The sequence below is a fragment of the Flagellimonas pelagia genome (assembly GCF_003584135.1).
Lineage (GTDB): Bacteria > Bacteroidota > Bacteroidia > Flavobacteriales > Flavobacteriaceae > Flagellimonas > Flagellimonas pelagia.
This window is the reverse complement of the sequence record NZ_QXFI01000011.1, coordinates 1-115,343: the sequence shown is the minus strand read 5'-3', so window position 1 is coordinate 115,343 and position 115,343 is coordinate 1. Positions and strand designations below refer to the sequence as shown.

Here is a 115,343-nt window from a genome sequence, read left to right as displayed (position 1 = left end):
TCCGGGACATGACCGTGTCAAAAGCTATATCATTGCTGAATTGAAAAAAATGGGGTTGGAGACCACCACCCAGGAAGGTTACACTGCCGGGGATTGGGCCAATCTAAGCAAGGCTACCAACATTTTGGCCCGCATTAAAGGTTCCGGTCAGGGCAAGGCACTTCTTTTATTGTCCCATTACGACAGTGGTCCCCATTCATCCTACGGCGCGAGTGATGCAGGAAGTGGGGTGGCTACTATCTTGGAAGGGGTACGGGCCTTATTGGCGAGTAACGAAACCCCGAAGAACGACATCATCATCCTCATTTCGGATGCGGAGGAATTGGGCCTGAACGGGGCCGACCTTTTTGTGAACCACCATCCTTGGGCCAAAGATGTAGGTCTTGCGCTCAATTTTGAGGCACGGGGCAGCGGCGGCCCAAGTTACATGCTCATTGAAACGAACAGAGGCAATGGCACCCTGATCAAGGAGTTCACCAAGGCAAATCCCAAATATCCTGTGGCCAATTCACTGGCCTATAGTATTTATAAGATGTTGCCCAACGATACGGACCTGACTGTTTTTCGCGAAGATGGTGACATTGATGGCTTTAATTTTGCCTTTATCGATGACCATTTTGATTACCATACGGCTTTGGATACTTATGATCGGTTGGACAAAAAAACGCTGGCCCATCAAGGTAGCTACCTGATGCCCTTGTTGCATTATTTCGGCAATGCCGACCTCAACAACCTGAAAAGCCTTAATGATGATATCTACTTCAACCTTCCCCTCTTTAGGTTGGTTTCCTATCCTTTTGAGTGGATTTGGCCTATGTTCGGTATGGCCTTGGTGGCTTTTGTAATCCTATTGGTGATTGGGTTTAAAAAACAGAGACTGAACACAAAAGAAATCCTGAAGGGATTTTTACCACTTTTGATCACTTTGTTGGTCAATGGAGTGGTGGGTTATTTCTGTTGGACTATCATTACGTGGTGGTACCCTGGTTTTAAGGACATGCTGCACGGCTTCACCTACAACGGCTATACCTATATTGCCGTTTTTGTGACCTTTTCCCTGTTCATCTGTTTTTATACCTATCACAAGTTCAAAAAAATATGCACCCCCAATCTTTTGGTGGCCCCCATTATTATTTGGCTTATCCTCTGTGGATTGGTTGCCGCGTATTTAAAAGGGGCCAGCTTTTTCATCATTCCTTTGTTTGGATTATTGGCTGCTTTTATGGTGACCATCAACCAAGAGGAACCGAGTCCATACCTTTTGGTGTTTTTGGCCTTGCCAGCCGTGTTGATATATTCCCCTTTCATCAAAATGTTTCCCGTAGGGTTGGGCCTAAAAATGATGGTGGCCGCTACCCTCTTTACCACCTTGCTGTTCGTTCTGGTCCTTCCCTTTTTTAGTCAATTGAAAAGTAAAGGTCGATTGGCCTATCTGTTCCTGTTCCTCTTTTTTGTTTTTGGCATTTCGAGCCATCTCCAATCGAATTTCAACGAAAAAAGGCCAAAACCCAGCAGTTTGGTATACATCTACAATGCAGATAACGACTCCTCGGTCTGGGGCACCTATGACCAAAAACTGATTTCCTGGAACGCCCAGTTTTTAGGGGATAACAAAAGAAAACCAGAAGCGGAGACCCTTTTTAGCAAGTACCGGACCAAGTTGAGCTACATTGCGGATGCCCCTAAAAAGGATCTTGCCCTCCCACTAATCGATAAGGTTAAGGACACCATCATTGGCGAGAATCGCATCATTGAGCTCTGTGTTACCCCAAAACGGAATGTAAACCGGTTGGATGTATATACCAATTCCGTGCCTATCCATGCCGCCACGGTGAACCGCATCCCCTTGTCCCCTTATTTTCTGGAAAACCGGAGCAGTAGGTTGATCACCCATTACATCACCAACAACGATTTTACGGAACTGGAGCTGAGCTTTCCGAAAGATTCGGTTCTGGAACTCAGTTTTTACGAAGCTTCCAACGACCTACTTACCAACAAGGAGTTCAGTGTTCCCAAAAGACCCGAAACCAGTATCCCCATGCCTTTTGTCCTGAACGATGCCATTTTGACGATAAAAACCTTAAAATTTGAGTAACAGGATAGGGGTTTTAGGCTGTGGTTGGCTTGGTCTGCCCTTGGCCCAAAGATTAGTTGAAAAGGGGTTGGAGGTGCACGGGACCACCACCTCTTCCGATAAATTGGAAGCGCTTCAAAATTTGGGCATTGTTCCCTATCATATTTCCTTATCGGAAAATGGCATTGACGGGGACATCGAAACCTTTTTGTCCCATATCGATATTTTGGTCATCAATGTACCGCCCAAACTTAGACAGGGCAATGCGGAAAGCTTTATAGAAAAAATGAAGCAGCTTCAAGCCCAAATAAAGAAAAGCCCAGTCTCCAAAATCCTTTTTGTAAGCAGTACGGCCGTTTATGGTGATGAAGATGGCGATGTTACGGAAGCCTCTCCTCCCAATCCTGTAACGGAATCGGGCAAACAACTTTTGGCCAGCGAACAACTTTTCCAGAACGATTCCAGCAGATTGACGACTATTTTAAGGTTCGGGGGGCTTATTGGTCCAAACCGTCATCCCATCAAGCAACTATCAGGGAAAAAAGATTTGAAGAACGGACATCATCCCATCAACCTGATCCATCTGGAAGATTGCATCCATATGATAAGCTCCATCATCAATGAAGGGTATTGGGGCGAAATCTTCAACGGGGTATATCCCCTTCATCCCAGCAAAAAAGACTATTATTCCGCCGAAGCAGTTAAGCGTGGTGTTGCACCCCCTGAATACCTAGACCTGCCCGTACATGACACGGGCAAACGCGTAAAAAGTGAAAACTTCCTACAAAAAGGCCATCAATTCACTACTTCAATCATTTCTTCATCCACATAACCTTTACTTATGTGATTCTTAACAGAGTGGTACCGATTATTTTTTTAGTTTTGGCGCACTAATTTGAAGTTCAATGAAAAAGATTGTTTTTGCGCTGTTGCTGTTCATGGGAATCAATGGGTTTTCTCAAACCAAGAGCGAACTATTGAAGCATTATGAAGCCTTTTACAACGAAATGCGCATGCAGGGCGATGTGAACGGGATCATTGGGGCCTTGACCCATTTGAATGTACTTTCCCCATCCAATGAAAGAAAGGATACCCTTGCATTTGTGTACATGAACAACGGACAGCACATTCAGGCCTTGAACACCATAGGAATCGAGAAAAACACTGACGATTCCGATTTGGCCGTACAGATCAAAGCGGTTTCATTGAAGGCCCTGAACCAACCCAAAAGGGCATTGGAACAATTTGAGGAACTCTTCAAAAGAGAACCTTCTCCTTACGTGGCCTACGAAATGGCCGACCTAAAAATACAGACGGGGGACGTTGCTGGGGCATCCACCAATATCGAATATGGCATTGCCAATGCAAAGGATGATATGCAATATGCCTTTTACGAAAGACAACAACCTTACGAAGTGCCTTTAAAGGCGGCTTTCTACCATCTTAAGGGCCTAGTGGACTTTAACCAGGACAAAGAAAACATTGATGCGGCCATTGCTTCCATTGATGAAGCCCTTAAAATTGCCCCGAATTTCAATTTGGCCAGTTTGAGCAAACAGGCTTTGGAAGCCAGAAAGAAAGAGGGCACTACCGAAGGAAACTAGTTTTGCTGCTTGCTCCTTAGTTCCAGAAGCAACTCGTCATCTTTTTTCTCCTTGATCTGGACCAATTCGTCCACATTTTCATTGGGAACGGCAATCGACAATACATAATGGGCAATCTTCCATTGCCCATTTATTTTTTTGAGTACTCCCGAACCTCTACAAATTTTCATTTGCGTGTCCAACAACTCATCGAACCAAGCAAAGGTTTTGGCTTCGTTTAGGTAGATATTGCGTTGTACGGAAGTGAAATTCCACGCCTTGCCCCTATCAAAATAAGGTTTTGAAAAGTTTTTGAATGCTTCGTTCTGCCAATTTTCCATGGCATCGGTGCCTATGAACACAGCGTCCTTGGTCATCAACCCGAAGTAGGCATCAAAATCGGCATTGGCTGCGGCCAGGTGCCAATGGTCCAATACTTCATTGATTTTCTGCTTCTCGGCCCCCTGTGCACTGACCAATAGGGTAGCCATCAAAGACCACAATAAAAAAACAGTTTTAGTTTTCATCCAAAATCAATTTTTTGTCCAACTGACTATTCACGATCACATTGAACTGTTTACGCATGGCATTGTAGGCCTGCAACATATCTATGGTGGGCTCTGTAGTGGGCTGGTTCTCCAGAATACTTGCCTTTACCTTGTACAGATAGGTTCGGACCACTTGTTGCCTGCTCTTGATCTGAAAGGTATCGAACAATTCAGGATAATGGCCCTTGTTCAGTTCCTTTTCCTTTTCGATGAGGTCGTCGATGGCCAAGGCCAAATCTTCATTATTGGTTGCCTTGTACAGCACATCGATACTGGCATTGAACGCCTTGAACTCTTCCCAACCTTCCACAATTTTAGTGGCTTCGGGATTGATGGTGGCCCGTTCGGGCATTTTTTGGTAGTCGAAAGCAAGTTCCTCCCCACCGGAGTTTTCCGTGGTACCTTCATCGGTTTTCCTACACCCGCCCAAAACCGAAAAAACAATCAGTACAGCTAACAATTTTCGCATAGGCGAATGTACAAATTTTAATAAAGGGTATCTTTGCCCCCAAACCGAATTAACTTCAATTTTAATGCACAAACCTATTCTCATTATTGGCGCTTGTGGCCAAATAGGAACTGAACTTACCATTGAACTCAGAAACAAATATGGTGCGGACAACGTAATTGCCAGTGATATCCGCGAAGGCAACGATTCCCTCATGCAATCGGGTCCCTTTGAGCTATTGGACGCCACTAATTACGCCGCCATTGAGGATGTGGTGATGCATTATGATATTGATGAAATCTATTTAATGGCCGCCATGCTCAGTGCCACGGCCGAAAAATTCCCGATGAGGGCCTGGAACCTGAACATGAACTCTCTGTTCAACGTACTTAATTTGGCCAAGGACAGTAAAATCAACAAGGTTTTTTGGCCATCGAGCATTGCTGTATTCGGCCCCAATACCCCAAAAGAGGGAACCCCCCAAAGCACCATCATGGAACCAAGTACGGTATATGGTATCAGCAAGCAATCGGGAGAACGTTGGTGCGAATATTATTTTAAAAAATATGGGGTGGATGTACGAAGCGTACGTTACCCTGGGCTTATCAGTTGGAAGACCATGCCCGGTGGGGGCACCACCGATTATGCTGTGGAGATTTACCATGAAGCACTTAAAAACGGACATTATGAGAGCTTTTTGAGCAAGGGCACCAAATTACCTATGATGTATATGGACGATGCCATCAGGGCCACCATCAATTTAATGGACAGTCCTGCAGAACAAATAAAGGTGAGGTCCTCCTACAACTTGGGAAGTATGAGTTTTGCGCCCGAAGATATGGCCGCCAGTATCCAAAAACACATCCCTGATTTTAAAATAAGCTATGCCCCCGATTTCAGACAACAGATCGCTGATTCCTGGCCAAGTAGTATCGATGACTCCCAGGCAAGGGAACAATGGGGTTGGGAGCCTAGGTTCGATTTGGACCAGACCACCGAGGAAATGCTAAAAAACTTAGGGAATTAGGGGCTGATCAATAGTCGTCTTCGTCGTCATCCTCATCGCTGTCGTCGGCGACATCATCAAGGTCATCATCGACATCATCACGATCGTCATCGTCGTTATCTTCATCATCCGCATCTGAATCGGAAAAATCGTCGTCGTTACCAGGGATTTTACCCAAATCCCCTGTGTCCAAATCGTCGTCTTCATCATCTTCGTCATAATTGGCCATACTATGTTCCAATTTCAAACTGATCTTTACCAAATATTTGGTGTCGTCCGTGGACACTTCAACGGCTTCTATCAATTCTCCCTTTAAATTTCTGAAAGTGATCACATCATTGTCCCCATAGCCATCGGGGTACTTTTCCACCAATAGTTTAAGTACCTCTGGGGTCAACTTCTTGTAATCCACTATCACACGTCTGAGGTTATTGTTCATGGTGCTTTTTTTATCTTAATGATCGAGCTAAAATTAGAATAAAACTGATTCCTTGGAAAAAAATTATGAAAAAAATCGTTCGATACCAATTTTTAGCAATTCTGCAATTCACAAACCAGCAGAAACAGAGGGCAATACCCTATTTACATCGGTAAGATTTTTTATCCATTTTCATGGTGGACAAACCTCCACAAAATTCAAAAACCTATCTCCTGTTGGTTTTACGTTTTGTAATTTCCCTGCTGAAACAAACCAACCTTCTAAATTCAACCTTATGACCAAATTTTTATCCGCCCTATTTTTCTTGGCCGCGTTGTTTACGATACAAGCCCAGACCACCATCAAGGGCACGGTCTCCAATAACGAAACCGACCAGCCTTTGGAAGGAGCCTCGGTATATGTGAGTGCCATAAATAAGGCGACCGCTACGGATGCTTCAGGAAATTTTCAACTATCCGGCTTCGGAAAAGGCGTTTACGCTATACAAGTGAGCTTTGTGGGATTTGAAACGGAAGTAGAAACCTTTGAAGTTGACGATGAAAAGGAATTGATCCTGAACATTGCCCTTGAACCACAGCCTTTTGCCATCAACGAAGTGGTGGTCGCGGCGGCATACGAAAAACCCCAACAGGAGGAAACCTTTAAAATTGACGTGATTCCCAAGCAACAAATGGCCAAAACGGGAGGCATGAGTGTTATGGACATCATCCCCAAAACACCTGGGGTAAGTGCCGTTTCCACAGGGCCATTGGTCAGCAGACCGGTAATCAGGGGACTTTCCAGCAACCGCGTGCTGACCGTGGTGGATGGTATCCGCTTCGAAACACAACAATGGGACGACGAACATGGTATCGGCATTAACGAATTGGGACTGGATCACATTGAAATCATCAAAGGTCCGTCCTCGTTGCTTTATGGTCCCGAAGCCATGGGAGGCATTGTCCGTTTTGTGGAGGAAAAACCGGCAGAAGTGGGCACAACACAGGCCGATATGGAAGCTATGGCTTACTCCAACAACCGCGGCGGAAGAGCCGAGGCCGGGGTGAAAAGTTCTTCGGAAAAATTCAATTGGGGTGTCAGCGCCCTGGGCAAACTGCTCTCAGACTACTTTTATGACGGATTCGATTTTAGGGTTCCCAATACCCGCCTGTTGGAGTACGGTGCCAAAGGCTTTGCCGGCATCAACAGGTCTTGGGGGAATTCCAAACTTTCCTACACCTTCAACCAGGCCTTTTACGGTATTTTGGATGGTAAGGATATTGTAAAGGACGAGGATGGCCGTATCATCAACATTGATAGTTTGGAAAAGGAAAAATTCCCTTTTGAGACGGAAGCGCCCTACCATGGGGTCATCGACCACAGGATCATATCCAAAACTACTATTTTGGCCGGGGCCTCCACCATAAAGGCCACTTTGGGCTACCAGAACAACCACCGCACCGAAAACGAGGAACTCGCAGGCAATAAAAAAGGATACACCTATCTGGACATGATTCTCAAATCTTACACCTATGATGTAAAATGGTTACTTCCGGAAATGGGTCATTTCCATACCATCGTGGGCTCACAGGGCATGCACAAGAACAACGCGAACGGCAATAAGGGCACTACGCAATTGATCCCTGATGCCGACATTAACGATATTGGCTTTTTTGGGGTGAGCCGATGGGAAGAGGATTATTTCAACTTAAGCATTGGAGCCCGTTATGATCACCGAAACCTAGATACGGAGGAAAGCACCAATACAACCGTGACCCAACCCGCTATTTCCAGAACCTATGACAACCTTAGTTATTCCTTGGGAGCGGCCTACGAACCCATGGAACATTTGGTATTCAGGACAAGCGTGGCCACCGGTTATCGGTCTCCCAACCTCAACGAACTGATGTCCAACGGCGTAAAACTGGAAAGCCAACGGTATGAAGTAGGAAATGTGGACTTCGTAAAGGAAACCAATACCGAATGGGATGGAAGCATTGCTTATGAAGGAAAACAAATATCCTTTGAGGGCAGTGCCTTTTATAATGCCATCAACGATTATATCTACATTACCCCAACAGGAGAGGAAACCAATAGCAATCTGGACCCGGAAGTATTGGTTCCCTTGTATGAATTTCAGCAACACGATGCGGCCATTTATGGGGGTGAAATTATGTTGAACCTTCACCCAAACATCATTTCTTGGGGACATTTGGAAACATCCCTTTCTACCCTAAAAGGCAAACTTGCCGATGAGGACGAGTACCTGTACCAAATGCCTCCCACCAAATGGAACAACGATCTCTTCATCACTTGGGACCATTGGGGCAAATTGACCGAATGGACATTCAATATTGGCACCAATACCAGTTTTGAGCAGCACCAAGTGGCATCCAATGAAATGGAAACCCCTGGCTATACCTTGGTTCACTTAGGACTGGATACCCACTACCGCAAAATGGAATTTTTCTTGAACGCCAACAACCTGTTAGACAACAAATATTTAGATCACATGAGCCGATTCCGGTCGTATGAGATCTACAGTCCAGGACGGAATATTTCCTTGGGAATAAAAATGCCCCTACTATAGCCTAATTGAAAAATAAAAGTATCAGGGACAGCGTTTTTCTAGAAGAACTTTGTGTTGGATACGTTTAGTTTTTTAACAAATGGCGCGATAATCTAGCAACAAAACCTGTATCATTGGCCGTGTTTACATTTTTTCTAAAAATGAATTTTTAACACATTGTGCATCTTAGGATTATATAATTTTGGTTAGTTTTTTATACCTTACTTATTGATGAGGACTTTTTTTGTTGTTTTATTTTTTTCCGCCCTAATCCCATCCGTTTCAGGACAGCAAGCGTTGCCCTTAAAAATGGGCAGCGAAAATATGAAGCCGCTTACCAACCTAGTGGACACTTCCCTTCAAAACAATTTGGAAGAGGAAATTATGAGCAATGAAACCTGGTCCCATTTGATCTCTCAAAAAAAGATGGCCGTTGGCATTGTGGATCTCAGTAATCCAGAAAAGGTTCGGTTTGCCAGGATCAATGGCAATTATATGATGTATGCCGCAAGCTTGCCCAAAATAGCCATTCTCCTTTCAGCCATGGATGCCATTGAAAAGGGAGAGCTGGTGGAGACTCAAGAAGTGAAAAAGGATATGAGGTTGATGATCAGCAAATCGGACAATGCAGCCTCCACCCGAATGATCGACCGTGTGGGGTATGCCAAAATAGAATCGGTGATGACAGACCCCAAGTATGCCTTTTATGATGAGGAAAATGGCGGTGGACTTTGGGTAGGAAAACGGTACGGTGGGGGCGGTGACACCAATAGGGAGCCCTTGAAACATTTAAGCCACGCAGCTTCGGTGACCCAGGTTTGCAGATTCTATTATCTCTTGGCCAATGGCCAGTTGGTGAACGAAAAAAGGTCCAAACAGATGTTGAACATCATGGAAAACCCAGAGTTGCATCATAAATTCGTGAACACCTTGGACATCATTGCCCCTACGGCGCGCTTGTTCCGTAAGTCTGGGTCTTGGAAAACATTCCACTCCGATTCCATCCTCGTATGGGGAAAAGAATCCAATCGCAGATACATATTGGTGGCCCTTGTTGATGATCCGGATGGCGAGCAAATCATCCGGAATTTGGTAAAACCAGTGGAAAAAGTATTGAAAAAACCCGAAATTTAGACATTGGATAGCACGTTGACCAATGATCTATAGACTGGCAAATCAATTTTTTGATATACGAAAGGGAGAATACAAAATCTCCCTTTTTATGTTCTGCTATATTTTTCTGATCATTTCGGTATTGTTGATCATTAAACCGACCATCAATGCCTTGTTTCTTTCCGAGCTTGGTGCCGAAAAATTGTCCTTGGCCTATATTTTAGTGGCCCTTACCGCGATGACAAGTTCTATGTTCTACACCAAGATACTAACCAAGTTTGAACTGAACCGCATCATAAAAACAACGCTTTCAACCTCGATCATCATTTTGATCGCCTTAGGCTTTCTGTTGATTTTTGGGTTGATGAACACCTACCTTTTGTTTTTCTTTTACATATGGGTATCGATCTATGCGGTATTGTCCGCTTCCCAGTTTTGGGTTTTGGCCAACTTAGTGTACAACGTTAGGGACGCCAAACGGCTATTCGGATTTATTGGTTCCGGAGCCATATTGGGAGGTATTTTCGGTGGATATTTAACTTCCATATTTGCCCCTGTGTTCGGTAACGATGCCATGATCTTTATTGCCGCTGTTTTGTTGATGGGATGTTTTCCCTTACTGCGATATATATGGAGATTGCGCGTGAACAAACTGGATGAGTTCAAGCAGAAAAAAAGAATCTCGCTCACCGATGGACACCCTTACAAACTCATCAAAAAGTCCAGACACCTGACTTATATGGCGTTAACGGTGGCCGTTGGGGTTTTGGTGGCCAAATTGGTAGATTACCTTTTTAGTGATTTTGCGGCCAAATCCATTGAAGACCCTGAGGAGCTCACTTCTTTTTTTGCATTTTGGTTCTCCACCTTCAACCTGCTTTCCTTAGCGGTGCAATTGTTTTTAACGCATCGGATCGTGGGCATTTGGGGTGTTGGGTTTTCACTATTGTTATTACCATTAGGCATTCTATTTGGAGCTGTTTTTTTCCTCTTTCTTCCCGAGCTTTCTGCCATTGTGGCCATAAAGGCCATGGATGGGATCATGAAGCAGTCCATCAACAAAAGTGCCTCCGAACTACTGGCCTTGCCGCTTCCGTTTGATCTGAAGAACCGGACCAAATCCTTCATCGATGTGGTGGTAGACAGTATTGCCACAGGATTTGCTGGGCTTTTGCTGGTTTTTTTCGTAAACGGACTGGAATTGGGAACCTTGAGCGTTACCCTCTTGATCATCGGTTTGGTGTTGGTATGGATTTTTTTCATCGGGGTACTGAGGAAGGAATATTACGCCACCTTCAAGAATAATTTAGAAACCTCCACTGCCAAGGAAAAGAACACCTTTGTTTCAAAAGCCAAAAAGGTGTCCGTGGTCGAGGGTATGAAAAATATCTTCTTATCCGGTAACGAAGAACAGGTTTTGTTTATGCTCAACAAGCTGATGGAAATCAACGACAGGCGGTTTACCAGCGATGTGTTGCGATTGTTGGACCATCCATCCCTAAAAGTGAAGGCGGCAGCCATGCGCAATCTGTATTTTTTGAATACCTCTTCCATGGTGGTACAGATCAACGAATTGCTTGGGTACGGGGATGAAGACCTTACTTTGGCCACTTTTGAATACCTCTTGTTGCATTCCGATCAGAAAGAAGAATATGTCTTTGATCAATTTCTGGATTCCGAAAATGCATTGGTCCGGGACACGGCCCTGTTCTGTTTGGCAAGGGAAAGTGCGGGCAATATGACCTTAAGGACGAACCATAACCTGGAAGGAAGGCTGGAAAAACGTTTGTCCGACAACAACAACCCGATCAATCCACTTGTTTTAAAAGCTGTTGGCGCCTCAGGCTACCCGCAGTTGTATCCCGTGATCCTGGATGGCTTGGACAACCAGGACGAAGTTTTGAAAAAAGCGGCCATCACTGCTGCAGGTATCAGCATGCACGCCATGTTCATCGACAAATTGCTGCATTTGTTGCCTAACAAGTCCTATCGTCCTACGGTAATAGAAGCAATGAACAATTATGGTCCTGGAATATTACCTGTTTTGGTTTCACAGGTAAGCAAAAGGACCATAGATCTGGAAACATGCCGCTTTGTGCCCTTGGTCATCAAATCCTTTAAATCGAAGGAAGCCGTGCACGGTCTGTTCCAGCTTTTTGATGATGTGGATCTCAGCATCCGGTTGGAAGTGGTCCGTGCCCTCAGCGATATCAGAAGGGAACGACCAACCCTACGTTTTAACAGATTCAAGGTGGCCTCCAAGATTTTTGAAGAATGTAGGTTATATCATCAGACCTTATCCGCCATGCATACGCAGATCATCATCTCGTACCGTAACAGGAAAAAGTCGGGGGCAAGCATTGATGTTGAGGAAAGGGATGCCAGGGCTTCGCTTTTGGAACTTTTGGAACGACGATTGGATGCAGGTCTTGAACGTATTTTTAAGCTTTTGGGGTTAAAGTATGTACAGGAGGATGTTCAGAATGCCTATTTGGGACTTTTGAGTCCCAAGCAAGAGGCTAGGAACAAATCCATCGAGTTTTTGGACAACTTGTTGACCGGAAACCTAAAGCAAAAATTACTGCCCATCATTGAGGAAGCTACCATGGATTTTTCATCGGAGGAAGCGATTCTGAAAATCAAACACAACATTCCATCCGAAATGGAATGCTTTGAGCAATTGCTCAAAGTGCCGGACGTGAACTTAAAACTGGCAGTGCTTTATCTCATCGGAAAACAAAAGGAAAGCAAATACGAACCTTTATTGAAAAGATTCACCTCGGACGAAAACCAGAAAATAAGGGATTTTGCCCAAAACGCCTTGACGGAAATCAACCCTTCCTAACAATCTTATCTATGGCCGAGGCCAAATACATGTGGTCCGAAGCAGAATTTTTTCGCAGTACGTTGGTCATCAACACCACCATATACCTACAATTGTCCGGATGCTCCACAATGATGACAGAGTTCATGAAATTTTGCACGTTGCCCATGTACTTTCCGCATTCCTCGCCTTTGGATCTATCGCATTTGTACAAACTTCCCGATTTAAAATAAACGGCTGCATCCTTTAATGCAGGGGATTGTGCATAACGGATTCTTCTATCCGTCATATACATCAACCGTTTCATTTCCAGACTACTGGCTTCATCAATGACGTTACCTTGTTCCAATTGGACCAAAAATTTCATCAATCCATAAGGCGTACCTATGCTTCCTCCCTTATCGCCCACATAGGTATTGGCCCCACCGGTAAAGAAACTACCCAACCGCCATTCATCCGAAGTAATGCCCAAACTGCGAAGCGGAAGATTGACCACATCATTGGCCAGATCGGTGAGATCCTTTTTCGGGGTTTGCTTAAAATAGGCCATGGCCTCTTCCTCGGTAAGATCAGGGTATTTTTCACCAAAAGCGGCCATTAAAAGGGCTTCGCGCCACACAATACTAGCTGCACCATTGTTGCTCACAGAAAGCATATGATCGGCCCACTCGTACAAACTGAACACATCACTGGCGATGACCTGGCGTTTTACCAAGGTGTTCTTCTCTACATTAAAAATGGGAATGGTATGCTCATCTGTTAGTCCCCATACCCCAGCTTTTACCACTTTATTTTTCAGCAATTGGGTTCGCAGCTCAAAGGAATCGGGGTAAATTTTGGCCAATTGTTCAAAAAGGGCTGTCAAAACCGCCAATTTGCCCACACTCCCAGGTTGATAGCCCAAGGTTTTATTGCGTTCCGCGTACCGAATGCTATCGGGCTCGGAAATATCAAGAATCGTCAGGGAATAACTTTTATCCAATCCTCGGAAAAGCCCATTGATTTCCTTTTGGAAGGTTTCATCCACCACAAAAAAACTACCTACACTGTCCATCTTTCTGGAAAGGAGGTTCAATTGAATATCTTCCCATGATTTTTTGGCACCTTCCGGCAAAGGTGAAGTATCTTTCAACTCCCCATTTTTGACCATTTCCAGCCTTTTGAGCCTTTTGATCCCCGTTCGCTCATAACCATCGATGGGATATTCCACAAACTCGGTGAAACTCAATCCTATGATCCCCAATATGCCGAGTGCAACAATCTTTTTCATCTAGATTTTTTTGGAAAGTGAAATTTGTTTGGTCAGGTCGATTTTTGGTGTGATGGATTCCAGATAAGTGGACCCCAACGCCTTCTTATTTTCTACAAAAGGCCTGATCTGGAACAGCCAAAGCTTGTTGTCCTTAAAGCCCAGTTCAACATCATAGGCCCCTTGATAGTCCGAATGCGTTTCTTTTGGAACACGCTCCCGAATCTGATGGGCCAATTCTCTTATCTCATCGATATTGCGTTCATTCAACACACGGTCTTGAAAAGTGGCCTTTTTCTTTTCGGTGCCCCCCGTTTTGGGCAACCCGTTATAAAAACGTTCCCGAGCCGGGGCCAATAAAACATAGCCGCCTTCATCTTTGATGAGATATTGTTCCGCTGCCTGTCCATCAACGGCTCCGCCAGCTCCTCTGCTAAAGGCAACGGTCAGGTCCTTATCGGTTCCCATGCTGATGCCCTTGGTGATCAATACGCCCGAATAATCGACATCCACACTAGGGATGACCAAAATGGATGGAAACACGTTTTCGGGGTTCAACAGATATTTTTGACGCCATTTGAAGCTCCGTTCGGTGTAAGGTGAAGCCCAAACATCTTTAATGCCCTCTAAAATCTTTTCCCTTTCCACCGAATTGAAAATGGTAAGGTTGAGTCCGGCTCCGGTAAAATCCTTTAAATCCTCCATGTTGGTATCGCTGCGTAGAAACACGGGAACGGAACCCAATTCGGAGCCCAAAACGTTTTTGAATCCAGTTTCCAATTGATCGATAAAGTCGTCCCGCAACGGCATTTTTTTAATGGCATCCCTTAAAATTTCCAATTGACGCAATTGGTAATTCTCAACCTCTTTTTCGGAAATACCGGATGCCAACATGCGATTGGCCTCTTCGAACATTTTGGTCAGGAAATTCCAATAGGATCCCTCTTGATCGGGCATTTTTTGGTCCATGTGTGTTCTGAAAATCCCGAAGGGGATCACCAAACCTTCCACTACTTTTTCGGGGAACATCTTTTTAAGCTGGCCTAAATTAGCAGCTTTGGGTCCGCACAATTTTCCGGAATCGTCGGCATCCACGTCTTGCATGTTTAGCACCTTGTTTTCATCCAACCGTATTTGTGCAATGGGGACTTCGATGCGCTCCTCTTTGCGTTCCTTTTTTTCGAAAAGAGCCAATTCCTCCTTGGACATTTGGTTTTCGGGTTTCAGGATAACGTTCCCTTTATTGGAAACCGCGTAAAACACTTTTGAACCATCATACTTTTTAAGATCTTGAAGGTTTTGGTCCGATAATGCCGCATTGGGAATTCCGAGGTTACGGGCCAACAATTGCACGTGGGAAACCATATTGCCTTCGGCTACCGTGGCAATTCCTGCAACAGGCTTTAAATCAGACGGGGGACGTTGGAAGACATAGATCTTGTCCGACGACACCTCAATATCATCCGAACTGCCTCCCACAACGACCAATTCCCCAAAAGCATACCCGGGATTCAGACCACGAATGGTACTCTGGTTCTGGATATCCATCACTTTATTGGCCAATTGGGATTCTGCTGAAATGAGGTTGCCCAATTCCCCAACACTTTGGCCTAAATGCAGGGCCACTGACCCTCGTATCTTATCATCAACAAAACCGGCGGTAAGGGGTTCAAAAGCAACATATTCCTTTACTATTGCATCATAATTGGCCTTTACCATGGCCGCACTCCATTCCACAGCGGAACGGGCCCGGTTCAATACTTCGGTCAATTCGCCTAAAGTACGTTCATCTGCTTCATAGTTGGTGAGGTTGCTTGCCAATTGCCCCCACTCCCATTGCTCCAAATAGCCAGAACCTGTAACGGCCATCCCCAAATAGCAGATTTTGTGCAGCAGTTCCTTTAAGTTTTCAGGTTGGTAATCGGGTGAACTTTTAAAAACGATTTCTTCCAATTTTAAGGATACATCCAGCAATTGCAGCCTGGCCATGGGTCTCTTTTCCTCTAATAATCCGTTTCGAATATCAAACAATAGCTGTGAAGCCTGTTCCATCAACTGTTTTGGATTTCCCTCCAATTCCTTGTCGGAAGCAAAGCTTTCGATAGCCTTTCCCAGAGGAGTGCCCTTTGTAAGGGAGGCTCTTTTGGGAAGTGCCGAGATATCTACAGGCTTATGGAATTCCCTCATGGTGACCACCAATTCGTTCAATTTATTGGACAGATCCGTTGTTAACTTGGCGCTATGCTTTTGCTTGAACTGCAGCACTTTTTGGATATCGTCATCTTCGGGTTGGCTGTGGATTTTCGTTCTAAGATCCATGAAGGGTTCATACAGGTCGGAAATGACCTTGGACTCACTCCTCATTTTCTGGGCCACGTTATCGTCCCCATTATGCGGGATATCCTTCAAAGACTGGCGCACCAGGAAAAATTCATTCTTTAAGACTTCATCATCTGACAAAAGCCATTTGTAGAATTCGATGCCCCATGCTTCCTCGTCTTCGGATTGGATGGCGCCACGATAAAACTGTCCCCTTTGGTTGATCCAACCATTGTCAACACTTCTTAAATACTTATCAAGTTGATATTGTTTCAACCGTGAATGGTCATTGGTCACATCCCAAAAAGGTTCTTGATCGGTATAGGCCAAAATCTGACCTAGATAAACATGGTTGGATTTGCCTAACGCCACCACTTCATCCTTGTACCGGGCGTGCTGCACCCCTGGCCCTATTTCATCTGGACAAGGATCTTTTGGAGCTCGGATACTTCCATCGGTACAGAACCAACGAATGTCCTTATACGGGCCACGAATGTCCTTTTTAAAATTTTGTATTAAAGATGATATCTGTGCTGATTCCTTTTTCTGTGCTGAGGCCTGAGACAGGAACAACAAAAAGAGAACAAGTGATATATGAAAAGTAAACTTCAATTTCATCTTAAAAGATTCTTTATACAATGGGATTGGATTTTTAACCTATATAAAGGTATTTATAAACCGACAATTTTGGTGATGTTGCGAAATATTTAAGATGAATTACCTTACATCTAATAGGATAGCCCATAACCATCCTTTGAATTAGCCCTTTATTCCTTAAAATGAATGGTGAAAGTAGTTCCCTCATTGACCTTGCTGTCCACTTCTATCGAACCGCCAAGACTAGTGATGTAATTATATATCAAATAAAGGCCAACTCCTTTGCTGTCCTCATTGTCATGGAATTTTTGGTTCAGGTTGAAAATGCGGTGCCCCACTTTTTCCAAGTCAAAGCCAAGGCCATTATCGGTATAGGCCAATGTCTTTACTCCATTCTTTTGGCTCGTAATGATTGAAATGATGGGGGCAATATTAGGTTGCCGATATTTGATGGAATTGGTAATGAAATTCAGAAAAATGCTTTCCAAATAGGCCGTGTTGAACCTAACGCTTTCGAGATCCGAAAAATCCAAATGAAATTCCACACTGGCATTTTGTACCAATGTGTTTATGGAATTCCTGACCTTATGGAACGATTCCAGAAAATTGACTTCCTCCAAGTTTTTATTTGAAATATCATTTTCCTTGAAGGTGTCCACCAACGAATTCAAGGATGTTTTTAACCCTTCCGCAGAAAGTCTTATATAACGTATTATTCCCAATGTTTCTTCATCATCAATTTTTGTCAAATTGATTAAATCGACAAGGGACAACAAATTATTCAAGGGTGACCTTAGATCATGTGAAGTGGTATAATTGAGTTGCTTAAGCTTGTCATTCGCCTCGGAAAGCTTTCCAAGATGGGATATGCGTTCGGCCTCAAGCTTTTTTTTATGGGTGATATCTTTAGCGATGGCATATATCAACCGTTCATTCTCCATTGGGGTAGATGTCCAATGCAACCAGACAAGATCTCCAGATTTGCATACATATCTGTTTTCAAAATTGACCAATGGGAAATTATCTTTGAGCCTTTTTCTATATGCTGCCGTAAGCTCCCTGTCTTCCGGATAAATAAATTCAGAAATTAATTTTGCTTTCAATTCCTCTTCTGAATATCCCAATAATGCCATGAAAGCTGGATTTATTTTCACAAAATAGCCTTCATAATTCGCTATACAAAGGCAATCTTTGGATAGTTCAAAAAATGGGTCCAATCGGTGGTTCATTGGGTCTGGCCGGTTCACTTCCATATAGTGGGTCAATGCTACTTTTTTGCATATACAACGAATCAAACATTTGTAATACAATGGAATTACATCCAATAAAAGTATGAAGTTCTTGTTTGGCCATCAACAAACTCCAAATAATTTAACAAGAGAATATATTATAGTTGAGAAAGCAGCATCGGGTTGATGCATATCGAAGGTAAAAGAAAAAAGTAGCCTCGGCAAGAATCGAACTTGCATCTAAAGTTTAGGAAACTTCTATTCTATCCATTGAACTACGAGGCCGTTCCAAAATTGGACTGCAAAAATATGCTTTTTTGAAAAACTTTACATAAACCTTGGATCCTAATTGATGATATTTTCCTTAAAGGCTTTCAAGTAACCTTTAACTCACCGTTCTCTTCTTCTCCTCTTCTTTGAGGATCTTCTGCAAGTAAGATCGGGATAGGGGCTTATCTACATAGCCAGCAATCAATTGATGGTCTTTAGCTATTGCACGGTCCCTGGAATTTGTAAAAGCCGAAAGTACATAAACACTGGGCAGGGAATGTTCCTTGAAGAGATTTTGCAAGTTTTCAAGAAAGTCCCATCCGTTCATACCATCCATGATCAGGTCCAAAAAGATAATATCAGGAAGCTTGTCTCGCTCATCCACAAAACTTAAACAGGTCTTTAACCCTTCTTCTCCACTGGAACAGGTTATGATCTCGAAATCTCCATGGGATTGTTGTATGCAATATCTGGTCGCAAACTGCGACACCATATCATCGTCAATAATGCATGTGGTAAGTTTCATTAATGGGACTTTTAAGTAAAATTGGGACCTACAAAGCTATACGCATGCCTCCAACGAACCATCCAAAATCGTTGTTCTGACCAAATATCCCGTTGAGAAAACCTTAATGGGGCAATTTATTCCTTAAAATTCCATAAATAAAGGCTCCTACTACCGCACCAAAAAGAACGATGAACATGGGCCAATACCCTGTTCCAGCCAAAATGTACATAGGTCCCGGGCAGGCCCCCGCCAATGCCCATCCCAATCCGAAAAGTGTTCCCCCTATAATGTATCGGGCAAAAGACCTTTCCTTGTCCTGAATATTGATCGGTTCCCCAAAAAAGGATTTTACCTTGGATCTTTTGATCCACTGGACCAAAACAATGCCAACCGCCAATGCGGAGCCAATAATACCATACATGTGGAACGAATCAAATTGGAACATTTCATAAATGCGGAACCAAGAAGCGGCTTCCGACTTGTATAGGATTACCCCTAAAAAGGTACCTACGATGATATACCATATACTTTTCATGATCCAAAAATTAAGGGAAACAATACATGGACCATGATCAGTCCACCGATAAAAAAGCCGATGACGGCAATCAAGGAAGGGCGCTGAAGGTTGCTCAACCCTGAAATGGCATGGCCCGAGGTACATCCGCCGGCATACCTGGTTCCGAAACCGACCAAAAACCCTGCCACCAAAAGAATGATCCATACCAAAGGTTTGGTCAACGCTTCCATGCTGAACAATTCCGTTGGCAAATAGGCAGTCCCGGCACTTTCAAAACCGAGCTCGTTTAACTTGGTTACGGTCTTCTCCGAAATTTGAACAGCAGGGTTTGGTGAAAGCAGATGGGCACCCAAAAATCCACCAATCACGGAGCCCAATACGACCAAAAGGTTCCATCTTCGGGATTTTAGGTCCACTTTAAAATAGTCGGTAAACTTGCCCGCCCCCCCAATGGAACAAAAGGTCTCTAAATTGGAGGACATGCCAAAGCGTTTGCCCATTAGGATCAAAACGGCCATGACCAAGGCAATGAGGGGCCCCGCAATATACCAGGGCCAAGGTTGATAAAGCATTTTCTCTGTTTTTAGACAAAAATGGAGAAAATGCTTTGAATTTCAAACTTAGTTACCGCTTAACAACAATTCTTATCGGAATCGGAAACCCCGAATTTTTTTAGGATGTCTTCCAAAAGGCACCATTTGGTCAAGGAAGATTGCAACAAATTGGCACCTACAAAAGCCGTAAACCACAACCAATTGATGTTCACATATATGGCCAAGGCCAAACTTATCAGGATAAAGGTTCCTGCTACACCCCTTACAATTCTATTTCTCATATATTTCTTTTAAACAGTTCTTTGTACCGGAAGCTCTACCGCCCTGATAGGGTTGGTCGTTTCGCTTTCCTCATTGAATTCTTTTAACAATTTGAATACTTCGGTCACTTTCTCCTCCGCACAGAAGGAAAAAAACAGATTGGATGCAGCACCACCCTTTTCACTTGGAAACCAGCTACTGGTATACAACAAGGGCGATGCACTTTTATATCCATCAATGTCCGAACCACTAAAGCTTTCGATACCGGCTTTCTTAAAAATCTTGAGGACCTCTTTTTTGTACTCCTCCACCGTGGTAACAATGATCATTTTCATGCGTTAATTTTTATTGTTTTTCAATGGTCACATGGAATCTTTGATGACTAAAAGAATCATTGCACTGTATGTCAAAAGATTCTTTTAGTCATGCCGATTTCATCTTAGTTGTAGTTTTTACGTTCAATCATATAATACACCAATGGCACCACCAATAGGGTCAAAATGGTCGACACTATGGTTCCCCCCATGAGTGAAATGGCCAATCCCTGGAAAATGGGGTCGAACAAGATCACAAAAGCTCCAATAACAACGGTACCGGCTGTAAGTAGAATTGGTGTGGTACGGACCGCCCCAGCCTCGATTACCGCTTGTTTCAACGGAATACCCTCATTCAACCTTAGGTTGATAAAGTCGATCAGCAACACCGAGTTCCGCACCATGATCCCTGCCAAGGCAATCATACCGATGAAAGAGGTGGCGGTAAAGAACGCTCCTAAGAACCAGTGACCGAGTACAATACCAATCATGGATAAGGGAATCGCCACCATCATCACCATAGGTGCCTTGAAGTTTTGGAACCATCCCACGATCAACATGTAAATGATCACGATGACCCCAAAAAAGGCAATGCCCAAATCTCGGAACACCTCCAAGGTTATCTGCCACTCCCCGTCCCATTTGACGGTATAGTCATCCTCAAACTGGGGCTGCTCCATATAGAGTTCGTTCATGGAGTATCCCTTCGGCAATTCCAATTGGTTCAACTTGTCGGTCATTCCCAAAATGGCATACACTGGACTTTCCAACTCCCCTGCCATATCGGACATCACATAGACAACTCTCTTCTGGTTTTTCCTGTAGATGCTTTTGGCCTTGGTACCTTCATTGATGGTCACCAAATCCCCCACAGAAATCATATTGCCCTGTTGCGAGGCCACTTTCAGTTGTTTGATTTCATCCAAAGTGGATTTATCCTTTTCGCTAATGGAAAGCACAATCCCGATCTGATCAAAGGAATCTTCATCATACACATGGGAAACAGGCATTTCACGGAAAGCCATACCCATAACCTGAACGATTTGTTGGGGAGTGACCCCGTAGAGCATTGCCTTTTCCTTATCCACAACAAAATCATATTCCACTTGGTCATCCTCAACCATCCAGTCCACATCCACCACATCGGCAGTATTGTTCAAAATGCCTTTCACCTTATCAGCGACTTCAATCTGTTCGTTATAATCAGGGCCATATACTTCGGCCACAATGGTTGACAATACCGGAGGACCTGGTGGCACCTCAACAATCTTGATATTGGCATTGTACTTTTTGCCGAGTTCTTGAATTTTTGGTCTGAGCAATTTGGCAATATCATGACTTTGCTCGCTACGATCGTGTTTGTCGGTAAGGTTGACCTGGATGTCGGCCATATTGCTGCCGCCTCTCAAGTCATAATGCCTTACCAATCCATTGAAGGTAATAGGTGCCGATGTACCCACATAGCTCTGATAGTTCATCACTTCTGGTCGGGTTGACAGATAAGCACCTACTTCCTTGGCCACCGCCGAAGTACGCTCCAAAGTGGAGCCTTCGGGAAGGTCGATCACCACTTGGAACTCGTTCTTGTTATCAAAAGGCAACATTTTAACTGCTACCGATTTGGTAAAGAACATGGCTACAGAACCGAATAGCAACGCCACGGTGATACCGATGAACAACCATCTCTTTTTTCGACTTTCAATCAAGGGTTTTTCAAATCGCTCGTAAGCTTTATAGATGAAGGTATCCTGAATCTCAACCGGTTCTTTTTCATTCTCTTTTTTCTTGTCCTTTTCCCTTAGGAAGATGTATCCCAAATACGGGGTTATGGTCAACGCTACGAACAAGGACAACAACATGGCGATGGAGGCACCGATGGGCATTGGGGACATATAAGGCCCCATCAACCCAGATACAAACGCCATGGGTAACACGGATGCAATTACCGTAAACGTGGCCAAAATGGTCGGGTTACCTACCTCGTTGATGGCGTATAATGCCGCATCCTTGAACGGCAATCGTTTCATCTTAAAGTGGCGGTGCATGTTCTCCGCGATAATGATGGAGTCATCCACCACGATACCCGTTACGAACACCAAGGCAAACAAGGTAATTCGGTTCAATGTATAGTCCAGCATGTAGTAGCTCAGCAACGTCAAGGCGAAGGTGATTGGCACGGAAAGGAACACCACGAGGCCTCCTCTCCAGCCCATGGCCAACATCACCACAAAGGTCACCGCAATAATGGCACCTATCAAGTGCATCAAAAGTTCGGATACCTTTTGAGAAGCAGTCTCTCCATAGTTACGGGTCACTTCCACATGAACATCATCCGGAATCAAATTCTTTTTCAAATGTTCCACTTTCTCCAATACCACATCGGAAATCTTCATCGCATCGGCACCTTTTCTCTTGGCAATGGAAAGCGTTACCGCTGGGTACTCTGACTTGTACTCGGATGATTTCTCATTGGCTGCACCAAATCCAAGGGAGACATAATTTTTGGGCAACTCAGGGCCATCCAAAACGGTAGCCACCTGTTTCAAATAGATAGGTTGACCTTGTTTGGTTCCCACGATTAAGTTTTCCAAATCCTCTTTGGTCTCCAAGAACCTCCCTGTGGCAATATGAAACTCGGTATCGTTGGACAAAAAGTTACCGGAATCCATCTGCTGGTTATTGGCCTTGATCATTTGGGCAACCGCCAAAAGGTCAATCCCTGATTCAGCCATTTTATCCTTGTCCACCATGACACGAAGTTGACGGCTACGCCCCCCTATCTTTTTGGTAATGGAAACCCCGTTCACTTTTTCAATCTCGTTGATCAATTCCCCAGAGATTTCACGCAATTGGAAATCGTTATACTCATCGCTCCATAGGGTGAGTGCCAACATGGGCACATCATCAATGGCACGGGTCTTCACCAAAGGCATGGTGACCCCTTCGGGCATTTGGTCCATGTGCTTGTTGATCTCATCGTACAAGCGCACCAAGGAACGTTCAATATCCTCCCCTACATAAAACTGCACAATGGCCATTCCCTGCTCCTGCATAGAGGTGGTGTACACGTATTCTACCCCTTTTATATTGGATATGATCTTTTCAAGCGGTTTGGTGATCCTGGATTCCACCTCTGTTGGGCTAGCTCCAGGATATCCCACAAATATATCCGCCATGGGCACATCAATCTGTGGCTCCTCTTCCCTTGGAATCAGGAAGGAACTGTACACCCCAATGACCATGAACACAATCATTAAGAGTACCGTTAATTTGGAGCTGATGAACCCTCTCGCTATTTTTCCTGCAAGTCCGTCTTTCATTATTCCCTTTTTTAGGTTATTGAATGGTTACTTTAGCTCCATTGTACAGCTTGCCTTCGGCAGAAACGATATAGGTTTCCCCTTTGGAAAGGCCGGACAATACTTCCACCTCGTCGCCATAGGTCTCACCCAAACGCAACCAACGTAGTAGCGCCACATTGTCTTGACCTAAGGTGTAGATGCCGCTCAACTGCCCTTTTTGGATCAAGGCCTTGGACGGAACCGTAACAATGGTTTTCTCATTGCTAGCTTTGTCCGTCTCCAGCCTTACGGTTGCATACATACCTGACAAAATTTTGGCATCCGTTTTATCCAATTGTACTTTCATCAAATACTGCCCGCCTGTGTTTTGGGCAGAGGCACTCAATTCGGTCACTTTTCCTGTAACGATGGTATCCAAGGCTTTAACTTGAACCAAGGCTTTGGTTCCCACTTGGATCCCGGTGATGTTGTTCTCGGCCACTTTGGCCACTACTTCAAAACCTCCTGGAGATTCCACGGAAACCAACGGCACCCCTGGGTTAGCCATATCACCTTCGTCTATGTAGGTATTGGTCACCACTCCACTAAATGGGGCACGAATGTTAGCATAGGCAAATTGGGAATTGACCTCGTTCTTCATTTGGTTGGCTGATTCCAATCGAGCCTTGGCCATTTCATATCGGGCGGTCATATCATCCAATTCCTTTTGGGAAGCACTGTTTTCGTTGAAGAGATTCTGGAACCTTTCGTAATCTTTCTTAGCATTGTTAAAGGCTACTGTAGCCTCGGCAATGGAGGCCTCCACTTGTGCTTTTTTGGCACGTAGGTCCACATTGTTGATGGAAATCAACAAATCTCCCTTGTTCACTTTTTGACCAATTTTCACGGGCAACGATTCCACGTAACCCATCATCCTAGTACTGAGTGTGGCATTGTTCAAGGCGGTTATCTGTCCGCTACCGGCCAAAATGGTATTACTATCCCCTGTTTCCACCTCAGCGACGGTTACTGGAACGGCAGGTCCATTGTCTTGTTTTTGCTCCTTGTCACTTCCGCAACTTGCAAGGGTAATCCCCAATGCAAGGGCGATAAAGGCATTTTTATATATCGTAGTGTTTTTCATATCGCAATTATTCTTTGGTTAAAAATGTTAGTAGGGATTGTGCTTGGTTATATTCGAAAATGGTTTGGTAGTAGGCCAATTGCTTTTCGGCGTACATGGCCTCTGCCATCAATAGATCGGTTGTTTTTTCCAAGCCTTCCTTAAATCGGTTTGTACGTATTCTCAAGGATTCTTCGGATTGGTCCATAGCCAATTTTGAGGTCTGGAGCCTGTTGTGCGCATCTTCGACCATCCTTCTGGTGCGTTGTAGCTCCATAGAACTTTTGGCAATGTACTGCTCGTATTCTTGTTTCGATTTCTCATAATTTGTTTTGCTCTTGCCCACTTTTGCAAAGCGTTGGGCCCCTTTAAAAACATCCCAGCTTAAACTGGCCCCGATGATATATCCCTTGGCATCTGCACGGAAAATTTGGTCATCGTACATTTCGTAACTGGCAAAGGCATTCAACCTTGGCAAAAAGGTCATGTTCTCTGCCCTCATGTTGGCCTTGTATGCCTCGGAAACCAAGTCCATCGCCCGTACATCGGCACGATTTTCCAAAGTTGCCTCGGCAGTTCCATCTAAATCATTCGGCATCAATTCTTCGGTAGGTTCATATACCACGTTGCCTTGTTCGTTCATCAAAAAAGCCAAATAATCGGAGGCATTTTTTACGTTGCTTTTGGCCGAGTTCAGTTGGTTCTCCACTTCAGTGACCCTTACCTGCACCTCCAACAAGTCTGCTTTCTGTAGCAATCCCTGATTGAAACTGTTCTGGGCCGTGTTCAAGTTCGCATTGGCTGCTTCATAAGCTTTTTCCAATACCTGTACCGCCCTGTGGGCCAATTGCAACTGTCCAAAGGCCTTTTGCGCCTCAAAATCCAAATAATCCCTAGTGCGTGAGGCCTGAAGGTCTTTGGCCTCCATGGTTGTTTTTGCGGCCTTACGTTGGAAGAAACCATCCATATTGATCAAGGGCTGCTCCACCGAAATTTTAGTGGCGAAGTTTTCTATTTGATCGGGATCGTTCAACAAAGCAGGGTTAAAATCCGCTTGGGTCAAAATCTCTTGGTTGAGTTTGGAACCGAAGGCCATCAATGGGTTCGTGGTGGTAATCCCTGTGTGGGAGACCGATATCTGTGGCAAAAAAATGGAACTCGAAAATTGGTAGTCATATTTTGCCATCTTCGCCTCCTGTTCGGATACCTTGATACTTGCATTGGATTCCTGCACTCTGGCCAGGACATCCCCCAAGGAAATCTTTACATGGTCTTGTGCCAGCAAAGTTCCCTGTGCGCAAATAAGTGTGATTGCTATAAGTATTCGCTTCATATACTATTTTAATTTGAGCCAAAATTAGAATCGTTCCAAGTTCCACACAGTAACCTGTGTTACTAAGAAAATCGGGCAAGAAAAAACCCCAATACGAAGAAGTCCCTACAAAGGAAATCCGTATTGAGGTTTTGTACAATGATGAATGTCAGGGTTTAAGCCTTTCTGGTACCTCCGTGTCCCCCAGCTACGATCACCAACACTTTAAGACTCAAAAAGATGAACTTAAAAAACTGGACGATGGGGTTCATCATCATAAATCGCTTGTATTTTGATATGCGTCGTGTCATGATTTTTCTATTCAGGAATTAACCACCAAAAAGGTTTCATTTTTGCTTTGTAGATGAAGGCATAGTGCAATGCCAGTTTCAGCCAGTGCCCGGCAAGACCGATGGAACCAAAGGTTTTACCCAGTTTCCTGCCATGGGTATCCGGATATTTTTTGAAATCGGGTACAATGGGATAGGTTGTGATGCTGATGCCACTACCCTTGGTCATTCCAAACCCGGCCGAAGCGATACAAGCGGCTCCCATGTTGCCCATGGAGCCCTTATGATGTAGTTCGTGGCTCGGGTTTTTGATCATCTCAATAATGTTATCGGCCACCAATTTTGCGGTGATCCCCGAAGGCATCCCTGTACGTGGTGGTGCAGGAGTGATGTCCGTTCCGTTTTTGCTCTTTCTCGGTTTTGAAATGCCATGGGGAGGTGCAAAGGCAATCCCCGGTGCAAAAATATTGGCATAGGACGGATTCTGATAGGTTTCTGGCCAATCCTGAACCGTCCATTCCTCATAAGGTTTGGGCGTGTAGTCGGCATCCACGATCATAAATCCTTTAAAGAGTTTTTCCGTAATATCACCCCCATTCTTGTCATAGGCCTTAAATCCATGACCGGAAAAGGAAGGAATCAACATGGCGAAATCATAGCTTTCCTGTTTGTATTCGCCATCAAGCGTCTCGTAATGGGCTAACCCATCTTCCACTTTGTTGACCCCGGCACCCAAGATCCAATGGATTCCACGGTCTTCAAAGACCATCTCCACCATTTCGTTGGATTTCATGATATTGCTTCCGTAGCTCAACAGCATTCCGTCCATCCCAAAATCCCCTAGTTGGTATTCATTGGAAATCCAGGTGATTTCTGCCATATCCCTTACCTTATGTCTTCTAAGCTCTTGTTCCACATTCAAAATGTATTCAAAAGCAGCACCTTGGCAGGTGGCCTTGGCATGACCTGTACCGATCAGAATCTTGACCTTTTTGCCCTGCTTCATTTGTTTGATGACCTCTTCCAGGGCCACCCAAGCTTCTTGGGCGTGGGTATAGGTACAAACGGAATGCGCCTTGTTCTTGCCCGGTGAAAGTCCCTCGGTCCCTTCAAAATTGAGTTTTGGACCGGTTGCATTGATCAGATAGTCATAGGTGACCTTCTCTTGCTTTCCCTTCTCGTCCCCTGTCACATATTCTACCAAAACGTAGGGTTTCTGCTCCTCGTTATCCCCTTCCGGATAAAAACTGATGGCTTTGGCCTGTTTATAATCGATATGTTTTTTGGCGTACAGGGGGGCCAATGGAAATATGAGATCCCTGGGTTTCATCCTACCGATCCCGACCCAGATATTGGATGGAATCCACTGGTAATTACTATTGGGTGAAACCACTACCACTTCATGCTCTTTTGGGAGCTTTCTTCTGAGATGCGATGCGGCCACATGACCCGCTATTCCGGCACCCAGCACAACTATTTTGGACATTATTATATCATTTTTACCAAAATTAGCTTTAGGGTTTCAGATATAAAGTGACTTAGGTCACATAGAAAAAGGCACCCATTTGGATGCCTTTCAACTGTATAAACCTATAAAAACAAACAACTAATAACTGGTCTCGTCCAACTTGACCTTGCCCCAGAATGTTTTGTACACAAATATGGTATAGAACAACACTAAAGGGGTACCGATGGCCACAATCGTCAACATGATCTGTAACGATTTGGTAGAGGAAGCGGCATTGTATATGTCGATATGGAATTTGGGGTCTATGGTGGAGCGAAGGAGTACGGGATACAATTCAACCGCCACCAAAACCAACAAAAAGGCAATGGTCAATGATGAAAACAGAAAAGCCCACTTGTATTTCCTTTTCTCCGCCAAACGGGGCACGTTGGCTATACTCAAAAAGGTCAATAAAGGAATGACAAAAAGCGATGGATTGCTTTTGAAATCGTCGGAAAGGTGGGGAATATAGATCAAGGTGTAGAGTGTGGTGACAGAAAAACTCACCATAAAGAAAATCATTCCTCTTTTCAATAACCTTGTCAACTTGGCAAACAACCTTCCTTCTGTTTTCAATAGTAGAAAAATGGCTCCATGTGCCATAAAAAGTGACAAAGTGGTAAATCCGGTCATCAAGGCATATGGATTCAAAAATTCAAAAAGGACACCGCCTTTATATTGATAATCCTCCCCTATCGGGATGCCTTGCAACACATTCCCAAGTACCACTCCGAGCAAAAAGGCCAGCATGATACTGGAAATGCTATAACAGATATCCCAAAGCCTTCGCCACCACAACATGGGTTCCTTTCCTCTAAACTCTATGGAAATGGCCCTAAAGATGATAAAGAGCAAAAACAGCATAAAGGGTATATAGAGTGAAGAGAACAGTGTGGCGTACATCAACGGAAAACCCGCAAATAGGGCGCCACCTCCAATCACCAGCCATACTTCGTTACCATCCCAAACGGGCCCCACGGCATTCAAGGCAATTCTTCTGCTCTGTTCTTTCTTTAGAAAAAGATGCCAAGCACCTGCCCCAAAGTCGAACCCATCCAAGATGGCATATCCTGAGAACAAACCGCCAACGACCAAAAACCACCATGTTGGATAATCCAATCCTAAAAATGTTTCCATATTGCTTAGTTAATCATGTGAGTCAATGTTCCTCCAAAAGGTGTTTCGTCGCTTTCCGCTTCTTCGTATGGCCCGTGTTTGATCTTTTTGTGCAATAGATAGATGAACAAGGTGAACAACAAGGCGTATATCAAAAAGAACAAAATCAGCGAAAATAGAATCTGATTATCCGATACCGCCTGTGAAAAGGCTTCATCAGTTCTCAAAAGACCATAGACCACCCAGGGCTGTCTTCCCATTTCTGCGGCAAACCAACCCACCTGATTGGCAATTTGTGGCAGGAACACGGCGAATACAAATATCCATAACAACCATTTTTTTTGAAAAAGGGTACCTCTCCACAACAAAAAACTGGCAAACAAGGTCAGGAAAATCAACGCCATTCCTATGGCTACCATAATGTGGTAGAATTGGAATACGGCGTTCACTTGTGATGGGCGTTCATCCTCGGGAAAGGCATTGAGTCCGGTTACAGGTGTTTCCACATCGTAGTCCAACAGAAAAGAAAGTCCTCCAGGTATCTTGATTCCCGATACTTCTTGGTTTTCTTGGTCTACCCAACCCATAATGTACATATCTGCCGGGGCCGACTCCTCATAATGTCCTTCCAATGCCGCCAATTTTGCAGGCTGGTTTTTGGCCACCCCTTCTGCGGATTGATGTCCTGTGAACAATTGTCCCAATGAAAATATGGTCGCCACGATCAGCGCAATCTTAAAGGCCTTCCTCGAAATTTCAATATATTTTCCCTTGACCATGTAATAGGCATGGACACTCATGACCAAAAAGGCTCCTGCCAAAAAGGCCCCAAGCCAAACGTGGGTCAATCTATCCACGCTGGAAGGATTGAACACCATAGCCCAGAAATCGGTGATCTCTGCCCGGGCTTCCATCCCTTCCCCCACAATGTGAAACCCTGCTGGGGTCTGTTGCCAACTGTTGGCCACCACAATCCATATGGCGGAGAACATGGATCCCAAAAACACTCCTATTGTGGAAACCAAATGGACCCAAGGTTTTACCCGGTTCCATCCGAAAAGCAATATACCCAAAAAGCCACTTTCCAAAGCGAAGGCAAAAATACCTTCGGCCGCAAGTGCACTACCAAAAACATCGCCCACATAACGGGAATACACGGCCCAGTTGGTCCCGAACTCAAACTCCATGACTATCCCTGTGACCACACCGATTCCAAAAGTAAGTGCAAAAATCTTGGTCCAGAATCGGGCCAGTTTATGGTAGATTTCCTTTTTGGTCCTGATGTAGATACTTTCAAAAATGACCAACAACAGGCCTAGGCCAATACTTAAAGGGGGATAGATGTAATGAAACGCAACTGTGAAGGCAAATTGAATACGGGCGAGTATTTCCGTTTCCATGGATATGATTTTGACATCAAAAATAACCCTGATAACTTTCTTATTAGGTTACCCATGTTACAAAAAACAAAGTTTTAACACGACAACGCCAAATCATCGTGTTAAAACTTCATATATGAGGAAAGTTCTATTTTTTTCCACTGTTCATCATGGCCAGAACCGCACCTACAAGTACAATGACGACTAGAACAAACAGCCCGATCATCCAGATGCCATTTTCCCAAACCACTAAAGGTATATTGAGTGTTTTCACAATGTATTGGTTTTTGAAGTTTGACCAAATTTAGCGGCAAAACAGTTTTCAAAACATGATAATTCTCATGTCCCTTCAAGGCTAATCGTTTGAACCTAAACGTTTTTACCCTTCATCATTTTATTCCAATACAGATTGGGCAACCCGTATTTCTTCAACATCCAGAGTCTCCAATGTTCCTTATCGCTATTGAACACGAGTATTCGCTTCAGCTTTGGATCTGGTATAAAGTTATTGTTGTAATCGAACTCGGCCAAGGTCATTTTTCCATAACCAGTCACCAGTGGACAAGAGGAGTAACCATTGTAGGATTTGTTGTCGGCCGATTTGTGCTCCATCAATTTTAGGATGTTATCCACCACAACAGGAACCTGTTTCCTGACCGCAGCTCCTGTTTTGGCAGTTGGAAGTGCCGCCACATCCCCCAAACCGAAAATGTTGCCGAACTTGTTGTGCTGCATGGAATGATGGTCCACATCCAACCAACCAGATGCATTGGCCAAAACAGAATCCCTAACAAATTTGGGTGCAGCCTGTGGAGGGGCCAAGTGCAACATATCGAAAGGGACTTGAATGTCCACGTCACCAATCATTACTTCACCCAAATCATTGTCTTCGTTAATGATACACCGATTTTCTTCTGGGGCAGTATGGCTAAAGTGTACAATCTTGTTCTCTACATCGATTTCCTTTGGTGCATAAAACGGCTTAAAATGGATGCCGTACCGATCAATGACCTTCATTAGGGTTTCCCGGATTTCTTTTACACCAAAAATTACCGATCCCGGGGTGGCAAAAATCACGTTGGTTTTGTTCTTCAAACCGTTTTTACCGAAATAATCGGCAGCCAAATAGGCAATCTTTTGCGGTGCACCACCACATTTGATAGGGGTTGTAGGTTGGGTAAACAAAGCATTTCCTCCTTTAAAGTTTCGGATGGTTTCCCAAGTAAAATCTGGATCGATGTAATTGCTACAGGCCACCCCTTTTTCGAATGCCTCGGGAAGTCCTTTGATCATACTGGGTTCCATGACCAAGCCTGGGGCCACGACCAAAAAATCGTAGGTAATGTCGCCACTGCTTTCCGTGGATACTGTATTCTGTTCAGGTTGAAAGGCTTTCGCCTTGTCCTTTATCCAATCCGCACCACTGGGCATTACATCTGCCATGGGTTTGGCGGTCTTCTTAAAATCATAGGCGCCCGCCCCTACCAAAGTCCATGCAGGTTGGTAATAATGTGTTTCCGAAGGCTCGATGATGGCAATGTCCAACTTCCGGTTCTTCCTCAATAATTGGGCTGCCGTCATAATCCCTGCCGTACCTCCCCCAATAATCAATACTTGATAATGTGATTTCATCGTTTGCTTGTTCTGTTAATTTTTCTTGTAAAATATTGAGGAAAGTCATAAAAAAATGTAACTCAAGTTACATAATCCTCAAAAAGAGGGTTTTGTAAATTGAAATTTGTCATTTTTAGCCCATAAAAAAAGCCGTTCTTCAAAAAAGAACGGCCCTTTTTTATCAACCAACCAAAAAACCTAGTTCTTGACCTTGCACGTGTTGATCCCGAAAAGGGTGTACAAGGGACAAAAACTAACAAAACTTGTCAAGACAAAGATTGCCGCCAGTGCGAGCAATACATATGCCAATGTTCCTGTAATCACATTAAAATAATACAATGCTCCAACTACCAATGCTAGGATGATTCGGATTACGCGGTCTGCACCGCCCATGTTTTTTTTCATAATGCTTCGTTTATGATTCCTATACAAGTTACCAAAAATTGCATCACCTCACGTTCCACATTAACTTTTTTGAGTATCAGAACATTACCCCAAAAATAGACAACCAACACAATTCATATAGTAACCTTGGTTACACAGGCTGTATTATTTTTGCAGTATATTTAAGTTAGGCACTTTAAAGTGCTTTTAAGCTTAAACTTACAATAATTGGTAAGGCTCGGGTCGTGTTCCACGACATATTGATCAAGAATATGCAAGATTATATAAACGCTTTTGTAAACGGTTTGATGGGTACCTTAAATTGGACCTGGAAGTCCATTTTATTCGAGGTGCCGTGGTACACCAATTATTTTTGGGGATTGATTGCCATTTCCCTTTTGGTTTGGGGCTTGGAAATCCTGTTCCCTTGGCGTAAAGCGCAATCCATCATCCGGAAGGATTTTTGGTTGGATGGGTTCTACATGTTTTTCAACTTCTTCATTTTCGCCATCGTCATCAGTGGAGTGTACAAAATGCTGGGCGTTTTGTTCGGGGACATTGGTATCACGTCCAAGACGTTATCCATCGTCGACATTGCGCATTGGCCCCAATGGGTACAGCTTTTGGTGTTTTTTATCATTTTGGATTTCGTACAATGGTTCACCCATGTCCTTTTGCATAAATATCCTGTGCTTTGGGAATTCCATAAAGTGCACCATAGCGTAAAAGAAATGGGCTTTGCAGCACATTTGCGCTACCATTGGATGGAAAACATCCTGTACAAACCCCTAAAGACCTTGGGAGTGATGGTACTCGGTGGCTTTGAACCCGAACAGGCCTATATCGTGCATTTTGCCGCCATAGCCATAGGGCATTTCAACCATTCCAACATTAAATTGACCTACGGCCCCTTGAAGTATATTTTGAACAATCCAGTGATGCACTTGTACCACCATGCCTACACCATTCCCGAAGGTTCGTACGGTGTGAATTTCGGGATCAGTCTGAGTATTTGGGATTACATCTTCAAGACGAACTATATTCCGGAAGACAGCGGAAAAATTGAATTGGGGTTCCCTGGGGATGAAAAATTACCGAAAGGTTTCTGGGGGCAATTGGTATACGGATTCAAAAAGCCGACAAAGCCATGATCAAGGCTTAATTGGAATCCTCCGGAGCATCAAAAACAATACTCCAAATTCCCCTTACTTCGTTCACATCATAGCCAGTGGCCTTGTCATCCGGATATAATCGGGATAGATGTTGAACCACGTCGGTCTGAATGGTTTTGCCTGGGGTTCCATGGCAATTCAGACACATGCTGTTGGTGACAATAGGATAATAGAAATAAACCTTTCCATTTTCCTCCTTTAGAATGGGCTCTATGGAACCACCAGTGGCCACTTCCTTTTTAAACGTTTCAATATAAGCCAACTCTGATGTATTGGCAGCATTCTTAGGATTACGTGGCTTGTCCGACACCCGTTTGATTCGGGCATTGAAATTTATGGACATACTATCCGTCAATGGATAGGCCCTTTCGTTGCAAAAAGCAACGGCCTCATCAACACCTTTGTTCTGGATGGTCCCCATGAGGTTCTTGCCCAGTACTTTCTGTGTTTCCTGTGCAAATTTCATTCCCATTTCCTTGGGAGTTTGTTTTACCGGGGCAACTTCCAATTTTTTGCCTTTGTTGTACAGGGAGTCTCCCCTTCTATCCATCCAATGTTCCTTGAACCAATCGGGCTCCTCAATTTGATAGTCGTATAGGTACTCGGCAATCTTTCGGATTTCCTCCTCGGGGAATTGTTGGGTGGGCATCAACCCAAATCGGCGTACCGCACCTCTCATCATGGTCTTCTCTTCGGAAGGTGATTTCACAAATTCCATGATGCCCTTAACGAATGATTCTTTATCCTTATAGACATCCAGATAATGGGCCTTAACGGCTACCATGGGAGGTCCGATACGTTGGGCGTTCTCCCCTAAGGAAGGATTATGGCACAGATAGCATTTGGTTTCCATCAACTTTTTCCCCTCTTCGGAAGCAGTGGCCAATTGTGCCACGGATTGTGGATCCTCTTCAGAGGTTTTGGGTCCCTGTTTGCAGGAAAATAGCAACAATACAACCAGTAAAGAAATGGAAAAATGTTTCATCAAAGTCCTAGTTTGCCGTTGGCACAACTTACAAAAGATTTTGCTTTTAGAACCATGCCGTTCTCATCATCTATTGTGGGATAACCCATTTGTCTGAGGGCTTCTTTAACTAAGGAAGCGCCATCGGCGCCTTGATAATCAAAGCTAACCGATGAGCGTTCCTTCTCCACAATCACATCTTTAATACCTTCCATTTCCGAAAGTTTATTGGAAATGGTTCTCGCACATCCACCACATTTAAGGTTTTGTACTTGAAATGTCGTTTTCATATCTGCCTTTCAATAGATTAATAGGTCCAAATCCTGTACCCCCCACGAAGGTCATATACTTCCTGGAACCCCATATCTACCAACATTCTGGCCGCCTTTTGGCTCCTGTTCCCGGATTGGCAATAAATATATAGGGGTTTGTCCTTTTTCAGTTTTGAAAAAGCTGCCCGAAAGGCGGAACCTTGGAAAAAATCAATATTGCTTGCCCCTTTGATATGGCCGGACATAAATTCCCCTCGGGTCCTTACATCCACCAATTGCACCTTTCCTTTGGAAATGGCCATTTTATAATCCTCCCGGTCCAAAATCTGTACTTGATCGGGAAGTGCCTGCCCTTTGAACAAAAAGCTTAGTAGCGACATATTTCTTTTATTTATGGGCTAAAATACCTAGGATCAAAATGACGGTCAGTAACGATGGTTACACAAGGCGAAAATGAAGTAAAATTGGTCTAATTCTTCATCCAATCATTGTAGCCTCCCGAATAGTCATAGATTTTTGTAAATCCCTTACTCCTTAGGATTTTGGCAGCATAAGCACTTCTGGATCCAACCAAACAATAGACGTATACGGGCTGGTCCTTGTCCAAGGTTTCTACTTGTTTCATAAAGGCACTTCGGTTGCTCAAATCAAAATTGATGGCATCATCAATATGGCCGGCATTGTATTCTTCCGGGGTGCGTACATCCACAAGTTGCACATCCTTTCCAATGACCTCGGCCTTGATGGCTTCCTTATCCACCCTTGTAATGGTCGTATCTTGCGATTGACATGAAAGAATACCTACGAAGAATACCAGATACAGGCCCTTCTTAAAAATATGTTGCATGGCTGCTCCTATTTTAGGGTGGAAGGGCAAACGTAATCCGTTACAGGAATCCCTACATTCTTGATTTCGGCAAAACCACCGGAAACATCCACCAGATTATGGATTCCCCTGCTCTTCAAAATAGAGGAGGCGATCATACTTCTATATCCTCCTGCGCAATGAATGTAAAAAGTTTCTTCACTTGGGAATTCGGCCAAATGGTCATTCAAATAATCCAGTGGTGTTAAATGGGCATCCACTACGTGTTCTGCCTTATATTCTGATTCTTTTCTTACGTCAAAAACGGGAACTCCCTTATCCACCATTTCCTTGAATTCCTTGGCATTCACATTAGGCACGGTATCAAATTCCTTTCCAGAGGCTTTCCATGCTTCGATTCCACCTTTTAAGTAACCCAAAGTGTTATCGAAACCAACCCTTGAAAGACGAATAACGGTCTCTTCCTCCTTGCCTTCGGGAACCACCAGAAGAATGGGCTGTTCCACATCGGCAATCAAAGCTCCTACCCAAGGGGCAAAGCTGCCATCCAAACCAATGAATATAGATCTTGGAACATGGCCTTTGGCAAAGTCATCTTGGTGGCGTACATCCAATACCACGGCCCCTGTCTCGTTGGCGGCGACTTCAAAAGCATCAGGACTCAGGGCATGTGTTCCTCTTTTCAATACTTTGTCGATATCCTCATACCCTTCTTTGTTCATTTTCACGTTCAAAGGGAAATATTGTGGTGGAGGCAAAAGGCCTTCCGTAACCTCATCAATGAATTCATCCTTGGTCATATCGGCACGAAGCGCATAATTCATCTTCTTCTGGTTCCCCAAGGTGTCCACGGTTTCCTTCATCATGTTCTTTCCACATGCGGAACCTGCGCCATGGGCAGGATATACGATAACATCATCGGCCAAAGGCATGATCTTATTTCGAAGGCTTTCATATAGTGTGCCTGCCAATTCTTCCTGGGTCATATGCGCCGCTTTTTGGGCCAAATCAGGTCGACCTACATCGCCTAAGAACAAGGTGTCCCCACTGAATATGGCATGGTCCTTTCCATTTTCATCTATCAACAAAAAAGTGGAGCTTTCCATGGTATGTCCGGGTGTATGCAAGACCTTGATGGTCACCTTGCCCAATGTAAACTCTTGACCATCTTCAGCAGTAATAGCGTCAAAAGCAGGTTTTGCGGTTGGACCATATACGATCGATGCACCCGTTTCCTTGGCCAGGGTTACGTGCCCGCTGACAAAGTCCGCATGGAAATGCGTTTCGAAGATATACTTGATCTTTGCGCCATCTTCTTCGGCCTTTTTGATGTAGGGCTTTACCTCTCTCAAGGGATCCACTATGGCGGCTTCCCCTTCACTTTCTATGTAATAAGCCCCTTGGGCCAAGCATCCGGTGTAAATTTGTTCAATTTTCATGTGATAATGGTTTTTATCAAATATAAACTTGTGTACCGTAACGTTCTGTGACCAAAGTTACAAACTCTTGGTCTTGGATTGAAGTGATATCTTTTTTTGAATGGTACTTCTTTCGGTGTGATTGGAGCAACAATCCACGGCATCAAAGGTCTGCGCAAACAGGTTTTCCTTTCCTAGAATATCGATGATACCGCTGCTGTGCAGGATATCCCTAGTGGGGCCAATGGCACCCGCAATCATAAATTGGATCCCCTTTTCCCGAAGCTCCAAAATAGTTCGTTCCAGCATTACGGCGGCACTACTATCAATATAATTGATGGGTTCCGCATTGAGGACCACAAACTTGAGTTCGGGGCCTTTCTTCTCTATTTCCTGATATAGTTGTTTTTTAAAATAATCCTTGTTCCCAAAATACAATTGGGCATCGAACCTCAAGATCAAAATATCGTTATATACCTCCACATCTTCCGAAAATCGGTTGATGTTCTTAAAGTAATTGGTGCCCTTGATCCTTCCCAAAATGGCAATATGGGGTTTGGAGATACGATAGACCAATAATAGAAGGGACAGCAGCACACCCAAAAGAATACCTTCTATCAACCCGATAAAAAGGGTCATCAAAAAAGTGGCCACCAGCAAAATGAACTCATCCTTCCTGTTTTTCCATAGGTTGATGGGGTACTTCACATCGATCAATCCAAAAACAGAAACAATGATGATTCCGCCCAAAGCCACTGTGGGCAGATTATAGAACAATGGGGTGAGGAACAACAATATCCCCGCAATGATCAACGTACTAAAAATGAGCGACATGCTCGTTTTGGCCCCAGCCTCATCATTTACGGCACTCCTTGAGAATCCTCCAGAAACCGAAAAGGACTGAAAAAGAGAGCCCATGATATTGGACATCCCCAAAGCCCTAAGCTCCTGATTGGCATCCAACTCATACTCGGGATGCTTTTCTTCCAAGGTCTTGGCAATGGAAATGGATTCCATAAACCCAAAAAGGGCCACGGTAAGGGCAATGGGCAGAAACTGGCCTATCTTGTCCCAGTGGCCCACTGGAAGTTCAAACTTGGGCAATCCTCTTGGGATATCACCCACTATACGGATGCCCTTGGCCTCCAATCCGAACAGGACCACTCCTAAAATTCCCAACACTACGATCAGCAGGGGAATAGGTAGTTTTTTATTGATTTTTTTCAATCCGATGATCAAAAGGATTACCAAAACCCCTAAACCTAAAGTCAATGGATCAATCTGATTTAAATTTTGGAACAAACTTGCCAATAACACATGTACTTTTCCCGATTGGGGCAGGTCTATCCCCAACACGTGTTTTAATTGACCCAAGCCTATGAGTATGGCCGCAGCGGAAGTGAATCCATTGATTACGGGTTTGGATAAAAAGTTGACAAAAGATCCCATTTTCAGGAACCCAAAAAGCAATTGTACCAACCCGATAAGCAACGTCAAAAATATGACGGCCGAAATGTATGCTCCTTCTCCCGACAACTGCATGGCCCCTATACCCGCGGCCACCAACAAGGAATCCATCGCCACGGGCCCTACGGCCAATTGACGGGACGTTCCTGTTATGGCATACACGAATTGGGGCACCAATGCGGCATAAAGTCCATAAATGGGAGGCATACCCGCAATCATGGCATAGGCCATTCCCTGTGGTACGAGCATAATTCCCACGGTAATCCCCGCAATCAAATCCCCGTACAACAACGAACGGTCATAATTGCCGATCCACGATAAAAAAGGAAAAAACCTTTTGAGCATGTGATTGGTTTTGCGCAAAAATATAGTGCCTAATGGCTGCCCACAGTAACAAAGGGCACAATTACAAATCTATGATATGGATGTAGCTCCTATGCAATTTCAGCTTTTTCATTTTCTCCAGCTTTTTCAACAATCTGGAAACCACAACCCTTGAGGTGTGCAGATCATAGGCAATTTCTTGGTGGGTGCTCCTGATTTTGTTATCATTGGTCACTTCCACTTTCTTTTTAAGGTAATCCACTAGCCTTTGATCCAAATTTTTAAAGGCGATACTGTCCACGGTCTGCAGCAACTCGTTCAGGCGGTTATGGTAACTGTCGAACACATAATTACGCCAACCTTGGTATTTGCTCATCCATTCCTCCATCTTCTGAACAGGTATCATAATGATCCGGGTATCCGTTTCCGTTATGGCCCTGATCTCGCTCTTGGTATGGCCCATGCAGCAGGCCATGGTCACCGAGCACGTCTCTCCCTGTTCCAAATAATATAGAAGAAGCTCATCGCCTTCCTCATCTTCCCTCAACACTTTAATGGCCCCGGACAGCAACAAAGGGATACTACGGATGTATTGCCCAATATCCATAATGGTCTCCCCAGCTGGGACTTCCATCAATTTTCCGACCTCCAAAATCTCATCGATAAGGGGTTGCTCAAAATAGTTGCTGAATGTTCCAATAAGATCTTCTTCCATGCTGTTGGTATAGGCCCCCTAAGGTAATTATTTTAATAAAGAAATTCCCGCATCAATTTTGCCCTAATATGCAAAACCCACACTTAAAGTGTGGGTACATTGCAAATTAACGCAAACTAATTAACTGAAATTAAACCTACTTAAACTTAAATTTTTAGGGGTTGGCCCTTGATTTCCTTAGGGATGGAAGTATTCAAAATCTTTAAAATGGTCGGTGCAAACTGGTTGGAAAAGAGTTGCTCTTCCTGTTTTACCTCACCCAATGGCTGAACGCCTTTTCCAAAAGTGACCATCCAAACCTGATCAGCTCCCTTGATATCCGCTCCATGGCTTCTCCAAGTATCCAAAGGCTCGGTACCCCTGCCATGGTCTGTGGTAACGATAAAAACGGTTTGATCTTTGTAAAAATCATCCTGTTGGGTAAAGTCCCACAACTCCTTGATTAACGCGTCGGTGTTATGCGCCGATTTTAGATATGCCTGATATTCCCCGTCATGGGCAAAGTCATCCGTTTCACCATACGAGATGTACAGCAATTTGGGATGCTCCTTCTTCATATGTTCCAAAGCATAATGATGGGTGAAGGCATCCAAACGGACACTGCCCCATGGACTGGGAACCTGACCCTGAAGTTCGTTCAGGAATTTTTCCCTTTCGTTCAAATTGCCTGTAGCCGTTTCAAAACCGGCATTCACAGGAACCCCGGAACGCTTTTCGTTGATGATGAACGGGAACACATCCCAACTACCAAAGGCGGCCACTTTCCCTTTCCCTTCGGACGTTTTGTTGTACCGTTCCAAAATGGTGGTATTGGGATTTTCAATCTTATCGTTGCTACGGATATTTTTATCATCCGCGGTTCCTGTCAAGATTTCGTTATAGCCTGGGTAGGAAAACCACATGCCATTGGTAAGGTTCACTTTGCTCCCCAAATTCCTGTTCCCATGCAACTGTCCCATTTTGGAAACCTGGGTCCAGAAAAAGGGCATCAAAGCCTCCCTTCTCTCCTCCGGAGTCTCCCTCCAAAAAGCTTCCTTTAATACATCCATCTCATGAACATAATCCTTATTCCCGATCAATAAAGGGTCGGCACCTGTAAACAATTCCTGCCAACGGTACCCATCAAGTGTAATCAAAATCACTTTGGTATCGGAATCCTGTGCACTTATCTTTAGAAAAGCTACCAAGGCAGCCATCAAAAGCAAAATCTTGTTTTTCATTTTCTATTTGGTTTTAAATGATGCTGTTTCGGACCACCCGCTCCAATTCAGGTTTTGGTCTCGGTAACGGACCCTCCAATAATAGGTGGTTCCCGGTTTCAATCTTTTGGTTTTTTCGTCGGTAAGGTCGTCATCTTTTTGGCGGTCTTCCTCATAGTACCAGTTTTCGTATTGTTTCCAACTGTCCAAAGCCAATTTTTCAAAATCCTTGGTTTCTGAAACCTGCCAATGCGCGGCGGCATGGAAGGCTCCATTAATCGGACTTGAAAATTCCCCAGCTTTTAACATGGCAAAATCACCTTTAACTTCCACATTGTTTGTAGGCGAAACTGCTTTGGGGGTTTCGGGTTTCTTTTCCAATCTCCAAATGGTAATACTATCGCGAAGCTCATTGTCCCTAAACTTGGATTCATTACCACGACTGATTCGTTTAATGGTGAACTTGGGGTCGTTTCGGTTGCCGTCCACTTCCACCATCACGAAACCATATTCGTCTTGGGAAACCGTGAACTCATCGTAATCCCTGCCTTCAAATTCGCCCCAATTGTCTATGGCACCACCTGCCGAGGCCACATTGATCCACAAGTGTTTGTGATCTCTGGACTGTCCCCTGGAATAGGCATGGGTATGTCCAAAAAAGTGTATGCTGGGTTTCCCTGTTTTTGTGGAGAACGCTTCCAACATTTTAACCACTTTTCCTGTGGGTTCTTCTTCTCCCGGAATCCAAAGTTCCGATTTGTAGGGATGGTGGAGTTGGGCAAAAACAAAGTCGATATTATCATCCTTTTCCGTTTCTGCCAATACCTTTTCCAACCATTCATATTGCTCTCTCAAATCCCGATAGCCGTCATTGGAATTCAACCCGATCACACGGGTGTTGCCATAGTCCTTATACCACCAATGCTCTGCGTAGGCAGGAGTTCCGTTCTCGGGAAGACTGAAATATTTGAAATAAAAAATGGAGTTGCGTTCATGGTTGCCCAAAACAGGGTACACAGGCACTTCTGCAAATAATTTTTGGGCGGGATCGAAAAAATGGTCTTTCCATTGATAGTATTGGCTACCGCTCTGCACTAAATCGCCCGGAATCATGATCATGGCCAGATTATCAGGTAATTTACCCTCGTATTCTTTTTTCAAATATTGAATGATGCCCTCGTTCACCACTTCGGAAAACTTGTTCGGATTTTGGCTATCGTATTGCATATCGCTCATGGCAACAATGTTGAACGATTCCTCATCACTGGCAAACGGCGGCGTTTTAAATTGATAGATGTCCGATTTGGCCTTTCCTGTCTTTACCCGATAAAAGTATTCGGTAAAGCGTTCCAAACCTGTCAATTTAACGGCATGTACCCTAGAATCCGAAAAATTGATGTCTTCGGCCTTGCCTGTGGCCTTTTTGCCCAATTTTGGAGTGGTTCCATATTCCACAACACTCTCCTCTCCATTGGTGGTCTCCCACATAATGGTGATGGAATTGGGTTCGGCGTTCTGCAGATAGGGTTGTACCAAAATCTGTGGCTCGGATTGAGCCATGATTTGGGCAATGCCCACAAATAAGAAGATCAGTAGTTGGTTGATTTTTTTCATTAGGCTATAGCGTTGGTTTTTAGGAAGGCCTCGTTCAATATTTCCAAGGCTTTTTCCAGTTCTTCCCTTGAAATGGTCAAAGGCGGGGAGAGTTGTAGTACATTTCCTTTGGAAACTTTGAAACTCAGTCCATTTTTTAGGCATTCGTACATGATTTCCTCGGCTTCGGCGGTTGCTTTTTCCTTGGTAGTCCGGTTGGTGACCAATTCTATCCCCCATAAAAGACCGACCCCACGTACATCGCCGATCAAGGAATATTTTCGATGCATTTTGTACAGGGCTTTCTTCATAAATTCCTCATCTGCCTTCACCTTTTGCAATAGGTTTTCTTCTTCAATGATTTCCAAAAGGGTCAATCCTGCCACCGAGCCCAACGGGCTTTTTTCGTGGGTATAATGCCCCAAGGAGATGTGCCCGAAACGGTTGTATTCCTCTCGGGTCACAATGGCCGCTTGGGGAACAATGCCTCCACCCAAGCCTTTCCCCAAACAAAGGATATCGGGTTCAATACCGAACAGTTCGTAGGCGAACATTTTTCCGGTGCGTCCGAAGGCAATCGGAATTTCATCCAAAATCAACAACACCCCATACTTATCACATAGTTCACGGGCGCCTTGCCAATATTTGGCGGATGGAATCTGCACATCGGTGTTGCGGATGGTTTCGGCCAAAAAAGCACCGATCTCATCGTCTTTGGACAACACATGCTCCAAATACTCCAGGGCTTTTTCTTCATTCCCTTCAAAAATACCGCGATAGGTGATAGGTGGTGGAATACGTTCCACACCGGGCATCAATGGCCCCATATGTTCCTGAAAAATGGATTCGCCCCCTACGCTGATGGCATCCAAATTGGCCCCGTGGAACGAGTCCCAAAAAGAAACCACCTTGTGTTTTCCCGTCACCGCACGTGCCAGTTTCAAGGCGATACTAATAGATGAGCTCCCGTTCGGGGTCAATAAAATACGGTTCAGTCCTTTTGGAGTATATGATGTTAATTTCTCCGCAAATTGGATGGCTTTTTCATTGGTATATCTTCGGGTTGAAAACGTGAGTTCCTGAAGTTGCCCCATGAGCGCACTCACCATTTTGGGATGGGAAAACCCTACTTGGTGCACATTGTTGCCATGAAAATCCAGATAGCGTTTCCCTGAAATATTCTCCAAATAGGAGCCTTCGCAATTTTTTAATACGTCCAAACACGGGGTGGACATGGATTGGTGCAAAAAGTATTTGGCATCCTTTTCCAACAGTTCTTTGGTCTGGTCGTTCACTTCTTCCTTTAACCATTCGCCCCTTGCAGAGGTGAGGTTGATGTCGCCTTCCACAACAGATTCCGCGTTGTGCCTATCGTGCTTCATATGGTCCATATTTCGCTAGTATTTCCCTTTCTTCCGATGAATCGTTCAACACATAAATATCGTACGAATTCCCGTGATTGTATACCCGTATCACAATGTGTCCCTTTTTGCTTTTGTATTGGTCCAACCTGCCCCCGATCACATCCTTGGTGCCTTGGAGCATAATGGTTGAAAAAATATCCCGTTCGCCAGGGTACAATTGTGTTGATGTTATTCTTCTTAAAACTTCCTCCCCCGGATGGTCGGCGGTCCAATTCTGTTGAATCCAGACCCTTGGACGGATGGTTCGCACATAGTACGGATTTTGGGAATCCCGGTTACCGTGATGGTTGAGGGTAGCTACATCCACCGGGCCGATTACTGGGGCCACGTGGGATTCCAAGGCATCCAAATCCGTCTGACCCATGCCGTCTATGCCGGAAATATCACCGCCCGTGTAATAGTTGAACTTGCCGAAATCGATTCGGATACCATTGCTCAACGGATTCTCCCCAGGATATTCCCCCTGTTTAAACAAAGGGTAAAAGGAATCATCATAACCCGTCCAAATGCTTCCGTTGGAGGCAATGTTCTGTATCGAGAATTCCGGATAATCCTTTGGATTATTTTTTAAAACGATTTGGTCCGAACGACCCACTTTCAAGGCCTCATTGATTAATCCAACTTTTTTAGCTTGATAATCGATAAACTTCCAGTATTCTTTTAAGGTCGGTATCATGCCATAGGCATCGCTTGAGAAACGTTTCTCAGCCTGTACTTTGGCATCTTTCAGGTTGAGGGGGAATTCAAACCCAAGGTCGATTAATTTTTTGATGGGGATAAGAGTTCCCACTTCCATAATCCCGGTCAATTGATACCCCCCTGGAGCTATTTTTCGTAAGGAATCGATTTCCCCAAAATGATCATCGTGGTAATGGGTGATCAGGGCATAATCCAATTTTCGCTCATGCCTTTTGGGTAGAAACTGGTCGATATAATCCACAATCCATTGGGGTGCCGTTTTGGACCTGTTCGGAACCAATTCGGCATTTCTACTCGATGTAGTCCTTGGATGGGTCTCGGACATATCCCCGGCATCCACCAACATTGTGGTACCATCAGGAAAAACCATAAAAGCGGCATCACCCCTACCAGTATTGATGTGGTGGATGTCCAAAAAACCAGGTTGCCAAGCAGGTAATTGCTGCTTTTGGCCCAGTACCATTACAGCCGAAAAGAATAGAACGGCAAAAAAACCTGATTTTTTGAAGTTGATGTGCATGTTATTTTTCTCTGTATAAATGATTGGCGGGAATAATCTGTTTCGGAATGTTGGCTCCTTGGTATTTTACATCCAAGTGGTAGCCTCCCCCACCGTTAAAAAATTCTACCCTGATCAAATGTTTGCCTTTGGTCAGTTCAATAGCTTCGCCACGTTCCATGACCCCATGGTCCCCATCGTTGTCCACCAACAATTTTCCATCCACGTAGAGTTTACTTCCGTCATCACTATTGGTAAAAAAGCCATATTTCCCATCTTCAGGAATATCCAAATAGCTTTCCAACACCAAGGCCACCTGTTCTTGTTGCACATCTTCAGTCAGTGCTTGCTTATGGGAAAATTCGGCAACAAAACCTTCTTTAACAGGCTTTAAGGTAGCGAAATTGGGTAATTTGTCCATCCTCTCCCCGTAATAAATGGCATAGGCAACAGGGTCTTCTTTCGTTTCTGGAACCAGCCTGAAATTGGCCTCTGCAATCGTACTCACCAATTGATCCTCTTGAAAGACACCAGCCTTTACAATCTCGGTCTGCTTCAGGTAAAAAGTATCTTGATAGACCTTGCTGTTTTCCATGGTCGGAACAGCATTTCCAATGGTATACCTGATTTCACCCACATTGTTGGGGTTCTGCATTATCACGGCAACGGAGTCCGCCTTAAAAACTCCTCCTGCAGGCTCAAAATAGCCTGCATCCGGAAGAATCTTTGGTTGGGTTATCTGCTCTTTTCGCTTATAGGTCAAGTTGGGTTTTTCATTACCGATAAAAGCTCCTTTAACGGGCCTCCCGATCCATGACTGGGGAGTTTGCAATCCCATGGCATAGGCCACCGTGGCTGCATTGTCGTATTGGTATACGGTCTCTTCAATCTGATATCCTTTTTTGATTCCTACGCCATAAAGAATGAAGGGTATCTCCATTTCGGCCAGACTTTCACCCCCGTGCCCAAAACCGATTCCACCGTGATCGGCAGAAACAATGAACAGGGTCTTTTCAAAGATGCCCGCTTCTTTGGTCGCATTGACAATCTCTGTGATCAAAGAATCGGCCTTTTCCACGGATTTGTAATATTCCGGGCTTCCATGGCCCAAGGCATGGCCTGCATGATCTACATGATCCAAATGCACAAAGGTGAATTTTGGAGTATGCTCCTTAATATAGTTTACCGCTTCTTCTGTGGTATTGTCCTCGTGGTCCCCGTCAATATCAAAATCAACATCCTCCTTTTCGAACAAACGACCAAAGCCATCCCAATCGTAAATAGCACCTACATGGGCATCGGGCTGTTGGTCATGGAATAAGGTGAAAATGGTAGGAAAGGTTCCGTTTTTGGTCGCTACTACGGGTGGCAATTGATGGTCAAACTTTTCCCATCCGTTGGAGGTGACCCCATGTTGTTCGGTATCGGCCCCCATGATCATACTGGCCCAATTGGGACTGGAACTTGATGGCAATACGGAACGGGCATGCATGGTGGCCGCTCCATTCTGAATCATGGAATCCATCATAGGCGTATGGGCCTTCTGGATCCCATTGGGACTCATACCGTCCACACCAATGATTACAATGTGCTCTATACCCTTGGGGGTATCATCCTTCTTGGAAGAACAAGACCACAGGAACAAAATTCCTGTGGTCATGATCATACCTTTTTTTATATTCAGATAAAACATGGGCATCTTTTAATTTTCCCACCAAACCTTGGTCGTAATCTTGTCACTTCCCATTCTGTTGACCGCTTCGGTATAGTTGGCATTGTTCAAAGATTCTTCTTCACTGGGATACTCAAACCTGCTTGGGTACACATCATAGAAAGCATCGGGTCCAGGTTCAATAGTTGCTGGGAAACCAGTTCTCTTGTATTCAATGAATCCTTGGTAATCGGTGTAGAACAAATTGATATACTTTTGGGTCATGATGGTTTCCAAAGTATTGTCAAAAGCTACCCCAGCACTGGTCAAATAATCAGCTGGCATGGCCACACCCCAATAGGCGAAGTTGGCCGTGATTCCTTCTTCATACAACGCTTGGGCATCTGCAGTGATCCATCCTCTTTGGGCCGCTTCTGCCAAAATGAACTGGACTTCGGAATACAACATCAATCTTGCCTGGTTGGCATTTGGTTGAAAATAGAAGTAATCAATATTGAATTTTGACAAGAAAGCATCCCCACCTTGATAGGTATAGGCAGGACCGTCCACTACTCCGTTCAACATACCCACAATTTCTGGGGTACCCAAAGTAACCGAATTGGCGGTTGGGTCAGCGAAAAATTCCAATCGGGGATCGTTCAATCCTTGCAACATGGTCACAAAATGCTCAGAAATCCTGTACTCGTTATAGGAACCTACACGATATACCGACTCTTCGGTAACAGGGTGTGCATCTGGGTTGGCAGCAAGAAACGTTTGAACAGCATTGTCATCATTGGATGACATTATCGGGTTTTGGGCCGCGTTGTTGTAGATTTCCGAAATCACACTGGAAGAAGTAGAAGGAGAAACCTCGCTCAAGCGAAGGGCCAAACGCAACCTCAAAGAGTTGGCAAACTTTCTCCACATGGCAAGATCACCATCGAACAACAAATCTCCCTTGATTGCATTTAGGTCAGAACCAGCCAAAATGGTATTGGCAGATGCCAATTCTTCCAACATGGAGTTATAAATGTCCTGCTGCGTATCATAAACAGGGGCATAATTGGCCTCACTTGCCTGGTTTACTTCAGAAAAGGGAACGTCTCCCCACATGTCGGTCAAAATGCTGAAGGCCCAAACCTGCATGATCCTAGATACGGCAACATAACTGTCCAATTCGTTCTCATTGGCCAATTTTTCCAATTCCTTGGCATCACGAATAGCATTGTAATAACTGTTCCATGCCCCACCTTGATCTCCCCAGTCAAAAAGATCGAAAGAGGTAAACACGATTCGTGCACCATATTGTCCCATAAGGTTTCCTTCGCTCCACGATCCACCTACAGCTTCCCTGATAGCAGTTCTCTGAAGGTTGGTCAAAAGCAGTTCCGGGTTTTGGTTGATGTTCAACGCTACATCCGGATTATCGTTGCTCACGTCAAACTTGTCGCAAGACCAAAGGGTCATCGCAAGTACGAGCGCTATAAAGAATATCTTTTTCATTTGTTGATTATTTGCCTGATTAAAATTCTACGTTGATTGAAAATCCTACGCTACGCGTTGTAGGTACTGTGGCATTTTCTACCCCAGGGACGAAATTTCCACCTCCAAACGACAATAATTCCGGGTCGCCATGGTTGAAATCCTTGGCCCATAACCAAAGGTTGGTGCCGATCAAGGAGAAACTCAAACTCTTGATATCATCTGTTTTCAAGAAACCTTTTGGGAAATCATAGGTTAATCGTGCTTCCCTCAATTTGATGAAAGTGGCATCATAAATACCTTCCGTATCATTGTCCCTTCTATAACGGTTGTTGTGGTAGGCATTGGCAGCTACTATTACATTATTGGGCACATATTCTCCACCTTGCAACATCACACCATCGCCTATGATACCATCGTTCCAAGTTGTTCCGTTGGTATCCGTATAGGTAAGACCAGAATCGGCGATACCTGGGTGGGGGCCACCATACTCTGGGGAACGGCCCCAAAGGGTTTCCACTACGTTACCGGAAGTAGCGGCAATCAAACGGGTTCTGGAGAGCAATTCTCCACCTTGTCTCCAATCCAAAAGGAAGTTGAGCGAAATGTTCTTGTACTTGATGGTGTTGTTCCAGCCCAAGGTAAAATCAGGATTGAAGTTCCCTACCTTTCTCAAGGTGTTGTCCTGTTGCACCAAACCGTTGTTGAAGATTACTTCACCATAATAAGGACTGTCCTTATCTTCTACCTTTACCAATCCGGTTCCCCACATGTCACCAAGCGAACCTCCTTTTTCTGCAACCAAGGTAATCCCGTTTCCTCCGTAAGAATATCTATCCACACCATCGGCCAATTCCAAAATCTTGTTTCGGTTCAAGCCAAAGTTGAAAGAAGAGTTCCAAGAAAAGTTCTTGTTTTCGAAAGGGGTAACACCCAACATGATCTCCACCCCTTGGTTTCTAATCTTACCGGCGTTGATTGTCCTTGCAGATTTTCCCGAAGTTACAGGTAGATCGATGTCCAAAATCTGGTTTTTGGAAACCGTGTTGTAATAGGTAGCATCCAAAGTCAATTTGTTGTTGAACATCCTAAGGTCCGTACCAAATTCGTAAGATGTTTGGATCTCAGGTTTCAAATCGAAGTTGGGCAACGTACTGGATGGACTTGCTGTTGGATTGTCCCCAACTGGTGTTCCTAAAGCATAATATTCGGAAAGTCGATACGCATCGGTGTCGCTACCTACCTGTGCCCAACCACCACGTAGTTTGGCAAAGTTGAGAACATCGTTGCTGTTGATGTCAAACAAATCGGTCAACACCACACTCAAAGATGCGGATGGATAGAAATAGGAATTGTTCTGCTCTGGAAGTGTGGAAGACCAGTCGTTACGAGCGGTCAAATCCAAATACACACTATTATCCCATCCCAATTGGGCAAAAGCATACAAGGAGTTGATCTGTTTTTCGGGACGGCTGGTACGTTGCACCAAGCTACCATCCACGTTGGAGAACGAGTAAATTCCAGGTATCAACAGTTTGTTGGCCATCAAGGAATTGAAATGGTTTTTCTGCACCATTCGGTTCCCCCCAAAGTTGGCATTCACATGGAATTTGTCGTTGATGTTCTTATCATAGGTCAACAGGAAATCCAAGTTGGTCTCCTGAAAGTTGATCTTATCCTCCCTATACTGCCCATTTGGGAACCTTTGTGTGGAATAGGCCCTTTTGATGAACCGATATTCAGAGAAGAAATCACGACCACCCCTAACCATAAATTTAAAGTCATCACTGATTTTGTATGTCGCAGAAAGGTTTCCTATAATCCTGTCCTTGGCAAGACCATTGGTATTCTCATACATGGTAAAGTAAGGATTATCATGATAGTTGTAGTTGTAGTTGAACTGTTGAAAGCCTTCCAGGCCATCCTGCCAATAATCCCTTAAACCATGCACATTGATCTGTTGTCCCCACCAAATGAAAAGGTACATTACGGATTCCGTACCATATCCATTTACGTGACGGTTATCCGAATCCGATCTAATGTAGTTGATCTTGGACGACACGCTCAACCTATCGGAAATTTGGTAATCTCCGGAAAGGGAAATGGTATTTCTTCTTAAATCGGTATTGGGCACAATGCCTTTGTTGTCCAAATTGGTATAGCTAACGCGATAGTTTCCATTCTCGTTGGAGCCATACAAGGAAACGGTATTGATCAAGGTCCTACCGGTTTCCATGAATTCCTTGGCAGGGTTTCCTCCATATACAAAGGGTGTGGCAATAATGTCTCCTCTTCTCTGAAGGTCAACCCCAGAGGAACCCAAAACATAGTCCAGCCCATGAACATCACCTCCACGAAGTCCGTTTGTTGTAGGAGAATCATGCTGCGGTCTCAAGGTACCGTCCAAAAGTGGACCCCATGATTCATCCACACCATCATACGTTCCGTTTCCGTAACCATCCACAAAGGCAAAATCAAAGTTTTTACCTTGACCATAAACACCTTGGTATTCAGGAGCTTTCAATACGCTTTCAAAGGTGGTCTTGGAACTGAAGCTGATACCACTTTTTTTGCCTTTACCCGATTTGGTAGTAATAATCACTGCACCGTTGGCAGCCCTTGAGCCATAAAGTGCCGTAGCGTTGGCACCTTTCAATACAGAAATAGACGCCACATCATCTGGGTTGATCTCCGCAGCACCGTTACCATAATCCAGATTCATGTTGGAAGCACCCCCCAAGGTATTCGTCCTGGTATCCGTAGTGTTGTTGATCGGAATACCGTCCACTATAAAAAGGGGCTGGTTGTCGCCCTGCATGGAGGAATACCCCCTAATCACCACGGAAGAAGATTGTCCAGGTCCCGTACCGTTGGTCACTACCTGAACCCCTGCAGTTCTACCCGCTAAAGTGCTCACGGTATTGGTGCTCGTGGACTGGGAAACCTCATCGCCCCCAACCTTTTGTACGGCATACCCCAAGGATTTTTCGTCCCTGGTAATGTTCAAGGCCGTAACCACCACTTCATCCAACTGTTGGGAATCGGGTTGCAACACAATGGTTGCCGAAGTCTGTCCGGAAGTGGCAAATTCCTTGGCCACATATCCTATATAGGATACCAGTAAAATTTCATTGGCACTGGGTAACTGAATTTCAAAGTTCCCATCAAAGTCTGTAGCCACACCTGTGGTGCTACCCTTCACAACAACCGAAGCCCCGGGCAAGGGTACGTTGTTCTCGTCTACTACCTTTCCAGAAAAAGTACTCTGGGAATAGCCGATCATACTTACGACAAAGGCAAGTAAAAACGTTAGGATTGATTTTTTCATTTGTTGAGTATTTGTAAAATTTGGTTAATTATTTATCAACAAATATCCAACACAAGAGTTAAGGCATACCCTTAAACAGATTAAAAAAATGATACGGAAAGGTTAAAAGAAACCCTTCAATGTTAGGTAAACATTATTTACAAATATGCACTTTTAAAAGTACCCTATATTTTATGGAACTTTGAAAACAATTCATTTTTATAAGGGATTGAAGCGTTTTTTTAGTAATTATGAAAACTGGCAGAATGTTATAAATATTAAAATAGCAAGCATACCCCAACATGGAAGATTATTTAATAGGGATCGGTAAACGAATCAAAGAAATACGGAAGAACAATAAAAAAACCATAAGTGATGTTGCGATTAATGCCGGGGTCACCGCAGGGTTAATTTCTAGGATAGAAAATGGAAGGACCATACCTTCCTTACCTGTCTTCTTAAAAATCGTTGGGGCTTTGGATACCGAACTCACGGATTTTTTTGATGGCATGCCCAAAGTGAACGGCCAGAATTTTTTGGTCTCTCGAAAAGATGACCAGACCATCATCGAAAAGGAAGATGAGGCCATTGGTTTTACCTACAACTATATCTTCAGTAAACATTTGAACTCGGTAGGGTTTGAAAGTGTACTCTTGGAAGTGCAACCGAATTCAGAACGTGAAAAAGTGGTCACTGATGCTTTTGAGTTTAAATACATTCTTACCGGGGAGTGCTATTATGTCATCGGCGATCAAGAGGTATTGTTAAAAGAAGGGGACTCCATTTTCTTTGACGGCAGAATCCCCCATGTTCCGATCAATAGGGGCAAAGTGCCCTCCAAAATGTTGGTGGTCTATTTCTTTATCTGATCACGGATACAGAACCCCTGTCAAGGCGTCCAAAGAAGTGAGGATGTATGTTGGTTCAGCTGTTTCCAGTTGTTCGCGGGTCTGTGCCCCTGACAAAACTGCCACGGTAATGCCGCAGTTGGCATTTTTGCCTTCCTCTATATCGATTATGGAATCGCCTGCCTTCAAAACTACCTCGGAATCGGTAATCCCAAACATCTCCATGGCCTTCTCTATCATTTCGGATGATGGCCTTCCATTTACCACATCATCCGCAGTGATCAATGCATCGATCTGTTTGCCTGGTACCCATCCCAGTTTGTCCAAAAGGGATTGCGCCGTTTTTCTATCATAACCTGTGTTCAGTACCACTTTTACCCCATGGGATCTCAAGGTCTCAAAAAGTTCTTCCACACCTTCATATGGGGTCACCTCCAAATTGGCATAGGCTTCTTTCAACATTCCTTTAAAATCTTCATGCACTGCTTTGGCATCTACTTCTTCTTCCCGGCCATTTTTGGTCGCTTCCAAAACATCCACAATAGCCTTGTACTTTTCCTTTCCGGCACCATATTCAAGGACCGTTTCCAAGGAAACATCAACACCCCGTTTGGCCAAAGCCTGCCTAACCGTTTTGTATACTACATTATCTTCGTTCACCGTGGTGCCCGCCATGTCAAAAACCGCTAGTTTAATGTCTTTCATAAATTAATTTTCTGCGTATTAAAAATTGTTGCCATGTTCTTTTTGCTGAATCCGGCACTCCCTGTCATGCCCTTGCCTCCTATTCCAGTGACGATATGAATGTGCTCATCAATGATCTGTTGGAAGATATCGCTTGTCTTACATTGGGAATACATGCCATACCATCTTCTTTGGATTTCATAGGTAGGCAAATCGATAATCTTCTTGGCTTCCTCCACCATAAAATGGTCTATGTCCATATCCAAGTCGTACCCTAGGTCTTCTATTGAATTGGCATCCGCATATTGATGGGAATCTCCCAAAATTACGGAACCATCCGTTGCCTGTTTAAATAAAATATGAACGCCCCACTGTTTTTGAAGGCTATCCTCTGGTTCATTCTGCTTGATTCCAGCGAATGATGGACATTCATAAAAAGCCTCATATCTCCTGATGGACCATCCTGTTAAAATGGAGCCCTTTAACTCGTAATTGCCCTGGGATTTGGTCTGCATCATCTGCAATTTGGAAACTTCAAGGTCGCTGTTGGCAAATACTTCAGGATACAGGTTCTTAAAATCACTACCATTACAAATAACCACTTTTTTGGCCCAAAGCTTTTCACCTGCCGAGCTTTCCACTTTTACCCAATCCCCGTTTCGTTCGCAATGGATCACAGGGAAACCCATTTTGATCTCCATTCCCTTGTGGGTGCCCAAAAATTCCTGTAACCTGTGGATCATGATCCTGGGTTCCACGGTTACCTCTTTGGGAAAAAAGAGCCCTGCCTTAACATAATCCTTCCTCAACCCTGGGTAATGGTCCAAACATTCGCTTCTGGTAAGCATTTTTGAAGCATACTCGTTGCTGTTGTTGATGGCCCTGAGTTCCACCAACAGTTGTTCTTCTTCTTCATTGGAAGCCAAATATACCGTACCGTTCTGACGGATGCTTATATCGAACTGCGATTGGATCTCTTTGTAAATACGAAGGCTTTCCCTTCCATATTTCTGCCATTTGGAGTTCATCCCCGAAGGAACCACTTGGCCAAAATTTTGGGTGGTCGCTCCTTTGGGATAGGCATCTTTTTCCACCAAACAGACTTTTAGTCCCATTTCCATGGCATGATAGGCATGAAAAGTCCCCAAAATGCCACCACCTACAATGACGGCATCATATTTATTGTCCATAATCCAATCGCTCTTTTATATTTTCAGATTTGTGTCGTGCCCCGAAATGGAGAAACAACATTACGGTAATCACTATTCCGATAACGGCCACGGCATAGGTACCATACACAAAGAAGTTAAGCCAGGAAAGCTTGGCTTGTCCAAAATTTTTGTACAGCAACACCAATACACTGCCCGCATACCCAAAGGCATCTGCGATATAAATGAGAAAACCGGAATTGCCCCTTACTTTGAAGGCTGCAATGAATCGATCAAAAAACAGGCAGTTGAAGGGTACATAGCAAATATAAAGCCCAAAACCGGTTGAAACCATCCATACAAAAGGATCTAACACACCCGTTTGAAACAGAATGGTTGACAAAGCCAACACCACAGTACCCAACAACAAAAGACCGTGATAGGTGAGCAAGGCCTTAAAATTATCCTTGATATAAAAAATGGTCCCAATGATCAATAGCACCACAATGGCAATAATGATTTCGGAAGTCGAAAACACGGAGATGTCGCCTTGATAGCCGATACTGTCCCACAATTCGCGGGCAAAATTGTCCCTAAAATCCCTAAAAGCGGTCAGAAAGGTGTAAAAGATGACCACCAACAGTAGTGGAAAAAAGAACTGTTTCACCAAACTGTTGCGGTCTTCTTTGGTCATGGGAATCCGTTCGGTCCTGTTTTCAATATCTTCAGGGGTTGGTGGCGGCACCTTTTGCAACATGTAGGAACAAAGGAGTAACGGTATAAAAAACAACGCCCCAGTTACCACTGGCATCCAAAATTCAGTTATACCCCAATTGTTCATCACATAAAGCCCCACTGATTTGACCACGCCACTCGATACAATAAAACTGGCCGAGAGTACCACCCCAAGAATGTCCGTGAACCTTCTCCCTTCAATATACGAGAACACAATGCCCCATATCATGCCTAAGGGCAAGCCGTTCAAAAACATAAAAGCAATATTGTAAGGGGCCGGTACCCAAGCGAACAGCAACAAGGAAAGCTCCGCCATCGCAATCAGGGAAATCAGGTACATCAACCTTCGGTTGGGTTTTAATTCTGAAATCACCTTGATCCCCACAAATTTGGAAAGTGCATACCCTACCACCTGTGCAATGACCAAAAGTATTTTGTAGTTTATCCCGAAATAGGACAGCCCTTCAAAAGTGGCCACTGAAAACGGCTTTCTAAAGGCATACATGCAAAAGTAGGTGCCAAAAGCAGCCAGCGATGCATGCAAAACAAAAATCAAACTCGACCGCTTCTTGCCCATACCTTTATATAATTATGTTTACAAATACTAAAATTATGTTTCAAATTACTCAAATTTATAGGAAACCACCCACTCTTTTTAGATTAAAAAATTGTTAGAAAAAAATTATGCCCTCAGTTGAGGGCATAGCTTTGTAAAAGATAGGATATTTTTATCATTTTGGTTCAACATAGGCATTTATTCTTTGGATAGAGCCATCGGGATGGTACTTGAGCTCAGTCATCTTCACGCTTCTAAGATGTGTTTTTCCTCCAGAAAGAGAGCTGTCATGAAAAAACAGCCACCACTTGCCATTGTACTCTACAATTGAATGATGGTTGGTCCATCCCAAAACAGGATCCAATAGTACTCCTTGATATGTAAAGGGACCATACGGACTATCACCAATGGCATAAACAATTTTATGGGTATCCCCGGTTGAATAGGAAAGATAGTACCTGTTCTTATACTTATGTACCCAAGCTGCTTCAAAAAATCTACGGTCATTGTCGGACGTTACAATAGGTTTCCCTTTCTCATCCAAGACCACAACATCCCTGGGCTCTTCCGCAAAGCTTACCATATCTTCTGCCAACATGGCCATCTTTGGGGAAAGTGCCGGCTCATCAGCCTCTGGATATTTATCCTCCCCAATATATTTACCATTGTCCCATTTTTGGAGTTGGCCTCCCCATATACCTCCAAAATACATATAATACTTACCGTCATCATCCATGAAAACTGCCGGATCCATACTATAGCTCCCTCCGATGGGCTTCTCCAACGCACTAAAGGGTCCTTCTGGATTTTTACCGGTTGCCACACCAATCCTGAAAATATCATCTTTGTCCTTTACGGGAAAATATAGGAAATAATCATCTCCTTTCTTAGCAGCATCAGGAGCCCACATTTGTCTACCTGCCCAAGGAACGTTATCTATATGCAACGCCAATCCGTGGTCTGTAACCTTACCGCCTACACTATCCATGGAAAACACATGGTAATCCATCATATTGAAATGACTTCCCAGATCATCTTCGGGTATACCCGACTCAAAATCGTGGGAAGGATACACATAGAGTCGTCCGTTGAACACATGGGCCGATGGATCGGCAGTAAATAAATCAGATGTCAATGGATATACCTTGTCTGGAGAAACAGCAGTGGTATCAGAAATGGACAAAGTTTCAATTCCATCCATTTTTTCCACTTTTCGATTCTTACACGAATAACCCATCAATAACACTATTAATGATAAAAAATAGACCGACAAATCTATCTTATTTCTTTTTTTTGATCTAAAAGTTGCGATTTTCATAAGTTGAAGTAGCTACTAATTTGTTAAAAAAATAAGTTGTTCCATAAAAACAATCGTTTGCTTTCTTTTACAATAAATCAATAATATCTGATTATCAGATTTTTACATATTTTTCAAAAGATAGAATATTAAATTTTAAAGAAATGTGAAAATTTTTAACGCAACCGATTGCGTGAACAAATATATTATGTATATTTAACACATTCAAAATATTATACGGCATTTTTTGCCATAATTGAATTAATTAACTAAACAAAATCAAAACTTACTAACATGACCAAATTCTTATTAGCTAGGCTAATGAAATCGGTTGGCCTAAAGACCCATTCTTTTTTATACCTTTTTTTATTGGTCGGCACCATGGTGCAAGCTCAGAACAACATCACCATTTCTGGGGTGGTAACCGATACGCAAGGGGCACCCATCCCCGGGGCAACGGTAATAGTTCAGAATACCACGAACGGTACTTCAACAGATTTTGACGGAAACTATACCCTTAGTGTTCCTTCCAATGCCATATTGGAAATTCGCTACTTGGGGTTTATAACCCAAACCATTAATGTAAATGGAAGAACACGGATCAATATCAGTATGGCCGAAGACACCCAAATGTTGGAGGAAGTAGTTGTAATTGGTTACGGAACCATGGAAAGGGCCAACGTAACCGGGGCCATCACTACTGTAGATGTGGTTGAAGTTCAAAAAGCGCCCGTGGCCAACGTGGTCGAATCATTAAGGGGGCAGGTTGCGGGACTTCAAGTCACCCGGACTTCAGGGCAACCAGGTTCTGCACCCACCTTCAAGATTAGGGGCAACAATTCCTTGGGAACGGATTCTTCCGCTTTGGATGGAAACAATACACCTTTGATCGTTGTTGATGGGGTCCCTTTAACCGGGGGGAACATGGCTGAATTCAATTCGGATGACATTGCCAGTATCAACATTTTAAAAGATGCTGGATCGGCATCCATTTATGGATCCAGTGGTGCCAATGGGGTTGTATTGATTACCACCAAAAGCGGCACTCCTGGAAAACCCAAAGTAACCATTTCCAGTTCCACAGGGTTCTCCGACTTGGTGCAGACCCCTAATATCATGAATGGGGATGAATTCCTCAAATTTAGGCTAGATGCCGTAAAAGCTGGCGACCCCAACGCAGCCAACCCTGCCGTGGCAAGTGTTCTGGATCAAATAGAACTGGCCAATTTTTTGGCCGGCAAGGAAGTGGATTGGCTTGAGCAAGTAACCAGAAATGGGCTCCAAAACAACCTTGGCCTTACCGTATCCGGCGGATCCGACTTGGGTACTTTTTATTTAAACGGAAATTATTTAAGTGATTCCGGCCCGTTGACAGCCTCTGACTATAAAAGATATTCCATCCGATTTAACGGGGATATAAATGTCACTGATTGGCTAAAAATCGGGGCAAGGGTACAAATGTCAAAAAGCTTTTCCGATCAAAGGACCAGGATTGTAGGTTTTGGCAATAATGGAGTTCCTTCGCTCTCTGCCTTGGTGGAATCCAGCCCTTATGGTACCCTGATCGACGAAGAGGGCAACTACACAAAATTTGCCACAACGGACTTGTTTGCCGTAAACCCACTTCACAAATTCAACGAAAGTAAATTGGATGAAAATGTGACACGTTCCTACATAAACCCATATGTGAACATTAAATTGGCGAAAGGATTGACTTATACAATGAACTCTTTTGCAGAGCAAAGGAATGAGTTCCTGGGAAGGTTCCAGTCTGAAAATTTTACGGATGGAGCCGACAACCTTGCCCAAATTAGGACCCGCGAAACCACCACCTATTTATTGGACAACATTTTAAACTACAAGAAAACCTTCGGGGACCACAGTTTGGATGCAACCTTGATTTATGGGGTCCAACAATCAGAATGGACAGAGAAAAATGATCAGGCAACCAAAACCGCCGCAGATCAACTGGGATACTGGGGTATTGGAACAGCCCCTTCAGAAACACAGACCATCAGTATAAACACCAGTGATTGGGGAAAAGCATACTTGGCAGGTAGGCTTGGATATAACTATGATGGAAGGTATAGTGCCACCTTTACCTTACGAAGGGATTCCTCCTCACGATTTGTGGATGATAACAGGGTAGGATATTTCCCTTCCGCTTCATTTGCATGGAATGCACAAAACGAAGAATGGTGGTTTGGAGGCGATGTCCTCAATCAGTTCAAAGTCCGTTTGAGCTATGGGGAACTGGGTAATGATGACAAGATAAATCCTTTCTCCTACCAAGCCAATACCAACCCTACGTTGATTCCCCCTGACTTGAACACAACCGGTTTGATCCCGGGCGATGTAGCAGGTAACCGTAATCTTAAATGGGAAACCAGCAAACAGACCAATATTGGTTTGGACTTCGGATTTTTTGAAAATAGATTGAGTGGAAGCGTGGAGGTCTACAACACCAAAACAGAAGATGTATTGTTGCTTCGTAGGATTCAACCCGCCCTGAACAATGGCTACGGTCGTTATCCTTCCAACATTGGAAAAACCGAGAACAAAGGTGTTGAGGTTAGTCTTAGAGGAGCCATTTTTGATACGGAAGACTTTTCATGGAACATGACGGCCAACTGGGCCACAAATGAAACTACCATTATAAGGTTGAACGAAGTGGGGCCAAATGGGGAACCCTTGGACGATATTGAAAATGGATGGTGGATAGGTCAAGACCCTACAGAAATATTTGATTACCAATATGAGGGTGTTTGGCAAATTGGGGAAACTCCCAACATAACCACTTTTGGCAATACCCCCCAGCCCGGAGACCCAAAGCTTAAGGATGTTAATGGAGATGGCAATATTGACACAAATGACCGAACCTTTGTGGGGAACCAAACCCCAGATTGGTATGGTGGTCTGAACAATGTGTTCCGTTACAAAGGGTTTGAGCTTTCTGTGCTTTTTGAAATAGTGGAAGGCGTGAGTAGATTGAACGACATCTACAATACCTATGCCAGTGCACGGCAGAATAGAATCGCTATAAATTATTGGACACCTGAAAACCCGACCAATGATTATCCAAGAGTGGGTGACGGCAGTGCCATGAACGTATCAGGGGCGTTCCATAATGCTATTTTCCTTGAAGATGCCAGTTTTATCTCGTTGCGCAATGTTTCATTGTCATACTCATTGCCACAAATATGGCTGGACAGAACATTCTTGAATCAGGTTACCCTTTCCTTAAGGGGGAACAACTTAAAATATTGGACTGATTATAAAAATGCCTACTCACCGGAAGTCACAAATACGGATCAATATCCTATTTCACGAACCTGGGCATTTGGAGTAAAAGTTGCATTTTAAAAAAAGAGAGATGAAAAAGTATTCAAAAATTATCACTACACTTTTAGCCCTTCCTTTTTTCTTTATCAGTTGTGAAAAAGATGTGCTAAACCAAGACTTAAGGCATACACTATCTGCCGAAGATGCCGCAAATACGGTTAAAGGAAACCAAGCTTTATTGGCTGGTTCGTTGATCTATGCAAGGGAAGTCTACAATGATTTTGAACTCCGTATCCCGGTTTTTAAACAATGCGGGGTCGATATTGTCCAAGCAGGGACCAATTTGGCAGATGAACCGGCTACGGCAATGCCCGCCATGAACGGGTACACTTCGGACTTGGCCTCGATCAGTGCCGAAATACAAACTTTTTGGGACAATTACTACCAAGGGATTACTCCTGCCAACCAGATCATCAATTCAATTACATCTTCTGGAAATATTGATGACCTATCCGAAGACATCAAGAACTCATTGGGCCAGGCATACACCATGCGCGCTTTCCTATATCTCGAGTTAGTGAGGAGGTTTGAGAACATTCCAATCGTTAAAGTTGCCAATTTGGATGAAACGGGGCCTGTTTCCGAAACACAGCAAAGCAGTCCAAGCGAAGTGTATGACCTCATCATTTCCGATCTGGAGGCCGCTATCCCCTTGTTGAAAAAAAGAGTTGAACTGGACAATAGTGTTCTGACCATATCCAGTGGTCTGGCCAATATGTTGTTGGCAGAGGCCAGTTTAGATGTTGGGGACTATGTCACTGCAGCTGCAGCAGCGGATGCCGTTATTGCAGATGAATCATACTCATTACAACCCTTGGATGGGATTTTTGGCCTGGATGGTGGCAAAGGAGGCGAAGAGAACAATGCCGAGATTATCTTTTCCATCGGTTTTGAACCTCCCGCCACCGACAATGTACAATGGACATCCCAGCATTTTGTACCATTATACGATAGGGTGGCCGGTGTGGCCAGAACCATGGACCAAGGAGGCAGACCATGGTCTCGTTTGTCCCCTTCAGAATATTACTGGAGTCTTTTTGATTCCGATGATGATGGTGATGTGGAAGACGAAGCGGATGGACGTATACAGGCATGGCACAAACTTTATTGGACATTTGATGATGCGGAAAACCTACCGGCCGGTAAAGAGGTGGGCGATAGGGTGACCTTGGAAGATGTGCAGGCCCAATGGCCCGATACCCCGAACAACTGGAGATATATTGAACCTACGACCATAAAAACCTGGGAAAATGGTGAATATGGCCGAACCACCGCACTTGCTGAAGGTTGGAGGAACATTATCATTTTCAGATATGCACAGGCTTATATTTCCGGTGCGGAAGCCTATTTCAAGCAAGGGAATACCGCTAAAGCCCTACAATATCTCAACGTACTCAGGGAACGTGCATATGGAAATGCCTCCGGCAACTTCGGGAGCATCACTTTTGAAGACATTGTTGAGGAACAGGCCCGAGAGCTGGGCCATGAAGGACATCGTTGGTATTTCCTTAAGCGTAACAATCTTTTGGTAGAAAGGGTTGGGATGTACAATCCAAGTGCTACTGGCAATATACAGGACAAGCACGTAAGATGGCCAATCCCACAAGGGTTCATAGATCAAACAGGAGCAACCCAAAACCCTGGATATTAACATCTAACCAACAATTATATCATGAAAAACAATTTCAAATTCCTTATAAGTTCATTCGCAATCATGGCATTGTTCTTTATGTCAGGTTGTGAAGAAGATGACGATTTTACACCGGCAACGGTGACCGTAAACCAAGTAAGTGTGGACAGTGCCTATCCAGGGGACCCGGTATCTTTGACAGGGACCAATTTCAATACGGTGCAATTTATTTTCATTGGAGACCAACAGGCCCCGTTCCAATTGAGTGACAACACCATAACCTTTAACGTTCCTGAAGGTGCCAAAGTCGGAAGTAACACCATAACCCTGGCCATGCCCAGCAATTATAGAATCAATCTTCCATTTGAGGTACTTTTAAGGCCTATTCCCGTAATTCAGCAGTTTGATGCCTTTGTACCGATCGGCGGCGATCTGGTGATTACAGGGCTGAGCTTAAACCCAGAATACGACCCAACGGTTACCATAGATGGTATTGAGGCCTCCATTACATCAAACACAGCAACGGAAATTGTGGTCACAGTTCCGAGTGGAATTCCCGATGATGAATTTTTGGAACTCGCCATTTCTTCCATTCATGGTGAAACTATGGCCACGACCGGTTTCTTGGCACGGGAAAGTGTACTGGCCAACGGACAGTTGGAGGAAGGCTCGGGAGATGATTTCACCAATTGGGAAAAACTCAATGGGGCCGATCGTATGTCTGCTGTAACAGGCGAAGAAGCCTATGGTGGCGGTAGGTCCTTAATGGTAATGCCCGCTTCTGGCAACCCATGGGACAATCAATTTGCATCTGATGGGGTCCAACTGAACTTTGGGGAGGAATACACCCTTATCCTTTGGGCCAAAGCCATTGATGAAGGTGCCTTTATGAGGTTTTCCATATCCCAATACGATGGCAATGGGGCTGATTATTTCTATGGTGAGGACAAAGTATTGGAATCTTCATGGCAACCTTATTCATGGACCTTTACTGTAACCAATGACCTCCCCTCCCACAGAGCGGTGCTGGACATGGGAGCATCCTCAGGTGCCTTTATGATAGACCATATTGCACTTGTATCCGGAGCAATTGGTGTTTCCGGCGAACAGCCCGAACTATTGGCCAACGGAAGTTTTGAAGATGGCCTGACAGGTTGGGAGAGTTTGAACGGATCACATGATGTGACCACTACAGAATCTTACTGTGGCACCACATCCATGACTGCCACAGGAGCAGGAAACAACCCTTGGGACACACAAATAGCATCCGATCCAATGGACTTGGTTGAAGGCACAGAGTACGAAATCAGCTTTTGGGCGAAAGCCGCAGGGCCAGATGGCATCTTTAGACTCTCCATGTCCCAATATGATGGTAACGGTTCGGATTTCTTCTATTCTCCAGACTTGGATATTCCTGAAGATTGGACATACTTCTCGTTCATTGTTGAGGCAGGACCTGTTCCATCTGGTGTATATAGATTGCTTTTTGATATGGGGGCCACTACCCAAACATTCTTTGTGGATGGTGTAAGCGTGAAGGAATATGCTCCACCGGAAAGCATCTATACAAATGGAGGTTTTGAAGATGGACTGACAGGATGGGAAACCCTTAATGGAGCCCATGATGTTTCCACTACCGAATATTATAGTGGTTCCGCATCCATGACGGCAACTGGTACCGGCGGTAACCCATGGGATGTGCAAATGGCTTCAGATCCGGTTGCACTTACAGTAGGCCAGGACTATAAAATCAGTTTCTGGGCAAAAGCCGCAGGACCAGATGGCATCTTTAGAATATCCATGTCGCAATATGATGGCAATGGGGCCGACTTCTTCTATTCCCCTGACTTGGAGATTCCAGAAGATTGGACGTATTTCTCATTTATTGTGACCGCACAGGCCACGGCATCCGGCGACCATAGGTTATTGTTTGACATGGGAGCTACCACACAGACCTTCTTTGTGGACGACGTAATAGTGACCGAGTATGATGGTTGTGAATAATAGTTAGTTTGAGTTAGTTGTAATTTTAATTCACAGCGAAGACCGCCTTTGGGAACAAGGCGGTCTTTTTTATGCATACTAATTTACTATACAAACTTAGCCGTGGCTGATTACCCAAATTAATTGGCATCCTTATTCCCTAACTTCAAATGGGAAATTGCCAAATGACGGAAAACGTAAGTGCAAATCGTTATTCTTGAAAAACCTGTTGCAACCAATTTTCCACAAGAGGTGGCCATTGTTCGGCTGCAGGGTTTCCAACTCGGAGTCCATACCCATGGCCTCCCCTTTCATATAGGTGCATCTGCAAAGGGGTTCCCATCTCTTTTATGGATTTTGCGATATCAAAGAACCCTTCGACCAAAAAATCATCAAAAGTCCCGAAAAGAAACATAGGGGGCATCCCTTTATGAAATTGTACTTCTGTCAATACGGAAGCTTGGGGGTCATTTTTTACATAGTAAGGGTACATCAATATGGTAAAATCGGGCCTGCAGGATTCCAAATCAATATCGTCTTGCTTTTTATAAGAATCCTGCAGATAATTTGTACTCGCCAAAAGAGAAAGATTCCCTCCTGCCGAAAATCCCATGACCCCTATCTTATTTGCATGCAAATCGAAATCTTTTGCTTTGTTCCTTACCATTCTGATGGCCCGTTGGATATCGTTCAAAGCCCCCAACCTATTATTTGGGGTTCGATACTCCAACACAAATGCCGTGTAGCCCAACATGTTGAGCCATTCCGCAATTTCAGACCCTTCAATATTGATGGCCAAATATTGATATCCTCCTCCTGGTGCTATAATGATTGCTCCATGGTTGCCTTTCCCTTTTTTGGGCTTGAAAATGGTCAGTTTGGGATTGGTGATTTCAGTGATTCGGATAACGGCCCTACTTGTATCCGGCGTTTGAACGGGAGTACTTTTGGGATGAACCTCATTGGGCACCTTATTGGGCCATAGATGCAGAGTGTCTTGGGACTGGGCATAACCAAATGCCATTGGAAATAGAAAAAAAACAATAGCCGCCCTAGTCGTAGTCATACAATTCGAACCGTTGAATGGAATAATCGTTCAGAAAAATCCTTACATGTCTTCCTTGATGGGTTTGGTCCCCGTTCAAATGACGTACCACCTTCCATTGGCCTTCCTCAAAACGGCCCTCTTCATCTTTCAATATACCGGTTGTTTTTGAGGGATCCTTCAAATTATTGAAGGTTACCACAATACCAGAACCTGCCACGTAAAATTCATTTTCAGAGGTTTGCACCAGTATGGCACCTGCCGGTGCCCATTTTTCGTTGGATGAAGATGCCTCCCAGCCCAAGGTATGGGAATGACGGACCATCAGTTCATAGTTGCCGAAATTCAGGGTGCTTTCTTGCTTTTCCTTATCCAATAAAACTCCATCTATTTTGCCCTGCCCATGGTGTTTTCCAATCAAAGGTGTCATTTGGTGCACCAAAGCATATACCTTTCCTAAATCTTCGTCCCCGGGTTGCTCTGTTGATTCTATGGAAAAAGGGGAGAATCCCAAGCTTTCATAATGGCCTATGGTGAAAAGTGCCTTGGCAGAAACCGTTTGATCAAACCTGTGCTCTGGAATAAACAGAGGATTGTCTTGTCTCGTATAAAGGTCGCACCAGTGTTCAATGTTGGGAAAATAAAAATCCGGGGAGAGGAAATCAATGGATGCCCCCCCGGCCAACCAAACATCCATGATATGGGGCAATGGCCCTGCACTCGGATATCCTTTTCCTGGTTGTGTATTGGGTCTGTTCAAAGCAGCATTCACATACATTGGCAAAGGATGTATTTTTTTCCCGGCTTCTACAATGGCGTTGGTATATTTTGCATAAAACCATGCCATGAAAATCTCATCGGTGCGGGTTCCCTTACCAAAAACCTCTTCCCAAGTTCCTGTTGTTTTAAATCCATTTTCTCCCCATACCTGATAGAACTCAGGTACCAACTCTTCTTTACGGTCCTTCAAATAGTGTAGAAGTTCTTCGGGCACTTCCTGTTGGAATTTTTCATTGGCCATAGGGTGGTGATCACGGGCAGAGGGCAGCATCCCAATTTCATTTTCTGTCTGTACCATGATAATGGTATGTTCATTACCGTCCAATTCTTTGATGTGTTGCATCAACGCCTCATATGCCTTGAGGTCCGCCGTAAGGTTGTTCTTGCCGAAAGGGCTCAAAATTTCATGGCTGTTCCCCTCATCGTCCTTTATTCGTGGGAATCTTTCCTGGTCCTTTTTTACCCAAGATGGTGCATGACTGGACATACTGTTCTTCCACGAGCCAAACCAAAGTAAAATCAGCTTAAGGTCATGTTCCCTTGCTTTGTCCACCAATTGGTCCATAAGTTGAAAGTCAAATTTCCCTTCTTCCGGTTCCATGAGTTCCCAATAAATTGGGGCCAAAACCGTATTGAGGTTCATTGCCTTTAACTTGGGCCAAATGGATTCCATATATTCAACACTTGTGAAGGAAGAATTGCCCAATTCTCCACCTAAAACTATAAAAGGTGCATCATCAACGATCAATTGAGTCGTATGTCCCTTTTGGATCAGATGGGGCATGTCATGCTTTTTTGAGGAAATAGGCACTTCCCGTTCTTTACAAGCCATGCAAATAATTGAAAGGATACCTATCAAAAAGAATTGAAAAAATATCCTCCTGGCCTTTTTCATCATACAATTGCTCCGGTACCTCTTAATTTGTCCTTTTCCCAAACTGATGGTTTTTCACATTTTTTGCCACCTCCATTAGGGTTGCGGTCCACACCTCATCATCATGCTGTTGGAGGTATTCCAATAATTCCCTATGGGCGGACAGGGAAACATCCATGGAGTGTTCCCCTCCCACTCCATGGAACAGAAAAATGAGCAGGGAATTGGTCTCAACAGCTTTCTTGACCTTTTCAATCATCTCTTCACCACTGGCATCCACAATGGCATAACTGTCCATATTGTAGAGATCCACTTCATCAATCCCATGCATTTCAGAGCGCACTGCCCTGGCAGCAACCAGTTCATCTTTCAATCCATCGATAAAGAAATTGTTCCCATTTACGGTAAAATCCCCGCAGGTATAGGCAAAGGTCCTTTCCTTTTTGCCGTCTAACGCCCCCAAAAGAGTGTTGTTGATCCGAATCTCATCCACCATACGTTCCACGGTATAGGTGTTCATATCGTAGTTCGGGTTCACCCAGGGCCTGCTTTTCTTTCCCATACAAGGATGAAAGATGGTATGGTTGCCCAGTTCGTGTCCATGCGCTGCAATTTTCTTCCAATCGTCCAAGCGGTTTCTGAATGCCTTGGAATAGGTGGACACATAAAAAGTACCTTTTAGGTCCAAGGAGTCCAAAAGGGGAGCAACATTATCAAGATGTACATTCAAAGCATCATCATACGTTAGGACCACTGCTGCCTTTCTACCCCGCCAAGGAATTGTATCCAGTAATTCCTCATCATAGTTTTGAAAGGGGGATGCGGGCAGCCCTTCTTTGTTATATAAGTTGGCCCCTTGCGGATTGTCGGCCCAAGCGTATCGCACATAAGTTGGATGGGGTATATCTTTGTTCTCCACTACAACAGTGTTCCCTTCCATTGTTGCCGTGGCCTTAACAAATTTATGGTTGATGCCGGCAACTTCAAATCGGTCCAAAGGCTCCCCGTCAATAGAGCCCAAACCACTGCCCACATGATCAAAATACAGCGCCATCTTTCCATTCCTAACTTTTGAAGATCTATAAGTGGGCCCCATGTAAACCACATCCTCGCCATAGGCCAACTTGAACGCCCCCAAGGCCAGTCGTTCCCCCACCTCTTTTTTGTTAAGTGGGTGGATATCGTTCCATTCCCCTAAATCAATAGTAACGGCCATTGCCGTATTCGGTACGGAAAGGGCTTTCAACTGTGCGTTCCTCAGTTCTGCCCAATTGCTCTCAACGGGGAGATAGTCCACATCTTGAAAGTTGGCCAGTTGTACATATAGAAATGGTGCATCAGGATCATTGAATTGCGCTCTCCAATCCTTGATCAGGGCTGGAAGATACTCTTTGTAGGGCTTGGGGTTTCCAGTATTGGACTCCCCTTGATACCAAAGAATGCCTCTTATGGAAAGGTTTGTCAACGGGGCCACCATGGCATTGTAGAGGGATGTGGGCTGGTTTTGGGCCCAAAATTGATCATATCCTTTTTTTGGGGGGGTTGGCGAAAAAACCTCTCCAACCTTATATTGCCATTTCCCCATTAGATCAATACCCATACCATTGGCAACAAGCTCGTAGTCCTTGTCCGGGACAAAACCTCCCTTTCCTTCATAATTGGTAACCCTTATGGTAAGTATGTTTTTCCCTTTTTTAAGAATCCCTTTGGCAAGAGTATACCTTCTAGGAGGGTATTGATAAGTGATGTTGCCAACTTTGGTCCCGTTCACGTAGACCTCATCGGCATCCACAATGCGTCCCAAAAAGAGTTTGGCATCTGTTCCCAGCATGGTTTCAGGAACCTCAATTTCTTTCCTGAACCAGATTACGCCATTCAAGTCCCGAACCCCTTGGTCTTCCCAATATCCCGGCACATAAAAATTTTTCCAATCTTTGGGCACATATTGGTTTTCAAACCATTTTACAGAACCTGTCAGTCCTTGGTCCCTAATTATTGGTAGTGGATTGGGAGGTTTGGCGGTAAACTGTTTTGTATATGCTTCGTTTTTGTTTTTTTGAATGATTTCCAAATCTTTTGGAAATTCCTTGAAACCACTCTCACTCATCCAAGATTGAATGGGAGTTCCACCTACACTTGCATTTATTACTCCAATGGGCACATGGTATTTTTCATAGAGCTCCTTGGCAAAAAAGTAGGTCACGGCACCCATGGTCAAGATATCATCTCCAACGGCCGATTTCCATACTCCGGAAGGCAAATCTTTTTCCGGGCCTTTCAGGCTTTTTAATGTAGGGATGAAGAAATTCCTTATTTCCGGATAGTTTGCCTTTCCAATTTCATTAGGGTATTTCTCTTTTACCCGTTCCATGGGCAGTACCATGTTGGATTGTCCTGCCCCAATCCAAACATCCCCAAAAAGAATGTCCTTCACCTCCACTTCATTATTTCCCCTAAAAAGCATGGTAAAGGGTCCTCCTGCCTTTTGGGGTTTCAAATCAATGGTCCATTCGCCTTTTTTATTGGCAACAACTTGGTATTTCTTCCCTTTAAATGAAAGTTCCACCTTTTCATTGGGGGATGCCCACCCCCACAACCTAATATTGGAGTCCCTTTGTAGGACCACCCCATCACCGATCAGTTTAGGCAGCTTGATCTGCCCCATGCCAAGGGAACAGAGGAACAAACATGAAAGGAGTATTACATTCTTCATGAAACGTATACAAGCTGTTTTTACCTATTGGACTTTAAAAATCCGGTGCTGTAGTTTGCCCATCATTCAGGATTTTCCCCGTTGAGTCCCGCGACCAAACCTCTATGGGCAATTTTCGTATCAAAATCATTATCATAAAGTAATGGCCATTCCGAACCTCCATCGTACAACCAACTGTCCCTATCCCGAAAGCCCCAAAGGGTCAATCCATATTGCTGTGCAGCAGGAACAATGGTGGTATAATAATATCCCACCCTTTGAAATTGCACTTCCTGTGCGGCAGCTCTTTCCTCGGTAAGTTCTGTAATATCATCCCCATAATTGACCTTGACATCAAGCTCTGACACATGCACCAATAGCCCAGTATCCGATATATCCTGTATGGCCGTTGGCAGATCCGAAGTAGGCCAATCATGATTCAGGTGCATTTGCATCCCTATACCATCAATGGGAATACCGTTGGTCTGAAAATCATTGACCATACCAATGATCGCATTTCTCTTGCCCACTTCACCTGCAATGTTATAATCGTTATAGAACAATTTTACGTCCGGGTCAGCTTCTCGGGCCCACTGGAATACCTTTTTATGGTAATCATTCCCCATTCTTTGACTGAATAGGGTACTTCTAACAGAGGACCCATCAAAATACTCATTTACAACATCCCATGAAGTCACAATAGGGTTTCCTCCAGTGTCCTTTGCTTCGGCAAAATGTGCCACCGTGGCTTTCACATATCCCTCAATCTGTGCTTCAAACTCTTCATCGGTCCCAGCAAAGCTGTTCAACCAATTAGGTATGGATTGGTGCCAGATCAATGCATGTCCGTGCACACGAAACCCGTTCTCCTTCGCATAGGCAACAATGGCGTCCCCATCACTAAAATCATAGGTGTCCTGACCAGTGAACATATTGGCCATTTTCATGTCGTTCTCAGCGGTTATACTGTTATACTCCGCATTCAATATGCCTTTGAAAGTTTCATTTTCCGTAGATGTAGAGGCCAATTTGCTTGCGGAAACAATGTTCCCGATCGGGAAATCGGCAACATCCTTCAGGTCTTGGGTTGCATTGTAGAGGAAAGGATCCCCACTATCGGGGTTGGAACCATCATCAGTGGATCCTGGATCGATATCATCCGAAGGACCACCTACAATCGGGCCCTGGGGCGCATCATCCCCGCTTGAACTACAGCCAAGGAACATGATAAAAAACAAGACGGTCAAAGTTCTTAGTACATTCATTTTGGTATGTTTAGCTTACTATGTTTATTCATGGGGTAGTCGGGTTTGACCAAGACTATCCGTTCCGGTTTATTTTATAAGAAATTCCACGCTCCAATCCCCTTATTTCCGCCAAGCCTTTCAATCTACCCATTAAAGAATAACCAGGGTATTGTTCTTTGGTCCCTTCAAAGGAATGCAGAAAACCATGATCAGGCCGCATAGGAATGGAAACGCCCCTTCGCTGCATAAGCAAAAGCAGTTGTTCCATGATGGCCTCCATGGGATTGTCGCCATTTAGATGTTCGGATTCCCTGAATTGTTTGTCATTGTCCCTTTTCACATTCCTTAAATGAAGGAAATGTATCCGGTCTCCATGTTGATCAATGATCTGTAAAAGATCATTGCTGGGTCGGGCACCCAATGATCCCGTGCAATAACACAGACCATTGGCCCGCGAAGGCACAGCGTTGAACAGCTGTTCCAGATCACTTTCCGTAGATACCACACGGGGCAGACCCAAAACGGAAAAAGGAGGATCATCCGGGTGTATGGCCAGCTTGACCCCTAATTTTTCGGCGACAGGAACTATTTCTGTTAGAAAGTAGATCAGGTTTTTTCTTAATTCCCCATCATTTACTCCTTTATAGTCTTCCAACAGTTCCAATACCTTTTCCCTGGTAAAGTTTTCAGTACTTCCCGGTAGTCCCAATAGAACATTTTTGAAAAGTCTTTGTTTTTCATTTTCGTCCAGGGCATTCCCATAGGCTGATGCTTCTTCCAATTTTTCTTTTGTATAATCAGCTTCCGCACCAGATCGTTTGAGCAAGAAAACATCAAAATAGGTAAAAGCGGTCTCATCAAAAAGAAGTGCCTTGGTACCATCACTGTTGATATGTTCGTGCTCGGTACGTACCCAGTCCAAAACCGGCATAAAATTATAGGTGACCACTTTTAGTCCACATTGGGCAAGGTTTTCCAAGCTTTTTCCATAGTTTAAAATATACTGTTTGTAATTGCCCCGCTTCCGTTTAATGTCCTCATGCACAGGCAAACTTTCAATCACGGTCCATTCCAAACCTTGGTCGCGGATGGTCTGTTGCCTCTCCATAATGTCTTTTACCTCCCATACCTCACCGACCGGTATCTGGTGAAGTGCTGTAACAATTCCCTCTACACCACACTGCCTTATATCCCTTAGTTTAATGGTATCGTGGGGGCCATACCAACGCATGGTCTGTTGCATTTTGATCATATTTGGAAAGTTCGTTCTCAAAATCCAATACTGTTTCCACCATCCACGGGAAGGACTGTCCCTGTAACAAACTTAGCCTCGTCCAATGCATAAAAATATGCTGCATCGGCAATATCTTCAGGGAGTCCCATCTTGCCCATGGGGGTTCTTGAGTATACTTTATTTTTTCGCTCGGGATCGGAATCGAGTGCCTTTGCTGTCATTTTGGTTTTGATAAACCCAGGAGCTATACAATTTACCCTGATGCCAAAGGGCGCCAGTTCCACCGCCATGGCCCTGGTCATTCCCTCAATGGCTGTTTTACTGGCCGAGTAGGCAATCACTTTTGGCAATCCATACTGGGCCGCCATGGAACTGATGTTAATAATACTTCCCCCCCCGGTTTCCTTCATTTTTTTCACTACCTCCCTACTAATGGAAAAGACACTGAACATATTGGTCCGGATCACCTCTTCAAAATCGGCATCGGTCACATCCACAAAATCTTTTTTCATGTTTATTCCTGCATTGTTCACCAAAATATCAATATGTCCCTCTTTTTTGAAAATTTCATTGACCATGGCAGGAATCTGTTCAAGGTGGGTCAAATCAAAAATTACCGGAACAGCATGTTCGCCAATTTCCGCGCAGGCATTTTCGGTGCGTTCCCTGGTCCTTCCAACAACATAGGTTTTGATGCCATTATCGCAAAATTTCTTGGCGGTGGCATACCCCAATCCGGAATTGCCTCCTGTAACTATTGCTATTTTTTTATCCATCAATTCTTTTACTAAAAATTAGTTCCAACTGGGGCGGATTCCCGGAGCGTATGGAAATTGTAAAGATCTATAATACTCCAAGGCATGCTCGGGAGCCTCCATTTCTTTTGGAAAGTCCATTTTTGAAAATGTTTGAAAGTACAGCATACATGCATCCCGCCACCATTTTGCTTCTTTCAACTGAATATTCAACAGCATGGTGACCTGTTTGTACCTCAAATCATCCACATAGGGTTTCATCTGTTCCCAAGTGGCAATCATTTCCCGGACTTGGTCCACTCCTTTTTGATATTTAATTCCCAATCCATCCCACAGGGTTCTACCGTTTTTCAATCTATAGTCCCAAGGTACGTGATGAAACCAAAGCAAATATTCTTCGGGACATGTTTCAAGGTCCGTGAACATTTTTTGCACCTCCGGGGCATATTGGAACAGGGCATCGCTCCCTGTTTTGGTCCTATCAAAACCAATGCCCAGACTATCTGCCTTGTGGTAATACACAGGGTTCCATTCAGGTCTGGAAAGGTTGTCCACCCATGGTCCTGGCCCATAATGATGGCCTGTATCAAAAATATGGTGCAGCCCCAAGGGATCCATATAATTTACCACGGCCTCCCTGGATTCCATCATCATTTTTTTGACCGGCCCCACAAAGTGTTCATCATTGGTAAACGTGCAACGAAGCCATTCATCGGCTATATCTTTTGAGTCCATATAAGGGTTCCAGGCCAATCTCCCAAAGCCATACCAATCTGCTTGGCCAAATGGGTGTCCCGTCCAATTGAAATCTGTTCCAATGTTGGACACACCGGCCATTCCCGTTAATTTTTTATGGTTCAAAGAGCCATCGATCACTTTGGCCACCAACGATCCTTTTCCCTTTCTATATGTGTCGGATTTTAAGACCTCCTCGAAGAGTTTGGGCAAATAGACCAAGTGGGTTGCAAATCCCAAATATTCCTTTGTGATTTGGAATTCCATCATTAATGGTGTGTTTGGCATAGCACCGAACATGGGGTGGAAAGGTTCCCTTGGTTGAAAATCGATGGGGCCATTTTTCACCTGGATCAATACGTTTTCCCTATATTTTCCATCATCGGGCACAAACTCATTATATGCTTGCTTGGCCCTGTCCGTAGGATCATGTTCAGAATACACAAAGGCCCTCCACATGACCACGCCGTTATGCGGTGCCAAAGCATCTGCCAAAAGATTCGCGCCATCCAGGTGGGTCCTCCCATAATTTTGTGGGCCAGGTTGTCCTTCGGAATTGGCTTTGACCAAAAAGCCCCCAAAATCCGGGATTATGGAATATATTTCATCTGCCTTGTTTTTCCACCACTGGATCACTTTGGCATCCAAGGGGTCTGCCGTTTTGAGTCCCCCAATTTCAATGGGCGCTGAAAATCTAGCTGTCAGGTACACTTTTAGACCATATGGCCTGAACACATCCGCCAATGCTTTCACCTTTTCCAGGTAATGGGGCGTTAGTATAAGAGCGTTCGCATTGACACTTGTTACAGCAGTACCATTGATCCCAACCGAAGCATTGGCACGGGCATAGTCAATATATCGTTGGTCTATGTAATCGGGCAAGGTCTGCCAGTTCCAAATTGAAAATCCGGAATATCCCCGCTCAATGGTCCTGTCCAGATTGTCCCAGTGGTTCAGCATTCTGATGTCCACCTTGGGTGATTCCACTATTTCTAGATTTTTTAGGGGTTTATGCATCTGAAGCAGCCGCAAAAAATGAAATGTGCCATAGAGAAGACCAATATCATCCCTTGCCGTGATGACCACATGGGACCCGCCTTCCATGTCCACATTTTTAATGATATATCCTTCCTTTTTAAGATCATCCACCTCCATTTTCTCCGTCAAATTCTTAGGTAGATTCATATATTTCGAAACAATGAGCATGTTCCCATCACCCCCCAATGCATTGAACTTCAAATTAGTATCCAACAGAGTACCAAGCCCCATGGTAAGTTCTTCACCAATGACTTTCAAGGTGGCACCTCCCTCTTCCAAATAAATGCCTTGTAGTTGGGATCTATAGCCCTCAAGTACCACTTTATCTTTTATCTTAGTGTAATCCAACCACAATCCATACCCATTGGACATAGAGAACAAGGGGGTGGAGGTCAGTAAAAAAAGACCTAAAAAAGTGGTGGTATATAATTTAAGGAACTGTTTCATCATTTAGAAATCGGCAAAAAAAAATCGATTAATTATTAAATCAATCAATTGCATAGAGTAAAATAAGTAAAAAATTTATAGATTAACAAAATGTTTAACGCAATCGATTGCAAAAATCAATAATTTTACGAAATTTGGAGTTCGATTATAAAAAAACTATTAACCACAGCCAAATGATGAAATTATCTAAAATCAGCTTGTTATGCGGACTTTTGTTTGTTTGCATGCTTTCTTGCAAGGAAAAAAATATTGGCATTGAGGAAACCCCCATTGGCTCAAATACAGACCCAGAAAAAGATTTTCCTTTTTACGACACTTCCCTTTCCATGGATGAAAGAGTGGAGGATTTGATATCCAGACTCACGTTGGAGGAAAAGGCAGATCAAATGATGCACAGCACCTCAGGCATAGAGCGCTTGGGCATTCCTCCCTACGGTTGGTGGAACGAGGCCCTGCACGGGGTTGGCAGATCAGGTACGGCCACTGTTTTTCCCCAGGCCATTGGTCTGGGCGCCACTTTTGACAGCGACCTTGCCTTTCGTGTCTCTTCAGCAATTTCTGACGAGGCGCGTGCCATGCACAATGCCGCCAAGGAAAAAGGGTATCATCTCCGCTATAGTGGTCTTACCTTTTGGACCCCGAACATAAATATTTTTAGAGATCCCCGTTGGGGCCGTGGCCAGGAAACCTATGGTGAAGACCCCTTTCTCACCTCAATTCTTGGTACCTCATTCGTAAGAGGCCTACAAGGGGACAATCCAGATTATTTGAAAACAGCCGCCTGTGCCAAACATTATGCAGTGCATAGCGGACCGGAAAAACTACGTCATGAATTTGATGCCATAGCCAGTCCCAAAGATATGTGGGAAACCTATCTTCCTGCATTCGAAGCGTTGGTCAAAGCAGACGTGGAAGCTGTAATGTGTGCCTACAACAGCACCAATGGGCAGCCGTGCTGTTCCAATAACTATCTCATAACCGATGTACTCCGTAACCAATGGAACTTTGATGGTCACGTTCTCAGTGATTGCTGGGCAATAGTAGATCTTTACACGCCCGCGGACAAAGGTGGGCATGGTGTGGCGAACAGCCAAGCGGAAGCTGCTGCCCTTGCTGTTGAACACGGCGTAAGCCTTAACTGTGGCAGCACCTATCTGGATGGTTTGCCCCAAGCGGTCAAGGAAGGCTTGATCACGGAAGAGGAAATTGATGCACAATTGGCGATTTTGCTTCGCACCCGTTTTAAATTGGGTCTTTTTGATCCCAAAGGAAGTAATCCTTATGATGATATCTCTGTTGATGTCATCAATAGTGATGAACACCGTTCCTTGGCAAGGGAAGTTGCCCAAAAGGGCATTGTAATGCTCAAAAACAATGGGGCCCTTCCGCTAAAGAACGATCTATCCCGATATTTTGTCACCGGGCCCAATGCCACCAGTGCAGATGTGTTGTTGGGCAACTATTACGGGGTAAATCCAAAATTGGTCACTGTGCTCGAAGGGGTTGCCGGGGCCATTCACCCCGGAAGCCAGCTGCAATATAGAATGGGTGCGTTGTTGGACAGGGAATCCCTGAACCCACAGGACTGGGCCACCCCCAATGCAGGTACCAGCGATGCCACCATAGCAGTGCTGGGAATTTCCAGTTTACTGGAAGGAGAGGAGGGAGAGTCCTTGGCATCTTCCACTGCCGGGGACAGATTGGATTACAACCTGCCCAAAAACCAAATAGATTTTCTAAAAAAACTTAGGAATGCTGCAGGCGAAAGGCCCATCATAGCGGTGATTACCGGCGGCAGCCCCATGAACTTGGCAGAGGTACACGAACTTGCCGATGCTGTTCTACTGGCCTGGTATCCCGGGGAAGAGGGTGGAAACGCCGTGGCCGATATCATCTTCGGAAAAGTATCCCCTTCCGGTAGATTGCCCATAACCTTTCCAAAGTCCTTGGACCAGCTCCCACCTTATGAAGATTATTCCATGAAGGGGAGAACCTATAAATATATGGATGAGGACCCCCTCTATCCTTTTGGGTATGGACTCAGTTATGGTAGTTTCACCTATGGTGACCTCAATATATCCAAATCGTCCATTTCCAAGGATGAGGAGGTTTCCATTACGGTGGATGTCACCAATCAGAGTGACATACCTTCAGATGAGGTAGTACAATTGTATCTTTCGGATTTGGAAGCCTCTGTGGATGTCCCAAACTATCAACTGTACGGAGTCCAACGTGTCAATCTAGGTGCAAAGGAATCCAAAAACATTACCTTCACCCTGCAACCCAGTGCCTTTCAAATGGTGGACAATGATGGTAATCGGGTATTTGAACCTGGAAAGTTCACCGTGTATGTTGGTGGAAGTAGCCCCATGAAACGAAGTATGGAACTGGGTGCGCCGAAAATGAGCACCGGAACCATTACCTTGAATTAATCTTGCAATACAAAGAAATACCCGCATGAAAAAATTTATCCATGACGACTTTTTGTTGGAGACGGATCATGCCAAAGAACTGTATCACAGCTTTGCCGAAACGCAGCCCATCATAGATTACCATTGCCATTTACCTGCAAATGAACTGGCAAACAACAAAAGGTTCGAAAACATGACCAAAATCTGGATTGATGGCGATCATTATAAATGGCGGGCCATGCGAGCCTTGGGCATTGACGAAAAATATATAACCGGCAATGCATCTGATAGGGAGAAATTCAAAAAATGGGCGGAAACCGTCCCATATGCGCTAAGAAATCCTTTGTACCATTGGACCCACATGGAACTCAGCCGATATTTTGGGATCGATGAGCTTCTGAGCCCAAAGAGCGCTGAAAAAATTTACGATCAGTGCAATGCGCAACTTGGTTTGCCTACCTTTTCCACTCAAGGTTTGGTGGATAGTATGAACGTTGAAGTAATCTGCACTACGGACAATCCTTTGGACGACCTATCCCATCATAAAAAGATAGCCGATTCAGACTGGCCTGTAAAAGTACTCCCAACTTTTCGGCCGGATGAACTCATTGATATTGAAAAAGCAGGTTTCACCGACTATCTAGCAGCACTTTCTGAGGTCACCGGCATCAACATCACCGATTTTGAATCGCTGCGTGAGGCCATAAAAGACAGGGTAAACCATTTTCATGATCACGGTTGCAGACTTTCAGATCACGGTTTGCCCCATCTATATGGCACGGAATTTTCGGAAAAGGATATCAACCGTATCCTATCCAATCGTTTTGATAAAAAGACCCTGACCTGTGCGGAGACGGCGCAATACAAATCGGCCATACTCTATGTTCTGGGTGGACTGTATGCTGAAAAAAACTGGGTGATGCAATTTCACTTGGGACCTATACGCGATACCAACAAAGCTGTCCTATCCAAAATTGGGATGAATGCGGGCGTGGACAGCATAGGGGATTTTCAACAAGCAGAACAGTTGGCCAGTTTCCTTAACCGACTCAATGAAAACGATTGCTTGCCCAAAACCATTCTCTACAACTCCAACCCAAATGACAATGAAGTCTTTGCTACCATGGCAGGTAACTTTACAGGAGAAGGAATAAAAGGAAAGGTCCAATTTGGGGCCGCATGGTGGTTTTTGGACCAAAAAGACGGGATAACCGCCCAACTGGACTCCATTTCCAACATGGGATTGTTGAGCTGTTCCATTGGCATGCTGACCGACAGCCGAAGCTTCCTTTCATTTCCACGACACGAATATTATAGAAGGATACTTTGCAACATCTTGGGAAATGACATAAAAATGGGGCTCTTACCCAATGACATGGAATGGATCGGGAAAATAATACAGGACATTACCTATAACAATGCCAAGGAATTTTTCCAATTTCCAAGTTGAGGAGAAAACCTTACCTTGAGGAAGTATGCCATACATTTTAATGAACCCATCACTGAACTGAAACCAACATGAAACTCAGGTTCATCTTTATCCTTTCTTTTCTTCTGCTTTCATGTAAGCCGGACAAGAAAGCCGTAAAAACCATTAAGCTGGCCCATAGTCTTGGAGTTACCCACCCAGTTCATGAGACCATGGTTTACATGGCTGATTTGGTCAAGGAAAAATCCAATGGCAAGCTACAAATCCAGATTTATTCCAATAGTCAATTGGGATCGGAAAAGCAATGCCTTGAACTGCTCCAAATCGGAAGTCTGGGGATGACAAAGGTCTCAGCGGCTGTAATGGAAAACTTCTCTCCAGATTTAAAAGTTTTGGGATATCCCTATTTGTTCCGAAGCGATGCACATCGATTTAAAGTATATGATGGCCCCATTGGGAAGGAATTGCTTTCAGCATCTAAAAAATATTGGCTAAAGGGACTCACCTATTTTGATGCAGGCAATCGTTCATTTTATACCAAAAATACACCCATCAATACCCCAGAAGATTTAAAAGGATTGAAAATCAGGGTAATGCAAAGTCCGACAGCCATAGAAATGGTCAAGAGATTTGGAGGGGCCCCAACCCCTATTTCCTGGGGGGAACTTTATACCTCTTTACAGCAAGGTGTCGTAGATGGTGCAGAAAACAATCTTCCAAGTTTTTATTCATCGAAACATTATGAGGTTTGCAAGTATTTTTCATTGAACGAACATACCTCCGTACCCGATATTCTGGTCATTGGCACTCCCACTTGGGAAAAACTGGCACCCAACGAAAAAGATTGGCTTCTGCAAGCCGTTGCCGAGGCAACACAATATCAAAGAAAATTATGGAAGGAAGCGGAGGAGAAAGCCATGGAGGAAATACAAAAAGCCGGGGTCAAAATTCTGCGCCCGGACAAATCCCTTTTTGAAGCAAGATCAAAAGATATGTTACAGCACCTAAAACAGACCGATGGACATCTGTACGACTTGGCACAACAAATAAAAAGTGTACAATGAAAAAGCATCATGTTGGCCTTTTTCTGGAATGGGCACTTGCCATTTTATTGGGAATCATGGTACTGGATGTTTTTTGGGGCGTCATTACAAGATATTTGTTGGATAGTCAAAGCTCCTGGACCGATGAACTTGCACGTTTTCTTTTGGTTTGGTTGAGTATTTTGGGAGCTGCCTATGCCTCGGGCAAAAAGTTACACATTGCCATAGATCTATTGCCACACTATTTGAATGAACGCAACAAAAAAATCTTGGACCTTATCATTATTTCCATCATCCTTTTGTTTGTTGTGTCGGTATTCTTGATCGGCGGCCTACACTATGTGTACATTTCCTTCGCCCTTGGGCAAACATCCCCTGCATTGGGCCTTCCTATCGGTTTTGTGTACATGGTATTGCCCATATCCGGTGCTTTTATCCTATATTATAAACTATCCGATCTTTCAATAACCCTCAAAAACCTTATCAATGGAAATTAGTATTCTGATCCTCAGTTTTCTTGTATTGATTTCCATCCGAGTTCCTGTTGCCTGGAGTTTGGGCATTGCTTCCTTACTCACACTTTTAGTGAGTGTTGATACCTATCCGGCCCTCACCACCATTGCACAACGTGTAGTTACGGGATTGGATAGCTTTTCCATCCTGGCGATTCCATTTTTCATTCTTGCCGGTCATATTATGAACAAGGGGGGCATTGCCGAAAGATTGATTGATTTTGCCAAAGCCTTGGTCGGTTCACTTCCGGGTGGCCTGGCACATGTGAATATTGTGGCGGCCATGTTATTTGGGGCCATTGCAGGTTCCGCAGGGGCCGCCGCCGCCGCAATCGGTGGGTTTATGTCGGAAAAGATGGAGGAATCCGGCTATGACAAAGGGTTTGGTGTGGCCGTCAATGTTACTTCGGCCACCACGGGACTTATAATCCCGCCCAGTAATATTTTTATCATCTACTCAGTGGCCAGTGGGGGCGTTAGCATTGGTGCACTCTTTCTGGCGGGTTACCTACCAGGAATCCTTACAGGTATTTTTTTAATGATGGTGGCCTATATATGGGCCAAACGGAAAGGATATCCCACAGCAGATAAAAGCTCCCTCAAAAAAGTGTTCAGCGCCTTCTTGAAGGCCTTGCCCAGTCTATTTTTGCTGATTGTGATCATAGGGGGTATTGTTGCCGGAATTTTTACAGCCACCGAAGCATCGTCCGTAGCCGTAATTTATTGTTTTGCACTGGCGGCGATTTACAAGGAGATTTCCTTTAAGGACATCCGTCCCATTCTAGTGGAATCCTCTGCCACAATCGCCATTGTGATGCTATTGATAGCCATGTCCATTGCCATGTCATGGGTACTTTCCTACGAGAATATCCCCCAAGTGGTGACCGAGGGATTACTGGGGTTGAGCGACAATAAAATCATTGTGCTCATCCTCATAAACGTGATACTGCTCATTGTTGGAATATTTATGGACATGACCCCCGCTGTATTGATATTCACCCCTATCTTTTTGCCCGTTACCACGGCACTGGGCATTGACCCCGTACATTTCGGGATTATCATGGTGTTGAACCTTTGCATTGGCCTATGCACCCCCCCTGTTGGATCGGTCCTCTTTATAGGCGTTGGAGTTGCCAAAACATCTATTCAAAAAGTAGTAAGGCCGTTGTTGCCTCTATTCTTGGCCATGATTTTGGCCTTGGTTTTGGTAAGTGTTTTTCCTGAAATCAGCCTTTGGCTGCCCAAATTATTTGGGTTCTAGGACCTTTGCTTTTTTCAACGAGGAATCCCTCACTATAATCTCAGTTCCCAGTACTGTTATCTCGGAAAGATCGGTATCATAATTTTGGCCCGAATGGTCCAAAATCCTTCTTGCGGAAATAGCCCCCATTTTACTTGCCGGATGTGACACCGTGGACAATGATGGCTGGACTATGGAAGCTATGGGATCATCATTGAACCCAATAACTGCCAATTCCCCGGGCACATCCACCCCCATTTTTTTGGCACACATGATGGCACTTACCGCAGCGGTATCATTGGCAGAAAAAATACCATCAGGAGGATTGTCCATTTTAAGAAGCTTTTTGGTGGCTTTGTCCCCCTCTTCAAAACTAAGGGTCTTAAAATGGATGATCAAATTGTCCTCAATGGGCAAACCATACTCCCTCAAAGCATCCAGATAGCCCTTCTTCCTTTCTTCATAGATGTTTCTGTGCTGCGCCCCGGCAAAGTGGGCAATCCTGGTACACCCCTGCTCTATCAAATGTTTAGTGGCGGAGTACCCGGCCGTATAGTTGTCTATGACCACTTTGTAGGAATTGAAATTGTCCGGGACCCTATCCACAAATACAATGGGAATGCCCTGATCCATAAATTTTTGAAAATGACCCATATCCACGGTTTCCATGGATAGGGAAACAATAAGACCCGTAATCCTGCTATCGTATAAGGCATTGCAATTGCTCACCTCATTTTCATACTTATCATTGGATTGGCTGATCAGCACATTATATCCTGATTTTCTGGCAGTTTCCTCAATTCCACTGATCAAGGAAGCCATAAAAGGTCTATTTATCCTAGAAATCAGAACCCCAATGGTATTGCTCTTATTGTTCCGTAATCCTGCTGCCAAATTGTTGGGGCGATACCCCATCTCCTCTGCAGCCTCTTTGATAACCTTAATCGTTTTCTTACTGATACTTTTATGATTGTTCAAAGCTCTTGAAATAGTCGAGGGGGAATAGTTCAATTCTTTGGCAAGATCATAAATGGTAACCTCTTTCTTAATCTTCATCTGTCAAAATGCGGTTAGGTTGCCCAAGCACAATTCCGTAATTGGCTTGAATTTCAAATCACTAAATTAACTTTTAGTTTCCTTTTAGAATAATTTTTTCAATTGTTCTTAAGTCCTCCCTTGGGCTGAACAAGCAAAACATTTACTCATTTTGTACTCATTTGCATTCATGAAAAGAGTAGGGAAAAATGAGATAATCAAAAAAACTTTTGTCAGCTGCCAATAATTTACGCAAATTAATTTACGCAATCGATTCCGTTACTTATATTTGAAAAATACACTAAAATTTTTATTTAATCGTAATTTATGTATTGGATAGGTTTCGATATTGGCAGTTCATCCATAAAAGCTGCGATCATAAATGCCAAAGATGGCAGTGTTTTGGATATTGCCCAACAACCCAAAAAGGAAATGCCCATCCTATCCCTAAAACTAGGCTGGGGGGAACAAGACCCTGAACTCTGGTGGAAACATGTGTGCACCGCTACCCAGGAACTCATTTCAAAAAACAACATTGACAAAGCCCTGATCAAGGGAATCGGAATCTCCTACCAAATGCACGGGCTTGTAGTGGTTGACAAAGACCACAAACCTATCAGACCTTCGATTATTTGGTGCGATAGCCGGGCCGTGGATACAGGGGAAAAATTGTTTCGAACGGCAGGAAAAGAAAAATGTGTAAGACATCTGCTCAATTCTCCCGGGAACTTTACCCTTTCCAAGTTAAAATGGGTGAAGGACAATGAACCCGACATTTATAAAAATATACACAAGTTTATGCTGCCCGGGGATTATATAGCCCTTAAATTGACCGGGGAATGTGTGACCACACCTTCTGGTCTTTCCGAGGGCATCATGTGGGACTTCAAAAAAAATGAATTGGCAGATTGGTTGTTGGAAGATGCAGGTATTGACTCCCAATTGGTTTCTGAGATACGCCCCTCATTTTCTGAACAAGGCTTTGTGGGTAAAAAAGGTGCACTGGAATCAGGTCTGCCCGAAGGGATTCCCGTAATGTACCGAGCGGGTGACCAACCCAACAATGCCCTTTCCCTAAATGTGATGGAACCTGGACAGATTGCAGCCACGGGTGGCACCTCTGGGGTGGTCTATGCCATATCAGGGCTCGAAAAAACACAGGAGCACACCCGCATCAATAGCTTTGCGCATACCAACCATACTACTGAAAACCCAAGAATTGGCAAATTGCTCTGCATCAATGGCACAGGAATTCAATACAGTTGGATAAGAAATGAGCTCACCAATGGGCTCTCCTATGAGAATATGAACAAAAGAGCAGATGCCGTACCCATAGGATCTGATGGTCTTCGGATCTTGCCCTTTGGAAACGGTGCCGAGCGCATGCTGGAAAACTGTAATAAGGGATCAAGGATACTCAACCTCAACTTCAATACGCACAAAGCCCCCCATATTTTTAGGGCAGCCTTGGAGGGCATTGCCTTTTCCTTTGTATACGGCATGGAAATCTTAAAAAATGATGGTGTGGACATTGCCTCCATCAAGGCAGGTAACGATAACCTCTTTAGGGCGACGATATTTTCCAGGACCATAGCAACACTGACCAACAGCCATATAGAAATCATAGAGACTACAGGTGCCGTTGGGGCGGCAAGGGCTGCCGCCTATGCCTTTGGAGATTTTGAAAGTATTGGAGAGGCCACGGCTTCGGATGCGATACAACTCACCTATGGTCCCGATACTTCTTCAGACGCATACCAAGAAGCCTATCAAACATGGAAAAAAGATTTGGCAGAATATATTGACAATTGAATAAAACAAGATTATGATCACAACAGGAGACAAAGAGTTTTTTAAGGGGATAGGAAAGATCCCGTTCGAGGGAAAAGGGTCGGACAACCCTTTTGCCTTTAAATATTATGATGAGAACAAAATGGTAGGTGGCAAGACCATGAAGGAACATTTTAGGTTCGCCATTGCCTATTGGCATACCTTTACCGGTGTAGGGGGCGACCCTTTTGGGGCACCTACCCAGGATTTTCCATGGCTTTCCAGTACCGATCCTATACAACAGGCAAAGGACAAGATGGATGCCGCCTTTGAATTTATCACCAAAATTGGCGCTCCTTACTATTGTTTTCATGATTTTGACCTGATTGCCGAAGGGGGCACTTTGGCCGAATCCGAGAAAAGGCTACAAACCATTACCGATTATGCCCAGGAGAAAATGGCAGCATCTGGGGTAAAATTGCTCTGGGGCACCGCAAACTGTTTCAGCAACCCAAGATACATGAACGGCGCCGCCACCAATCCAGATTTTGATGTGGTTGCCTTTGCTGGGGCCCAAGTAAAGAACGCTTTGGATGCCACCATAAAACTAAATGGTGAAAACTATGTTTTTTGGGGAGGCCGTGAGGGGTATATGTCATTACTGAATACCGATATGGGCCGCGAACAGGACCACATGGCACGTTTTCTCCACATGGCAAAGGATTATGCGCGAAAACAAGGGTTCAAGGGCACCTTTTTTATTGAACCAAAGCCTATGGAGCCCTCCAAACACCAATATGATTTTGATGCGGCCACCGTACTCGGTTTCCTGACCAAATATGATCTTTTGGATGATTTCAAATTAAATATAGAGGTGAACCACGCCACCTTGGCACAACACACCTTTGAACATGAACTCCAGGTAGCTGCGGACAATAATCTTTTGGGCAGTATTGATGCCAATAGGGGCGATTATCAAAATGGTTGGGATACCGACCAGTTCCCTGTGGATGTATATGAACTCACCCAAGCCATGCTGGTCATCCTTCAGGCTGGTGGGTTTCAAGGGGGAGGCATCAATTTTGATGCGAAGATCAGAAGGAACTCCACGGACCTTGAGGATATCTTTTTTGCACACATTGGTGGAATGGATGCTTTTTCACGGGCTTTGCTCGCCGCAAATGATATATTGGAAAATTCAAATTATATCAGCATGCGAAGAGACCGTTATGCTTCTTTTGATTCCGGCAGCGGAAAAGCGTTTGAAGATGGCAAACTTTCCCTGGAAGACCTTCATGCACATGCCGTGTCCAACCCCAACATCAAAAAACGTAGTGGCAAACAAGAACTGTTCGAGAACATCATCAATCAGTACATTTAAAAAATGACTGCATTAACTAAACCAAATTAATTATGGAATCAGTTTTAGAAAAGCCAGACTGGATAGTTTTAGGCATTTATTTTTTGGCCTTGATCGGAGTGGCCGTTTGGGTTGTGGCCCAAAAGAACAAGGATACCGAGGATTACTTTTTGGCAGGCAGAAACGTGGGATGGTTCGTTATCGGAGCTTCCATTTTTGCTTCGAACATTGGTTCGGAACACGTAGTGGGGCTCGCAGGTACCGGATTTGAATCGGGCACACCCATGGCCCACTATGAGCTTCATGCCTGGATCGTATTGTTGTTGGGCTGGCTCTTTCTCCCTTTTTATATTAGAAGTGGCGCCTTTACCATGCCAGAGTTCCTAGAAAAACGTTTTGACAGTCGCTCTCGTTGGTTCCTTTCCATTTTTTCTTTGGTTGCGTATGTCCTTACCAAGGTTTCCGTGACCATTTATGCAGGTGGTATCGTGGTTTCCGAATTGTTGGGTATTCCATTTTGGTACGGGGCGATCGGGGTGGTGATCTTTACAGGAATCTATACCATAATCGGTGGTATGAAAGCTGTAATCTATACGGAAACGTTACAGACAGTAATCTTGATCCTAGGATCTTTGACCATCACTTACCTTGGATTGAAGGAAGTTGGTGGATGGGGACAACTCCACGAAACCGTGACCGCTGTGAGCCCTGACCACTTTAACATGTGGCGCCCCATGAGCGATCCACAGTTCCCATGGACAGGTTTGTTGATCGGTGGAACCATTGTAGGTATTTGGTATTGGTGTACCGATCAGTACATAGTTCAGCGTACCCTTGCCGCCAACAATATAAAAGTGGGTAGACGTGGTGCTATTTTTGGTGCCTATCTGAAATTGATGCCGATTTTGATTTTCTTGATTCCCGGTATCATAGCTTTTGCATTGACTATCCAAAACCCTGAGGTCTTTAGCGTAGAACGTGCAGATAGGGCTTTCCCCATGTTGGTGAAAACCTTACTCCCTGTGGGCCTGAAAGGCTTGGTTGCCGGTGGGCTTATGGCAGCTTTGATGAGTTCCCTGGCCTCGGTCTTTAACTCCTGCTCCACCATCTTTACCATTGATATCTATAAAAAACTTCGTCCTGAAAAAACAGAGCGAGAATTATTGACCATAGGTAAAGTGGCCACGGGCATCATAGTTGTCTTGGGTATCATCTGGATTCCGATCATGGATAAAATTGGAGGTGGGGTCATGTACCAGTATCTCCAAAATGTGCAATCATACATTGCCCCTCCTGTAACGGCAGTATTTTTGTTGGGTATTATTTGGAAAAGGGTAAATTCCAAAGCCGCCATTACCACTTTATTGGCCGGCTTGGTATTGCTCATCCTCAGATTGGGTTCTGAAATCTATTACCAGCCCCAAATTGTGGCCGGGGAAGAGGTATCTGGATTTCTATTTCAGTTTGCCACGGTGAATTTTGCCCATATGGCCATATTCATGTTCATCTTTTCAGTAATTCTTTGTGTATCCGTTAGTTTGGCAACAACGGCACCGGATTACGCTACGATCAAAGGGCTTTCCTTTGGTACACTATCTGCGGAAGACAGAGCTGCTACCAAAGGTAGTTACAGTACAATAGATGTTGTGCTTTCTGTTCTTTTGGTAGCCATAGTGATTGCTATCCTATCCTATTTTACAGGATAATCCCAATAACCAGTACTATAAAAAAGCCCGGAAAATTCCAGGCTTTTTTTATTGCTGCAGGACACTCTTCACTATTCCAATAAAAGCTACGGCATAGGTACCAATAGAGGAGATTACCAAAATCGTTGGGACACCGATCAATTCCCCGTGGATGTGTATCAGCTCACCCAAGCTATGTTGCTACCCTGCAAGTAGTTGGTTTTTATGGAAGTAGCATCAATTTTAACACAAAGATCAGAAGGAACCCTACAGACCTGGAAGATATTTTCTATGCCCACATCGGCAGAATGGATCCATTTTCCAGTGCTTTGCTCGCCGCAAATAGTATTTTGGAAAATTCCGACTATCTTAGCAGGAGAAGAGACCGCTATGCGTCTTTTGATGCCGGTACCGGAAAAGCGTTCGAAGAAGGAAAACTTATCTTGGAGGACCTCTATGCGCACGCCAATTTGCACCAAGACATCAAAAAGCGGAGCGGTCAACAAGAGTTGTTTGAAAATATCATCAACCAATTTATGTAATTAACAAAACAAACTAATCCATTTGGCTTTCAACCATAGGCCAAACAATCAAATTTTACAAAATGGCACTTATTTCATTTTTGGGATTTACGCTCTTGGTAGCATTCATATCCTGGTGGTCCGTTCGCAAAACGGATGAAACATCGTCTGATGGTTATTTTTTAGGTGGAAGGAGCCTTACCGCTGGCGTAATTGCCGGTTCATTGCTCTTAACTAACCTTTCCACGGAACAAATTGTAGGTCTCAATGGTAGCGCCTATAAGGATGGGTTATCCGTAATGGCTTGGGAAACCTTGGCCGCTTTGGCCATTGTGGTGACCGCAATATTTTTATTGCCCCGTTATTTGAAGGGGGGCCTTACCACCGTTCCCCAATTTTTGGCCAAAAGGTTCGATACTACGACAAAAACCATTACTTCGGGATTGTTCTTGACAGGTTATGTGGTAGTGTTGCTCCCAGTGATCCTGTACTCGGGTTCTGTGGCCATTAGCGGCATGTTCGACGTGCCCCAAGTTCTCGGGGTATCCGATTCCACCGCATTGGTCATCTGCATATGGGGTATTGGGATCGTGGGTTCCATTTATGCCGTTTTTGGTGGATTGAAAGCTGTGGCCGTTTCCGATAGTATCAACGCTATAGGACTTATCATCGGAGGTGTACTCATTCCTGTTTTTGGATTGATGGCCATTGGGGACGGAAGCGTTCTGTCTGGCCTTGACACCTTGATGTCTGCCAATCCAGAGCGTTTCGACTCCACAGGAAATCCCGGACAAGAAGTACCCTTTGCGACCATTTTTACGGGGATGATGCTCGTTCAGTTGTTCTACTGGGGAACCAACCAACAGATCATTCAAAGGGGGTTGGGTGCCAAAAACCTCGCCGAAGGACAAAAGGGGCTTTTGTTGGCTGCCTTTTTAAAGATTTTAGGGCCCATCATCCTGGTACTGCCCGGAATGATCGCCTATTATTATTTTGAAGGCGGATTGGCCAGTAGTGACCTTGCCTATCCAGAATTGGTAAGGGCCGTTCTTCCAAAACCTTTGATGGGCTTTTTTGCCGCCGTGCTTTTTGGTGCCATCCTGAGCTCGTTCAACAGTGTGCTCAATAGTTCGGTGACCTTGTTCGGTATTGACATCTACAAGCAGCACATCAACAAGGAAGCTTCGGAAATGACCATTGTAAAATATGGAAAGATTTTCGGTATCTGCTTGGCACTCGCCGCTATGTTCATTGCTCCGCTCATTGCCAATGCAGGCAGTCTCTTTAACTATTTACAGGAAATCAACGGTATCTATAGCATCCCGATATTCACGATCATTGTGGTAGGTTATTTGACCAAAAGGGTTCCTGCCATTGCAGCCAAAATTGGCATCCTATCCGGTTCGATCTTGTACATCATCAGTCAATTCATCGTAGGGCCAAGAATGGTGGCCAGCGCACTGGCCGAGGCGAAGGCAAACGGTATTACCGATCCACAAGAATTGCATATGGTAGAGGCAGGTGCCTATCCCCATTATCTACACGTTATGGCAATATTGTTCATCACCAACATCATCATCATGTTGATTATTGGCAAATTCTACCCGAGAAAAGAGGCATTTGAACTGGAATATACCAAGCAAGTATCCATAGAACCTTGGAAGCATGTTAAATTGGCTAGTGCCTTTATTTGTGTGGTAGTAATCGCCATTTATGTCTACTTTGCCAAGTAAGCAGAAAACATTTCGATATAAATCGAAAAGGCCCGGAACAACATCCCGGGCCTTTTCTTTTTTAGGTTGGTCAATTATTGTAATACGCTTTTTAAAAAGTGGTCCTTGTACGCACGTCCCAAAGGAATTTTTGCCCCGTTGACGAGCAACACTTGGTTTCCCGAAATGCGATCAATTTTTTGAGTGTTGATGATATGCGATTTGTGCACCTGGTAGAATTGACCTGCAGGTAGCACATCCAGCCAATGGCGCAAAGGTTCGTTGGAAAGTATTTTCTTGTTCTTCAGGTGGATTTCGGTATAATCAGAATCCGAGGAAATCGTGTAGATGTCCCTCACCGAAACCTTGATATGCTCATGGCTCGATTTCACATAGATTTCACTTACCTGGGCCACATCGTTCTTGGGTGCTAGATGTTCCTGTTTAATACTGACCTTGTTCACCGCTTGCAAAAAACGTTGGAAGGAAAAGGGTTTTAGCAGATAATCCACCACGTTCAGGTCATAACCCTCCAAGGCATATTCAGAAAAAGCCGTGGTAAGCACTACATGTGGGGCTTCAGGGATGCTTTTTAGAAAATCGAGGCCATTGATTTTGGGTAAATGGATGTCCAGGAACATGAGACCCACCGGTTCCGCTTTCAAGAACTCCATGGCCTGTAGACCGTCTGAAAATACCCCTACCAACTCCAGGTTGGGTACATCTTGGATAAATTTTTTTAAAATACGCTGTGCAGGCGGTTGATCTTCAACGATGATGCATCTCATATTTTACGCTTTTTCCAGTTCTAGCCTTAGGTAAACATCGTAGGTATTGGTAGATTCCTTGATTTCCAGCTCATGTTTTTTTGGATATAGGATCTCTAAACGCTTCCTTACGTTCTGAAGTCCTATACCTTTCGCAACGGTATCCAAACTGGGTACCGACTCAAAATTGTTCTTGCAATGGAACTCCAGTACGGAATCCTCTACTTTTATGGAAACATCGATCTCGATGTCTGACGATTGACCCGATTGACTGTGCTTAAAAGCGTTCTCAATGAATACGATCAAAATCAACGGGGCAATTTTATATTCCTCTTCGATGTCGTCCACATCGAACCGAACCACTCCCCTATCCTCTATCTGTAACTTGTACAATCGGATAAAGTTTCCAAGCTGCTCCAACTCCTTCTTTAAAGGTACGAACTGTTCCTTGGATTCATACAACATATATCGCAAAACTCCGCTCATCTCCAAGATGATCTCTGGGGTCTTGGGCGAATTTTGCAAGGCGTATGAGTATAGGTTGTTCAAATTGTTGAACAAAAAATGGGGGTTTATCTGGCTGCGCAGAAACTGGATCTCGCTTTCCTGTATGGCACTCTTCAACTCATCGATCTGTGCCTGTTTTTGAAGGGCGTCCCAACCAAATTTGCATCCTGAAAGGATGAACATGACCGGCAACAATCCCAAAAGCGAGATATATAGACCGGGGAAATTATCCCCTCTCTTGGTACCCGGGTACATCAGAGGCTCCAAAATCAATTCCTCAATGGAAATTACGGTAGCCACAATTAGGGCACACCCCAAGAAAAATTGCCAATATTTCTTCTTGTACAAAAACTTGGGCATCAAATAATAGGTGACCACAACGGTGGCACCGCTGTAATAAAGAAGATACAGGGTCTTATCAAAATTTATGGTTTCCTCGTTTCGGTCAAACGAGAAAAATAGGAGCACAATAATGTGCAATACAATTTGGAAAAGAAGCTCCTTTCTAGAAATCAATACTTTGCATTTAAAACGAGGTCAAATCTAGGGATAAAACCCCTCTGCAAAAAAACAGATTTCCAAACAACCAAGTTTGCCCCCTGAACGACATTTTATTCTACTCCGTACAAGCCTCTGGTTGATTGGAGGTTAACCTTTGTCGTTTACGGAAAAAGTGGTGCGGTGTCAAAAACATTGATCATCTTTGATTTCCCTTCCTTTCCTCCGTTGAAATGAAGTCATGTTACAATTTTTGGTTTACTTTACAAACCAATACATTGAGAAACTCTACAAACACAAAAATTGAAGAAGATGAAGAAAACACTATTTGCCATTGCCGTGTTGACTGGTCTGATGGTATCGGCACAATCCACATGGAAAGCAGATGGCGCACACTCTAAAGTAGGCTTTGCCATCACACACTTGATGATCTCTGAAGTTGAGGGACATTTCGGCGAATTTGACATTACGGCAACGGCTACGGATGCTTTTGAAGCGGCTGAATTCAGTGTCGAGATCAAATCCACCAGTGTGGACACCGACAATGAAAGACGAGACAACCATTTAAAGAGCCCTGACTTCTTTGATGCGGAAAAATTTCCATCCATCTCGTTTAAAAGTACCGGCTATGAAAAAACCGGGGACAAGACCTTTAAGTTGACCGGGGACCTTACCATGCACGGGGTAACCAAGCCCGTGACCTTGGAAGGCAAGGTAAACGGAATCATCACCGATCAGCGAAGCAACAAATTAAAAGCAGGCCTTAAATTGACCGGAACGGTGAACAGGCTTGAATTTGGTGTGGGGGGAGATACCCCGACCTTGGGTGATGAAGTGGAGATGACCATTAACCTAGAAATGGCACAACAATAAAAACCATAACCAAAATATCTTAACCAAGTAGAAGGGCAAGCACAGGTCTTCCCTTCTACTTTATTTTTTACCGAGACCTTACAAAATGGGAAGAAAATCAGAAAATACTTTTAGGGAATTCCACCGTTACTTGGGATTCTTTTTGGCCGGTATCATGGCTGTTTATGCCATTAGCGGCATTGTACTTACGTTTAGGACCACGGACTTCTTGAAAAGCGAGTATGAGGTGAGCACCACCCTGGAACCAAACTTGCAAGAAGAAGCCTTGGGGACCGCTTTGCGAAGACGTGGTTTTAAAGTGGACAAGACCGAAGGTGATGTAATGTACTTTAATGGCGGAACCTATAACATGAAAACAGGGGAGGCTTCCTATACCGAAAAACGCTTGCCCGTGATTTTGGAGAACATGAACAAACTCCACAAGATGCACACAGGAAACCCACTGTTCTGGCTGGGTATTTTCTTTGGAATTGCCCTCCTGTTCTTTGCCGTATCAGCCTTTTTTATGTTCAAACCCAATGCCCCCATCTATAAAAAAGGACTCTATTTTGCAGTGGCAGGTTTTCTTTTGACCATTGTATTACTATTTGTATAACGAATAGGTAGTTTCCCCAGAAACGAGAAAAGCCACCATTACAGGTGGCTTTTCTGCTGATAGGTGAACCATAAGGTTTCTATGTTGCCAGAGGACAAAAAGGAGTTTGGAAAATATATGGCACTTATCCATAAAAGAAATTGAAACATAAATGAGTCAAATCTGTAAGGAACTTCACCTAAGCTACGACTGTTACGAAGTTGGGCAAGCCAAGGCACCCACCACTGGAAACTATCAAACTAAATACAACTCGCATGAAAACAAACAAAATCCTTTTTACACTGGCATTCATTGTAATGGCCATGACCCACATCAATGCCCAAAACCTGACCGATATGATCGCCGATTGGGAACGGGCAAAAGCGTACACCCAAGAATACATGGAAGCCATGCCGGACGACAAGTTCGACTTTAAGGCAACTCCCGAGGTACGTAGCTTTGCACAGCAAATGTTGCACATTACGGATGCCAATTACGGCTTTATGGCCGCCATTGCCAGTACCGAAAGTCCGGTAGCGTTCGGGGAATCCGAAAAAACCGAGGACACTTCAAAAGCACATGTGATCGAATTGGTGAACGCCGGGTACGATTATGTCATTGACGGATTGAAAAACCTATCCGATGACCAATTGGCCGAGTCCGTAAACCTCTTTGGACAATTTGAGATGACCAAGGCCAAAGCGTTGGACAAAATGTTCGAGCACCAAACGCACCACAGGGGGCAGGCCACCATTTATTTGAGGTTGGCCGGGGTAAAACCACCCAATGAAAAGCTTTTCTAAACATTCCAAACTCTGATGCTACAATAAAACAAACATTTATAAATGAAAAAGCCACCGAAATCGGTGGCTTTTGTTTTTCATCATTACTCCACCACACTGAAAACTGTCCACGCCCAATCTGAAAAAATATTATTTTCATCAGAATAACGAATACGATAATAATATTCTGTGTTCAGTGAGTAGGGTGAAATTGTTTGATATTGGGATTCACCAATATTTTCGACATCAAGAATAATACTGTTAAAATCAATATCAGTTGCCACTTGAAGTTGATAACTAACAGATTCAGGTGCATAATTTGGATTTGGAAAATAGGCATCGCTCCAATCAAATAAGGGGGTGCTATCCAAGATATACCCAGTAGGATATATTGCTGCCGTATCTACTGGAATAAAAATAAACTTAAAGTTTAGGGGAATGCTCCACTCGGATAAGGCTCCGTTCCCATCTTTCAATCTCAATCGATAGTAATACGTGATATTATAATCCAACGGCTCACTTACCTGATAGAAGGTTTGTGTAATGGAACCCACATCCAATTTAATATCGTTGAAATCAATATCTGTGGAAACTTGAATTTCATAGGTAAAGTCCTCGGGGGGTTGATTGATAAAATATGGTTCTTCCCATCGAATAATTGGTGTACTATCACCAATTTCTTCTGGCATCCCAGTCAATAGTATGGGTAATTCAAATTGAAAACTTTCGGTTTCCCACTCTGAAAGCACTCCATTGGAGTCCATTGCCCTGACACGCCAGAAATAGGTTACATTGTCCTCCAAAATTGTAGATGCCACATATTGATTTGTTTCTAATCCGGAATCTACGTTCTCAACTAAATTTGAAAACTCGGAATCAGTGGACAACTGAAATTGAAAAGAGAGGCTTTCCACCATATCATGTTCCCAACTAAAAATGGGCTTACTGTTGCCCATCTCCCCTCCTCCACCAGGTGATAAATTATTAATTTCAATAGTTTTGATTTCGAATGTACTTTGCTTCCATTCACCCACAACATTCTCTTCTTTAAGTCTCACCCGCCAATAATAGGTCCTTCCTCTTTCCAAAACCTCAATGTTTGATATTTGAGTACCTACCACGTTATTGGCGTCAATCAACAAATTTTCAAAATTTGAAGTATCCGACAACTGAACATCATACATTACGGTTTCCTCTATACTAGGAACCCAGTTTATGGTAGGTTTTGTTTCTTCAATAAGACCACTTGGGTAAGCAGGAGTCACATCATATCCATTTATTCTTCCATTTCCATCGGAATCCACATAAAGTTCAAAGTTGGGCAGACTATACTCCACCCCTAGACTTTCAAATCTTTGGGTGAGATTATTTTTTATGGAATTCGGATTCACCTGAAAACCACCTTCCATAATCTTATTGACAACAAAATCAGTTTCAATGATACCATCAGATTCCAAATCGTTGGCAAACTTAGTAACCAACTCAGAAAGTTCACCATCGCCATTGCTCCCCTGCAACACACAAGAAACAGCAAGAAGTATGGCATTACCCGTACCTTCCTGACTTATATCCATATCCTGAAAAGGACCAAGATCATCAATAATGTCCTCTGGAATATTAAATGCCCGCAACACTTCCTCCTCGGCTTGATTCTTGGCCTCATCAAATGACATGTTACTATTTATCATTAAATATTTAATACGCTGTCTGGAAAGCGTTGTCAGAATATTGATGTTCGCCTTTTTTGTGTCTTGAACCTGAAGGAAACTCCTCAAGGTTACCTGACCGTTTGAAAGTTCTCCGGTAATCTCATTAAAATAAAATCCCGTTGCTTCAATATCAATTTTGTCTGTATTGAGGGAACTATTGAATTCAAAAGAACCAAAATCGTCTATCGTTTCTGTATTGTAGGAGGTGCCCGTTGCCTCAAGGCCTTCGTTCAGTTCCACTATTAAAATTCCTGAACCGGCAACAAACGGTCCCTTTTGAATCAAACTATTGTTCAAATTAATAGTGGAATGATTTTCATCCACATTAGTTCCCGTATCCTCTTTTTCGGAAGAGCAACCAATTAATGAAAAGAATAATAGTAAGGGTACAATTTTATTCATGCCTGCAGAGTTTTCCAATAATGCTTTTCTATGTTCCAATAGAACGTAAATTATATAGGGTTATTCTCACGTAGGGGATAATTATTAAAGCTTGACTGAAAAAGGTTTGGTTGATGCTATCTTTTTTGTATCTCTTTATTGATTCAAATAATATCTCAAAAGATTTAAACCGAAAAATAAAGGTCTTTAATAAAACCTCTTGACAAACAAAAAAGTCCAACACTAAAATTAGTATTGGACTTTCATTTTTGCTCCCCCTCTTGGGCTCGAACCAAGGACCCTCTGATTAACAGCGTCGTCGAAAGGGGTACAAGCAAATTCAAATTTGTTGTTATTTAATTGATTATCAATATTTTACTAAATTTTGTTTTCAAACGGAATCAATTGAAACCAAGCTTTTGCGTGCAAATTGCGTGCAAATTTTTTTATAACTTATGTTCATGAACACGAGTATAAAGCTAAGTTTGGACACCCGCAGAATGACCCAAAATGGATGTTTTCCCATCATTTTGAGGCTGACCCATTTTAGAAAAACCACTTCAATCAAAACAGGTCATTATGTCCCAGAGGAATACTGGGATCATCATCGATGCAAAGTAAAGAGAAATTTTCCAGATGTTGATTCGGTTCACTTGATGAATACCCTTTTGTTAAAAAAACAAGTCAAGGCGCAGGAGGTTATCAATAAGCTGGCCGATAATGATCAATTGGACAGACTTACAGCCAAGGATATTGCCGATAAAATCGTCAATAGAAAACGGTTAAACTCGTTCTATGAGTTCGGTCTTCAAAAAGCGGAAGAGCTTATAAAGGAAAAACGGATTGGCACGGCAAGGAATTATTCCGGGATTATTGGAAGACTAAAGGTGTTTACCAACAACCGAGATTTAAAATTCAATGAACTCAATCTTGAATTCCTAAAACGATTTGAAAGGCACCATCTATCAAAACCAGGCAATACTATCAATGGAATTGCATCTTATATGAGAACAATAAAGGCCATCTACAATAAAGGAATCAAGGAGGGCATGGTGGATGAATCTCTATACCCTTTTAAATACTACACCATAAAAACAAAGCCTACTGAAAAAAGAGCCATTAAGATTGAAAGCATCAAGAAAATACTTGAAATGAAAACCAAGATAGGTTCCAATCACTTTCACTATCGCAATTATTTTATTCTTTCCTATCTGATGTTAGGCATGTCCTTTATTGATATGGCATTTCTGAAAAGAGATAATATCATCGATGGCCGTGTTAAATTTCAAAGACGGAAAACAGGAAAACGCTACGATATAATTATAACCGATCAGATTAAACCTATCATTCAATACTATCTGGACCATCCTAATCCTTCTGGATTTCTATTGCCCATAATCTATCGGGACACTTTGGAATTGCAGTACAAAGATGCCCAATGGGAGCTTAGACGTTATAATATTGGTTTAAAAGAAATTGCAAAAGAATGTGAAATTGAAGAGCGTTTAACGTCTTATGTTTCAAGACATAGTTTTGCAACCCATGCAATGTTCAAAAAAGTGCCCTTGGAAGCCATTTCCGCAATGATGGGACATAATAAACTCAGTACCACCCAAATTTATCTTAAGTCATTACCTAGCAATGTACTTGACACATATCAATTGGAGCTTAATTCGATTTAATGATAGAGTTTTATCTTGTTTGAATTGTATTCTCCTTTATTAATCATGGCTAGGTCTCTCATTTCAGGGAGCACTTTTATATCTACTGTTCCAACAATTGAGAAGTTTAAAGTTCTAATCGTTCCTGTTTGAGCTTATTTTGTATTTGAACTATCAAGGAAGGAAATAAAAATTTAATTCTATAGAAGGGACAGTTTCTACCACTCAACCTCAAAAGGTAAGCGTATGGTATCCCCATAGGGCAAAAGGATGGTCATCTCATGCCTAATTCTTCCCCTTTTCCCAAATTTACCTTTGCGCCTATGAGCAGACCACTCTGTTTGATACACAGTTGATGTTCCCTGTATTAAACTTCCCAAATTACCAAAAACACTTAACAGTTGTTCGGTTTCGCCGGCATGTACATAAGCTCCTTGGGTTTCCAATGCTTGCTCTCTTAGGGTTTTTGGATCACTGACCAACCCAATATTGAATAAAGGTATTCCCTTTTCAAGAGATGTGGCCACAGCACTATGGTAATCCGCCCTGCCACTGGCCACACCATCCGTTAGTGAGACCAAAGCCTTTATCTTTGTAGGAGCATGGATATCTAAGTATTTAAGAATGGAATCTTGCGCCTTGAAGAGAGGGCTTCCCCCTGTTGGGTTTACCAACTCCAATTCCTCAATGCTTTTTTCAAAAAATGTGGTGTCCTTTGCAAAGTCTTCCCCGTAAGATCGAAATTTACCTCCTTTTCCACCAAAGGTCCACAACATGAGATAATTTTCCTGTCCAAAGTTTTCATTGAACTTTCGTGCAGCTGCAATTCTCTGGTTATTCCTGTCATTGCTGGACATACTACCACTTTGATCGATCAACAGTACGGCAGTGAAAGATTCTTTTTTGTTCAGACTCACCTTGTCAAATTCTTCCTGTTCAAAAACTATCCACGGACTTTTTAGACTGTCTATGAGTACGTCCGCACTCTTTAGGGCTTCCTCTGCATGTTTTGAGTCCTTTAAAACAGTAAAGTGAAGGGTAAAATGTATTTGATCATCCGTCCTTTTCAAGATTTTCTTTTCCAGAAGTGCCACGGCTGGTTTTGAACCATCGTCCAAGGGTTCCACCACTTCAGCACCACAGAATCTAAAGGACAACAGTGCCAACAACAATATCACAATAAGCAAAAGATAAATTATTCTTTTGTTTTTCTTTTTGGTCATAGCAGCCTATTTTTCAACAAGGGTGAATTTTCCGTCATATAACTTGTACTTTGCCTCTCCTTTGATTGAAGGGCAACACATGGCATCGGCCTCTGCATACGAAATTGTATCGAACCAAAAAAAGCCCTCATCATCAATCTTTTTAAAGGAAGTAGTTCCATCTCCTTTTCCGCCTACAAATTCATGGGCCTTTTTTTCGATTTTTCCATTCCTCACAATCCCATATAAAAAGCGTAGGCCCCAAGTATCCGTCCCTGGGTAAACAATCACTGAATATTCCAATACGACCTCTTTATTCCCATAGGGATCGGTATTTAAAATATGAAGCGTATTAACTTGATCAATACTGAATTCTTCGTCTTCTTTCAAAAAAAGCTCAAAGGCTTTGAGTACTTTAAGCTGTTCCTCTGTTTCAACAACTAGATTCTCTCGTAAGGGCAAATCTGTCAAATGGGACTTATCTTCCAAGGTCCCATCCTCATACCATTCCTGTTTTGTATCTGCCTCCTCCAAGGTATCCACCATCATTTCTTGTTCATTGGCAGCATTCCTGTTTTCTTCAATTACATCGTCTTTCTCGTGGATGGAGCTTGGATTAGTGCGATGGCGCTCTGGCTCCCCGTATTGCTTCTTCTGTTCTTGTTTACAAGAAACCACAAAAAAGAGAACCAGTATTATCTGGAAGTATTTCACTCTCAATAACCTTTTATCATTGCTGTATTATTTATGCTCTATAAAGTTGTCTTTTTTGTTCACTCGGCTAACAACAAATAGAAAAACACTTTAATAATAAATCCATTAACATCCCATACAAGAAGAAAGGGTCCCAAAGACCGTAAAAACCAACCCGCCCCAAATCATAGCATACTTAAGCCATATTTTGATTACATCACCAGGTTCCAAATCCTTTATTTTGGTTCCGTTTGGATTAGGTTTGTAATTAATGCCGACCACCAATAAAGCTATTCCTATAATCAATAAAATAAATCCCATGCTATTACATTAATAATTAAACATTGTTGTTTTGCTATATCTCTAAATCTAAAATCTCATCCTTTGATAAAATCCTTGCGTGGGTACCACTTTACCCAAAAATTGCAATTAATCCCCATCAATGAACAAGCAAAATACATTTCCCTTAGGAATCACCATTTGGAAGCTTCACCTTTTATAATCATAAACACCCCGTTTTGATTGACATATCCATCAATGATGTCCGCACCGCCATCCCGGATATCATTGGACTTCTTCCAATGCATGTGCTTCAATCCAGAAACGGAATCAAAGTAAAACTCCTCCAATTCGCCAGTTCCTGGAATCTTGGTTATAAAGTTGCCATAAACCCCTGTTTTGCTCTTTGGGAATAAGAACCCTCCGTACAGTTTCTTACCATCATATAGGGTAAACAGTATCATGGATGATTCAATCGGTCTATTGGTATAGGAATAATGAGGGAAAACCAGCGTCGTGGATTTAACATTCCCTAAAATCCCGAACATTTGCAAAAATTCCATATCTGAGTGGATTTTTAATTCCTCGTCCATTATGATGGATTCACCTGCTCTATTTGATCCCTTAAAAGAATATCCTAAATTAAAATCATCAAAGGATGGGATGCCTTGGTCAGTAAAGACTACCTCTCCCTTTTTATTGATAAAACTATATTTGGCTGGCTCTTTATAAAATACTTTGGCCAGACCGTTATGGAAAAGACCTGGGGGTTTCGTAAATTGCATGGGCGTTATTGGATTTCCTTTAATGTCGATAAATCCATACTTCAATTCCCCGAATTCATTGTAATCCCCAACGACCGCAGCTCCTTCATTGAAAACTGAACCCCATTGATACTGTGGTTGAATAACCCACTCATCCATCAAATTCTTATATCCTTTCAAAAAGCCACCCTTTGGGTTATTAATCGATATTTGCACCAATCCATCCCCCACGAATCTCTCGATGCCAGACATATGACCACTAACCACAAATCTCTTCCCGTCCAAATCATAGAAATAATTGCGAGTATCTAAATTATTTCCATTGTTGCCCACTAAGAAATAATTTCCAAAAACAACTCCTTGCCCTTTTTCAGTTTGGATAAATTTCCCTTTCGGATTCACAAAGCCAATTGGTGTTTTAGTATTGTAGGTTCTTCTTATCAAGAAGAATCCGTTATAGGAATCATTGGGAAGAAAATCATAGGTATTGAACGGGACCAAAAACTCACCCTTGGCATTGATAAGAGCTGTTGAGGACCCCTTCTCCACAATAGCCGCACCTTCATGAAAATCATAAAGCTTGTCTACATCCAAAACCACAGCGTCAGGGTGAACATCTCCTGGCTCTAAGCTCTGTTGGCCTTCTTCTTTTGCCTTGTTCCCCTGGTCTTCTTCTATTCTGTTAATTGCTTTTTGGTTTGGTTCAGATTCGGATGCATTAGCATTTTCACTCTTTTTTTTGTCCTTTTTCCCAAAAATACCCTTGAAAAGCTCCTTGCCCTTGTTTAAGGCATCATTGGCCTCATCAACATTTTTCCCAACTTTTTCAATCTTTCTACCAGTTTTACTTTGGGCATTTAATGTACAATTACACGCCAAGACCATAGTAATCATTAAAATAGTTGTGAATTTTATAGTTTTCATTCTTTATTGCTTTTTCTTATATAGAATCGTTTTTTTTCTCATTAAAGCTACCTTTCATCTTTCGGATTGCACAACCATAACCATTAACCGCTGGAGTTGGATTATTTTCTGCGCGCTTACCTGCGATTTTTGTTAAAAAATAGTATCTTGAACCTAGCTCCAAAGACCTGCTTTTTGCCCAAAACACCAATCTTTATGAAGCAAAGCATAACTATTTTTCTCTTTGGAATCCTCCATTTAACAATTACCTCGCAACAGATTCCCTTGGATTCCATAGTGAAGTTGATGGAAAACTATGGCGAGCCCGATACAGCCTATGTGGACATGCGATTGGACTACATGAAGAACAAAATTTTTTTGACCCCTACGGATACTACATGGTTGGCTTACGGGGAAGAGACCTTAAAAATGGCAGAAGATTTGGATTATCCAAGAGGCATGGCCATGGCCCATGAACGCATTGGTGTGGTTTATCAACACCTATTGTCCAATCCATACAAAGCGATAGACAACTATCAAAAGAGCCTATTGTTAATTGAACAAAACGATCATTTCAAATTTCTTGAGACTTCCGTAGTTGGTAACATAGCCAACATTTACCAAGAACAAGGTGAACTGAAAAAGGCCCTGACCTACTACAAAAAAATTCCTCTTAGTTCAGAACATCGTGTGCTTGCTTCGGCCCAAATTGGGAGTGTCTATAGTGATCTTGGAGTGCAGGACTCAGCAGTTTACTATTACAGAAAGGCCATAGAATGGTCCGAAGAGGATAAAAATCCATTGTTTGAAGCATATTCAAGGACAAATATGTCACTTATTCTTTACAGGTTGGAACAGCATAAGGAAGCATTGGAAAATATAGAAAAGTCTCTAAGCCTCATCGATCAATACGGATTGGAATTTGTACGATCGACAGCATATGCCAATGCCGGTATGGTCTATTTGGGAAACAGGGATATAGACAAAGCAGAATTCTATGCACAGAAAGCATTGGGTCTAAAGGAGTCCTTGGACAATCTATTTACCCAAAAAACCATTTGGGGCACCCTGACCGACGTTTATGAATATAAGAAAGATTATGAAAATGCTTTTTACGCCCATAAGAAGTATACTACACTCAATGATAGTATAGAAAGTGAAGATCGAATATTGGAAATTAGTAGAAAGGAAATTCAATATGAGGCGGACAAAAAGCAGACTTTAGCACAAGCAGAGATACAGCGCCAGAAAACCATAAAAAATGCATCATTTTTGGGCGGAGGTGGATTGTTGCTCGCCACGTTTGGGGGGCTGTTCCTCTACAAACGTAGAAGGGATGCGCTTTACCAAAAGGAGAAAGCCGAATTTCAGGCCAAAGTGGCAGATACCGAGTTGAAGGCCCTTCGCGCCCAAATGAATCCACATTTCATCTTCAATTCCCTTAACTCAATCAATTCCTTTATCATGAAAAATGACAGGGAAGCGGCCAGTGATTATCTAAAAAAATTTGCCACACTCGTAAGAAAGACCCTTGAAAATTCTGAAAAGAAAGAAATCCCCTTAAAAGACGATCTTGACCTTTTGAACACCTATTTTGAAATCGAAGGGAAACGTCTGCCCAATAAATTTGACCATGTGTTCCATATTGATGGGTCTATTGAACTAGACAATACCCTTGTTCCTCCTTTGATTTTGCAACCCTTTATCGAGAACAGTATATGGCATGGCATGGCCAATAAAGAAAGTAAGGGAACCATTATTATTGAGGTCAAAAAAAAGGGAGACTCCCTGTTATACATTGTAGATGATAACGGTATCGGTCGAAAACCCGAGGCCAGGACCGCTGTCCATAAATCCATGGGTATGCAAATTGCCACCAACCGAATTGAAATCATCAATGCCACTGAACAATCTAAAGGGAACATACACATATTCGATAAAGAAGAAGGTCTCCGTGTAGAAGTCGAATTACCTTTAACTCTGGCATTTTAATATGAAAAAAGCCCTTATCATAGATGACGAACAACACTGCATAGAAGAACTCCAACATTTGTTGGGCCCATATAAGGGCACTATCAAGATTGTCGGCGAGGCTCAAACTGTTGAAGAGGGAGTTTTATTGATTGATGAAACCAATCCCGACATGGTTTTTTTGGATGTACAAATAGGCGACAAAACCGGATTTGATCTTCTGCAAAAGATTCCACTAATATCCTTTGACATCATATTCACCACCGCATATGATAAATATGCCATTGATGCCTTCAGATTCAGTGCCTTGGACTATTTGCTCAAACCAATTGAAGCAGAGGATCTAAAACGGTCCATTGATAAATATCAAAAGAATTCCACCGCAAAATACCTAGACCTTAAAATGGATGTTCTAATGCACAATCTAAAAAGCCTGGATACCTTAAAGAAAATTACTGTTCCCACCTCTGAAGGCTATGAATTTTTGGAAATCACCAATATTGTCCGATGCCAATCCGATGTGAACTATACTGATATTTATCTCAAATCGGGGAAGAAGGTCACAGTGTCAAAAACATTGAAGAGTTTCGAAGAAATGTTAGAGCCAGCGCACTTTTTCCGTATCCACAATTCTCACCTAATAAATCTAAAAGAGGTCAAAAAATATATTAAGGGTAAAGGGGGCCATGTAATCATGGGAGACAATACAAGCATTGAAGTGTCTACGAGACGAAAAGAGGGGCTTTTATCCAGATTAAAATCCATTTATTGATTCTGATTATGTGAATGCCCTAATGAATTTTGAACCCTAAATTATAGATGAATTCTCGAAATTTCAAGATGTGTCATTGTCATGACAAATCTTGCTTTTGCTCCCGAAGGTCGCAAAAGGTAAAGTAAAAAAGGAACCAATAATGCCAATAAATCAGGCCAGCCAATATTGTAATATCTCTTTTTTAGATTGATGAACTTTCTATTGTTGGCTTTTCCATTTTTGATTTGCTCAATGCCGCACAGCTCCAAAAGTGCGTAAGAATTATCTTTGAAAAGAGCAGTTTATTATTTTGATTGACACTATTAAGGTTTTTTATAATGAAAGAAAGCATTTATGTAATGGCAATGGAAATTGGAAGTGAATTCCCAGATGGAATTACTTTTGATGAGTTGATAGAGAAAATTGAGGAAAAATCGGGAAAGAAAATTTCGATTAATGCAAAGTATGGTCTTGTGGAATGGTTCGTGGATGCATTTACAACAGATGACCGTATAAGGGCAAGTTCACATAAGCCGTTTGAAACTTACCATACGATGATTCCTTCCTATTTTAGAGATAAACGAGACTTTTACGTACCAGCATTTCAAGATTTTCAACGAGCAAAGTTTGTTCTGTCAGGAAAAACCTTTAAACAATATATAGATTATTTGGAGTTAAAAGAATCAAGAGAGCAGGCTTTAAAAGCGAATAAGACGGCTAAAGTTTCCATATTGATTGCTATGATTACTCTATTTGCATCTACAATTATTCCATTGTTTTCAAAGCCAATCCCGCAGCCACCCTTTGAAGTCGAGGTAATTGATGATAAGGTACAAAACCAAGCGATGGAGCTAGAAATCAGAACATTGAAAAAGGAATTACAAAGAGTCGAGACGCTCATTCAAACTTATAAATCTGATACATTAAATGATTAAATCCAAGATTAAGCAAACGAAGCAAAGCGAAGTGCTGCAAGCCCAAATCTTACCGAAACTAATTTACTGAGCGAGGCAATATCCTAATTGGGAAGCTTCACATCCCCATATAATTCCTTCATCACTTCACAGGGGTCAATAGCAATGGCCAATGAAATCAGGTAGAGCTCCTCTGCCCTTAGTTTGGTAGTAGGATTGGAACTCAATTGACTTATCCTTGATTTACTTATACCGGTCCTTCTCGCAACTTCCGCTTTGTTGATGGACTTTTTGGCCAAATACAATCCTAGGTCTGTCATTATAGAGTGAATGTAAAATTTTGATACATAAAGATAGATTTTAGATACACCTATATAAAATTTTATCAAATTCGTATAGAAAATGAGTATTTATTTTATACATTGGTATAGAAATTCTACACGAATGGATTGAAATTCACCTTAAAACTTCGACATATGGATTCCTTAGCACATAGAAAGAAACAGCTAGACCCCCAGATACAGGGGCTTTTATCGGATATTATCAAAGTAATTCCAAATGTCGTACGGGTCTTTCTGAACAAGGGACATGAAAAAAAGAACACTTTTAGATTCAGGTGGAACATCATAATTGATGCACCTAAAAATGATATAAACAACAAGTTCCTCCCCGTGGTCCAAGGGTTGTTTTTTCACCATCAAGATCATTTCCACAATCTCTTTTCCCATGATTACGCCAAAACGGAACTGGCTAATGGAAACCTATTTTTCATCAACCATTGTCTGACAGAACATCTCATATTTGGAAATCGGGGTATTGGCTTTCCTTGGAACCAACATGAAGACCTGACCAATAAAAAAGTCCAGAAAAACATTGAGGAGGACTTTCGGACATCCATGGAAAGTTGTCTGGCCTTTCAAAAAGGGTTTAAATTCTTTATATCGCATAACAACTTTTCCCAAGCTGCCTTTATGGCCCATCAAGGCTTTGAACTGGGATACAGGGTACTGGAAGGCCTTCTCTGCGGAAAGGTCAAAATCTGCCATAAGATAGAGGTCCATCAAAAGTTCTTGGAAAGGAACATACACCGAACAAAGGGAATGTTCAATCTTGAAGACAATAAAGAAATGGAATTATTGGAACTGTTGGACAGGGCCTATTCCAGTTCAAGATATGAAAACTCCTTCCATATTGAAAGGGGTCAGTTGGACATTTTGGAACAAAAACTTGAATGTTTCTTGGATGAGATCAAGCAATTGTTCGAAAAGGAACTTGAACTTTTACAAACTTATAACACAAGTGGAAAAAAGATTTCCGTTGAACCTCAAAATATAGAAGCCCCCAACCTATTGGACACGATTAGGCAGTTGAGTAAGGAAAACTTTGCAATGATGAGACCTGCTAATCGAAGGACCAAAAAAGGGTATTATCTCAACCATGTCTATGTCCACAGCCACTTTTCCCTTTTCTACACCTTAAGATCGACCCTGAATGTATGTATCCTGGCCTTGGACGATCAATGTGATATGACCTTGGACATCAAAAACATCAAAGAGGATGTAAAGACCGTACTGGAGTTTGCAAAGAACCTCGTACCCTTGGAAGAGGGAAACTTTCTGGATGAAATGCGGGAACTCATGCTTTCCGATAAAGAAACCGCAACTTAACAAGGAGGCCATGGAAAAGAACGAGGAAAGCCAAATAAGCGAAAAGGAACTACTGGACAAAGTGATTGGTTTGTTAAACCCTAGAAAGCGAAGATATCATGGGAAGGACGAACCACAAGTCCAAGAAGTAGTGTTCAGGGTGGAAAACAATTCAGAACTGCGTTATGTCATCTCTTGTCTCTTGCGGCTGTGCATGTCCACCATTGACAATGAAAACGAACTGGACTCCCCAAGACTTCCCTTTCTATCCAAGGATGATGCAGTGACCACTATACTCGAGTTGGTCATTGATATTCTTCCCGATGACCAATTGGACAGTTACGATCGAATAGAAAAACTCCTTTTGAAGGAATAAGCAAGATTGTCAACCCAAAAACATCAACAATGAAACACAAGAAGAAAAAACTCAAAACCTTGAAGGACATACAAAAGCTTAGAAAAAATCTTACCGGGCTGCTTGGAAACAAAAGGTCCATTGATCCCAAAGGAAACCATGTGTACTTCGAGGTCAGGGACAACAACCATCTTTTGATTCAGATCAGAAGCCTATTGGAGGTCTGTGTATTCGCACTTGATGGTGATGGGATGATGTTGGCTCCTAAAAACAATAATGCATCAAAGGAGGATAGTATCACCCAAGTATTGGAACTGGTACTTTGTATCCTTCCTGATAGTCAAATGCATTATATGGACAAACTGGATGAAATGCTAACGAAACTTGAAAACAGATAATCCCATAAATCAATTCAAATACATCACATCATGGACCCAAACGAAGAAAAGCTCCTAAAGGATTTGAGACACCACTCGAACGACCACTCCCCGACCTTGGTTCCACATCCTTGGTTCAAGGAAAAGTTCCAACCCACTTTCTTTTACCTTGACGGTCATGCCGATCTATTGTTGACCGTTCGCGCATTGATTTATCTTTCCATGAGGGCAATAAACCCCGAATTGGGTTCTGACGATGTAATGGAAAGGAACGAAGAGGAATTCATCCATCAGGCGATGACCATAACCAATCGTTTGATGCCGGTCGGTGAAGAAGCGTTAATGGACCATTTGAACCTGTTTTTCAGAGAGGAAAAGAAAGCCAGGGATAAGTAATGATTTAGAAATGACGAAAGCAATTTTGCTCCAAATAGACCTTGGATTTTCATTTTTTACGCTAAAAATTCCTTGATTTTATTGGGCTGAACTTATTTTTACGCTAAAAATGGTATCTAAGCAGAAAGTCAAGACGGTCAAAAGAATAGCTTCAAAATAACATTTGACTAAAGCCTTAAACAATCATTTTTTCATCAAAAATTCATTGATTTTACTGGGCTGAGAGCATTTTTTCATCAAAAATGGAAAATCGGTCTACAAAATTAATTAACCAAATAAATGTCTTCATTAGACACTTCAACTAGACTCCAAAAAACCATTTTTTAGTCAAAAATCCATTGATTTTACTGGGTTGGGCGCTTTTTTTAGTCAAAAACGTCATAATTGCTATTATTCAATATTTTTGACAAACACCCTAAAAATGTGTTTTTCCGAAGGAAAATGAATCAATAGCGCCGCGCTTGCGCGCTATCCTCTTGCTTTACATTTTTCTTTTGCGAAGCAAAACAAAAAAGAAAGCGATCCAGCATTGGAAGCCAAATCTTTCATTTCATGACATTATTTAAAAGCCTTACAGAATTCCACATTTAACAATTAATTGAAATTTCTTACATTTAGCTTAATCTCCCCCATATTTAATGTTCGCCCAGTAATTTTCTAGGCATAGTCAACCAAATTGGCATTATATGCTGATAAAAGTTGGGGGACATGCAAAAGCATGAAAATGGAACAAACTTATTAGAATGCACATAAGCAATATAAAACTATGGAACTTCAGAAAGTATGGATCAAAAGGAGTTTTCGATCCTGATGTCCCCAACATTGATTTGAATTTCAGTTCCGGGCTAAATGTGCTCATTGGTGAGAATGATTCTGGAAAGTCTTCTATAATTGATGCCATCAAACTAGTTCTTAGAACGCATAGTTTTGATTGGATTCGTGTGGAGGAAAAGGACTTTTACAACGAGTCAAATCGACTTAGAATTGAAATCACATTTGACGGATTATCACCTGAGGAGGCAAAGAATTTTACAGAATGGTTGGGATGGACAGGTACCGGAGAAGATGCATTACCTTATTTAAGGGTCATTCTGGATGCCAAGAGAAATAATGAAAAGATATTTCCTGCTGATGTGAGGGCGGGTGTAGATTCTGAAGGATACATGTTGACATCAGAAGCGCGGGAGTACTTGAAATCAACCTATTTGAAGCCACTTCGTGATGCGGAATCTGAATTGATTGCAAAAAAGAACTCCCGACTTTCGCAAATACTTATTGGTGATGAGGCTTTTAAAGGAAAAGAAAAAACACATGAACTGGTAGGGATATTCAACAACTTCAGTGAAGATTTAAGAAAATATTTCAAGGGTGAATTTGAACTTCCTTCAGCCAATGGTGGCAATCCATCACTCCCACAAGAAGGAAAGAAGATTAAAGACAAAATTGATGGTCATATCCAATCATTCTATTCAGCTGATCAGGAAAGCGAATTTGTGGCTACCAGGAGTAACATCAAACCAATTCTTGAAAAACTTACTCTGACACTGAAGGATGAAGAGAATCCTGGACTAGGCACCTTAAATCGCTTGTTCATGGCTGCCGAACTGTTACATCTTGGTAAAGAAAATTGGACGGGAATCCGATTAGGTCTGATTGAAGAACTGGAAGCGCATTTACATCCTCAGGCACAAATGCAGGTCATAGAAGCTCTTCAAGAACAAAAGGAAATTCAACTCATTTTGACAACCCACAGCCCAAACCTTGCTTCAAAAGTGAAGCTAGGAAATCTTATTATTTGTAAGGATGATAAGACCTTTCCTTTGGGCAGTGCTTATACTAACCTCAATCCTTCAGATTACAAATTCCTTGAAAGATTTTTAGACACCACCAAATCCAATCTGTTCTTTGCGAAAGGAGTGTTGTTGGTTGAAGGTTGGGCTGAGGAATTGTTGTTACCTGCCTTGGCCAAAAAAGTAGGTTTTGACCTGACCAAACGTGGAGTTTCTGTAGTTAATGTGGCAAGCACAGCATTTTTAAGGTATTCAAAAATATTTGTCAGGAAGCTACCTTCTGATGCCAAAATTCCTGTCCCTGTAGCTATCATTACGGATTTGGATGTAAAACCAGATGATGAAGCTACAATTGCTGGTAACGGAACAAAAAAAGATGCTGCTATCCGTAAAAATCGGATATCCTTTGACAAGGATAATGTGCAATCCTTTACTTCTCCGCACTGGACTCTTGAATACTGTCTTTTTAAATCAACCTCATTAGGAACATCGTTTCAGGAAGTGGTAAGGACAATACACAACCGAACGAATTGGGATGATTTTGAAAATAGGCTAACTGAGAAGTTAGAGAACAAAAGTTTGAAGAAAACCGAAATAGCCGATCGACTGGCACAAATGCTTATAGACGATATAAACAATGGTCAAGCTATTACAATCGATCCTGAGGATGAAACAGATTGTATAAATTATATCATCAAAGCTATAAAACATGCCTATGGGAATTAGTATCACTCCGGAAGACATAGCTTATGCGGAGAAGATTTTACTTCCTGAAGGCAAAACATTTGATGAAGAACGCATAAATTTCATTGCGAATCTTGATACAATAGACTTACAGGCAGTTCCGGGCAGTGGAAAAACGACAGCGCTTCTTGCCAAACTTCTAATACTGGAACGCTACTTACCCTTTGAAGATGGTTCGGGAATCTTGGTAATTTCCCATACGAATACGGCTGTTGACGAGATTAAGAAAGTTGTATCCAAACACTGCAACAAGCTATCGGGTTATCCTTCGTTCATTGGTACAATCCAAGCATTTGTGGATCACTTTCTAGCTATACCATTCTATACTTTGAAGTTTAACTTTAAGCCTTATCGAATTGATGCAGATTTATATGATGAAAAGGCTAAGGAACTATTCAGTACTATGCCAAATTCTGCCGCTAAATCCTGGATGAATAGACGTCATGAACCAGAAAATTTCTTTGCACAAATGCGTTTCGACACTGAATCAAATATTGTTTCTGGTATAAATGGAAATATAGTTCTCAGAAGCGCATCAAACTCAACTACGTACAGACAAATAAAATCATATAAAATGAATCTGTTGAAATGGGGTTATTTGCATTATGAAGATGCCTATTGGTTGGCAGATTTGTATATCAATAGTTATCCTGAAATTAAATCGTTTTTACAAAAGAGGTTTAAGTACGTTTTCGTAGATGAAATGCAGGACATGGATGTCCATCAGTACCAAATACTTGAAAAAATATTCTTTGATGAAGGTAGGTCAGTATCAAAATTTCAAAGAATCGGAGATAAAAATCAGGCTATCTATAATGGATCAGTCAAAATTCAAAATATCTGGACCAATCGTCCAAGTGTTCTCGCTCTTAATGGTAGCCATAGGCTTCCGCCACACTTTGCTGATATTGTCAATTGCTTTGCTCTGGAAAGAGAAACTGGCTTTCATGTTAATGGTCTTGGAGAAACTGCAGTTCAACCACATATAATTATTTATGACGATGTCTGTATCAGTAATGTTATAGGTCGATACATCCAGATAATTCGAGCCTATCAGGAATCTAATCACATTCCGTTAGATCCGGACCATCCATTCAAAGCCATTGCATGGAATACTGACTGGAAAAAACCGGAGGACGTTGAAGACGCTGGCAAAATACGTCTTGTAGATTATCATCAGTTGTTTACGCGAGAAAGTCATAAACCAAAAAATGAATATTCAGGCCTTATGAGTTATCTCAGGTATTATGATCGAACCAAAAAAACACTGGAGCCAATCCGCAAGAACATTCTCAATGCCCTTTTAAAAGTTCTTCGTCTCGAATCAGTGTTGGACGACAAGGGACGATATTATACTAAGCGGAAACTAATAACACAATTACGCGAAAATGTCACAGGCGATTTTTATGAAAAATTCAATCAGTTAATTTACAATACGTCTATTGAAATAATTAAGGGGCATGAGGATTCAGCATTTCAACTTGTCAAAGATTTCATCCCTGAACTGCTGGCGATATTCGGAAAAAGTATTTCAAGCAGTTCTGAGTTTATCAACGCTACAATTCAAACGAACGAAACAACAGAGGAAGAAGAAAACACGGGTTCGGACAATCCAAATATCATAGAGCTGGATGGGGTTCAAGTTGAAATAGGCACAGTACATTCTTCAAAAGGACAAACCCATACTTGTACCCTTTACTTGGAAACATATTACCAAGGTGATTATGAATCTGCAAGACTCGCAGGGCAATACAGAGGACAGGAATTTCCAGCAACAGAAAATAGAACTTATCACCAACAATCAGCCGTGATGTCGTATGTCGGTCTTTCAAGGCCGACTCATTTGCTTTGTGTAGCGGTTCACCGAGACAGATTTAACGAACATCTCACTGATATTGATACATCAATTTGGAATATTATTAGAATTGATCAAGAGTAAAAGGCAAGATGCCCCAACAAAGACGTATTTAAACTCGGAAAATGTTCTAGTAAACCTAGATTAATGATAAAAAAAATGAAAATAGGGAAATCGCATATAACACGGTTTTGACATCAGAAGGAGGATATTGTAGAATGGTGCTTGGCACTTATTTTCAACTATAGTATTGGGTTTAATTAAAGCAAGCCATGACAATAAAAAAAAAACTCACGTTATGAATTATCAGGAAGGAATTGAACACATGCAAAATATAATTTCTGGATTAGAACCTAACACAACCGATAGTTTTAATGTGGGAAATTTAACTATCACATATCCAGGAAAGAAGAAAAAAGGTGACTATCGATTGACAATCAATGGTGTGCCACCAACACATACGGATATCGTACGTACGATATATAACTATACTACTTCAGCTAATTTTGACCAAGTTGTTGAATTTTTAGATGATGTGTACAAAAATGGTTTAAATGCAACTTCTACTCTATTTCCACGGTCCTTCATCGAAAAATTATTTTGGATTACGCTTCAAGAGGAAATAAACTACCCATCTCCACAATATCAAGGAAGAAAATTACCATTTTGTAGATTTTATGAGGGAGCTTTATCCAAGATATCTTCGGTTAATTTATTGAACGTTTTAAACAGAACTAATAATCATGGTTCTAGAGTTCCCAATTTGTACAAAACTGGTTCCATCTTAAGGCCATCATTCTATAATTGATAATAAGTAATATTTAACAGGACATCTTGGAAATTAAATGGCCTTTAAACCAAAGTTCAATTTTCTAGTTAATATTTTTGCTTAAAATCATTAACAATACATGTTAATTTAACTTACGAGTATTCTCAACGTTTATAAAAGTGATTTAATACCTTTAATGACTATCATGTGATGTCAAATGTTTTAAAGTCACGAAAAGTTGATAATCCGAAATTTAATTTGTGCAGTATGAAAATCATGGAAGAAAAACTTAAAGTAGTTGAACTTTTTGCTGGAGTAGGTGGATTCCGCCTTGGTCTGGAGAAAAGTAATTACAAAGTTGTTTGGTCCAATCAATGGGAGCCATTGACCAAAACGCAACATGCATCTATGGTTTACGAAGCTAGATTTGGAGAAGAAAATCACTCAAATCAGGATATTGCAACCGTACCAACAGACAAAATTCCAGACCATGATTTATTATGTGGGGGGTTTCCATGCCAAGATTATTCGGTTGCCACAACCTTACAAAATTCAAAAGGGCTTAAAGGCAAGAAAGGAGTTCTTTGGTGGTCAATCCACCGAATTTTAGAAGAAAAGAAAAATAAGCCAAAATATCTTTTTCTAGAAAATGTTGATAGACTTTTAAAATCCCCAGCAAAACAAAGAGGTCGTGATTTTGCTGTTATGCTTCAAAGTTTGAACGAACTTGGATATGCGGTTGAGTGGCGGGTAATTAATGCCGCCGATTACGGAATGCCACAAAGAAGAAGACGAATATTTTTTATTGGCTATCATAAATCAACCGAGGCTTATAAACGACTTCAAAAATCTAAAAAAGTTGATTGGCTTTTGGACAAAGGAACTATTGCAAAAGCCTTTCCAGTAGTTACAACAAATTCGATACTAGAGGTTGAATTGAAAGGCAATCTGGTTGAAATAACAAATAATTTCAACAAAACAGGAAAACAATCGCCTTTTCAAAACACCGGATTATTAGTAAATGGAAAAGTTTTTACCATTAAAACAGAACCCAACTTTGACGGAAGATTTACAGTCTTAGGTGACATTTTACAAAATGGTGAAGTTACAGACGACTTTTTTATTGATGATAATGACAAACATAAATGGGAGTATTTGAAAGGTTCGAAAACTATTGAACGAGTTTCAAGTGAGGGTCATAGGTATAAATATTCAGAAGGGAGTATGATTTATCCAGATGCTCTAGACAATGCGTCAAGAACGATTATTACTGGTGAAGGTGGAAAATCACCTTCAAGATTTAAACATGTAGTCGCTTCTGACAGAGGATTGAGAAGACTAACACCAATTGAATTAGAAAGACTAAATATGTTTCCCGACAATCACACCAAACTTGATGGTATTACAGATACAAAACGTGCATTTTTCATGGGAAATGCATTAGTTGTTGGTGTGATTGAAAAAATTGGAGTGGAGCTATACAAGCAAATAAATCAATTTGAGTATGCTTGATGTTACCTCGGCAGATTCAATAATTAAGTTCGCTAATAAACTAAAAGGACTTACATTAAAACAAGCCTGCGGTAATGAAATTGAAAAACACGGATACCAAGGAAAAGGCAATTTCGGTCAAATTTTAGAAAAGTTTTATTTCGGTTATGAGCCAAATTCTGAATCTCAACCCGATTTTAAAGAAGCAGGCATTGAACTAAAATCAAGTCCTTTGAAAATATTGAGAAACGGAGAGTGTAGATACCCCAAAAACTAGGGCAGTAAGTTTAATCATTAAATTTACTGAATATGACACGAAGAAAGTTTACCCCGAAGTTCAAGACCAAAGTGGTCCTGGAAGCCTTGAAGGAACGGCATAGCCTTGCCGAACTTGCCCAGAAGTACGAGATACACCCTACCCAGATCAGCGCTTGGAAGCGCGATTTCCTTGATGGGGCCGAGCAGGTGTTCGAATCGGGCAAGAAGGATGCCCGCAGCGAGACCGAAAGGGAGAAGGACAAACTTCTAAAGGCCATAGGCCAGTTGAAGGTCGAGAACGATTTTTTAAAGGACGCCTTGCGCTGAGACCACTCTCCGAACGCAGAAAAATGATACGCAAGGGTCATTCCAAGATGAGCATTGCAAGGCAGTGCAGAACATTGTCGGTCCATCGCTCGGGGCTCTATTACAGGCCAAGGGGCGAGAGCGAACTGAACCTGAGGCTCATGCGCGAGATGGACGAGCATTACCTCCACCATCCCTTCAAAGGGGCCAAGCGGATGCACATCTGGCTGACCAGGGACAGAGGGTACAAGGTGAGCAGGAACCGTATCGAACGGCTCTATTACAAGGTAATGGGCCTCAGGGCCGTCCTTCCGGGAAAACATACCTCCCGAAGGTGCAAGGACCACAGAACGTATCCGTACCTGCTGAGGAACCTGACCGTTGACAGGCCCAATCAGGTCTGGGCCACAGATATTACCTATATCCCCATGCAACAGGGATATCTCTATCTGGTGGCCATCATCGACCTGCACAGCCGCTATGTCCTGAACTGGAGCGTGTCCAATTCCATGGATGCCCAATGGTGCAGGGAAACATTGGAAGAGACCATAGGTGAGCACGGGACACCGGAGATCCTCAATACGGACCAGGGGAGCCAGTTCACTGCCGAGGAGTTTGCCAACTATGTTTTGGGTCAGGGAATACGCCTGAGCATGGACGGCAAGGGAAGGGCCACCGACAATGCCTTTATCGAAAGGCTTTGGAGGAATGTAAAGTATGAGAAAATCTATCTGAACCCTCCAAAGGATGGTATGGAACTCTATCTGTTATTGGCAGAGTACTTTGATTATTACAACCATGAAAGAAGACATCAGTCCATCGACTATGAAAGACCCATCGATCTATTCAAGAGAGCAGCTTGATAATTATATTGGTTTTGTAGAAAAACTGTCCTAAAGATCGGGGTATCTACA

At 43.0% G+C, this 115,343-nt stretch carries 94 protein-coding genes and 1 tRNA gene (1 of these 95 running past the window's edge); 40 read left to right on the top strand and 55 right to left on the bottom strand.

Translation table 11 applies throughout. From position 1 onward, the window contains the following. The 3 genes from D2V05_RS03725 to D2V05_RS03715 all read left to right on the top strand — a co-directional run. Positions 1-2,095 carry the 3' portion of a M28 family peptidase gene (locus D2V05_RS03725; RefSeq protein WP_119646206.1) on the top strand. Its footprint begins 176 nt before the window's first position, so only the last 2,095 of its 2,271 coding nucleotides appear in the window; its start codon lies off the left edge, out of view; the stop codon is at positions 2,093-2,095. Continuing rightward, positions 2,088-2,906, top strand: a complete 819-nt coding sequence (locus tag D2V05_RS03720; protein ID WP_119646205.1) for an SDR family oxidoreductase — start codon at positions 2,088-2,090, stop codon at positions 2,904-2,906. Before D2V05_RS03725 ends, D2V05_RS03720 begins: the two co-directional genes overlap by 8 nt. A gap of 73 nt (positions 2,907-2,979) precedes the next feature. Next, complete coding sequence (locus D2V05_RS03715; protein ID WP_119646204.1) at positions 2,980-3,678, top strand: tetratricopeptide repeat protein; 699 nt, start codon at positions 2,980-2,982, stop codon at positions 3,676-3,678. Here the strand turns inward: D2V05_RS03715 and D2V05_RS03710 are convergent. After that, positions 3,675-4,184, bottom strand: coding sequence for a nuclear transport factor 2 family protein (locus D2V05_RS03710; RefSeq protein WP_119646203.1), 510 nt, complete (start codon positions 4,182-4,184; stop codon positions 3,675-3,677). The two genes, D2V05_RS03715 and D2V05_RS03710, sit on opposite strands and share 4 nt — an antisense overlap. Beyond that, complete coding sequence (locus D2V05_RS03705; protein ID WP_119646202.1) at positions 4,174-4,674, bottom strand: hypothetical protein; 501 nt, start codon at positions 4,672-4,674, stop codon at positions 4,174-4,176. The genes D2V05_RS03710 and D2V05_RS03705 overlap by 11 nt, the downstream gene beginning before the upstream one ends. A gap of 64 nt (positions 4,675-4,738) precedes the next feature. On the opposite strand from D2V05_RS03705, the gene D2V05_RS03700 reads away from it, so the two are divergent. Then, positions 4,739-5,680 (top strand): NAD-dependent epimerase/dehydratase family protein, encoded by a 942-nt coding sequence (locus D2V05_RS03700; RefSeq protein WP_119646201.1) that lies wholly within the window; start codon positions 4,739-4,741, stop codon positions 5,678-5,680. Positions 5,681-5,687: 7 nt separating this feature from the next. On the opposite strand, the gene D2V05_RS03695 is transcribed toward D2V05_RS03700, so the two are convergent. After that, entirely contained in the window at positions 5,688-6,098 is a 411-nt protein-coding gene (locus D2V05_RS03695; protein ID WP_183114780.1) for a DNA primase, read from the bottom strand. Between the two features lie 274 nt (positions 6,099-6,372). On the opposite strand from D2V05_RS03695, the gene D2V05_RS03690 reads away from it, so the two are divergent. From D2V05_RS03690 to D2V05_RS03680, 3 genes are all read left to right on the top strand, one after another. Further along, the gene (locus D2V05_RS03690; protein WP_147378220.1) at positions 6,373-8,667 is read left to right on the top strand and encodes a TonB-dependent receptor; all 2,295 of its coding nucleotides are present in this window, start codon (positions 6,373-6,375) and stop codon (positions 8,665-8,667) included. A gap of 303 nt (positions 8,668-8,970) precedes the next feature. Continuing rightward, a complete protein-coding gene (locus D2V05_RS03685) occupies positions 8,971-9,780 on the top strand; it encodes a serine hydrolase (RefSeq protein ID WP_313786744.1) in 810 nt (269 codons plus the stop codon). A gap of 88 nt (positions 9,781-9,868) precedes the next feature. Continuing rightward, positions 9,869-12,604: a hypothetical protein gene (locus D2V05_RS03680; RefSeq protein WP_147378219.1), complete on the top strand. Its 2,736-nt coding sequence runs from the start codon at positions 9,869-9,871 to the stop codon at positions 12,602-12,604. Here the strand turns inward: D2V05_RS03680 and D2V05_RS03675 are convergent. The 19 genes from D2V05_RS03675 to D2V05_RS03595 all read right to left on the bottom strand — a co-directional run bounded on the left by D2V05_RS03675 (position 12,591) and on the right by D2V05_RS03595 (position 32,428). After that, positions 12,591-13,853: a serine hydrolase gene (locus D2V05_RS03675; RefSeq protein WP_119646197.1), complete on the bottom strand. Its 1,263-nt coding sequence runs from the start codon at positions 13,851-13,853 to the stop codon at positions 12,591-12,593. The two genes, D2V05_RS03680 and D2V05_RS03675, sit on opposite strands and share 14 nt — an antisense overlap. Next, positions 13,854-16,769, bottom strand: coding sequence for a PEP/pyruvate-binding domain-containing protein (locus tag D2V05_RS03670; RefSeq protein ID WP_119646196.1), 2,916 nt, complete (start codon positions 16,767-16,769; stop codon positions 13,854-13,856). A gap of 149 nt (positions 16,770-16,918) precedes the next feature. After that, on the bottom strand, positions 16,919-17,977 hold the full coding sequence (locus tag D2V05_RS03665) for a PAS domain-containing sensor histidine kinase (protein WP_119646195.1): 1,059 nt from the start codon (positions 17,975-17,977) through the stop codon (positions 16,919-16,921). 213 nt (positions 17,978-18,190) lie between these two features. Continuing rightward, positions 18,191-18,262: transfer RNA gene (locus D2V05_RS03660), tRNA-Arg, on the bottom strand. 100 nt (positions 18,263-18,362) lie between these two features. Then, positions 18,363-18,773 carry a response regulator gene (locus D2V05_RS03655; protein WP_119646194.1) on the bottom strand — a complete coding sequence of 137 codons (411 nt, stop codon included), beginning with the start codon at positions 18,771-18,773 and terminating at the stop codon, positions 18,363-18,365. A gap of 103 nt (positions 18,774-18,876) precedes the next feature. Next, positions 18,877-19,290, bottom strand: a complete 414-nt coding sequence (locus tag D2V05_RS03650) for a DUF6691 family protein (protein ID WP_119646193.1) — start codon at positions 19,288-19,290, stop codon at positions 18,877-18,879. Further along, positions 19,287-19,844, bottom strand: coding sequence for a YeeE/YedE family protein (locus tag D2V05_RS03645; protein ID WP_119646192.1), 558 nt, complete (start codon positions 19,842-19,844; stop codon positions 19,287-19,289). The genes D2V05_RS03650 and D2V05_RS03645 overlap by 4 nt, the downstream gene beginning before the upstream one ends. Before the next feature lie 59 nt (positions 19,845-19,903). Beyond that, the gene (locus D2V05_RS03640) at positions 19,904-20,107 is read right to left on the bottom strand and encodes a YgaP family membrane protein (RefSeq protein WP_119620086.1); all 204 of its coding nucleotides are present in this window, start codon (positions 20,105-20,107) and stop codon (positions 19,904-19,906) included. Positions 20,108-20,116: 9 nt separating this feature from the next. Continuing rightward, positions 20,117-20,422, bottom strand: coding sequence for a hypothetical protein (locus tag D2V05_RS03635; RefSeq protein WP_119646191.1), 306 nt, complete (start codon positions 20,420-20,422; stop codon positions 20,117-20,119). A 104-nt stretch (positions 20,423-20,526) separates the two neighbouring features. After that, positions 20,527-23,721 carry an efflux RND transporter permease subunit gene (locus D2V05_RS03630; RefSeq protein ID WP_119646190.1) on the bottom strand — a complete coding sequence of 1,065 codons (3,195 nt, stop codon included), beginning with the start codon at positions 23,719-23,721 and terminating at the stop codon, positions 20,527-20,529. A gap of 16 nt (positions 23,722-23,737) precedes the next feature. After that, positions 23,738-24,826, bottom strand: coding sequence for an efflux RND transporter periplasmic adaptor subunit (locus tag D2V05_RS03625; protein ID WP_119646189.1), 1,089 nt, complete (start codon positions 24,824-24,826; stop codon positions 23,738-23,740). A 7-nt stretch (positions 24,827-24,833) separates the two neighbouring features. Further along, on the bottom strand, positions 24,834-26,138 hold the full coding sequence (locus D2V05_RS03620) for a TolC family protein (protein ID WP_119646188.1): 1,305 nt from the start codon (positions 26,136-26,138) through the stop codon (positions 24,834-24,836). 155 nt (positions 26,139-26,293) lie between these two features. Continuing rightward, positions 26,294-26,428 (bottom strand): hypothetical protein, encoded by a 135-nt coding sequence (locus tag D2V05_RS19875; protein ID WP_262696584.1) that lies wholly within the window; start codon positions 26,426-26,428, stop codon positions 26,294-26,296. A 7-nt stretch (positions 26,429-26,435) separates the two neighbouring features. Further along, on the bottom strand, positions 26,436-27,893 hold the full coding sequence (locus D2V05_RS03615; RefSeq protein ID WP_119646187.1) for an NAD(P)/FAD-dependent oxidoreductase: 1,458 nt from the start codon (positions 27,891-27,893) through the stop codon (positions 26,436-26,438). 120 nt (positions 27,894-28,013) lie between these two features. Further along, entirely contained in the window at positions 28,014-29,051 is a 1,038-nt protein-coding gene (gene cydB, locus D2V05_RS03610; RefSeq protein WP_119646186.1) for a cytochrome d ubiquinol oxidase subunit II, read from the bottom strand. Positions 29,052-29,056: 5 nt separating this feature from the next. Beyond that, positions 29,057-30,430 carry a cytochrome ubiquinol oxidase subunit I gene (locus tag D2V05_RS03605; protein ID WP_119646185.1) on the bottom strand — a complete coding sequence of 458 codons (1,374 nt, stop codon included), beginning with the start codon at positions 30,428-30,430 and terminating at the stop codon, positions 29,057-29,059. Positions 30,431-30,557: 127 nt separating this feature from the next. Beyond that, positions 30,558-30,683 (bottom strand): hypothetical protein, encoded by a 126-nt coding sequence (locus tag D2V05_RS19870; RefSeq protein ID WP_262706543.1) that lies wholly within the window; start codon positions 30,681-30,683, stop codon positions 30,558-30,560. Between the two features lie 95 nt (positions 30,684-30,778). After that, entirely contained in the window at positions 30,779-32,041 is a 1,263-nt protein-coding gene (locus D2V05_RS03600) for an NAD(P)/FAD-dependent oxidoreductase (RefSeq protein ID WP_119646184.1), read from the bottom strand. Positions 32,042-32,221: 180 nt separating this feature from the next. Next, a complete protein-coding gene (locus D2V05_RS03595) occupies positions 32,222-32,428 on the bottom strand; it encodes a YgaP family membrane protein (RefSeq protein ID WP_119638916.1) in 207 nt (68 codons plus the stop codon). 251 nt (positions 32,429-32,679) lie between these two features. On the opposite strand from D2V05_RS03595, the gene D2V05_RS03590 reads away from it, so the two are divergent. After that, positions 32,680-33,558 (top strand): sterol desaturase family protein, encoded by an 879-nt coding sequence (locus D2V05_RS03590; protein WP_119646268.1) that lies wholly within the window; start codon positions 32,680-32,682, stop codon positions 33,556-33,558. Positions 33,559-33,565: 7 nt separating this feature from the next. Here the strand turns inward: D2V05_RS03590 and D2V05_RS03585 are convergent, their stop codons facing one another. From D2V05_RS03585 to D2V05_RS03520, 14 genes are all read right to left on the bottom strand, one after another. Beyond that, the gene (locus D2V05_RS03585) at positions 33,566-34,564 is read right to left on the bottom strand and encodes a c-type heme family protein (protein WP_119646183.1); all 999 of its coding nucleotides are present in this window, start codon (positions 34,562-34,564) and stop codon (positions 33,566-33,568) included. Next, positions 34,564-34,833: a heavy-metal-associated domain-containing protein gene (locus D2V05_RS03580; RefSeq protein ID WP_119646182.1), complete on the bottom strand. Its 270-nt coding sequence runs from the start codon at positions 34,831-34,833 to the stop codon at positions 34,564-34,566. The genes D2V05_RS03585 and D2V05_RS03580 overlap by 1 nt, the downstream gene beginning before the upstream one ends. A 17-nt stretch (positions 34,834-34,850) precedes the next feature. Next, positions 34,851-35,195: a rhodanese-like domain-containing protein gene (locus D2V05_RS03575; RefSeq protein ID WP_119638920.1), complete on the bottom strand. Its 345-nt coding sequence runs from the start codon at positions 35,193-35,195 to the stop codon at positions 34,851-34,853. 89 nt (positions 35,196-35,284) lie between these two features. Next, entirely contained in the window at positions 35,285-35,662 is a 378-nt protein-coding gene (locus D2V05_RS03570) for a rhodanese-like domain-containing protein (RefSeq protein WP_119646181.1), read from the bottom strand. A gap of 8 nt (positions 35,663-35,670) precedes the next feature. Next, positions 35,671-37,080, bottom strand: coding sequence for an MBL fold metallo-hydrolase (locus D2V05_RS03565; RefSeq protein ID WP_119646180.1), 1,410 nt, complete (start codon positions 37,078-37,080; stop codon positions 35,671-35,673). 57 nt (positions 37,081-37,137) lie between these two features. After that, a complete protein-coding gene (locus tag D2V05_RS03560) occupies positions 37,138-38,871 on the bottom strand; it encodes a SulP family inorganic anion transporter (RefSeq protein WP_119646179.1) in 1,734 nt (577 codons plus the stop codon). A gap of 61 nt (positions 38,872-38,932) precedes the next feature. Further along, positions 38,933-39,565 (bottom strand): Crp/Fnr family transcriptional regulator, encoded by a 633-nt coding sequence (locus tag D2V05_RS03555; protein ID WP_119646178.1) that lies wholly within the window; start codon positions 39,563-39,565, stop codon positions 38,933-38,935. A gap of 146 nt (positions 39,566-39,711) precedes the next feature. Further along, a complete protein-coding gene (locus D2V05_RS03550; RefSeq protein WP_119646177.1) occupies positions 39,712-40,785 on the bottom strand; it encodes an alkaline phosphatase family protein in 1,074 nt (357 codons plus the stop codon). Between the two features lie 3 nt (positions 40,786-40,788). Continuing rightward, positions 40,789-42,378: a fibronectin type III domain-containing protein gene (locus tag D2V05_RS03545; RefSeq protein WP_119646176.1), complete on the bottom strand. Its 1,590-nt coding sequence runs from the start codon at positions 42,376-42,378 to the stop codon at positions 40,789-40,791. Further along, positions 42,378-43,739, bottom strand: a complete 1,362-nt coding sequence (pbfA, locus tag D2V05_RS03540; protein ID WP_235855377.1) for a (R)-1-hydroxy-2-aminoethylphosphonate ammonia-lyase — start codon at positions 43,737-43,739, stop codon at positions 42,378-42,380. The genes D2V05_RS03545 and pbfA overlap by 1 nt, the downstream gene beginning before the upstream one ends. Continuing rightward, complete coding sequence (locus tag D2V05_RS03535) at positions 43,726-45,000, bottom strand: ComEC/Rec2 family competence protein (RefSeq protein WP_183114779.1); 1,275 nt, start codon at positions 44,998-45,000, stop codon at positions 43,726-43,728. The genes pbfA and D2V05_RS03535 overlap by 14 nt, the downstream gene beginning before the upstream one ends. Before the next feature lies 1 nt (position 45,001). Continuing rightward, a complete protein-coding gene (locus tag D2V05_RS03530; RefSeq protein WP_235855376.1) occupies positions 45,002-46,639 on the bottom strand; it encodes an alkaline phosphatase family protein in 1,638 nt (545 codons plus the stop codon). A gap of 42 nt (positions 46,640-46,681) precedes the next feature. Continuing rightward, the gene (locus tag D2V05_RS03525) at positions 46,682-48,136 is read right to left on the bottom strand and encodes a SusD/RagB family nutrient-binding outer membrane lipoprotein (RefSeq protein ID WP_119646174.1); all 1,455 of its coding nucleotides are present in this window, start codon (positions 48,134-48,136) and stop codon (positions 46,682-46,684) included. Positions 48,137-48,155: 19 nt separating this feature from the next. Beyond that, positions 48,156-51,443: a SusC/RagA family TonB-linked outer membrane protein gene (locus D2V05_RS03520; protein WP_119646173.1), complete on the bottom strand. Its 3,288-nt coding sequence runs from the start codon at positions 51,441-51,443 to the stop codon at positions 48,156-48,158. Between the two features lie 281 nt (positions 51,444-51,724). On the opposite strand from D2V05_RS03520, the gene D2V05_RS03515 reads away from it, so the two are divergent. Next, on the top strand, positions 51,725-52,291 hold the full coding sequence (locus tag D2V05_RS03515; protein WP_119646172.1) for a helix-turn-helix domain-containing protein: 567 nt from the start codon (positions 51,725-51,727) through the stop codon (positions 52,289-52,291). On the opposite strand, the gene D2V05_RS03510 is transcribed toward D2V05_RS03515, so the two are convergent. The 4 genes from D2V05_RS03510 to D2V05_RS03495 form a co-directional block, all read right to left on the bottom strand. Continuing rightward, a complete protein-coding gene (locus D2V05_RS03510) occupies positions 52,292-52,975 on the bottom strand; it encodes a phosphonatase-like hydrolase (RefSeq protein WP_119646171.1) in 684 nt (227 codons plus the stop codon). It abuts the gene before it with no gap. After that, positions 52,972-54,144 carry a TIGR03364 family FAD-dependent oxidoreductase gene (locus D2V05_RS03505; protein WP_119646170.1) on the bottom strand — a complete coding sequence of 391 codons (1,173 nt, stop codon included), beginning with the start codon at positions 54,142-54,144 and terminating at the stop codon, positions 52,972-52,974. The genes D2V05_RS03510 and D2V05_RS03505 overlap by 4 nt, the downstream gene beginning before the upstream one ends. Further along, a complete protein-coding gene (locus D2V05_RS03500; protein WP_119646169.1) occupies positions 54,134-55,414 on the bottom strand; it encodes a DUF5690 family protein in 1,281 nt (426 codons plus the stop codon). The genes D2V05_RS03505 and D2V05_RS03500 overlap by 11 nt, the downstream gene beginning before the upstream one ends. 154 nt (positions 55,415-55,568) lie before the next feature. Beyond that, a complete protein-coding gene (locus D2V05_RS03495; protein WP_235855375.1) occupies positions 55,569-56,594 on the bottom strand; it encodes a glycoside hydrolase family 43 protein in 1,026 nt (341 codons plus the stop codon). A 390-nt stretch (positions 56,595-56,984) separates the two neighbouring features. Here D2V05_RS03495 and D2V05_RS03490 point away from each other — a divergent pair, with 390 nt between their 5' ends. Genes D2V05_RS03490 through D2V05_RS03480 form a run of 3 tightly spaced genes read left to right on the top strand, consistent with a single transcriptional unit; the run spans position 56,985 to position 63,666 of the window. Further along, positions 56,985-60,053 (top strand): SusC/RagA family TonB-linked outer membrane protein, encoded by a 3,069-nt coding sequence (locus D2V05_RS03490; protein ID WP_119646167.1) that lies wholly within the window; start codon positions 56,985-56,987, stop codon positions 60,051-60,053. A 10-nt stretch (positions 60,054-60,063) separates the two neighbouring features. Beyond that, positions 60,064-61,683 carry a RagB/SusD family nutrient uptake outer membrane protein gene (locus D2V05_RS03485; RefSeq protein ID WP_119646166.1) on the top strand — a complete coding sequence of 540 codons (1,620 nt, stop codon included), beginning with the start codon at positions 60,064-60,066 and terminating at the stop codon, positions 61,681-61,683. Positions 61,684-61,704: 21 nt separating this feature from the next. Next, positions 61,705-63,666, top strand: a complete 1,962-nt coding sequence (locus tag D2V05_RS03480; protein ID WP_119646165.1) for a carbohydrate binding domain-containing protein — start codon at positions 61,705-61,707, stop codon at positions 63,664-63,666. 190 nt (positions 63,667-63,856) lie between these two features. Here D2V05_RS03480 and D2V05_RS03475 read toward each other — a convergent pair whose 3' ends face one another. From D2V05_RS03475 to D2V05_RS03445, 7 genes are all read right to left on the bottom strand, one after another. Next, positions 63,857-64,711: an alpha/beta hydrolase gene (locus D2V05_RS03475; protein WP_119646164.1), complete on the bottom strand. Its 855-nt coding sequence runs from the start codon at positions 64,709-64,711 to the stop codon at positions 63,857-63,859. Next, positions 64,698-66,254 (bottom strand): GH35 family beta-galactosidase, encoded by a 1,557-nt coding sequence (locus tag D2V05_RS03470; protein WP_235855374.1) that lies wholly within the window; start codon positions 66,252-66,254, stop codon positions 64,698-64,700. The genes D2V05_RS03475 and D2V05_RS03470 overlap by 14 nt, the downstream gene beginning before the upstream one ends. Positions 66,255-66,387: 133 nt before the next feature. Beyond that, on the bottom strand, positions 66,388-69,057 hold the full coding sequence (locus D2V05_RS03465) for a sialate O-acetylesterase (RefSeq protein ID WP_119646163.1): 2,670 nt from the start codon (positions 69,055-69,057) through the stop codon (positions 66,388-66,390). 62 nt (positions 69,058-69,119) lie between these two features. Beyond that, positions 69,120-70,301 carry an endo-1,4-beta-xylanase gene (locus D2V05_RS03460; protein WP_119646162.1) on the bottom strand — a complete coding sequence of 394 codons (1,182 nt, stop codon included), beginning with the start codon at positions 70,299-70,301 and terminating at the stop codon, positions 69,120-69,122. Between the two features lie 55 nt (positions 70,302-70,356). Then, positions 70,357-71,526 carry a mannonate dehydratase gene (gene uxuA / locus D2V05_RS03455; RefSeq protein WP_220473533.1) on the bottom strand — a complete coding sequence of 390 codons (1,170 nt, stop codon included), beginning with the start codon at positions 71,524-71,526 and terminating at the stop codon, positions 70,357-70,359. Between the two features lie 26 nt (positions 71,527-71,552). Continuing rightward, positions 71,553-72,293 (bottom strand): SDR family NAD(P)-dependent oxidoreductase, encoded by a 741-nt coding sequence (locus D2V05_RS03450; protein WP_119646160.1) that lies wholly within the window; start codon positions 72,291-72,293, stop codon positions 71,553-71,555. Between the two features lie 18 nt (positions 72,294-72,311). Further along, positions 72,312-74,495: an alpha-glucuronidase family glycosyl hydrolase gene (locus D2V05_RS03445; protein ID WP_417935667.1), complete on the bottom strand. Its 2,184-nt coding sequence runs from the start codon at positions 74,493-74,495 to the stop codon at positions 72,312-72,314. Positions 74,496-74,665: 170 nt separating this feature from the next. Here D2V05_RS03445 and D2V05_RS03440 point away from each other — a divergent pair, with 170 nt between their 5' ends. The 5 genes from D2V05_RS03440 (at position 74,666) to D2V05_RS03420 (ending at position 81,148) form a co-directional block, all read left to right on the top strand. After that, positions 74,666-76,924 (top strand): glycoside hydrolase family 3 C-terminal domain-containing protein, encoded by a 2,259-nt coding sequence (locus D2V05_RS03440; protein WP_235855373.1) that lies wholly within the window; start codon positions 74,666-74,668, stop codon positions 76,922-76,924. A 25-nt stretch (positions 76,925-76,949) separates the two neighbouring features. Next, positions 76,950-78,353, top strand: coding sequence for a glucuronate isomerase (gene uxaC, locus D2V05_RS03435; RefSeq protein WP_119646157.1), 1,404 nt, complete (start codon positions 76,950-76,952; stop codon positions 78,351-78,353). 68 nt (positions 78,354-78,421) lie between these two features. Further along, positions 78,422-79,396, top strand: coding sequence for a TRAP transporter substrate-binding protein (locus tag D2V05_RS03430; protein ID WP_119646156.1), 975 nt, complete (start codon positions 78,422-78,424; stop codon positions 79,394-79,396). Next, positions 79,393-79,872: a TRAP transporter small permease gene (locus D2V05_RS03425; protein WP_119646155.1), complete on the top strand. Its 480-nt coding sequence runs from the start codon at positions 79,393-79,395 to the stop codon at positions 79,870-79,872. Before D2V05_RS03430 ends, D2V05_RS03425 begins: the two co-directional genes overlap by 4 nt. Then, positions 79,862-81,148 (top strand): TRAP transporter large permease, encoded by a 1,287-nt coding sequence (locus tag D2V05_RS03420; protein WP_119646154.1) that lies wholly within the window; start codon positions 79,862-79,864, stop codon positions 81,146-81,148. The genes D2V05_RS03425 and D2V05_RS03420 overlap by 11 nt, the downstream gene beginning before the upstream one ends. Here the strand turns inward: D2V05_RS03420 and D2V05_RS03415 are convergent. After that, positions 81,134-82,183: a LacI family DNA-binding transcriptional regulator gene (locus tag D2V05_RS03415; protein ID WP_119646153.1), complete on the bottom strand. Its 1,050-nt coding sequence runs from the start codon at positions 82,181-82,183 to the stop codon at positions 81,134-81,136. The two genes, D2V05_RS03420 and D2V05_RS03415, sit on opposite strands and share 15 nt — an antisense overlap. A 306-nt stretch (positions 82,184-82,489) precedes the next feature. Between D2V05_RS03415 and D2V05_RS03410 the strand changes: the two genes are divergently transcribed. From D2V05_RS03410 to D2V05_RS03390, 5 genes are all read left to right on the top strand, one after another. Then, complete coding sequence (locus D2V05_RS03410; protein WP_119646152.1) at positions 82,490-83,974, top strand: xylulokinase; 1,485 nt, start codon at positions 82,490-82,492, stop codon at positions 83,972-83,974. A gap of 13 nt (positions 83,975-83,987) precedes the next feature. Then, positions 83,988-85,313 carry a xylose isomerase gene (gene xylA, locus D2V05_RS03405; RefSeq protein WP_119646151.1) on the top strand — a complete coding sequence of 442 codons (1,326 nt, stop codon included), beginning with the start codon at positions 83,988-83,990 and terminating at the stop codon, positions 85,311-85,313. A 32-nt stretch (positions 85,314-85,345) separates the two neighbouring features. Then, a complete protein-coding gene (locus tag D2V05_RS03400; RefSeq protein WP_119646150.1) occupies positions 85,346-86,998 on the top strand; it encodes a sodium:solute symporter in 1,653 nt (550 codons plus the stop codon). Positions 86,999-87,123: 125 nt separating this feature from the next. Then, entirely contained in the window at positions 87,124-87,519 is a 396-nt protein-coding gene (locus D2V05_RS03395; RefSeq protein WP_183114778.1) for an apurinic/apyrimidinic endonuclease family protein, read from the top strand. A 62-nt stretch (positions 87,520-87,581) separates the two neighbouring features. Further along, positions 87,582-89,231, top strand: coding sequence for a solute:sodium symporter family transporter (locus D2V05_RS03390; protein ID WP_119646149.1), 1,650 nt, complete (start codon positions 87,582-87,584; stop codon positions 89,229-89,231). A gap of 74 nt (positions 89,232-89,305) precedes the next feature. Here the strand turns inward: D2V05_RS03390 and D2V05_RS03385 are convergent, their stop codons facing one another. Together D2V05_RS03385 and D2V05_RS03380 are read right to left on the bottom strand one after the other, a co-directional pair. Next, entirely contained in the window at positions 89,306-89,998 is a 693-nt protein-coding gene (locus D2V05_RS03385) for a LytR/AlgR family response regulator transcription factor (protein ID WP_119646148.1), read from the bottom strand. Positions 89,999-90,001: 3 nt separating this feature from the next. After that, on the bottom strand, positions 90,002-91,000 hold the full coding sequence (locus D2V05_RS03380; RefSeq protein ID WP_119646147.1) for a sensor histidine kinase: 999 nt from the start codon (positions 90,998-91,000) through the stop codon (positions 90,002-90,004). Positions 91,001-91,294: 294 nt separating this feature from the next. Here D2V05_RS03380 and D2V05_RS03375 point away from each other — a divergent pair, with 294 nt between their 5' ends. From D2V05_RS03375 to D2V05_RS03365, 3 genes are all read left to right on the top strand, one after another. After that, positions 91,295-91,855, top strand: coding sequence for a YceI family protein (locus tag D2V05_RS03375; RefSeq protein ID WP_119646146.1), 561 nt, complete (start codon positions 91,295-91,297; stop codon positions 91,853-91,855). An 85-nt stretch (positions 91,856-91,940) separates the two neighbouring features. Continuing rightward, positions 91,941-92,450, top strand: coding sequence for a PepSY domain-containing protein (locus D2V05_RS03370; protein ID WP_119646145.1), 510 nt, complete (start codon positions 91,941-91,943; stop codon positions 92,448-92,450). A 254-nt stretch (positions 92,451-92,704) separates the two neighbouring features. After that, positions 92,705-93,232 (top strand): DinB family protein, encoded by a 528-nt coding sequence (locus D2V05_RS03365; protein WP_119646144.1) that lies wholly within the window; start codon positions 92,705-92,707, stop codon positions 93,230-93,232. Between the two features lie 83 nt (positions 93,233-93,315). On the opposite strand, the gene D2V05_RS03360 is transcribed toward D2V05_RS03365, so the two are convergent. Next, positions 93,316-95,322 (bottom strand): fibronectin type III domain-containing protein, encoded by a 2,007-nt coding sequence (locus D2V05_RS03360; protein WP_119646143.1) that lies wholly within the window; start codon positions 95,320-95,322, stop codon positions 93,316-93,318. Positions 95,323-95,762: 440 nt separating this feature from the next. On the opposite strand from D2V05_RS03360, the gene D2V05_RS03355 reads away from it, so the two are divergent. After that, positions 95,763-96,983, top strand: a complete 1,221-nt coding sequence (locus D2V05_RS03355) for a site-specific integrase (RefSeq protein ID WP_119646264.1) — start codon at positions 95,763-95,765, stop codon at positions 96,981-96,983. Positions 96,984-97,180: 197 nt separating this feature from the next. Here D2V05_RS03355 and D2V05_RS03350 read toward each other — a convergent pair whose 3' ends face one another. The 3 genes from D2V05_RS03350 to D2V05_RS03335 all read right to left on the bottom strand — a co-directional run bounded on the left by D2V05_RS03350 (position 97,181) and on the right by D2V05_RS03335 (position 100,824). Then, complete coding sequence (locus tag D2V05_RS03350; RefSeq protein ID WP_119646142.1) at positions 97,181-98,185, bottom strand: vWA domain-containing protein; 1,005 nt, start codon at positions 98,183-98,185, stop codon at positions 97,181-97,183. Between the two features lie 6 nt (positions 98,186-98,191). Next, on the bottom strand, positions 98,192-98,878 hold the full coding sequence (locus D2V05_RS03345; RefSeq protein WP_147378218.1) for a hypothetical protein: 687 nt from the start codon (positions 98,876-98,878) through the stop codon (positions 98,192-98,194). A 452-nt stretch (positions 98,879-99,330) separates the two neighbouring features. Then, on the bottom strand, positions 99,331-100,824 hold the full coding sequence (locus tag D2V05_RS03335) for a WG repeat-containing protein (RefSeq protein WP_119646139.1): 1,494 nt from the start codon (positions 100,822-100,824) through the stop codon (positions 99,331-99,333). A 195-nt stretch (positions 100,825-101,019) separates the two neighbouring features. On the opposite strand from D2V05_RS03335, the gene D2V05_RS03330 reads away from it, so the two are divergent. The 3 genes from D2V05_RS03330 (at position 101,020) to D2V05_RS03320 (ending at position 104,463) form a co-directional block, all read left to right on the top strand. Next, a complete protein-coding gene (locus D2V05_RS03330) occupies positions 101,020-102,795 on the top strand; it encodes a tetratricopeptide repeat-containing sensor histidine kinase (RefSeq protein ID WP_119646138.1) in 1,776 nt (591 codons plus the stop codon). Position 102,796: 1 nt separating this feature from the next. Then, on the top strand, positions 102,797-103,546 hold the full coding sequence (locus tag D2V05_RS03325) for a LytR/AlgR family response regulator transcription factor (protein WP_119646137.1): 750 nt from the start codon (positions 102,797-102,799) through the stop codon (positions 103,544-103,546). Between the two features lie 320 nt (positions 103,547-103,866). After that, positions 103,867-104,463, top strand: coding sequence for a hypothetical protein (locus tag D2V05_RS03320; protein ID WP_119646136.1), 597 nt, complete (start codon positions 103,867-103,869; stop codon positions 104,461-104,463). 83 nt (positions 104,464-104,546) lie between these two features. Here the strand turns inward: D2V05_RS03320 and D2V05_RS03315 are convergent, their stop codons facing one another. Beyond that, positions 104,547-104,762: a helix-turn-helix domain-containing protein gene (locus D2V05_RS03315; RefSeq protein ID WP_108425037.1), complete on the bottom strand. Its 216-nt coding sequence runs from the start codon at positions 104,760-104,762 to the stop codon at positions 104,547-104,549. A 156-nt stretch (positions 104,763-104,918) separates the two neighbouring features. Between D2V05_RS03315 and D2V05_RS03310 the strand changes: the two genes are divergently transcribed. From D2V05_RS03310 to D2V05_RS03260, 11 genes are all read left to right on the top strand, one after another. Beyond that, a complete protein-coding gene (locus D2V05_RS03310; RefSeq protein WP_147378217.1) occupies positions 104,919-106,109 on the top strand; it encodes a hypothetical protein in 1,191 nt (396 codons plus the stop codon). Between the two features lie 10 nt (positions 106,110-106,119). Next, on the top strand, positions 106,120-106,464 hold the full coding sequence (locus D2V05_RS03305) for a hypothetical protein (protein WP_119646134.1): 345 nt from the start codon (positions 106,120-106,122) through the stop codon (positions 106,462-106,464). A gap of 29 nt (positions 106,465-106,493) precedes the next feature. After that, positions 106,494-106,841, top strand: coding sequence for a hypothetical protein (locus tag D2V05_RS03300; RefSeq protein WP_119646133.1), 348 nt, complete (start codon positions 106,494-106,496; stop codon positions 106,839-106,841). Positions 106,842-106,871: 30 nt separating this feature from the next. Then, positions 106,872-107,216, top strand: a complete 345-nt coding sequence (locus tag D2V05_RS03295; RefSeq protein WP_119646132.1) for a hypothetical protein — start codon at positions 106,872-106,874, stop codon at positions 107,214-107,216. 743 nt (positions 107,217-107,959) lie between these two features. Further along, positions 107,960-109,732 (top strand): ATP-dependent nuclease, encoded by a 1,773-nt coding sequence (locus tag D2V05_RS03290; RefSeq protein ID WP_119646131.1) that lies wholly within the window; start codon positions 107,960-107,962, stop codon positions 109,730-109,732. Continuing rightward, a complete protein-coding gene (locus D2V05_RS03285; RefSeq protein ID WP_183114777.1) occupies positions 109,722-111,689 on the top strand; it encodes a UvrD-helicase domain-containing protein in 1,968 nt (655 codons plus the stop codon). The genes D2V05_RS03290 and D2V05_RS03285 overlap by 11 nt, the downstream gene beginning before the upstream one ends. Positions 111,690-111,903: 214 nt before the next feature. Beyond that, complete coding sequence (locus tag D2V05_RS03280) at positions 111,904-112,413, top strand: hypothetical protein (RefSeq protein WP_147378216.1); 510 nt, start codon at positions 111,904-111,906, stop codon at positions 112,411-112,413. A gap of 237 nt (positions 112,414-112,650) precedes the next feature. Next, positions 112,651-113,886 carry a DNA cytosine methyltransferase gene (locus D2V05_RS03275; RefSeq protein ID WP_119646263.1) on the top strand — a complete coding sequence of 412 codons (1,236 nt, stop codon included), beginning with the start codon at positions 112,651-112,653 and terminating at the stop codon, positions 113,884-113,886. Beyond that, positions 113,879-114,142 (top strand): MutH/Sau3AI family endonuclease, encoded by a 264-nt coding sequence (locus D2V05_RS03270; RefSeq protein WP_119646128.1) that lies wholly within the window; start codon positions 113,879-113,881, stop codon positions 114,140-114,142. The genes D2V05_RS03275 and D2V05_RS03270 overlap by 8 nt, the downstream gene beginning before the upstream one ends. 32 nt (positions 114,143-114,174) lie before the next feature. Continuing rightward, positions 114,175-114,450: a transposase gene (locus D2V05_RS03265; RefSeq protein ID WP_072882405.1), complete on the top strand. Its 276-nt coding sequence runs from the start codon at positions 114,175-114,177 to the stop codon at positions 114,448-114,450. A gap of 23 nt (positions 114,451-114,473) precedes the next feature. Beyond that, positions 114,474-115,292 carry an IS3 family transposase gene (locus tag D2V05_RS03260; protein WP_119645567.1) on the top strand — a complete coding sequence of 273 codons (819 nt, stop codon included), beginning with the start codon at positions 114,474-114,476 and terminating at the stop codon, positions 115,290-115,292. The last annotated feature ends 51 nt before the right edge of the window (positions 115,293-115,343 follow it).

Excerpts from the sequence above, each read along its gene's own strand:
- D2V05_RS03715 (WP_119646204.1), top strand. The coding sequence starts at position 2,980 with ATGAAAAAGATTGTTTTTGCGCTGTTGCTGTTCATGGGAATCAATGGG.
- D2V05_RS03710 (WP_119646203.1), bottom strand. The coding sequence starts at position 4,184 with ATGAAAACTAAAACTGTTTTTTTATTGTGGTCTTTGATGGCTACCCTA.
- D2V05_RS03705 (WP_119646202.1), bottom strand. The coding sequence starts at position 4,674 with ATGCGAAAATTGTTAGCTGTACTGATTGTTTTTTCGGTTTTGGGCGGG.
- D2V05_RS03700 (WP_119646201.1), top strand. The coding sequence starts at position 4,739 with ATGCACAAACCTATTCTCATTATTGGCGCTTGTGGCCAAATAGGAACT.
- D2V05_RS03695 (WP_183114780.1), bottom strand. The coding sequence starts at position 6,098 with ATGAACAATAACCTCAGACGTGTGATAGTGGATTACAAGAAGTTGACC.
- D2V05_RS03690 (WP_147378220.1), top strand. The coding sequence starts at position 6,373 with ATGACCAAATTTTTATCCGCCCTATTTTTCTTGGCCGCGTTGTTTACG.
- D2V05_RS03685 (WP_313786744.1), top strand. The coding sequence starts at position 8,971 with ATGAAGCCGCTTACCAACCTAGTGGACACTTCCCTTCAAAACAATTTG.
- D2V05_RS03680 (WP_147378219.1), top strand. The coding sequence starts at position 9,869 with ATGTTCTGCTATATTTTTCTGATCATTTCGGTATTGTTGATCATTAAA.
- D2V05_RS03675 (WP_119646197.1), bottom strand. The coding sequence starts at position 13,853 with ATGAAAAAGATTGTTGCACTCGGCATATTGGGGATCATAGGATTGAGT.
- D2V05_RS03670 (WP_119646196.1), bottom strand. The coding sequence starts at position 16,769 with ATGAAATTGAAGTTTACTTTTCATATATCACTTGTTCTCTTTTTGTTG.
- D2V05_RS03665 (WP_119646195.1), bottom strand. The coding sequence starts at position 17,977 with ATGAACCACCGATTGGACCCATTTTTTGAACTATCCAAAGATTGCCTT.
- D2V05_RS03655 (WP_119646194.1), bottom strand. The coding sequence starts at position 18,773 with ATGAAACTTACCACATGCATTATTGACGATGATATGGTGTCGCAGTTT.
- D2V05_RS03650 (WP_119646193.1), bottom strand. The coding sequence starts at position 19,290 with ATGAAAAGTATATGGTATATCATCGTAGGTACCTTTTTAGGGGTAATC.
- D2V05_RS03645 (WP_119646192.1), bottom strand. The coding sequence starts at position 19,844 with ATGCTTTATCAACCTTGGCCCTGGTATATTGCGGGGCCCCTCATTGCC.
- D2V05_RS03640 (WP_119620086.1), bottom strand. The coding sequence starts at position 20,107 with ATGAGAAATAGAATTGTAAGGGGTGTAGCAGGAACCTTTATCCTGATA.
- D2V05_RS03635 (WP_119646191.1), bottom strand. The coding sequence starts at position 20,422 with ATGAAAATGATCATTGTTACCACGGTGGAGGAGTACAAAAAAGAGGTC.
- D2V05_RS03630 (WP_119646190.1), bottom strand. The coding sequence starts at position 23,721 with ATGAAAGACGGACTTGCAGGAAAAATAGCGAGAGGGTTCATCAGCTCC.
- D2V05_RS03625 (WP_119646189.1), bottom strand. The coding sequence starts at position 24,826 with ATGAAAAACACTACGATATATAAAAATGCCTTTATCGCCCTTGCATTG.
- D2V05_RS03620 (WP_119646188.1), bottom strand. The coding sequence starts at position 26,138 with ATGAAGCGAATACTTATAGCAATCACACTTATTTGCGCACAGGGAACT.
- D2V05_RS19875 (WP_262696584.1), bottom strand. The coding sequence starts at position 26,428 with ATGACACGACGCATATCAAAATACAAGCGATTTATGATGATGAACCCC.
- D2V05_RS03615 (WP_119646187.1), bottom strand. The coding sequence starts at position 27,893 with ATGTCCAAAATAGTTGTGCTGGGTGCCGGAATAGCGGGTCATGTGGCC.
- cydB (WP_119646186.1), bottom strand. The coding sequence starts at position 29,051 with ATGGAAACATTTTTAGGATTGGATTATCCAACATGGTGGTTTTTGGTC.
- D2V05_RS03605 (WP_119646185.1), bottom strand. The coding sequence starts at position 30,430 with ATGGAAACGGAAATACTCGCCCGTATTCAATTTGCCTTCACAGTTGCG.
- D2V05_RS03600 (WP_119646184.1), bottom strand. The coding sequence starts at position 32,041 with ATGAAATCACATTATCAAGTATTGATTATTGGGGGAGGTACGGCAGGG.
- D2V05_RS03595 (WP_119638916.1), bottom strand. The coding sequence starts at position 32,428 with ATGAAAAAAAACATGGGCGGTGCAGACCGCGTAATCCGAATCATCCTA.
- D2V05_RS03590 (WP_119646268.1), top strand. The coding sequence starts at position 32,680 with ATGCAAGATTATATAAACGCTTTTGTAAACGGTTTGATGGGTACCTTA.
- D2V05_RS03585 (WP_119646183.1), bottom strand. The coding sequence starts at position 34,564 with ATGAAACATTTTTCCATTTCTTTACTGGTTGTATTGTTGCTATTTTCC.
- D2V05_RS03580 (WP_119646182.1), bottom strand. The coding sequence starts at position 34,833 with ATGAAAACGACATTTCAAGTACAAAACCTTAAATGTGGTGGATGTGCG.
- D2V05_RS03575 (WP_119638920.1), bottom strand. The coding sequence starts at position 35,195 with ATGTCGCTACTAAGCTTTTTGTTCAAAGGGCAGGCACTTCCCGATCAA.
- D2V05_RS03570 (WP_119646181.1), bottom strand. The coding sequence starts at position 35,662 with ATGCAACATATTTTTAAGAAGGGCCTGTATCTGGTATTCTTCGTAGGT.
- D2V05_RS03565 (WP_119646180.1), bottom strand. The coding sequence starts at position 37,080 with ATGAAAATTGAACAAATTTACACCGGATGCTTGGCCCAAGGGGCTTAT.
- D2V05_RS03560 (WP_119646179.1), bottom strand. The coding sequence starts at position 38,871 with ATGCTCAAAAGGTTTTTTCCTTTTTTATCGTGGATCGGCAATTATGAC.
- D2V05_RS03555 (WP_119646178.1), bottom strand. The coding sequence starts at position 39,565 with ATGGAAGAAGATCTTATTGGAACATTCAGCAACTATTTTGAGCAACCC.
- D2V05_RS03550 (WP_119646177.1), bottom strand. The coding sequence starts at position 40,785 with ATGAAAAACAAGATTTTGCTTTTGATGGCTGCCTTGGTAGCTTTTCTA.
- D2V05_RS03545 (WP_119646176.1), bottom strand. The coding sequence starts at position 42,378 with ATGAAAAAAATCAACCAACTACTGATCTTCTTATTTGTGGGCATTGCC.
- pbfA (WP_235855377.1), bottom strand. The coding sequence starts at position 43,739 with ATGAAGCACGATAGGCACAACGCGGAATCTGTTGTGGAAGGCGACATC.
- D2V05_RS03535 (WP_183114779.1), bottom strand. The coding sequence starts at position 45,000 with ATGCACATCAACTTCAAAAAATCAGGTTTTTTTGCCGTTCTATTCTTT.
- D2V05_RS03530 (WP_235855376.1), bottom strand. The coding sequence starts at position 46,639 with ATGACCACAGGAATTTTGTTCCTGTGGTCTTGTTCTTCCAAGAAGGAT.
- D2V05_RS03525 (WP_119646174.1), bottom strand. The coding sequence starts at position 48,136 with ATGAAAAAGATATTCTTTATAGCGCTCGTACTTGCGATGACCCTTTGG.
- D2V05_RS03520 (WP_119646173.1), bottom strand. The coding sequence starts at position 51,443 with ATGAAAAAATCAATCCTAACGTTTTTACTTGCCTTTGTCGTAAGTATG.
- D2V05_RS03515 (WP_119646172.1), top strand. The coding sequence starts at position 51,725 with ATGGAAGATTATTTAATAGGGATCGGTAAACGAATCAAAGAAATACGG.
- D2V05_RS03510 (WP_119646171.1), bottom strand. The coding sequence starts at position 52,975 with ATGAAAGACATTAAACTAGCGGTTTTTGACATGGCGGGCACCACGGTG.
- D2V05_RS03505 (WP_119646170.1), bottom strand. The coding sequence starts at position 54,144 with ATGGACAATAAATATGATGCCGTCATTGTAGGTGGTGGCATTTTGGGG.
- D2V05_RS03500 (WP_119646169.1), bottom strand. The coding sequence starts at position 55,414 with ATGGGCAAGAAGCGGTCGAGTTTGATTTTTGTTTTGCATGCATCGCTG.
- D2V05_RS03495 (WP_235855375.1), bottom strand. The coding sequence starts at position 56,594 with ATGGATGGAATTGAAACTTTGTCCATTTCTGATACCACTGCTGTTTCT.
- D2V05_RS03490 (WP_119646167.1), top strand. The coding sequence starts at position 56,985 with ATGACCAAATTCTTATTAGCTAGGCTAATGAAATCGGTTGGCCTAAAG.
- D2V05_RS03485 (WP_119646166.1), top strand. The coding sequence starts at position 60,064 with ATGAAAAAGTATTCAAAAATTATCACTACACTTTTAGCCCTTCCTTTT.
- D2V05_RS03480 (WP_119646165.1), top strand. The coding sequence starts at position 61,705 with ATGAAAAACAATTTCAAATTCCTTATAAGTTCATTCGCAATCATGGCA.
- D2V05_RS03475 (WP_119646164.1), bottom strand. The coding sequence starts at position 64,711 with ATGACTACGACTAGGGCGGCTATTGTTTTTTTTCTATTTCCAATGGCA.
- D2V05_RS03470 (WP_235855374.1), bottom strand. The coding sequence starts at position 66,254 with ATGCCCCATCTGATCCAAAAGGGACATACGACTCAATTGATCGTTGAT.
- D2V05_RS03465 (WP_119646163.1), bottom strand. The coding sequence starts at position 69,057 with ATGAAGAATGTAATACTCCTTTCATGTTTGTTCCTCTGTTCCCTTGGC.
- D2V05_RS03460 (WP_119646162.1), bottom strand. The coding sequence starts at position 70,301 with ATGAATGTACTAAGAACTTTGACCGTCTTGTTTTTTATCATGTTCCTT.
- uxuA (WP_220473533.1), bottom strand. The coding sequence starts at position 71,526 with ATGCAACAGACCATGCGTTGGTATGGCCCCCACGATACCATTAAACTA.
- D2V05_RS03450 (WP_119646160.1), bottom strand. The coding sequence starts at position 72,293 with ATGGATAAAAAAATAGCAATAGTTACAGGAGGCAATTCCGGATTGGGG.
- D2V05_RS03445 (WP_417935667.1), bottom strand. The coding sequence starts at position 74,495 with ATGATGAAACAGTTCCTTAAATTATATACCACCACTTTTTTAGGTCTT.
- D2V05_RS03440 (WP_235855373.1), top strand. The coding sequence starts at position 74,666 with ATGATGAAATTATCTAAAATCAGCTTGTTATGCGGACTTTTGTTTGTT.
- uxaC (WP_119646157.1), top strand. The coding sequence starts at position 76,950 with ATGAAAAAATTTATCCATGACGACTTTTTGTTGGAGACGGATCATGCC.
- D2V05_RS03430 (WP_119646156.1), top strand. The coding sequence starts at position 78,422 with ATGAAACTCAGGTTCATCTTTATCCTTTCTTTTCTTCTGCTTTCATGT.
- D2V05_RS03425 (WP_119646155.1), top strand. The coding sequence starts at position 79,393 with ATGAAAAAGCATCATGTTGGCCTTTTTCTGGAATGGGCACTTGCCATT.
- D2V05_RS03420 (WP_119646154.1), top strand. The coding sequence starts at position 79,862 with ATGGAAATTAGTATTCTGATCCTCAGTTTTCTTGTATTGATTTCCATC.
- D2V05_RS03415 (WP_119646153.1), bottom strand. The coding sequence starts at position 82,183 with ATGAAGATTAAGAAAGAGGTTACCATTTATGATCTTGCCAAAGAATTG.
- D2V05_RS03410 (WP_119646152.1), top strand. The coding sequence starts at position 82,490 with ATGTATTGGATAGGTTTCGATATTGGCAGTTCATCCATAAAAGCTGCG.
- xylA (WP_119646151.1), top strand. The coding sequence starts at position 83,988 with ATGATCACAACAGGAGACAAAGAGTTTTTTAAGGGGATAGGAAAGATC.
- D2V05_RS03400 (WP_119646150.1), top strand. The coding sequence starts at position 85,346 with ATGGAATCAGTTTTAGAAAAGCCAGACTGGATAGTTTTAGGCATTTAT.
- D2V05_RS03390 (WP_119646149.1), top strand. The coding sequence starts at position 87,582 with ATGGCACTTATTTCATTTTTGGGATTTACGCTCTTGGTAGCATTCATA.
- D2V05_RS03385 (WP_119646148.1), bottom strand. The coding sequence starts at position 89,998 with ATGAGATGCATCATCGTTGAAGATCAACCGCCTGCACAGCGTATTTTA.
- D2V05_RS03375 (WP_119646146.1), top strand. The coding sequence starts at position 91,295 with ATGAAGAAAACACTATTTGCCATTGCCGTGTTGACTGGTCTGATGGTA.
- D2V05_RS03370 (WP_119646145.1), top strand. The coding sequence starts at position 91,941 with ATGGGAAGAAAATCAGAAAATACTTTTAGGGAATTCCACCGTTACTTG.
- D2V05_RS03365 (WP_119646144.1), top strand. The coding sequence starts at position 92,705 with ATGAAAACAAACAAAATCCTTTTTACACTGGCATTCATTGTAATGGCC.
- D2V05_RS03360 (WP_119646143.1), bottom strand. The coding sequence starts at position 95,322 with ATGAATAAAATTGTACCCTTACTATTATTCTTTTCATTAATTGGTTGC.
- D2V05_RS03355 (WP_119646264.1), top strand. The coding sequence starts at position 95,763 with ATGAACACGAGTATAAAGCTAAGTTTGGACACCCGCAGAATGACCCAA.
- D2V05_RS03350 (WP_119646142.1), bottom strand. The coding sequence starts at position 98,185 with ATGACCAAAAAGAAAAACAAAAGAATAATTTATCTTTTGCTTATTGTG.
- D2V05_RS03335 (WP_119646139.1), bottom strand. The coding sequence starts at position 100,824 with ATGAAAACTATAAAATTCACAACTATTTTAATGATTACTATGGTCTTG.
- D2V05_RS03330 (WP_119646138.1), top strand. The coding sequence starts at position 101,020 with ATGAAGCAAAGCATAACTATTTTTCTCTTTGGAATCCTCCATTTAACA.
- D2V05_RS03325 (WP_119646137.1), top strand. The coding sequence starts at position 102,797 with ATGAAAAAAGCCCTTATCATAGATGACGAACAACACTGCATAGAAGAA.
- D2V05_RS03320 (WP_119646136.1), top strand. The coding sequence starts at position 103,867 with ATGAAAGAAAGCATTTATGTAATGGCAATGGAAATTGGAAGTGAATTC.
- D2V05_RS03315 (WP_108425037.1), bottom strand. The coding sequence starts at position 104,762 with ATGACAGACCTAGGATTGTATTTGGCCAAAAAGTCCATCAACAAAGCG.
- D2V05_RS03310 (WP_147378217.1), top strand. The coding sequence starts at position 104,919 with ATGGATTCCTTAGCACATAGAAAGAAACAGCTAGACCCCCAGATACAG.
- D2V05_RS03305 (WP_119646134.1), top strand. The coding sequence starts at position 106,120 with ATGGAAAAGAACGAGGAAAGCCAAATAAGCGAAAAGGAACTACTGGAC.
- D2V05_RS03300 (WP_119646133.1), top strand. The coding sequence starts at position 106,494 with ATGAAACACAAGAAGAAAAAACTCAAAACCTTGAAGGACATACAAAAG.
- D2V05_RS03295 (WP_119646132.1), top strand. The coding sequence starts at position 106,872 with ATGGACCCAAACGAAGAAAAGCTCCTAAAGGATTTGAGACACCACTCG.
- D2V05_RS03290 (WP_119646131.1), top strand. The coding sequence starts at position 107,960 with ATGCACATAAGCAATATAAAACTATGGAACTTCAGAAAGTATGGATCA.
- D2V05_RS03285 (WP_183114777.1), top strand. The coding sequence starts at position 109,722 with ATGGGAATTAGTATCACTCCGGAAGACATAGCTTATGCGGAGAAGATT.
- D2V05_RS03280 (WP_147378216.1), top strand. The coding sequence starts at position 111,904 with ATGAATTATCAGGAAGGAATTGAACACATGCAAAATATAATTTCTGGA.
- D2V05_RS03275 (WP_119646263.1), top strand. The coding sequence starts at position 112,651 with ATGGAAGAAAAACTTAAAGTAGTTGAACTTTTTGCTGGAGTAGGTGGA.
- D2V05_RS03270 (WP_119646128.1), top strand. The coding sequence starts at position 113,879 with ATGCTTGATGTTACCTCGGCAGATTCAATAATTAAGTTCGCTAATAAA.
- D2V05_RS03265 (WP_072882405.1), top strand. The coding sequence starts at position 114,175 with ATGACACGAAGAAAGTTTACCCCGAAGTTCAAGACCAAAGTGGTCCTG.
- D2V05_RS03260 (WP_119645567.1), top strand. The coding sequence starts at position 114,474 with ATGATACGCAAGGGTCATTCCAAGATGAGCATTGCAAGGCAGTGCAGA.